Annotated in this window: 112 protein-coding genes, 1 pseudogene and 1 riboswitch; of the genes and pseudogenes, 53 read left to right on the top strand and 60 right to left on the bottom strand. The window is 76.2% G+C overall.

The features are described from left to right. The first annotated feature begins 130 nt into the window (after positions 1-130). The gene (locus ACI78R_RS08795) at positions 131-538 is read left to right on the top strand and encodes a phage holin family protein (protein ID WP_457040404.1); all 408 of its coding nucleotides are present in this window, start codon (positions 131-133) and stop codon (positions 536-538) included. Further along, the gene (locus tag ACI78R_RS08790; RefSeq protein ID WP_457040403.1) at positions 535-717 is read left to right on the top strand and encodes a hypothetical protein; all 183 of its coding nucleotides are present in this window, start codon (positions 535-537) and stop codon (positions 715-717) included. The genes ACI78R_RS08795 and ACI78R_RS08790 overlap by 4 nt, the downstream gene beginning before the upstream one ends. 21 nt (positions 718-738) lie before the next feature. Here the strand turns inward: ACI78R_RS08790 and mnhG are convergent, their stop codons facing one another. The 8 genes from mnhG to ACI78R_RS08750 form a co-directional block, all read right to left on the bottom strand. Continuing rightward, the gene (gene mnhG, locus ACI78R_RS08785) at positions 739-1116 is read right to left on the bottom strand and encodes a monovalent cation/H(+) antiporter subunit G (protein WP_457040402.1); all 378 of its coding nucleotides are present in this window, start codon (positions 1114-1116) and stop codon (positions 739-741) included. Continuing rightward, on the bottom strand, positions 1113-1373 hold the full coding sequence (locus tag ACI78R_RS08780; RefSeq protein ID WP_457040401.1) for a monovalent cation/H+ antiporter complex subunit F: 261 nt from the start codon (positions 1371-1373) through the stop codon (positions 1113-1115). Before ACI78R_RS08780 ends, mnhG begins: the two co-directional genes overlap by 4 nt. Continuing rightward, positions 1370-1894, bottom strand: a complete 525-nt coding sequence (locus ACI78R_RS08775; protein WP_457040400.1) for a Na+/H+ antiporter subunit E — start codon at positions 1892-1894, stop codon at positions 1370-1372. The genes ACI78R_RS08780 and ACI78R_RS08775 overlap by 4 nt, the downstream gene beginning before the upstream one ends. Further along, a complete protein-coding gene (locus tag ACI78R_RS08770; protein WP_457040399.1) occupies positions 1891-3450 on the bottom strand; it encodes a Na+/H+ antiporter subunit D in 1560 nt (519 codons plus the stop codon). Before ACI78R_RS08770 ends, ACI78R_RS08775 begins: the two co-directional genes overlap by 4 nt. Beyond that, complete coding sequence (locus tag ACI78R_RS08765) at positions 3447-3830, bottom strand: NADH-quinone oxidoreductase subunit K (protein ID WP_457040398.1); 384 nt, start codon at positions 3828-3830, stop codon at positions 3447-3449. Before ACI78R_RS08765 ends, ACI78R_RS08770 begins: the two co-directional genes overlap by 4 nt. Next, on the bottom strand, positions 3827-4351 hold the full coding sequence (locus tag ACI78R_RS08760) for an MnhB domain-containing protein (RefSeq protein ID WP_457040397.1): 525 nt from the start codon (positions 4349-4351) through the stop codon (positions 3827-3829). The genes ACI78R_RS08765 and ACI78R_RS08760 overlap by 4 nt, the downstream gene beginning before the upstream one ends. After that, positions 4348-6687 (bottom strand): hydrogen gas-evolving membrane-bound hydrogenase subunit E, encoded by a 2340-nt coding sequence (mbhE, locus tag ACI78R_RS08755; protein WP_457040396.1) that lies wholly within the window; start codon positions 6685-6687, stop codon positions 4348-4350. The genes ACI78R_RS08760 and mbhE overlap by 4 nt, the downstream gene beginning before the upstream one ends. Positions 6688-6826: 139 nt before the next feature. Further along, a complete protein-coding gene (locus tag ACI78R_RS08750) occupies positions 6827-7930 on the bottom strand; it encodes an L-dopachrome tautomerase-related protein (RefSeq protein WP_457040395.1) in 1104 nt (367 codons plus the stop codon). Between the two features lie 267 nt (positions 7931-8197). Between ACI78R_RS08750 and ACI78R_RS08745 the strand changes: the two genes are divergently transcribed. From ACI78R_RS08745 to ACI78R_RS08715, 7 genes are all read left to right on the top strand, one after another. After that, positions 8198-9169 (top strand): bacteriorhodopsin, encoded by a 972-nt coding sequence (locus tag ACI78R_RS08745; RefSeq protein ID WP_457040394.1) that lies wholly within the window; start codon positions 8198-8200, stop codon positions 9167-9169. A 3-nt stretch (positions 9170-9172) separates the two neighbouring features. After that, positions 9173-10192 (top strand): Brp/Blh family beta-carotene 15,15'-dioxygenase, encoded by a 1020-nt coding sequence (locus ACI78R_RS08740; RefSeq protein WP_457040393.1) that lies wholly within the window; start codon positions 9173-9175, stop codon positions 10190-10192. Next, a complete protein-coding gene (locus ACI78R_RS08735) occupies positions 10189-10596 on the top strand; it encodes a four-helix bundle copper-binding protein (RefSeq protein ID WP_457040392.1) in 408 nt (135 codons plus the stop codon). The genes ACI78R_RS08740 and ACI78R_RS08735 overlap by 4 nt, the downstream gene beginning before the upstream one ends. 15 nt (positions 10597-10611) lie before the next feature. Continuing rightward, a complete protein-coding gene (pdxY, locus tag ACI78R_RS08730) occupies positions 10612-11481 on the top strand; it encodes a pyridoxal kinase PdxY (protein WP_457040391.1) in 870 nt (289 codons plus the stop codon). A gap of 45 nt (positions 11482-11526) precedes the next feature. Next, complete coding sequence (locus ACI78R_RS08725) at positions 11527-13020, top strand: amino acid permease (RefSeq protein ID WP_457040390.1); 1494 nt, start codon at positions 11527-11529, stop codon at positions 13018-13020. Positions 13021-13082: 62 nt separating this feature from the next. Beyond that, positions 13083-13475 carry a hypothetical protein gene (locus ACI78R_RS08720; protein ID WP_457040389.1) on the top strand — a complete coding sequence of 131 codons (393 nt, stop codon included), beginning with the start codon at positions 13083-13085 and terminating at the stop codon, positions 13473-13475. Further along, the gene (locus ACI78R_RS08715; protein ID WP_457040388.1) at positions 13472-14752 is read left to right on the top strand and encodes an ANTAR domain-containing protein; all 1281 of its coding nucleotides are present in this window, start codon (positions 13472-13474) and stop codon (positions 14750-14752) included. Before ACI78R_RS08720 ends, ACI78R_RS08715 begins: the two co-directional genes overlap by 4 nt. 10 nt (positions 14753-14762) lie before the next feature. Here the strand turns inward: ACI78R_RS08715 and ACI78R_RS08710 are convergent, their stop codons facing one another. Together ACI78R_RS08710 and ACI78R_RS08705 are read right to left on the bottom strand one after the other, a co-directional pair. Beyond that, positions 14763-16763, bottom strand: coding sequence for a CheR family methyltransferase (locus ACI78R_RS08710; protein WP_457040387.1), 2001 nt, complete (start codon positions 16761-16763; stop codon positions 14763-14765). A 3-nt stretch (positions 16764-16766) separates the two neighbouring features. Next, positions 16767-17822: a chemotaxis protein CheB gene (locus ACI78R_RS08705; RefSeq protein WP_457040386.1), complete on the bottom strand. Its 1056-nt coding sequence runs from the start codon at positions 17820-17822 to the stop codon at positions 16767-16769. Between the two features lie 216 nt (positions 17823-18038). Here ACI78R_RS08705 and ACI78R_RS08700 point away from each other — a divergent pair, with 216 nt between their 5' ends. The 4 genes from ACI78R_RS08700 to ACI78R_RS08685 are packed head-to-tail and all read left to right on the top strand — an operon-like array spanning position 18039 to position 21506. Next, the gene (locus tag ACI78R_RS08700) at positions 18039-19295 is read left to right on the top strand and encodes an NRAMP family divalent metal transporter (RefSeq protein WP_457040385.1); all 1257 of its coding nucleotides are present in this window, start codon (positions 18039-18041) and stop codon (positions 19293-19295) included. A gap of 11 nt (positions 19296-19306) precedes the next feature. Then, on the top strand, positions 19307-20074 hold the full coding sequence (locus ACI78R_RS08695) for a LamB/YcsF family protein (RefSeq protein WP_457040384.1): 768 nt from the start codon (positions 19307-19309) through the stop codon (positions 20072-20074). Then, positions 20074-20682, top strand: a complete 609-nt coding sequence (locus ACI78R_RS08690; RefSeq protein ID WP_073420730.1) for a 5-oxoprolinase subunit B family protein — start codon at positions 20074-20076, stop codon at positions 20680-20682. The genes ACI78R_RS08695 and ACI78R_RS08690 overlap by 1 nt, the downstream gene beginning before the upstream one ends. Further along, positions 20676-21506: a 5-oxoprolinase subunit C family protein gene (locus tag ACI78R_RS08685; RefSeq protein ID WP_457040383.1), complete on the top strand. Its 831-nt coding sequence runs from the start codon at positions 20676-20678 to the stop codon at positions 21504-21506. The genes ACI78R_RS08690 and ACI78R_RS08685 overlap by 7 nt, the downstream gene beginning before the upstream one ends. Here ACI78R_RS08685 and ACI78R_RS08680 read toward each other — a convergent pair. From ACI78R_RS08680 to ACI78R_RS08670, 3 genes are read right to left on the bottom strand one after another with little or no spacing between them, the layout of a single operon-like run. Continuing rightward, positions 21503-22579 (bottom strand): maleylacetate reductase, encoded by a 1077-nt coding sequence (locus ACI78R_RS08680; protein ID WP_139252922.1) that lies wholly within the window; start codon positions 22577-22579, stop codon positions 21503-21505. The genes ACI78R_RS08685 and ACI78R_RS08680 overlap by 4 nt on opposite strands. Beyond that, on the bottom strand, positions 22576-23547 hold the full coding sequence (locus ACI78R_RS08675; RefSeq protein WP_457040382.1) for an intradiol ring-cleavage dioxygenase: 972 nt from the start codon (positions 23545-23547) through the stop codon (positions 22576-22578). Before ACI78R_RS08675 ends, ACI78R_RS08680 begins: the two co-directional genes overlap by 4 nt. Beyond that, positions 23544-25298 carry an FAD-dependent oxidoreductase gene (locus ACI78R_RS08670; protein WP_457040381.1) on the bottom strand — a complete coding sequence of 585 codons (1755 nt, stop codon included), beginning with the start codon at positions 25296-25298 and terminating at the stop codon, positions 23544-23546. Before ACI78R_RS08670 ends, ACI78R_RS08675 begins: the two co-directional genes overlap by 4 nt. A 253-nt stretch (positions 25299-25551) precedes the next feature. Between ACI78R_RS08670 and ACI78R_RS08665 the strand changes: the two genes are divergently transcribed. From ACI78R_RS08665 to ACI78R_RS08645, 5 genes are read left to right on the top strand one after another with little or no spacing between them, the layout of a single operon-like run. After that, complete coding sequence (locus ACI78R_RS08665; protein WP_457040380.1) at positions 25552-26850, top strand: ABC transporter substrate-binding protein; 1299 nt, start codon at positions 25552-25554, stop codon at positions 26848-26850. Then, positions 26847-27605, top strand: a complete 759-nt coding sequence (locus tag ACI78R_RS08660; RefSeq protein WP_073420151.1) for an ABC transporter ATP-binding protein — start codon at positions 26847-26849, stop codon at positions 27603-27605. Before ACI78R_RS08665 ends, ACI78R_RS08660 begins: the two co-directional genes overlap by 4 nt. Continuing rightward, on the top strand, positions 27602-28312 hold the full coding sequence (locus ACI78R_RS08655; RefSeq protein WP_457040379.1) for an ABC transporter ATP-binding protein: 711 nt from the start codon (positions 27602-27604) through the stop codon (positions 28310-28312). Before ACI78R_RS08660 ends, ACI78R_RS08655 begins: the two co-directional genes overlap by 4 nt. Then, a complete protein-coding gene (locus ACI78R_RS08650) occupies positions 28309-29178 on the top strand; it encodes a branched-chain amino acid ABC transporter permease (RefSeq protein ID WP_457040378.1) in 870 nt (289 codons plus the stop codon). Before ACI78R_RS08655 ends, ACI78R_RS08650 begins: the two co-directional genes overlap by 4 nt. Beyond that, positions 29175-30200 (top strand): branched-chain amino acid ABC transporter permease, encoded by a 1026-nt coding sequence (locus tag ACI78R_RS08645; protein WP_457040377.1) that lies wholly within the window; start codon positions 29175-29177, stop codon positions 30198-30200. The genes ACI78R_RS08650 and ACI78R_RS08645 overlap by 4 nt, the downstream gene beginning before the upstream one ends. 78 nt (positions 30201-30278) lie before the next feature. Here the strand turns inward: ACI78R_RS08645 and ACI78R_RS08640 are convergent, their stop codons facing one another. Then, positions 30279-31100: an IclR family transcriptional regulator domain-containing protein gene (locus tag ACI78R_RS08640; protein WP_083628551.1), complete on the bottom strand. Its 822-nt coding sequence runs from the start codon at positions 31098-31100 to the stop codon at positions 30279-30281. Positions 31101-31184: 84 nt separating this feature from the next. Then, positions 31185-32645, bottom strand: coding sequence for a benzaldehyde dehydrogenase (locus ACI78R_RS08635; protein WP_073420154.1), 1461 nt, complete (start codon positions 32643-32645; stop codon positions 31185-31187). Positions 32646-32795: 150 nt separating this feature from the next. Here ACI78R_RS08635 and ACI78R_RS08630 point away from each other — a divergent pair, with 150 nt between their 5' ends. The 3 genes from ACI78R_RS08630 (at position 32796) to ACI78R_RS08620 (ending at position 34823) form a co-directional block, all read left to right on the top strand. After that, entirely contained in the window at positions 32796-34349 is a 1554-nt protein-coding gene (locus ACI78R_RS08630) for a DUF222 domain-containing protein (RefSeq protein WP_457040376.1), read from the top strand. A gap of 28 nt (positions 34350-34377) precedes the next feature. Continuing rightward, on the top strand, positions 34378-34515 hold the full coding sequence (locus ACI78R_RS08625) for a hypothetical protein (RefSeq protein WP_457040375.1): 138 nt from the start codon (positions 34378-34380) through the stop codon (positions 34513-34515). A 116-nt stretch (positions 34516-34631) separates the two neighbouring features. Further along, on the top strand, positions 34632-34823 hold the full coding sequence (locus ACI78R_RS08620; protein WP_073420156.1) for a hypothetical protein: 192 nt from the start codon (positions 34632-34634) through the stop codon (positions 34821-34823). 7 nt (positions 34824-34830) lie between these two features. Here the strand turns inward: ACI78R_RS08620 and pcaC are convergent, their stop codons facing one another. Genes pcaC through pcaH form a run of 5 tightly spaced genes read right to left on the bottom strand, consistent with a single transcriptional unit; the run spans position 34831 to position 38818 of the window. After that, positions 34831-35277 (bottom strand): 4-carboxymuconolactone decarboxylase, encoded by a 447-nt coding sequence (pcaC, locus tag ACI78R_RS08615; RefSeq protein WP_457040374.1) that lies wholly within the window; start codon positions 35275-35277, stop codon positions 34831-34833. Beyond that, on the bottom strand, positions 35274-36053 hold the full coding sequence (pcaD, locus tag ACI78R_RS08610) for a 3-oxoadipate enol-lactonase (protein ID WP_457040373.1): 780 nt from the start codon (positions 36051-36053) through the stop codon (positions 35274-35276). The genes pcaC and pcaD overlap by 4 nt, the downstream gene beginning before the upstream one ends. Then, positions 36050-37381, bottom strand: a complete 1332-nt coding sequence (locus ACI78R_RS08605) for a lyase family protein (protein WP_457040372.1) — start codon at positions 37379-37381, stop codon at positions 36050-36052. Before ACI78R_RS08605 ends, pcaD begins: the two co-directional genes overlap by 4 nt. Before the next feature lie 34 nt (positions 37382-37415). Next, a complete protein-coding gene (gene pcaG, locus ACI78R_RS08600) occupies positions 37416-38075 on the bottom strand; it encodes a protocatechuate 3,4-dioxygenase subunit alpha (protein WP_245794504.1) in 660 nt (219 codons plus the stop codon). After that, complete coding sequence (gene pcaH, locus ACI78R_RS08595; protein ID WP_175562845.1) at positions 38072-38818, bottom strand: protocatechuate 3,4-dioxygenase subunit beta; 747 nt, start codon at positions 38816-38818, stop codon at positions 38072-38074. Before pcaH ends, pcaG begins: the two co-directional genes overlap by 4 nt. Positions 38819-38885: 67 nt before the next feature. On the opposite strand from pcaH, the gene ACI78R_RS08590 reads away from it, so the two are divergent. Both ACI78R_RS08590 and ACI78R_RS08585 read left to right on the top strand, forming a co-directional pair. After that, entirely contained in the window at positions 38886-39662 is a 777-nt protein-coding gene (locus tag ACI78R_RS08590) for an IclR family transcriptional regulator (RefSeq protein WP_073420160.1), read from the top strand. A gap of 50 nt (positions 39663-39712) precedes the next feature. Then, the gene (locus tag ACI78R_RS08585) at positions 39713-40879 is read left to right on the top strand and encodes a 4-hydroxybenzoate 3-monooxygenase (RefSeq protein WP_457040371.1); all 1167 of its coding nucleotides are present in this window, start codon (positions 39713-39715) and stop codon (positions 40877-40879) included. On the opposite strand, the gene ACI78R_RS08580 is transcribed toward ACI78R_RS08585, so the two are convergent. The 4 genes from ACI78R_RS08580 to ACI78R_RS08565 all read right to left on the bottom strand — a co-directional run bounded on the left by ACI78R_RS08580 (position 40876) and on the right by ACI78R_RS08565 (position 44692). Next, positions 40876-41706, bottom strand: coding sequence for a hypothetical protein (locus ACI78R_RS08580; protein WP_457040370.1), 831 nt, complete (start codon positions 41704-41706; stop codon positions 40876-40878). The genes ACI78R_RS08585 and ACI78R_RS08580 overlap by 4 nt on opposite strands. A 10-nt stretch (positions 41707-41716) precedes the next feature. Further along, positions 41717-43201, bottom strand: coding sequence for a mannitol dehydrogenase family protein (locus ACI78R_RS08575; RefSeq protein ID WP_073420163.1), 1485 nt, complete (start codon positions 43199-43201; stop codon positions 41717-41719). A 32-nt stretch (positions 43202-43233) separates the two neighbouring features. Continuing rightward, positions 43234-44175: a ribonuclease Z gene (locus ACI78R_RS08570; protein ID WP_457040369.1), complete on the bottom strand. Its 942-nt coding sequence runs from the start codon at positions 44173-44175 to the stop codon at positions 43234-43236. 70 nt (positions 44176-44245) lie between these two features. After that, the gene (locus ACI78R_RS08565; protein ID WP_457040368.1) at positions 44246-44692 is read right to left on the bottom strand and encodes a TFIIB-type zinc ribbon-containing protein; all 447 of its coding nucleotides are present in this window, start codon (positions 44690-44692) and stop codon (positions 44246-44248) included. A gap of 63 nt (positions 44693-44755) precedes the next feature. On the opposite strand from ACI78R_RS08565, the gene ACI78R_RS08560 reads away from it, so the two are divergent. After that, a complete protein-coding gene (locus ACI78R_RS08560; RefSeq protein WP_073420165.1) occupies positions 44756-45826 on the top strand; it encodes a DUF3616 domain-containing protein in 1071 nt (356 codons plus the stop codon). Between the two features lie 7 nt (positions 45827-45833). Here ACI78R_RS08560 and ACI78R_RS08555 read toward each other — a convergent pair whose 3' ends face one another. Continuing rightward, the gene (locus ACI78R_RS08555; protein ID WP_457040367.1) at positions 45834-47009 is read right to left on the bottom strand and encodes an MFS transporter; all 1176 of its coding nucleotides are present in this window, start codon (positions 47007-47009) and stop codon (positions 45834-45836) included. Positions 47010-47141: 132 nt separating this feature from the next. Between ACI78R_RS08555 and ACI78R_RS08550 the strand changes: the two genes are divergently transcribed. From ACI78R_RS08550 to ACI78R_RS08515, 8 genes are all read left to right on the top strand, one after another. Beyond that, complete coding sequence (locus ACI78R_RS08550) at positions 47142-48815, top strand: carboxylesterase/lipase family protein (protein WP_457040366.1); 1674 nt, start codon at positions 47142-47144, stop codon at positions 48813-48815. 173 nt (positions 48816-48988) lie between these two features. Beyond that, positions 48989-50164 carry an acyl-CoA dehydrogenase family protein gene (locus tag ACI78R_RS08545; protein ID WP_073420167.1) on the top strand — a complete coding sequence of 392 codons (1176 nt, stop codon included), beginning with the start codon at positions 48989-48991 and terminating at the stop codon, positions 50162-50164. Between the two features lie 7 nt (positions 50165-50171). Further along, a complete protein-coding gene (locus ACI78R_RS08540; RefSeq protein WP_457040365.1) occupies positions 50172-51323 on the top strand; it encodes an acyl-CoA dehydrogenase family protein in 1152 nt (383 codons plus the stop codon). A 94-nt stretch (positions 51324-51417) separates the two neighbouring features. Next, entirely contained in the window at positions 51418-52650 is a 1233-nt protein-coding gene (locus tag ACI78R_RS08535; RefSeq protein ID WP_457040364.1) for a serine hydrolase domain-containing protein, read from the top strand. Positions 52651-52805: 155 nt separating this feature from the next. Next, on the top strand, positions 52806-54371 hold the full coding sequence (locus ACI78R_RS08530; RefSeq protein ID WP_457040363.1) for a Re/Si-specific NAD(P)(+) transhydrogenase subunit alpha: 1566 nt from the start codon (positions 52806-52808) through the stop codon (positions 54369-54371). A 4-nt stretch (positions 54372-54375) separates the two neighbouring features. Next, positions 54376-55782: a Re/Si-specific NAD(P)(+) transhydrogenase subunit beta gene (pntB, locus tag ACI78R_RS08525; protein ID WP_457040362.1), complete on the top strand. Its 1407-nt coding sequence runs from the start codon at positions 54376-54378 to the stop codon at positions 55780-55782. A gap of 10 nt (positions 55783-55792) precedes the next feature. Then, a complete protein-coding gene (locus ACI78R_RS08520; RefSeq protein WP_073420171.1) occupies positions 55793-56188 on the top strand; it encodes a hypothetical protein in 396 nt (131 codons plus the stop codon). 38 nt (positions 56189-56226) lie between these two features. After that, positions 56227-56661 (top strand): hypothetical protein, encoded by a 435-nt coding sequence (locus ACI78R_RS08515; RefSeq protein ID WP_073420172.1) that lies wholly within the window; start codon positions 56227-56229, stop codon positions 56659-56661. Here ACI78R_RS08515 and ACI78R_RS08510 read toward each other — a convergent pair. Beyond that, positions 56606-57490, bottom strand: a complete 885-nt coding sequence (locus tag ACI78R_RS08510; RefSeq protein ID WP_457040361.1) for a pentapeptide repeat-containing protein — start codon at positions 57488-57490, stop codon at positions 56606-56608. The genes ACI78R_RS08515 and ACI78R_RS08510 overlap by 56 nt on opposite strands. A 50-nt stretch (positions 57491-57540) precedes the next feature. Between ACI78R_RS08510 and ACI78R_RS08505 the strand changes: the two genes are divergently transcribed. Then, positions 57541-57933 (top strand): VOC family protein, encoded by a 393-nt coding sequence (locus ACI78R_RS08505; RefSeq protein WP_457040360.1) that lies wholly within the window; start codon positions 57541-57543, stop codon positions 57931-57933. A gap of 103 nt (positions 57934-58036) precedes the next feature. Here the strand turns inward: ACI78R_RS08505 and ACI78R_RS08500 are convergent, their stop codons facing one another. Continuing rightward, positions 58037-58336, bottom strand: coding sequence for a hypothetical protein (locus ACI78R_RS08500; protein ID WP_457040359.1), 300 nt, complete (start codon positions 58334-58336; stop codon positions 58037-58039). Positions 58337-58512: 176 nt separating this feature from the next. Here ACI78R_RS08500 and ACI78R_RS08495 point away from each other — a divergent pair, with 176 nt between their 5' ends. After that, a complete protein-coding gene (locus ACI78R_RS08495; RefSeq protein WP_457040358.1) occupies positions 58513-58917 on the top strand; it encodes a VOC family protein in 405 nt (134 codons plus the stop codon). Continuing rightward, a complete protein-coding gene (locus ACI78R_RS08490; RefSeq protein WP_457040357.1) occupies positions 58914-59195 on the top strand; it encodes a winged helix-turn-helix transcriptional regulator in 282 nt (93 codons plus the stop codon). Before ACI78R_RS08495 ends, ACI78R_RS08490 begins: the two co-directional genes overlap by 4 nt. Positions 59196-59268: 73 nt before the next feature. On the opposite strand, the gene ACI78R_RS08485 is transcribed toward ACI78R_RS08490, so the two are convergent. Together ACI78R_RS08485 and ACI78R_RS08480 are read right to left on the bottom strand one after the other, a co-directional pair. Continuing rightward, positions 59269-59616: an ArsR/SmtB family transcription factor gene (locus ACI78R_RS08485; protein ID WP_457040356.1), complete on the bottom strand. Its 348-nt coding sequence runs from the start codon at positions 59614-59616 to the stop codon at positions 59269-59271. After that, the gene (locus ACI78R_RS08480) at positions 59613-59957 is read right to left on the bottom strand and encodes a putative quinol monooxygenase (protein WP_457040355.1); all 345 of its coding nucleotides are present in this window, start codon (positions 59955-59957) and stop codon (positions 59613-59615) included. The genes ACI78R_RS08485 and ACI78R_RS08480 overlap by 4 nt, the downstream gene beginning before the upstream one ends. 297 nt (positions 59958-60254) lie before the next feature. Between ACI78R_RS08480 and ACI78R_RS08475 the strand changes: the two genes are divergently transcribed. From ACI78R_RS08475 to ACI78R_RS08460, 4 genes are read left to right on the top strand one after another with little or no spacing between them, the layout of a single operon-like run. After that, on the top strand, positions 60255-61256 hold the full coding sequence (locus ACI78R_RS08475) for a hypothetical protein (RefSeq protein ID WP_457040354.1): 1002 nt from the start codon (positions 60255-60257) through the stop codon (positions 61254-61256). 2 nt (positions 61257-61258) lie between these two features. Then, a complete protein-coding gene (locus tag ACI78R_RS08470) occupies positions 61259-62803 on the top strand; it encodes a hypothetical protein (protein ID WP_457040353.1) in 1545 nt (514 codons plus the stop codon). Beyond that, positions 62800-63591, top strand: coding sequence for an ABC transporter ATP-binding protein (locus ACI78R_RS08465; RefSeq protein WP_457040352.1), 792 nt, complete (start codon positions 62800-62802; stop codon positions 63589-63591). Before ACI78R_RS08470 ends, ACI78R_RS08465 begins: the two co-directional genes overlap by 4 nt. A 26-nt stretch (positions 63592-63617) precedes the next feature. Then, complete coding sequence (locus tag ACI78R_RS08460) at positions 63618-64916, top strand: ABC transporter permease (RefSeq protein ID WP_457040351.1); 1299 nt, start codon at positions 63618-63620, stop codon at positions 64914-64916. Between the two features lie 52 nt (positions 64917-64968). Here ACI78R_RS08460 and argG read toward each other — a convergent pair whose 3' ends face one another. Continuing rightward, the gene (gene argG, locus ACI78R_RS08455) at positions 64969-66423 is read right to left on the bottom strand and encodes an argininosuccinate synthase (RefSeq protein ID WP_454555721.1); all 1455 of its coding nucleotides are present in this window, start codon (positions 66421-66423) and stop codon (positions 64969-64971) included. Positions 66424-66503: 80 nt separating this feature from the next. On the opposite strand from argG, the gene ACI78R_RS08450 reads away from it, so the two are divergent. Continuing rightward, the gene (locus tag ACI78R_RS08450) at positions 66504-67793 is read left to right on the top strand and encodes a M18 family aminopeptidase (protein WP_457040350.1); all 1290 of its coding nucleotides are present in this window, start codon (positions 66504-66506) and stop codon (positions 67791-67793) included. Here ACI78R_RS08450 and ACI78R_RS08445 read toward each other — a convergent pair. From ACI78R_RS08445 to ACI78R_RS08420, 6 genes are all read right to left on the bottom strand, one after another. Further along, positions 67775-68164 (bottom strand): hypothetical protein, encoded by a 390-nt coding sequence (locus tag ACI78R_RS08445; protein ID WP_073420179.1) that lies wholly within the window; start codon positions 68162-68164, stop codon positions 67775-67777. The two genes, ACI78R_RS08450 and ACI78R_RS08445, sit on opposite strands and share 19 nt — an antisense overlap. Positions 68165-68242: 78 nt before the next feature. Beyond that, complete coding sequence (locus ACI78R_RS08440; RefSeq protein WP_457040349.1) at positions 68243-68680, bottom strand: hypothetical protein; 438 nt, start codon at positions 68678-68680, stop codon at positions 68243-68245. Positions 68681-68742: 62 nt separating this feature from the next. Next, positions 68743-69582: an SDR family NAD(P)-dependent oxidoreductase gene (locus tag ACI78R_RS08435; protein WP_457040348.1), complete on the bottom strand. Its 840-nt coding sequence runs from the start codon at positions 69580-69582 to the stop codon at positions 68743-68745. Between the two features lie 24 nt (positions 69583-69606). Beyond that, entirely contained in the window at positions 69607-70260 is a 654-nt protein-coding gene (locus ACI78R_RS08430; RefSeq protein WP_457040347.1) for a class I SAM-dependent methyltransferase, read from the bottom strand. Between the two features lie 7 nt (positions 70261-70267). After that, positions 70268-71209 (bottom strand): aggregation-promoting factor C-terminal-like domain-containing protein, encoded by a 942-nt coding sequence (locus tag ACI78R_RS08425; RefSeq protein ID WP_457040346.1) that lies wholly within the window; start codon positions 71207-71209, stop codon positions 70268-70270. Positions 71210-71419: 210 nt separating this feature from the next. Continuing rightward, a riboswitch (cyclic di-AMP (ydaO/yuaA leader) is annotated at positions 71420-71583 on the bottom strand. Positions 71584-71734: 151 nt separating this feature from the next. Then, a complete protein-coding gene (locus ACI78R_RS08420) occupies positions 71735-72637 on the bottom strand; it encodes a DivIVA domain-containing protein (protein WP_457040345.1) in 903 nt (300 codons plus the stop codon). 255 nt (positions 72638-72892) lie between these two features. On the opposite strand from ACI78R_RS08420, the gene ACI78R_RS08415 reads away from it, so the two are divergent. Together ACI78R_RS08415 and ACI78R_RS08410 are read left to right on the top strand one after the other, a co-directional pair. Next, a complete protein-coding gene (locus ACI78R_RS08415) occupies positions 72893-74038 on the top strand; it encodes an LLM class flavin-dependent oxidoreductase (RefSeq protein WP_457040344.1) in 1146 nt (381 codons plus the stop codon). After that, the gene (locus ACI78R_RS08410; protein WP_457040343.1) at positions 74035-74658 is read left to right on the top strand and encodes an FMN reductase; all 624 of its coding nucleotides are present in this window, start codon (positions 74035-74037) and stop codon (positions 74656-74658) included. The genes ACI78R_RS08415 and ACI78R_RS08410 overlap by 4 nt, the downstream gene beginning before the upstream one ends. A gap of 45 nt (positions 74659-74703) precedes the next feature. Here the strand turns inward: ACI78R_RS08410 and ACI78R_RS08405 are convergent, their stop codons facing one another. The 4 genes from ACI78R_RS08405 to ACI78R_RS08390 all read right to left on the bottom strand — a co-directional run bounded on the left by ACI78R_RS08405 (position 74704) and on the right by ACI78R_RS08390 (position 80760). Beyond that, positions 74704-76278 (bottom strand): glutamate synthase-related protein, encoded by a 1575-nt coding sequence (locus ACI78R_RS08405; protein ID WP_457040342.1) that lies wholly within the window; start codon positions 76276-76278, stop codon positions 74704-74706. A 74-nt stretch (positions 76279-76352) separates the two neighbouring features. After that, the gene (locus tag ACI78R_RS08400; RefSeq protein WP_073420186.1) at positions 76353-77825 is read right to left on the bottom strand and encodes a GntP family permease; all 1473 of its coding nucleotides are present in this window, start codon (positions 77823-77825) and stop codon (positions 76353-76355) included. 17 nt (positions 77826-77842) lie between these two features. Next, positions 77843-79387 carry a gluconokinase gene (locus ACI78R_RS08395; protein WP_457040341.1) on the bottom strand — a complete coding sequence of 515 codons (1545 nt, stop codon included), beginning with the start codon at positions 79385-79387 and terminating at the stop codon, positions 77843-77845. Between the two features lie 41 nt (positions 79388-79428). Beyond that, entirely contained in the window at positions 79429-80760 is a 1332-nt protein-coding gene (locus tag ACI78R_RS08390) for an MFS transporter (RefSeq protein WP_457040340.1), read from the bottom strand. A gap of 107 nt (positions 80761-80867) precedes the next feature. Between ACI78R_RS08390 and ACI78R_RS08385 the strand changes: the two genes are divergently transcribed. The 3 genes from ACI78R_RS08385 to ACI78R_RS08375 all read left to right on the top strand — a co-directional run bounded on the left by ACI78R_RS08385 (position 80868) and on the right by ACI78R_RS08375 (position 83166). Continuing rightward, a complete protein-coding gene (locus ACI78R_RS08385) occupies positions 80868-81635 on the top strand; it encodes an SDR family NAD(P)-dependent oxidoreductase (protein ID WP_457040339.1) in 768 nt (255 codons plus the stop codon). 93 nt (positions 81636-81728) lie between these two features. After that, complete coding sequence (locus ACI78R_RS08380) at positions 81729-82532, top strand: class I SAM-dependent methyltransferase (protein ID WP_457040338.1); 804 nt, start codon at positions 81729-81731, stop codon at positions 82530-82532. 10 nt (positions 82533-82542) lie between these two features. After that, complete coding sequence (locus ACI78R_RS08375) at positions 82543-83166, top strand: TetR/AcrR family transcriptional regulator (protein WP_139252926.1); 624 nt, start codon at positions 82543-82545, stop codon at positions 83164-83166. Positions 83167-83187: 21 nt separating this feature from the next. On the opposite strand, the gene ACI78R_RS08370 is transcribed toward ACI78R_RS08375, so the two are convergent. Beyond that, entirely contained in the window at positions 83188-83943 is a 756-nt protein-coding gene (locus ACI78R_RS08370; RefSeq protein ID WP_073420192.1) for a class I SAM-dependent methyltransferase, read from the bottom strand. Between the two features lie 107 nt (positions 83944-84050). Here ACI78R_RS08370 and ACI78R_RS08365 point away from each other — a divergent pair, with 107 nt between their 5' ends. Next, on the top strand, positions 84051-85307 hold the full coding sequence (locus ACI78R_RS08365) for an acyltransferase family protein (RefSeq protein WP_457040337.1): 1257 nt from the start codon (positions 84051-84053) through the stop codon (positions 85305-85307). Here ACI78R_RS08365 and ACI78R_RS08360 read toward each other — a convergent pair. From ACI78R_RS08360 to ACI78R_RS08350, 3 genes are all read right to left on the bottom strand, one after another. Then, positions 85196-89497 carry an alpha-(1->3)-arabinofuranosyltransferase domain-containing protein gene (locus ACI78R_RS08360; protein ID WP_457040336.1) on the bottom strand — a complete coding sequence of 1434 codons (4302 nt, stop codon included), beginning with the start codon at positions 89495-89497 and terminating at the stop codon, positions 85196-85198. The two genes, ACI78R_RS08365 and ACI78R_RS08360, sit on opposite strands and share 112 nt — an antisense overlap. Positions 89498-89534: 37 nt before the next feature. Then, positions 89535-90512, bottom strand: coding sequence for a DUF3068 domain-containing protein (locus ACI78R_RS08355; protein WP_457040335.1), 978 nt, complete (start codon positions 90510-90512; stop codon positions 89535-89537). Positions 90513-90691: 179 nt separating this feature from the next. Then, positions 90692-91423, bottom strand: coding sequence for a class I SAM-dependent methyltransferase (locus ACI78R_RS08350; RefSeq protein WP_073420195.1), 732 nt, complete (start codon positions 91421-91423; stop codon positions 90692-90694). Positions 91424-91458: 35 nt separating this feature from the next. Here ACI78R_RS08350 and ACI78R_RS08345 point away from each other — a divergent pair. Continuing rightward, positions 91459-92526, top strand: a pseudogene (locus tag ACI78R_RS08345) (glycosyltransferase family 4 protein); the annotation flags it as partial. A gap of 99 nt (positions 92527-92625) precedes the next feature. Here the strand turns inward: ACI78R_RS08345 and ACI78R_RS08340 are convergent. Together ACI78R_RS08340 and ACI78R_RS08335 are read right to left on the bottom strand one after the other, a co-directional pair. Continuing rightward, on the bottom strand, positions 92626-92769 hold the full coding sequence (locus tag ACI78R_RS08340) for a DUF2613 family protein (protein ID WP_457040502.1): 144 nt from the start codon (positions 92767-92769) through the stop codon (positions 92626-92628). 14 nt (positions 92770-92783) lie between these two features. Further along, entirely contained in the window at positions 92784-94517 is a 1734-nt protein-coding gene (locus ACI78R_RS08335; protein WP_457040334.1) for a hypothetical protein, read from the bottom strand. 68 nt (positions 94518-94585) lie between these two features. On the opposite strand from ACI78R_RS08335, the gene ACI78R_RS08330 reads away from it, so the two are divergent. After that, complete coding sequence (locus ACI78R_RS08330) at positions 94586-95926, top strand: lipopolysaccharide biosynthesis protein (protein WP_457040333.1); 1341 nt, start codon at positions 94586-94588, stop codon at positions 95924-95926. On the opposite strand, the gene ACI78R_RS08325 is transcribed toward ACI78R_RS08330, so the two are convergent. Then, complete coding sequence (locus ACI78R_RS08325) at positions 95874-97280, bottom strand: MFS transporter (protein WP_457040332.1); 1407 nt, start codon at positions 97278-97280, stop codon at positions 95874-95876. The two genes, ACI78R_RS08330 and ACI78R_RS08325, sit on opposite strands and share 53 nt — an antisense overlap. 186 nt (positions 97281-97466) lie before the next feature. Here ACI78R_RS08325 and ACI78R_RS08320 point away from each other — a divergent pair, with 186 nt between their 5' ends. The 3 genes from ACI78R_RS08320 to ACI78R_RS08310 all read left to right on the top strand — a co-directional run bounded on the left by ACI78R_RS08320 (position 97467) and on the right by ACI78R_RS08310 (position 101470). Then, entirely contained in the window at positions 97467-97871 is a 405-nt protein-coding gene (locus ACI78R_RS08320) for a cupin domain-containing protein (RefSeq protein ID WP_073420751.1), read from the top strand. Between the two features lie 65 nt (positions 97872-97936). Next, positions 97937-100753, top strand: a complete 2817-nt coding sequence (locus ACI78R_RS08315; RefSeq protein ID WP_457040331.1) for an FAD-binding and (Fe-S)-binding domain-containing protein — start codon at positions 97937-97939, stop codon at positions 100751-100753. A gap of 51 nt (positions 100754-100804) precedes the next feature. Then, the gene (locus ACI78R_RS08310) at positions 100805-101470 is read left to right on the top strand and encodes an NADPH-dependent F420 reductase (RefSeq protein ID WP_073420199.1); all 666 of its coding nucleotides are present in this window, start codon (positions 100805-100807) and stop codon (positions 101468-101470) included. 18 nt (positions 101471-101488) lie between these two features. Here the strand turns inward: ACI78R_RS08310 and ACI78R_RS08305 are convergent, their stop codons facing one another. The 12 genes from ACI78R_RS08305 to ACI78R_RS08250 all read right to left on the bottom strand — a co-directional run bounded on the left by ACI78R_RS08305 (position 101489) and on the right by ACI78R_RS08250 (position 109072). Further along, entirely contained in the window at positions 101489-102109 is a 621-nt protein-coding gene (locus ACI78R_RS08305; protein ID WP_073420200.1) for a GDSL-type esterase/lipase family protein, read from the bottom strand. A gap of 89 nt (positions 102110-102198) precedes the next feature. Beyond that, positions 102199-102960 (bottom strand): 3-oxoacyl-ACP reductase FabG, encoded by a 762-nt coding sequence (gene fabG, locus ACI78R_RS08300; protein WP_457040330.1) that lies wholly within the window; start codon positions 102958-102960, stop codon positions 102199-102201. A 144-nt stretch (positions 102961-103104) separates the two neighbouring features. Continuing rightward, complete coding sequence (locus ACI78R_RS08295) at positions 103105-103524, bottom strand: DUF350 domain-containing protein (RefSeq protein WP_073420202.1); 420 nt, start codon at positions 103522-103524, stop codon at positions 103105-103107. Positions 103525-103602: 78 nt separating this feature from the next. Further along, complete coding sequence (locus ACI78R_RS08290) at positions 103603-104022, bottom strand: ATP-binding protein (RefSeq protein WP_073420203.1); 420 nt, start codon at positions 104020-104022, stop codon at positions 103603-103605. A 41-nt stretch (positions 104023-104063) separates the two neighbouring features. After that, a complete protein-coding gene (locus ACI78R_RS08285) occupies positions 104064-104327 on the bottom strand; it encodes a hypothetical protein (protein WP_073420204.1) in 264 nt (87 codons plus the stop codon). A 10-nt stretch (positions 104328-104337) separates the two neighbouring features. Continuing rightward, entirely contained in the window at positions 104338-105792 is a 1455-nt protein-coding gene (locus tag ACI78R_RS08280) for an AI-2E family transporter (protein WP_457040329.1), read from the bottom strand. A gap of 90 nt (positions 105793-105882) precedes the next feature. After that, complete coding sequence (locus ACI78R_RS08275; RefSeq protein ID WP_073420205.1) at positions 105883-106293, bottom strand: ankyrin repeat domain-containing protein; 411 nt, start codon at positions 106291-106293, stop codon at positions 105883-105885. Then, positions 106290-107057, bottom strand: a complete 768-nt coding sequence (locus ACI78R_RS08270) for a dienelactone hydrolase family protein (protein WP_457040328.1) — start codon at positions 107055-107057, stop codon at positions 106290-106292. The genes ACI78R_RS08275 and ACI78R_RS08270 overlap by 4 nt, the downstream gene beginning before the upstream one ends. 20 nt (positions 107058-107077) lie before the next feature. Next, entirely contained in the window at positions 107078-107611 is a 534-nt protein-coding gene (locus ACI78R_RS08265; protein ID WP_073420207.1) for a hypothetical protein, read from the bottom strand. 88 nt (positions 107612-107699) lie between these two features. Then, the gene (locus tag ACI78R_RS08260; protein WP_457040327.1) at positions 107700-108224 is read right to left on the bottom strand and encodes a hypothetical protein; all 525 of its coding nucleotides are present in this window, start codon (positions 108222-108224) and stop codon (positions 107700-107702) included. Positions 108225-108286: 62 nt separating this feature from the next. Then, on the bottom strand, positions 108287-108751 hold the full coding sequence (locus tag ACI78R_RS08255; RefSeq protein ID WP_457040326.1) for a PPOX class F420-dependent oxidoreductase: 465 nt from the start codon (positions 108749-108751) through the stop codon (positions 108287-108289). A 51-nt stretch (positions 108752-108802) separates the two neighbouring features. Continuing rightward, complete coding sequence (locus ACI78R_RS08250; RefSeq protein WP_457040325.1) at positions 108803-109072, bottom strand: hypothetical protein; 270 nt, start codon at positions 109070-109072, stop codon at positions 108803-108805. A 242-nt stretch (positions 109073-109314) separates the two neighbouring features. Here ACI78R_RS08250 and ACI78R_RS08245 point away from each other — a divergent pair, with 242 nt between their 5' ends. Further along, on the top strand, positions 109315-110553 hold the full coding sequence (locus ACI78R_RS08245; RefSeq protein ID WP_457040324.1) for an AI-2E family transporter: 1239 nt from the start codon (positions 109315-109317) through the stop codon (positions 110551-110553). A 68-nt stretch (positions 110554-110621) separates the two neighbouring features. Further along, positions 110622-111572 carry a proteasome assembly chaperone family protein gene (locus tag ACI78R_RS08240; RefSeq protein WP_457040323.1) on the top strand — a complete coding sequence of 317 codons (951 nt, stop codon included), beginning with the start codon at positions 110622-110624 and terminating at the stop codon, positions 111570-111572. A 25-nt stretch (positions 111573-111597) separates the two neighbouring features. Here the strand turns inward: ACI78R_RS08240 and ACI78R_RS08235 are convergent, their stop codons facing one another. After that, complete coding sequence (locus ACI78R_RS08235; protein ID WP_457040322.1) at positions 111598-112908, bottom strand: MFS transporter; 1311 nt, start codon at positions 112906-112908, stop codon at positions 111598-111600. Positions 112909-113111: the final 203 nt, after the last annotated feature.

Below are 113111 nucleotides of genomic sequence, written 5' to 3'. Positions count from 1 at the left end.
GTTCCGCGTCCAGCGCGACCGTAGGCCGATCGGCGACCGATGGCGAGCCGGGGCGGTGCCGCTTCCCGGCCTCCGGCACGACCGTCCCGGGATGCCGGTTCCGGTCCACGACACGGGGTAGGCGTCGACCATGACCGAGAGCCCCCCGCCGGCGAGCGCCTCGACGGCCGACCTGCTGCAGTCGCTGACCGACGACGTCACGACGCTGGTCCGCGACGAGCTCGCCCAGGCCCGCGCCGAGATCACCGCCAGGGCGCGGCGCGCGGGACGGGCCGGCGCGCTGCTGGGCGGGGCCGCGGGCCTCGGCGTCCTGGCCGTGGGCACCTCCAGCGCGCTGCTCGTGCGGCTGCTCGAGCGCCGGCTGTCCCCGCCCACCGCGGCCGCGGTGGCCACCTTGCTCTACGGCGGGGGCGCCGCCGCGCTGGCGGCCACGGCGCGCGAGGAGCTGCGGCAGGTCGGGTCGCTGCTGCCGGAGCGGACGGCGGCCAGCGTCCGCGCCGACGTCCGCGCGGCCACGTCCCGCGGGGGCACCCCGTGAGGACCGACCGCGAACACGTCGTCCAGGCGCTGAGCTCCGCCGGGCGCGCCGAGGAGGCCCGGCGCGCGGCGGAGGAGCTCGACGTCGAGGTCGACACCGTCCGGGACGCCGACCTCCTCCGGGAGCTCGGGCTCGACCCCGACGGCCGCGGGCAGGGCGGCGGCATCGCGCTGCGCTGACCAGGGGACGACGAGGGCCGGTCACTCCGGCGAGGAGGCGCCCCCTCCGGCCGGTCCGCCAGTCGGAGGCCCGGCCCGGTCCACTCGCGCCCCCAGGTCGTCGCGGACCAGCGGCTCCCCGACCCCGGCCCGGTGGGCGGCGCGCCCGATGAGGTGGGCGAGCACCGGCGCGGTCGCCAGCTGGAACAGCACGGCCAGGACCAGCTTCCAGGCGTCCGCGCCGGGGGCCAGGACCGCCGCCCCGGCCGCCAGCAGCGCCAGGCCGGGCCCCTGCAGGACGCTCGCCGCCTGCAGTCGCGCACCGACGTCGGGCAACCGCAGGAGCCCCAGGGCGGCGAGCACGGCGAGCAGGGCACCGGTCAGCAGGAGCACCGACGCGACGACCTCACCCGGGCTCACCGCCGCTCCTCGACGTCGAAGCGCAGCACCGACATCGTGCTCAGGAAGGCCAGCAGGGCGACCACCACGAGCAGCACCACGTCGGGGGTCCGTCCGCGCCACAGGGCCTCGACGAGGATGCCGCCCAGCACGACGACGGTGAGCACGTCGACGGCGACCAGCCGGTCGTACAGGGTGGGGCCCCGGAACAGCCGCACCAGGGTCAGCACCCCGGCGACCAGCAGCAGCGCGCCGGTGGCGAGCAGGACCGCGGTCACGGGTGCCCCTCCCGGTCCGGTGCGGTGCGTCCGGCCGCCGCGAGGACCTCGGCCACGGCGCGGGCGGCGTCCGCGCGGGCCGCGTCGACGCCGGCGTCGTCGTCCACGTCCAGCACGAACACGTAGAGGGTGCCGCTCGGGCGGTCGACGTCCACCACGAGCGTCGCCGGGACCAGCGACAGGCGGTCGGCGACCGTGGACAGGAGCAGGTCCGACGGCGGCGCCCCCTGCTCGGGGAGCCGCACCGCCACGACGGCCGAACGGGTGGCCGGCCCGCGCCGCAGGACCGCCCGGGCGACCGCGACCGTGGACGTCGCCTGGTCGACCACGAAGCGGCCCAGCGCCCGCAGGCAGGCCACCGGCCGCGGGCGGGACCGCGGCCGGACGTCCGGCAGCCGGCAGAGCGCCAGGCACAGCGGCGCGACGAGCAGTCCGGACACCAGCACGACGGGGGCGGTGCTGCCCCACAGGAGCACCCAGACCAGCACCAGCCAGCCGACGTGCAGGAGCCTGCCGTTCACGACGTCCCCCCGTCCCCGAGCACGTCGGCCCGGTACCCCTCGTGGTCGACGAGGTCGGCCGCGGCCCGGCCGGCGTAGGCCGACAGCGGGCCGGCTGCGGCGGCGAGGGTCAGCCCCGCCGCGACGGCGACCGCCGCGCCCGCGACCATCAGCCCGTTCGCCCGGCGGGTGACCGTCGCCGTCCCGGCGTCCCCGTCCGGCTCCTGCCCGGGGGGCCCGGCGGGTGGCTCCGCGGGGGGCTCGCCCCAGAAGGAGCGCACCCACACCCGGCTCATGGCGGCCAGCGTGAGGAGGCTGGTGACCAGCGCGACACCGGCCACCGCCAGCACCGGCCCCGCCCCGGTCCCCACGGCGGCCTGCAGCAGGGCGAGCTTGCCGATGAACCCGGCCAGGGGCGGCACTCCCCCGATGCTCAGCGCGGGCACCAGGAACAGGACGGCGACCAGCGGAGCGGTGCGGGCCAGTCCTCCCAGTTCGGCCAGGGCGGTACCGGATCGCCGGCGTTCCGCCAGGCCCGCGGTCAGGAACAGCGCCGACTGCACCGTGACGTGGTGGACGAAGTACAGGATCGTCCCGGTGAGACCGGCGACCGAGGACATCGCCAGGCCGAAGAGCATGAAGCCGATGTGGGAGACGAGGGTGAACGACAGCACCCGGTTGAGCTCGTCCTGCACGAGAGCGCCGAGGACCCCCACCAGCATCGTCGCCGCGGCCAGGACCAGCAGCAGCACCCAGGGCTCGTCGCGGGGGAACAGCAGCGTCTGGGTGCGGACGACGGCGTAGACGGCCACCTTGGTCAGCAGCGCCGCGAAGACCGCGGTCACCGGGGCCGGTGCGGCGGGATAGCTGTCGGGCAGCCACCAGTGCAGCGGCACCATGGCGGCCTTGATCCCCAGGACGACGAGCAGCATGAGACCGAGGAACTGCTGCAGCCCGTCGTCCAGCCGGGGCACCGCGCCGGCCAGCTGGGCCAGGTTCACGGTGCCGGTCAGGGCGTAGACCAGCCCGATCGTGGTGAGCAGCAGCAGCGTCGCGGTGAGGCTCGTGGTCACGTACACCATGCCGGCCCGCACCCGCTCCGCCGTCGGCCCGAGGGTGGTCAGCACGTAGCTGGCCATGAGCATGACCTCGAAGCCGACGAAGAGGGTGAACAGGTCGCCGGTGAGCAGGACCAGGGAGATCCCGGCGAGCAGGACCAGGTAGGCGGGGTGGAACACCGACGGCACGTTCTCGATGCGCTGTTCCGCGCTGCCCTGCCCGAGCGCGTACAGCATCACGGCGATGCAGACCACCACCGCGACCAGCAGTGCCAGTGCCGAGAAGCGGTCCGCGACCAGGGCGATGCCCAGCGGCGGCGCGTGCCCGCCCGCGAGGAGGACCTGCCGGCCCGAGGTGTCGACGACGGAGACCAGGACCGCGGCGTCGACGAGGACCGCGACGAGGACTCCGAGGCCGAGCACCCGCTGGGCCGCCGGGCGGGGGCTGAGCACCAGCGACAGCGCCGCCCCGAGGAGGGGCGAGACCACCGGCACGGACAGCAGCAGGGTGGCGCTCACCGGTCGTCCTCGACCCCGGACCGCCCGGTGTCGACCGCGAGGGCGTCCTCCACCGCATCGGGGACGTCGTCGTCCCCGCGCAGGGTCACGCTGCGGTCGGCGAGGGCCAGCAACAGGGCCGTGACCCCCAGCGTGATGACGACGGCGGTGATCGCCAGCGCCTGCGGCAGGGGGTCGGCGGCCTCCTGCGGTGCCGTCTCCCCCACGACCGGCGCCGGTCCCGCCGGGCCACCGGCGACGAGCAGCACCAGGTTGGCGCCGTGCCCGATCAGCACGAAGCCGAGGACGACGCGCAGCAGGCTGCGCTGCAGCAGCAGGTAGCTGCCCCCGGCGAACAGGACGCCGACGACCACGGCCAGTGTCACGTTGCCCGAGCTCATGCCGCCTCCTCCGCGTCCTCGTCGGAGGGCTCGTCGGCACCGAGGGTCCGCAGGACGTCGAGGGTGAGACCCACGACGACGAGCGCGGTCCCGAGCTCGAAGACGAGCGAGGACGGGACCTCCACGGTGCCGAGGAACCCCGCGTCGAGGCTCCACACCGTCCCCGCCAGCAGCTCGTCGGCCACGACGACCCCCACCGCGGCGTATCCCGAGACCAGGAGGAGCCCGAGACCGAGCAGCAGGCCCGCCGGTGCCGGCGTCGCCGCCGCCAGCCCCTCCGGTCCCCCGGCCAGCCGGCGCAGGACGAGACCCAGACCGGCGACCAGACCGGCGATGAAGCCGCCTCCCGGGTGGTGCAGACCGACCACCAGGAGGTGGACGCCCAGCAGCAGGACGGTCGGGTGGGCGAGCCGGGCGAGGACCTCCAGCAACAGCGAGCGCTCGCCGGGGTCCTGCCGGTCGGCCGCCGGCAGCAGCCGGTCCCGCGGCGCGGCCGACGGGCCGCCGTGGTCGCCGTTCACGACGCCTCCTCCCGCTCGGCTTCCCGCTCGGCCGCCGCCGGCGGGGTGTGGCCGCCCCGGGGGGTGCCGCGCAGCCGGCCGGTCACGAGGACCAGGCTGGCCACCCCGGTCGCCGCGAGGGCGACGACGGTGACCTCCCCCAGGGTGTCCAGCGCACGGAACTCGCTGATGACCAGGTTGACGACGTTCGGCCCACCCTCGCCGGGAGCCTCGGCGAAGTAGCCCTCCGTGGAGCGGGACGGGACATGCCGGGCGCTGATCGTGAGGGTCGCGAGGGTGGCGAAGGCGCCCACCAGCAGGGCGACGGCGGCACGCAGCCCCGACAGCGGCCGCGGTGGCCGGCGGACCTCCGCCGGCATCCGCCGGATGACCAGCACGAACACCAGGAGCGTCAGCGTCTCGACGAGCAGCTGGGTCAGGGCGAGGTCCGGGGCGCCGTGCACGAGGAAGAGCAGGGCGACGCAGAACCCGAGTGCGGAGAGGACGAGGACGGCGGTGATCCGGTGGCGGATCCGCACCACACCGGCCGCGCACACGACGACGGCCGCGCCGACCACGGCCTGCGCCGGCACGTCCCACGCGCGCAGGCGGTCGGGGAGGCCCACGGAGAACAGGAGGACCCCGCCGGGACCGACGCAGACGGCGAGCAGGACGACGACGAGGTAGCCGGGCAGCGACCCCACCTGGGTGCGCCGGGTGAACGCCCCGGCCCCGGTGAGCAGCGCCCCCGCGAGCCGGTCCTGAGCCCGTTCGGCGTCCGGCACCGCGGGCAGTGCGCGCCGTGCCGCGGCCAACCGGTCCCGGAGGACGTGCACGACCACCCCGCCCGCCAGCGTCAGCACCGACAGCCAGAACGACGGAGTCGCGCCGTGCCAGAGCGCCAGGTGGTACCCGGCCCCGGCGGCGTGGCCGTCGGCGTACCCGGCGGCGAGGGTGTCGACCGCCGACGGCAGGAGACCGGCGACGACGCCGGCGGCCGCCAGGACCGCCGCCGGCGCGACGAACGAGAACGGGGGGCGGTGCTCCGGCCGGTCGTCGACGCCGGGCCGGTCGGCGAAGGCCCCCCAGAGGAAGCGCAGCGTGTACGCGACGGTCAGCACGGACCCGGCGACGACGCCGGCCAGCACCCAGCCGTGACCGGCACCGGGCTCGAGGAAGGCCTCGAGGGCCGCCTCCTTGCCCAGGTACCCGAGGGCCGGGGGGAGGCCGGCCATGGACAGGCAGGCGAGCCCGGCCACTCCGGCGAGGGCCGGCGCCCGGCGGCCGACCCCGCTGAGCTCGCGCAGGTCCCGGGTCCCCGCCTCGTGGTCGATCACCCCGACCACGCAGAAGAGCGTCGCCTTGAACGCGGCGTGGGCCAGCAGCATGGTGGCCCCGGCGAGGGCCGCGGTACGCGTGCCCGCGCCCAGCAGCACGACGAGGAACCCGAGTTGCGCGATGGTGCCGTACGCCAGCAGGCGCTTGAGGTCGGTCTGGGCCAGGGCACGCCAGCCGCCGAGCAGCATGGTCGCCACCCCGACGGCGAGGACGACCGGCCGCCACGGCAGCACCTCGGCGAGACCCGGGGCGAGCCGGGCCACCAGGTAGACACCGGCCTTCACCATGGCGGCGGCGTGCAGGTAGGCACTGACGGGGGTCGGGGCCACCATGGCGGCGGGCAGCCAGGGGTGGAACGGCACCTGGGCCGACTTGGCGAACGCCCCGACCAGCACCAGGACGAGAGCGGTCGCGGCCTGCGCACCCGTCGGCGGGGCGGCGACGACGGCGGAGAGCCGGTAGGTGCCTGCGGCGTCGGCGAGCAGCAGCAGCCCGAGCAGGAGCGCGAAGCCGGCGCCGGTGGTCACGAGCAGGGCCCGGGTCGCCGCCGACCGGGAATAGCGGTCGCGGCCGCCGTCCCCGATGAGGAGGAAGGAGCAGACGGTCGTCAGCTCCCAGGCCACGTAGAGCGCGAGCACGTTGTCGGCCAGGACCAGCGCCAGCATCGCGCCGGCGAAGAACACCAGCACGCCCGCCGTCCGCGCCATCCCGTCCCGGCGGTCGGCGAAGTAGCGGACGCCGTAGAGCAGCACCAGGGTCCCGACCCCCGTGACGACCAGGCCGAGCAGCAGGGACAGCCCGTCGAGCCGCAGCGGCACCTCGAGACCCAGCGCGGGCGCCCAGCTCAGCGCCTCCTCCCGGGGCCGTCCGGCGAGGACGTCGGACGCGGCGGCGACCAGCCACGCGAACGACGCCGCCGGGGCCACCGCCCCCACGACGAGCGCGCGGGACCCGAACCGGCGGGCCGTCCCCGCCGCGACCGCTGCGAGGACCACGTGCGCGGCCAGGAGGACGACCACGGACGTCAGCGGACCGCTGTCAGGCCGGGCAGGCCGTGGGAACGCATCGTGGCTCCTCCCGCGTGGTCACCCGCTGGTGCCCGTCCGCCCGGGCGCCCACACGCGGCGTGCGGGCATCCGGCCGGCGGCCCGACCGTGGTCAGCGCAGCCGGACGGGGCCGGCGTCGACCGGCGTCCGGAACAGCACGTAGGGACGGCGGCGCTGGTCCTCACCGCCGCGGTACCTCGCCTGCCGGTACAGCTGGTTGGCCGTGACGTACAGGTGCCCGTCGGCGGCCACGGACATGGTGTCCGGCCACAGCAGCCGCGGGTCGTGCACCACGGTCTCCCAGCTGCCGTCGGGCAGCCGGCGGTGGATCGCGTCGTGCTCGCCGTCGGTGACGTAGAGCCGGCCGGCGTCGTCGGTCTCCATCCCGTCGCCGGCGCCGCCCTTGTCCCCCTCGTCGAGCACGGTGGCGGCCACCGCGTCGTCGTCGAGGGAGCGGTCGAGCAGCGCGTCGACGGCGACGCTGTACCACCGCCGGGAGGCCAGCGGGCACCAGTACAGCCGGCTGCCGTCGGCGGCGATCGCGATGCCGTCGGCGCCCATCGTCACCGGCGCGGTCGAGCCGTCCTCCGAGCGCTCGCAGAAGGTCTGCCCCTCGACGACCATCCGCAGGTCCGGCGGCGTCAGCGCCTTGGTGCCCGGGTGCTCGTGCAGCCGCCGCCAGGACTCCCCCGACGCCAGGTCCACCACGATGACGGCGTTGGGCCCCTGGTCGGCGGAGTCGGTGATGAACGCGGCCCCGGCCTCCCCGCGCCGCAGGTCGAAGCGGACGTCGTTGAGGTAGGTGGTCTCCAGCGCGACGTCGGCCGGGAAGGTGATCGTCTGCACGACCGTGTCGGTGGCGAGGTCGACGCAGACCAGCTTCGGCCCGCCGGGCGACGTGGGCCGGAACACCGGGCTGCCGGTGTCGAGCACCCACAGCCGATCGGCCGGGTCGACGACGACGCTCTGCACGCTGACGAAGCGCTCGGCGTCGTCGTCGGACCGGCTGTCGTTGAGATCCTGCGACGGGTAGGCCACCACCTCGCCGTCGCGCAGCTCCCCCACGGTGAACGCGACGTCGTCGCCCCACTCCGGGTAGCAGACGAACACGCGCCCCGTGTGGGAGACGGTGACGCCGGTGGGCATGGCGTCGTCGAAGAGGTGGACGACCTCCAGCTCGCCGAGGGCCTCGGAGACGGCCGGCTGCCCGCTCACCGGGCCACCCCGGCGACGAGGTGTCCGATGCCATCGGGCCGTGTCGGGTGGGAGAGCGCCACGGGTGCCTCCAGGGCCGTCCGGCGGTGTGCACGCCTCGTCTCGGCCGCGCACCGTCCGGCCTCGCGCCCCTACCCGGGAGGCGGAACCGGACACGCCGGGTGGCGGAACGGAGAAGTCCGGATCGCATGCGGTGGGGTCGCGCGCGACGGGTAGGCCCGACCGGGGTCGAGCCGTGACCCGCCGCCCTGCCCGGAGGTCCCCCTCGTGTTCGACACGCCCACGCCCGAGCTGCAGACGATGCCGCTCGGTCTGTACGACCTGGTGACCTACGCGATCGTCGCGGCCGGGTTCGCGCTGTTCGCCTACTTCCTCTACTCGTGGAACAGCACGGGCGAGGTCGGCGTCCGCTACCGCCCGGCCGTGCTCGCCGGCCTCTGCATCGCCGGCGTCGCGGCGCTGTCCTACCTCGTGCTCTACACCAAGTGGGACACCGGCTTCGACCTCGTGGGCGGCGTCTACGAGCCCAACGCCGAGGCCCGCTCGACCCTCTATCCCCGCTACGTCGACTGGTCGGTCACCGTCCCGCTGCTGACCGCCGAACTGCTCGCCGTCTGCTCGATCGCCGGCACCCGCGCACGCGGCCTGCGGCTGCGCACCATGACCGCGGCGTTCCTCATGATCCTCACCGGGTTCCTCGGCTCCCAGGTGCTCGCCCAGGGCCGCGACGTCACCGCGCTGGTCGTGTGGGGCCTGATCAGCACCGCGTTCTACGCCTACCTCTACGTCGCCCTCATCGGCGCGGTCCGCGCGTCGATGTCCTCGATGGGAGTCGAGGCCGGACGGAGCCTGCGCAACGCCGCTCTCGTGCTGCTGGGCACCTTCGGCGTCTACCCGCTGGTGTACGCCGTGCCGGTGTTCGTCGACGTCACCCCGGCCTGGCTGGCCGGCATGCAGGTGACCTACTCCGCCGCCGACGTGCTGGCCAAGGTCGGCTTCGGCGTGCTGGTCCACAAGGTGGCCAAGCTGCGGACCGCCGAGGACGTCGCCGCCGGGGTCGACACCCACCCCGAGTCGGTGTGGGTGAGCAACGTCCGGCACAGCGAGGCCGTGCTGCCCGACCCGCGGAGCGAGCACCGCACCACCCGCTTCGCGGGCAACACCGTCGACGACGCCCCGGTGTCCGCCGCCGCCGACGCCCGGCACGGGGCGACCCGGACGGCGACCGGCCGGAGCTGACCCGTGCTGCCCGTCCCGGACCGGCGGACGGCGGGGACGCCCCTCGCCGGCCCCGCGCGGACGGCCACCGTCGGGTCCCTGACCGCGGTGGCCGCCGTGGTCGCCGTCGAGGTCACCGTGGGCTGGGGCGACCTGGCCTGGGTGCCGCTGGTCGCGGGCCTGCTGCTCGGCCTCCCGCACGGAGCGGTCGACCACCTCCTGCCCGGCCGCCTGTTGCGGTGGCCCCCCGCCCGGTCGGCCGCCTTCGCGCTCGCCTACGCGGGCGTCGCCGCCGTCGCCTGGCTGCTGTTCCGGGCGTTCCCGGGGCCCGCGCTGCTCGTCTTCGTCGTCCTGTCGGCCTGGCACTTCGGCACCGGCGAGACCGCCTTCGCCGACCTGCGCGCCGGCCGGCCGGTGCAGCGGCAGGTCACGGCGTCCGTGGTGCTCGGGGCGCTGGTCCTGCTCGTGCCGCTGGTGCGCGGTCAGGCGGACGCGGCCCCGGTGGCGTCCGCGGTCGTCCCCGGCTGGGACGGGCTGCTGCCGCCCGCCGTGACGACGGCCGTGCTGGTGACCGTGCTCCCGGCCGCCGCCGCGCTGGCGACCGAGCGCCTGCTCTCGGGACGCTGGCTGGAGGCCGCCGAGGTGGGCGTGCTGCTCGTGCTCGTGCTGGTCGTGCCGCCGTTCGCCGCGTTCGGGGTCTGGTTCGGGGCCTGGCACGCGCCGCGGCACGGGGCGCGGGTGCTGGCCGGGGACCCCGCGAACGCCGCCCACCTCGCCGCCGGGCGCCTGGGCGCCCCGCTGCGCCGCTTCGCCGCGGCAGCCGCGGCGCCCACGGCCGCGGTCCTCGCCGTCCTCGCGCTGCTGTGGTCGGCCACGGACGGCTGGACAGGCCTGCTCGTGACCCTGCTGCCGCTGCTGGCGGCCCTCACGCTCCCGCACGCGCTCGTCGTCGCCTGGCTGGACCGGGCCTCGGGCGCGGGCGAGCAGATCCCCGGGACGGCGCCCGCCGCCCGGGCCCGACCGACCGGACGGAGCACCCCGTGACCCTGACCGAGCGCATGCTCGCCAGCTACCCCGCCGACCTGGGCGGCATCGACCGCGAGCGGCTGGTCGCCTGCATCGACGCCTGCCTGGAGTGCGCGCAGGCCTGCACGGCGTGCGCGGACGCGTGTCTGAGCGAGGACGTGGTCGCCGAGCTGCGGACGTGCATCCGCACCGACCTCGACTGCGCCGACGTCTGCGAGGCCACCGGCCGGGTGCTGTCGCGGCACACCGGCTACGACGCGAACCTGACCCGCGCCGTCCTCGAGGCGTGCGCCGCGGCCTGCCGCGCGTGCGGCGACGAGTGCGCGGCGCACGCGGAGATGCACGAGCACTGCCGCGTCTGCGCCGAGGCCTGCCGGCGGTGCGAGCAGGCCTGCCGCGACCTGCTGGCCACCCTCGGCTGACGGCGCCCGGGGCGCATGGCACCGTGGCGCCTCGTGGTGAACGTCCTCTCGATCCAGTCGCACGTGGCCTACGGGCACGTGGGCAACTCCTCGGCCGTCTTCCCGCTGCAGCGCCTCGGGGTCGAGGTCTGGCCGGTGCACACCGTCCAGTTCTCCAACCACACCGGCTACGGGGCGTGGACGGGGCGGGTGTTCGACGGGCAGGCGGTCGAGGAGGTCGTCGACGGCATCGCCGACCGCGGGGTGCTCGGCACCGCCGACGCCGTCCTGTCGGGCTACCTGGGCTCGGCCGACATCGGCCACGCCGTCGTCGGCACCGTCGGGCGGGTGCGGGCGGCCAACCCCGACGCCGTCTACTGCTGCGACCCGGTCATCGGCGACGTCGGCCGCGGCGTGTTCGTGCGGCCCGGCATCGAGGAGCTCATGCGCGAGGTCGCCGTGCCCGCCGCCGACCTGGTGACCCCCAACCACTACGAGCTCGACCTGCTGGCGCAGATGACGACGCGCTCGCTGGGCTCGGTGAAGGACGCGGTGGCCGCGGTGCAGGGGCTCGGCCCGCGGGTGGTGCTCACCACCTCGCTGGTCGCCGAGGACACGCCGGAGGACTCCGTCGACCTGCTGGCCTCCGAGGGCGGCCGGCACTTCCGGGTGCGCACGCCGCGGCTGTCGGTGTCGGTCAACGGCGCCGGCGACGCGATCGCCGCGCTGTTCCTCGCGCACTGGCTCGACACCCGCTCCGCCGGCGAGGCGCTGGGCCGGGCGGCGGCCAGCGTGTGGGGGCTGCTGCGGCGCACCGAGGAGGCCGGCTCCCGGGAGATCCTGCTCGTCGCCGCGCAGGAGGAGTTCGTGTCGCCCTCGCGGAGCTTCCCGGTCGAGGAGGTCTAGTCCCGTCACCGAGCGGGGACGCACGACCCGACCTAGCGTCCCCGCGTGGACCTGTTCCGGACGAAGTCGGTGGAGGCCGTCCGCGCGGACGCGGGCGACGGGGACGGGGAGGCCGGTGGCGCGCCCGGCGCGGGGCACCTGCGCAAGCGGCTGTCGGCCCGGCACCTCGTCGGGTTCGGCATCGGGATCGTCATCGGCACGGGCATCTTCACGCTCACCGGCGTGACCGCGAAGAACACCGCGGGCCCGGCGGTCGTCGTCTCCTTCGCCCTCGCCGGGCTGGTCGCCCTGCTGGCGGCGGTCTGCTACGCCGAGCTCGCCTCGGCCGTGCCGACGGCGGGCAGCGCCTACTCCTACACCTACGCCACCGTGGGCGAGGTCGTCGCCTGGATCATCGGCTGGGACCTGTTCCTCGAGTTCGCCCTCGGTGCGGCGGTGGTCGCCCGCGGTTGGTCGGGCTACGTGGGCAACCTGTTCGACCTCCCGCCGTCGCTGTTCGGCGAGACCGCGACGGTCAACGTCGGCGCGGCGGCGATCGTCGTCGTGCTGACGCTGGTGGCGGTGCTCGGCATCCAGGAGTCCGCGCGGGTCACGGGGCTGCTGGTCGTGGTGAAGGTCGCCGTCTGCGTGTTCGTCATCGGGGTCGGCGCCTGGTTCGTGCGCGGCGACAACCTCAGCCCGTTCGTGCCGCCGTCGGAGCCCGCCGAGGGCGGCAGCGGCCTCACCCGCCCGCTCATCGAGGCGATCGCCGGGCTCGAGCCGGCGGCGTTCGGCGTCGGGGGCGTGGTCACCGCCGCCGCCGTCGTCTTCTTCGCCTACACCGGCTTCGAGGCGGTCGCCAACCTCTCGGAGGAGACCCGCCGCCCGGCGCGCGACGTCCCGCTGGGCCTGCTCGGCACCCTGGGCCTCGCGACGGCGCTCTACGTCGGCGTCGCGTTCGTCGTGGTCGGGATGGTGCGGTACACCGACATCGACGAGGGCGCCCCGATCGCCGACGCCTTCGACCAGGTCGGGCTCGGCTGGGCGTCGTCGCTGGTGTCGATCGCGGCGGTGGCCGGGCTGACCTCGGTCATCCTGGTCGACCTCATCACCATCGGCCGGATCGGCTTCGCCATGGGCCGCGACGGGCTGCTGCCGCCGGCGGTGGCCCGGGTCAGCCCGCGCACCGGCGTCCCGGCGCGGGTGACGCTGCTGTTCGCCGTCCTCGTGCTGGTGCTCGCCGCCCTCGTGCCGCTCGGGACGCTGGCCGACCTCGTGAGCATCGGGACGCTGTTCGCGTTCCTGCTGGTGGCGATCGCCGTGCCGGTGCTGCGCCGCACCCGCCCGGAGCTGCCGCGGCCGTTCCGCGTGCCGTTCTCCCCGGTGGTACCCGCCCTCGCGGCGGTGGCCTGCCTGTACCTGATGCTCAACCTCAGCATCGAGACGTGGCTGCGCTTCCTCGCCTGGCTGGCGCTCGGGATGGTCGTCTACGCCGCCTACGGGTACCGGCACTCCCGCGTGCGGCAGGCGGCGCGCAGTGGCTCCGTCGACCGGGGGTGACGCCGGGCCGCACCGGATCGGGTCGTCTCGCATCGCGGCCTCCGGCGTAGCAGAGTCGGGGTGTGACAGCTGACGACCCGGGGAGCCGGGCGGCGGAACGCGCGGAGTCGGCGGGCCGGCGCACGCGGGAGCTGTCGGAGCGGCTCACCCGCCTGGCGTCGGGGTGGCCGTCGTCGGAGGACGACGTCCGCGCGGCCCGGCAGGCCGCGGAGCAGTCCGCCACCCACGCCGAGGAGGCCCACCAGCGGGCGGCCGCCCGGCACGAGCAGGCGGCGCAGGCCCACGAGGCCGCCGCCCGGCTGCACGACGACGCGGCGGACATGGGCGTCGGCGACCCGGACCGGCACCGGCGGCAGGCCGCCGGGCACCGGGAGGGCGCCGCGGCCGACCGCGACTCCGCCTCGGCCGACCGGGAGGCCGCCGACGACGACGCGGCCGAGGAGGGTGCCCGGTGAGCGCCGGCCACGAGCGACGCCCCCCGCCCGCCGACCTCGTCGGCGAGCTCGCCGAGCTCGAGGTCGCCCGCGAGGAGCTCCAGGTCGCCGAGGAGGAGCTGCAGGCCCAGCAGCAGGAGATCGCCCGGCTGGTCTCGCGTGTCGACCGGGAACGCCGCTGGCAGGAGCACGTCGCGGCGCTGCTGCCGGTGGGGCTCTTCGTCACCGACGGCACCGGCCAGGTGCTCGAGGCGAACCCGGCGATGGCCGCGCTCCTCGGCGTGGCCCTCCCCCGGCTCGGCGGCAAGCCGCTGTCGGTGTACCTCGACCCCGAGGACGTGCGCGGCCTGCGCTGGGCGCTGCGGGCCCTGGGGACCGGGAGGTCCGCCGACTACCGCTCCCCGGTGACGGTCCGCGGCCGCGGCGCCGCCGCGACCGGGCAGCTGTTCGGCACACCCGACGTCGTCCACCCCGACGCGGGGCGCGCCCGCATCCGCTGGGTGCTCGTGACCGACGAGCACGGACTCCCGCCGGCGGAGCCGGAGCCCCGGGCGAGCGGCGACGACGGCCCGACGCGGGACGCCGCGCCGGTCTCCGTGGCCGAGGCGCTCACGCAGCTGACCCGCCTCGCCGGCACGGACGCCGACCGCCGGCAGCTGCTGCTGCGCATGTCCGGCCTCGCGCAGCGGGCCGTGCCGGCCGCCGACTGGGTGAGCGTCACGGTCGGCCGGCCCGCGGCGCCGCGGGCGATCGGCAGCGACTCGGCCGCCGCCCAGGACGTCGACGGCCGGCAGATGCGCGCCGAGGAGGGGCCGTGCTGGGACGCCGCGGCGCTGCAGGAGGTCGTGGTGACCGGTGACCTGCGCGCGGATCCGCGCTGGCCGGCGCTGGGGCGGATCGCCGGGGCCGGGCCGGTGCGCAGCGTGCTGGCCGTCCCGCTCGCCGTCTCCGGCGAGCCCACTGGCGTGCTCAACGTCTACGCGGCGGCTGCCGACGCGTTCACCGAGACCGACCGGCGCATCGCCGAGCTGGTGGCGACGGCGATCGCGGCCGTCCTGGACGAGGCCGCCGAGCGGGAGTCACTGCGCCGGCTCACGCTCAACCTGGAGCAGGCGCTGGCCTCCCGCGCCGTCATCGACCAGGCCAAGGGCGTGCTCATCGCCCGCCTGGGCGTGGACGCCGACGAGGCCTTCGCCCGGCTGGTGACCCTCAGCAACCGGCTCAACGTCAAGGTCCGCGACCTCGCCCACCTGGTGGTCGAGGGCCACGCCGACGAGGTCATCGCCGCCGGGACCTGAGCACGCGCCGTCAGTCGGCCGGGTCCATGAGGACCACCGCGCCGCTGCGCCCGCCGCTCCCCGGCGTGAACGCGCTCACCGTGACCCGGATCTGCACCGCGCGGCCCCGGCGGTTCACCGCCTGCAGCACGACCGTCTCGTGGGCGGGGCCGTCCCCGGCCACCTGCCGGCGCAGCAGCGCGTGCAGCTGCGACACGGGCAGGCCGACGTCGAGGTTGAGCAGGTACTGGTCCACGACCTCGTCCTGCCGCAGGCCCCACAGGTCCTCGGCCGCGGCGTTCCAGGCGAGCACCCGCAGGTCCTGGTCGACGACGACCACCCCGGCCCGGAAGCTCGACAGCACGCCGGACATGAACTCGTAGAGGGTGGCGACCTCCTCGGTGCTGGCCCGCAGCTCCTCGTTGGTCGTGTGGAGCTCGTCGTTCATCGACTGGAGCTCCTCGTTCATCGTCTCGAGCTCCTCGTTGGTCGACTGGAGCTCCTCGTTGGTGGTCTCCAGCTCCTCGACCGTCGACTGGAGCTCCTCGTTGGTGGTCTCCAGCTCCTCGTTGGTCGACTGCAGCTCCTCGTAGGCGGTCTCCAGCTGCCGGTTGGCGTACTCCAGCTCGCGCTGCAGGCGCCGGTAGTGGGTGACGTCCTCGAAGACGACGGTGCAGCCGAGCGGGCTGCCGTCCTCCCGGGTCAGCGGCACCACCTGGACGTCGAAGACGAGGGCCTCGGCGCCGGGCTGGTGACGCTCCACGCCGCGCAGCCACACGGGACGCCGCGTACCCACGGCCTCGGCGATCGCCGCGCGCAGCTCCACCGGCCGGTAGGAGACCTCGAGGTCCTGGAAGGGCCGGCCGACGTCGCGGTCCTCCACCCGGAACAGCCGCTCGGCGTGGGAGTTCACCATGGCCAGCCGGCCGTCGGCGTCGAGGACGAGCTGCGCGCCGGGCGAGGAGACCATGGCCGCCCGACGCAGCCGGGCGAGGTCGCCGATCCCGGCCTGGACGTCGACCTCCGGGGCGGCCGGCAGCACGCGCCGCTCCAGCGCCGTCCTCGCGTCCCGCTTGCGGAAGAACCGGCGGGTCAGGTCGACCGGCAGGAACAGCTGGGCGTGGGAGAGCAGCATCTCCGCCTTGCCCAGGAACAGCAGCCCGTGGGGCGCGAGGGCGAAGTGCAGCCGGCCGAGGATGCGGTTCTGCGTCTCGGCGTTGAAGTACATGAGCGTGTTGCGGCACAACAGCAGGTCGACGTGCGAGATCGGCGCGTCCTGCACCAGGTCGTTGCGCCCGAAGATCACCGAGCGCCGCAGGTCCTTGCGGAACGCGAAGCGGCTGCCCTCCTGGGTGAAGTAGCGCTCCACCTGCTCGGGCGTGAGGCCCGTCATCTCCCGCTCGGTGAACAGCGCCTGGCGGGCCTGCGTCAGCGCCTCCTCGTCGACGTCGGTGGCGTAGATCTTCACGCGCTCGCGGAACTCGTCCACGCCCAGCGTCTCGGCCAGCAGGATGGCCAGGCTGTAGGCCTCCTGGCCGGACGCCGAGCCCGCGCTCCACACCCGGATGACCGGGCCGGCGGTGGCGAGCAGGTCCGGCAGCAGCCGGTCGCGCAGGTGGTCCCAGGCCGGCCGGTCGCGGAAGAAGCTCGTGACGTTGATCAGGATGGTGTTGAACAGCGGCGGGAACTCGTCGGGGTGGACCTCCAGGAAGTCCTGGTACTCCGCGACCGACTCGATGCCCACCTCGCTCATGCGGCGCTGCACGCGACGGACCAGGCTGGGCCGCTTGTAACCGGTGAAGTCGAACCCCCGCCGCTCGCGCAGGTAGACCAGCAGCGCCTCGAAGTCCGGGTCGAGCCCGGCCGCGGCGTCGGTGAACAGGTCGGGGGCCTCCTCGTCGCCGGCGACGTCCTCGGTGCCGTACTCGGCGTCGTCGAGCAGCTCGTCGGCCCCCGGGTCATCGGCCCGCAGGTCATCGGCCCGCAGGTCGTCGGCCGGCCCGTCCGCGGCCCGCGGCCCGTCCTGTGCCATCGGTCAGGCCCCCTGCCGGTCCGCGGGGTCGCCGAGGACGTCGTCGGCGTCGTCGGGGACGTCCCCGCCGTCGAGCGTCCCGCGCTCGAGCATCCCGCGCAGCAGGCCGGCGGCCCGCAGCGCCTCGTCGTGCCGGCGGCGGAAGGCGGTCGCGCTGTGCCGGTGCCCGTTGGCCACCGCCCGCTCGCCCATCCGCAGGCTGAGCGCCGCGCGCTCCTCGAGGCCGCGCAGCGCCATCCACAGCGCCCCCTCGAGCGCCTGGGCCTGCTCGGCGGCCAGCGCCTCCGGCGACCAGGCGTGTCCCACCCGGCAGCGGTAGCGCTCCATGCCGCCCTCGGTGATCGAGAACAGCGACCCGTGGCAGCTCGGGCAGCCGAACCCCGAGGGCGTACCCGGGCGCTCGTCGGCGTCCATCGCGCCGGGGTCCAACTGGGCCATCTCCGTCTCCGTCGTCATGAGGTCGGTGGGCGGCAGCACGTCCGCGGCGTCGACCGCCTCGCGTGTGAGCCGGTCGAGCAGGGCGGGCATCCCGGCGAGCGGGACCACGTGGTCGGCGCCGCCGACCTCCGCGGCGTGCAGGGGCATGCTCGCGTACAGGGCCTCCTCCGGGTCCTGCGCGAGCCCGACGCCGCCGCGCGCCCGGACGGCGATGGTGCCGGCGGTCCCGTCGTCCAGGGCGCCGGAGAGGACGAGGCTCACCACGCGCGGCCCCCGGGCGCGGGCTGCCGAGCGGAACAGCACGTCGACCGCCGGGCGGTGCCCGTTCTCCCGCGGGCCGCGGGAGAGGGACAGGTGCCCGTCGACGACGAGCAGGTGCCGGTCGGGGACGGCGACGGTCACCGTCCCCGGCGTCAGTGGCATCCCGTCCTCGGCCGAACGCACCGGCAGGGCCGAGACCCGGCCGAGGACGGCGGCCAGCGCGCTGCGGCCGGACGACGGGATGTGCAGCGTCACCAGCACGGCCGCCGGCAGGTCCTCGGGCAGGCCGGCGAGCAGTTCGCGCAGCGCCTCGACGCCCCCGGCGGAGGCCCCGATCACCACCAGGTCGCGCGTCGTCATCGCGGCTCCGTCCTCGTCCGCCGGGTGGGAGGGTCCCTGCGGCGATGGGCGTCAGCCTAGGCGTCCGGGCCGGAGCCGATCCGCCCGACGGCGCGGCACGTCCGGACGCTTTGCGGGGCCCGGGGCGCCTGGCTAGCGTCCCCGGCGGCGGGCAGCAGCGCCCCCGCACCGGACGACGCCCTCCGCACGCACGCCGACCGACACCCCGGAGCGCCGATGTCGCACCCGCCTGCCGACCGTCCCGTCGCCCCTGACGAGACCGCCGCCCCGACCGGCGGCCGCATGTCGGCGAGCACCCGCTCGACCGTCCTGGGCGCGATGTTCCTCATGGCCACCTCGGCCATCGGCCCCGGGTTCATCACCCAGACGACGACGTTCACCGTCCAGCTCGGCGCCGCGTTCGCCTTCGCGATCGCCGTCTCGATCGTCATCGACATCGCCCTGCAGCTGAACGTCTGGCGGGTCGTCGGCGTCTCCGGACGTCGGGCGCAGGAGCTCGGCAACCTCGTCCTGCCCGGCCTGGGCTGGCTCATGGCCGGCCTGCTCGTCGTCGGCGGCCTGGTGTTCAACGTGGGCAACGTGGCGGGCTCGGGCCTGGGCACCGACGCGATGTTCGGCCTCGACCCCCGGATCGGGGGCGCGCTGTCGGCGCTGGTGGCGATCGGGGTCTTCCTCAGCAGGCGCGCCGGCGTCGCCGTCGACCGGATCGTCGTGGTGCTCGGCCTGGCGATGATCCTGCTGACCACCTACATCGCGGTCACCTCCGGCCCGCCGGTGGGGACGGCGCTGCGCAACGTCGTGCTGCCCGGGACCGTCGACGTCCTCGCGATCACCACGCTGGTCGGCGGCACGATCGGCGGCTACATCGTCTACGCGGGCGCCCACCGGCTGCTCGACTCCGGCGTCACCGGCCCCGCCCACGTCCGCGACATCACCCGCGGGTCGGTCACCGGCATCGTCGTCACCGGGATCATGCGGGTCGTCCTGTTCCTGGCGATCCTCGGTGTCGTGGCCGGCGGGGCGGCGCTGGACCCGGAGAACCAGGCCGCGTCGGCCTTCGAGGTCGCCGCCGGGGAGGTGGGTCTGCGGGTGTTCGGCGTGGTGCTGTGGGCGGCGTCGATCACCAGCGTCATCGGCGCCTCGTACACGTCGGTGTCGTTCGTGACCTCGCGGACCCGGACCTCCGACCGCACCCGCACGCTGCTGGTCGTCGGCTTCATCGCCGTCACCACGCTGGCGTTCCTGCTGGCGGGGACCGCGCCCACGACGCTGCTCGTGTTCGCCGGCGCCTTCAACGGGCTGCTGCTCCCCATCGGGATCGCCGTGCTGCTCTGGGTGGCCACCCGGCGCACCGACCTGCTCGGCGGCTACCGGTACCCCCGCTGGCTGCTGGTGGTCGGGTGGGTGGCGTGGCTGGGCACCCTCTACCTCGCGGTGAACTCGGTCCGCCCGGTCATCGACCTCTTCGCCTGAGGGGACACCCCGTGACCTCCGCACGCACGGACCTCAACTCCGACCTCGGCGAGGGCTTCGGCCAGTGGACGCTCGGCGACGACGACGCGCTGCTCGGCGTGGTCACCAGCGCCAACGTCGCCTGCGGCTTCCACGCCGGGGACCCGGTGATCCTGCGGAGGGTGTGCGACCGGGCCGCGGCCGCCGGCGTCGCGATCGGCGCGCAGGTGGGCTACCGCGACCTCGCCGGCTTCGGCCGGCGGTTCGTCGACGTCGAGCCCGACGCGCTGACCCAGGACGTGCTCTACCAGGTGGGCGCGCTGGAGGCGTTCGCCCGCGTCGCCGGCACGCGGGTGCGCTACGTCAAGCCGCACGGCGCGCTCTACAACGCGATCGTCACCCACGAGGAGCAGGCGGCGGCCGTCGTCCGCGCCGTCGTGGACTACGACCGCACGCTGCCGGTCCTCGGCCTGCCCGGCTCGGCGTTCCTGCGGCTGGCGGCCGACGCCGGCCTGCGCACGGTGGCGGAGGCCTTCGCCGACCGCGCGTACACGCCGGAGGGGACGCTGGTGTCCCGCCGGCTGCCCGGCGCCGTCCTCACCGACGCCGACGAGATCACCCGCCGCTGCGTGGCGATGGCGACCGGCGGGGAGGTCCGCGACGTCGACGGCGGCCTGCTGCGGCTCGCGCCGGACTCGATCTGCGTGCACGGCGACACCCCGGGCGCGGTGGACATCGCCCGCCGGGTGCGGTCGGCCCTCACCGACGCGGGGGTCGACCTCGCGCCCTTCGCCGCGTGATGCGGGTGCTGCCCAGCGGCTCGGCCGCGCTGCTCGTCGAGGTCGCCGACCTCGACGCGGTGCTCGCCCTGCACGCGGCGCTGGAGGCCGACCGGCCGCCGGGCGTCGTCGACCTGGTGCCGGCGGCGCGCACGGTGCTGCTGGTCGTGGACCCCGAGGTGACCTCCCTCGACGCCGTCGAGGCGGCGCTCCGGCGGGTGACGCCGCGGCCCGGCGGCCGCGCCGACGCGGGCCTGGTCGAGCTGCCGGTCGTCTACGACGGGGCGGACCTCGCCGACGTCGCCGCGCACCTGGGCGTGGCGCCGGAGGAGGTCGTGGCCCGGCACGCCGACACGGAGTGGACGGTGGCGTTCTCCGGGTTCGCGCCCGGCTTCGGCTACCTCACCCCGGCCGGCGGTGGCTGGGACGTGCCGCGCCGGCCGTCGCCCCGCACGCGGGTGCCGGCCGGGGCGGTGGCGGTGGCCGGCGGGTTCACCGGCGTCTACCCGCGGGAGTCGCCGGGCGGCTGGCAGCTGGTCGGGCGCACCGACGTCGCCGTGTTCGACCTGGCCCGCGACCCGGCCGCGCTGCTGCGGCCGGGCGTGCGCGTGCGGTTCGTGCCGTGCTGACCGTGCTCGCGCCCGGCCCGCTCACCACCGTGCAGGACCGCGGCCGGCCCGGGCTGGCGGGGATCGGCGTCGGCCTGTCCGGGGCGGCCGACCGGGCCGCGGCGGAGCTGGCCAACCGGCTGGTGGGCAACGCCCCCGGCGCGGCGGTGCTCGAGGCGACGCTCGGCGGGCTGGCCGTGCGCGCGGACGCCGACCTGCTCGTCGTCACCACCGGCGCGCGCTGCCCCGGCAGCCCGGTGCACACCGCCCCGGGCCCGCTGCGGGCCGGCGCCACGCTCGCGCTCGGCACCCCGCCCGCCGGGTTGCGCACCTACCTCGCCGTCCGGGGCGGGTTCGCCGTCGCGCCCGTGCTCGGGTCGCGGTCCACCGACGTGCTGGCCGGCCTCGGGCCCCCGGTGCTGCGCGCGGGCGACGTGCTGCCGGTGGGCGGCGACGCCGGCCCGTTCCCCGCCGTCGACCTCGCGCCGGGAGCCGACCCGCCCGGCGGCGAGGTGACCGTTCGGCTGCTGCCCGGCCCGCGCGCGGACTGGCTGACCGCCGCCGCGCGGGAGGCGCTCGCGGGCCCCTGGACGGTCACCGCCGAGAGCAACCGGGTGGGCCTGCGGTTGGCCGGCCCGCACCTGGAGCGCGCGGTCGACGCCGAGCTGCCCAGCGAGGGCCTGGTCCGCGGGGCGGTGCAGGTGCCGCCGGCCGGGCAGCCGGTGCTCTTCCTCGCCGACGCCCCGGTCACCGGTGGCTACCCGGTGGCCGGCTACGTCGACGACGCCGACGTCGACCGCTGCGCGCAGCTCCGCCCCGGGCAGACGCTGCGCCTGCGCCGCTAGACGGGCAGCGGCTCCGGGGGCTCGCCGGCCCAGGCGGCGCGCAGCAGCGCGGCGACGCCGTCGCGGGTGACCGGGCGAGGGTTGGCGTACGGGTTGGCCACGGCGAGGTCGGCGATCCGGTCGACGTCCGCCTCCGCCATGCCGAGCTCCCGCAGCGAGCGCGGGGCGCCGAGCCGGCCGGCCAGCTCCCACAGCGCCCGCGCGGGGTCCGGCGCCCCGCCGAGCGCCCGCGACAGGGCGGCCACCGCGCCGGGCGCCGCGGGCTGGTTGAACGCCAGCGCGTGCGGCAGGACGACGGTGTGCGTGGGCGCGTGCGGCAGGTCCAGTGTGCCGCCGAGGGTGTGGCAGAGCTTGTGGTGCAGCGACATGGTGGTGGCGGCGAGCACCGCGCCGCACAGCCACGCCCCGTACTGGGCCTCCGAGCGGGCGTCGAGGTCGGCGCCGTCGGCCACGACGCGGGGCAGCGCGGCGACCAGCGCCCGGGCGCCCTCCTCGGCCATGAGCGACACGATCGGCGTCGCGTCGGGGGCGTACAGGCCCTCGACGGCGTGCGCCACGGCGTTGAGCCCGGAGGTCGCCGACATGCCGGGCGGCAGGCCGAGGGTGAGCTCGGGGTCGTAGACGACGCTCACCGGGAGCACCCGGACGTCGCGGCCGGTGCGCTTCTCCCCCGCCTCGGTGAGCCCCCACACCGGGGTCATCTCCGAGCCGGCGTAGGTGGTGGGGACGGCGACCACCGGCAGCCCGTGCTCCAGCGCGATCGCCTTGCCCAGTCCCACGGCCGAGCCGCCGCCGACCGCCACACAGCCGTCGGCACCGAGCTCTCGGGCGAGCTCGCGGGCGCGGGTGGCCACCTCCACGGGCACGTGCATGCGCGCCTCGGCGAGCACCCCGGCCGCCCGGTCGCCGAGCGCGGCGGCGACCGCGCGGCCGGTGTCCTCCTGCTCCGGGGAGCACAGCACCAGCACCCGGGTGAGCCCGAGGGCGGCCACCTCGTCGGGCAGCCGCGCCACGACGCCGGGGCCGAACACGACCCGCATCGGCAGCGCCTGGTAGGTGAACGGCGCGATCACGCCGGCGCCCCGCGCACCACGGTCGGCTGCGCGTCGGCCGGCTGGGCGGACGGGGGCGCCTGGCCCTCCCGCAGCAGCGTCAGGTCGAAGGTCAGCGTGCGGAACGGGTTGGCCAGCCCGACCTCGGCGGCGCGGGCCGGGTCGTCGACCTCCGGGACCTCGCGCACCAGCGACTCCTTGACGCCGAACACGGCGTCGGAGTCCAGGTACGGGGAGTCGGCGACGAACACGTGCGTGGTCACCGGCCGGTAGCCCGGGGCGGCGACGATGAAGTGCAGGTGCGCCGGGCGGTTCGGGTGCCGGCCGGTGGCGGCCAGCAGCTGCCCGACCGGGCCGTCGTCGGGGATCGGGTAGTAGCGCGGCACGACCGAGCGGAACCAGAACCGGCCGTCGTCGTCGGCGGTGAACAGCCCGCGCAGGTTCCCCGGCGGCTGGACGTCGGGCTGCTGGACGTCGTAGAAGCCGTCCTCGTTGGTCTGCCAGACGTCGACGGTCGCGCCGGCCAGCGGCTCGCCGTCGGGGCCGGTGACCTGCCCGGACACCAGGCACGGGGTGCCCTTGCCGTCGAGGGCGATGTCGTCGCCGAGCTGCCGGGGCGGTGACTCCACCATGTGGAACGGGCCGAGCACGGTCGACTCGGTGGAGGTGCCGCCGGAGCGGTGGTTGATCGTCTCCACCAGCATCGAGACCCCGAGGACGTCGGACAGCAGGATGAACTCCTGCCGGACGTCGTCGCTCGTGTGGCCGGTGCGGGTGAGGAAGTCGATCGCGAACGCCCACTCCTCCTCGGTGAGCTCGACGTCCTTGACGAACGCGTGCAGGTGGCGGACCAGCGAGGTCATCACCTGCCGCAGCCGCGGGTCGGGGGTGCCCGCGAAGCTGGCCGCGACGACGTCGGCCGAGCGCTCCTCGCTGAACAGCTCCCCGGTTCCCTCGCCGGTTCCCTCGCCCGTCACCTCGGCGGTCACAGGGCCCGGTCCAGGACGGTGCGCAGCGCGTCCTCGAGGGCGGTCGCGGCGTCGGCGACCGCGCCCGCCGAGCGGTAGGCCACGTAGTTGTCGGGGCGGACGAGCAGCGCGCCGCCGTCGTCGGTGCCGCGCACCCGCGCCCAGTCGCCGTAGAGGTCGTCGTACTCGCGGCCCGGGCCGATGACGACGGCGGCCACCTCGACGCCGAGCCGCTCCCCCACCTCCTGCGCCGCGCGCACCCAGGCCTCGCCGCCGATGCCGGTGAAGACGGTGAAGCGCCCGTGCCCGCCGAGGTCGAGCGTGGACACCTGCCGGCGCCGGTCGGCGGTGACCCAGGCGTGCGGCAGCTTGGCGCCCGGCCGCGAGGTGGGGTGCGAGTACAGCTCGGGGTCGCGCACCGGCTCCTCGGGCGGCGTGCCGTCGGGCACGACGGCGGTGGACTCGTAGCGCTGGTCCATCTCCACGCCGTGGCAGTTGAACTCGTAGTCCTTGAACGCGATGGCCTCCCGCAGCGCGGCCCGCTGCTTCTCCGCCTCCGGCGTCGCCTCCTTGCGGGCGGCCATGTGCGCGACCATCAGCTCCGGGTCGGCGGTGTTCGTGAGCCCGAGCGCGTCGAAGATCCGTGCGGTGTCGGCGATGCTCTGGTTCGCCCGGTCCACCACCTGCCGGCCCACCGGCGCGCGCTCGGCCGAGTAGCTCTCCAGCAGCCCCGGCCCGGCCTGCCCCCGGACCACCAGGGCGAGCTTCCACGCCAGGTTGTAGGCGTCCTGGATGGAGGTGTTGGAGCCCAGCCCGTTCGACGGCGGGTGCCGGTGGACGGCGTCGCCGGCGCAGAAGACACGGCCGGCCGAGTACCGCTCCGCGGCGAGGTGGTTGACCGTCCAGGCCGAGCTGGAGGTGATCGTCACCGGCACCGAGTCGTCGCCGATCAGCCGGTGCACGATGCCGAGCGCGTACTCCTCGGAGAGGTCGGGCGCGGGGCCGTCGATGTCGTAGCCCCAGACGATGAGCCACTTGTGCCAGGGCCGGACCATGCGGACCAGGCCCGCGCCGATCCCGCCGACGTCGGCCCCCGGCTGCAGCACCCAGTACAGGACCGACGGCCGGTCGGCGACCAGGTGGGACAGGTCGGCCTCGAAGACGATGTTGATGCTGCCCGCGACGCCCATCTGCCCGCGCAGCGGGAGCCCCACGTGCTCGGCCACCAGGCTGCGGCCGCCGTCGGCGCCGACGACGTAGCGCGCGCGGATGTCGTACTCGTCGCCGCGCAGCCGGTCGCGCACGTGCACGGTGACGCCCTCGTCGTCCTGCTCGAGGGACAGGTACTCGGTGTCGAAGCGGACGTGCGCGCCGCGGGACTGCCCGTGGTGCAGCAGCACCGGCTCCATGAGGTCCTGCGGCATGTCGCACATGCGGGAGGGGCTGGCCGCGGAGTAGTCGGCCAGCCGGTCGGGCCGGGTGCCCCAGCTGTGCAACCGGCCGAGCTCCTCGCCGGCGATCGAGGTGCAGTATACGAGGTTGCCCATGAGGTGCTGCGGGGTGGCCTCGGCCATCACCTCCTCCTCGACGCCGAGGTCGCGCAGCGCCTCCATCGTGCGCTGGTTGGTGATGTGCGCCCGCGGGGTGTCGGCGAGCCGGCCGTACTTGGTGATGACCGTGGTCCGGACGCCGTAGGTGGCCAGAGCCAGCGCGGCGGCCGACCCGGCGGGGCCGGTGCCGATGACGAGGACGTCGGTCTCGACGGTGGGCATGCGCGCGGGCTCCTCTTCGGCGGGGAACGGTCCGGCGGACTTCGCCAGACGAACGACGCTTCGGTGCGTGCATAGTCAACGGCGTGGTGCCGGTCACGTCAATCCCCGCACGCCGGCCGCGGCACGGCCCGGTCACGACCGGATCGTGACCGTTGACACACCGACCGCGCACGCAGTTCACTCCCCTCGCCGACGAGCCGTCGCCAGGCGTACTGGCGTTCGTCAGGCGAACGACTCTCGACGAGGAGCAGCCGTGCAGCGCAGTCCGTCGTCCCCGGGACCCCGGTGGCTCGCCCTGTCCGGGGCCGCGCTCCTGACCCTGACCGCCTGCGGCGGCGAGCTCGGCGGCGGTGAGGGCGGTGGCAGTGGCGGCGACGCCACGCTCACCATCGGCTACGTGACGCCGCAGACCGGCGCCCTGGCCGCCTTCGGTGAGGCCGACGCCTTCGTCGTCGACCAGATGGAGCAGTACTTCGCCGACTCGCCGGTGGAGGTCGGCGGCACCGAGTACCAGGTCGAGATCGTCGTCAAGGACACCCAGTCCGACAGCGTCCGAGCCGGGGAGGTGGCCGCCGAGCTCATCAACGACGACGGCGCCGACGTCGTGCTCGCCGCCTCGACGCCGGACACCGTCAACCCGGTCGCCGACCAGTGCGAGGCCAACGGCGTCCCCTGCATCACCACGGTCGCGCCGTGGCAGCCGTTCTTCTTCGGCCGCGGCGGCACCGAGGACGAGGCCTTCGACTGGACCTACCACTTCTTCTGGGGCCTGGAGGACGTCGAGGCCGTCTACCAGGACATGTGGGGCCAGGTGCAGACCAACCGGCAGGTCGGCGCCCTGTGGCCCAACGACCCCGACGGCAACGCGTGGAGCGCGGACTTCCCGCAGGCGCTCCAGCCCAACGGCTACGCGATCACCGACCCGGGCCTCTACGAGAACGGCACCCAGGACTTCTCCGCGCAGATCTCGGCCTACCGCGGGGCGGACGCGCAGATCATGGCCGGCGTCCCGATCCCGCCGGACTTCGCCACCTTCTGGCAGCAGGCCCAGCAGCAGGGCTACCGGCCGGTGATCGCCACGGTGGCCAAGGCGATCCTGTTCCCGTCGGCCGTCGAGGCGATCGGCCCCACCGCCGACGGCCTGGCCACCGAGGTCTGGTGGAGCCCGCAGCACCCGTTCACCAGCTCGCTGACCGGGCAGGGCGCGCAGGAGCTGGCCGACGCCTACGAGACCGACACCGGGCGGCAGTGGACCCAGCCGGTCGGCTTCGTCCACGCGCTGTTCGAGGTCACCGTCGCCGCGCTGGAGGAGGCCGGCAGCACCGAGGCGCAGGCGGTCGCCGACGCGCTGTCCTCGCTGGAGGTGTCCACCGTCGTGGGCGACCTCGACTGGACCGCGGGCCCCGTGCCCAACGTCGCCAAGACGCCGCTGGTCGGCGGGCAGTGGCGGGCGACGGAGGGTGGCGAGCACCCCTTCGAGCTGGTCGTGGTCAGCAACAGCGAGGCGCCGGAGATCCCCACCGCCGGGACCGTGGAGCCCCTCCCCCGATGACCGCACCGTTGCTGGAGGTCACCGGGGTCGGCAAGCGCTTCGGCCGGCTGACCGTCCTCGACGACGTGTCCCTGTCGGTCGCGCCCGGCGAGGCGTTCGGCATCGTCGGGCCCAACGGCGCCGGGAAGTCCACCCTGCTCAACGTCGTCAACGGGGTGCTGTCGCCCGACGCCGGCACCGTCCGGCTCGACGGCGCCGACGTCACCCGGTCCGGCGCGGCGGCGCGGTGCCGCGCCGGGATCGGCCGCAGCTACCAGGTGCCGCGCCCCTTCGGCGGCATGACGGTGTTCGAGAACGCGCTGGTCGCCGCCTCGTTCGGCACCGGCGCCCGCGGCCGGGCGGCGGCCGAGGGAGCGTGGCGGGCGCTGGAGACCGCGGGCCTCACCGGCGTCGCCGACACCCCGGCCGGAGCCCTGCGCCTGCTGGACCGCAAGCGGCTGGAGCTGGCGCGGGCGCTGGCCACCGGCCCGCGGCTGGTGCTGCTCGACGAGATCGCCGGAGGGCTCACCGAGGCCGAGGTGCCGGCGCTGGTGGAGACCGTCCGCGACCTCGGCCGGCAGGGCGTGGCGGTGGTGTGGATCGAACACGTCGTGCACGCGCTGGTCGCCGTCGTCACCCGGCTCATGTGCCTGACCTACGGGCGGGTGCTGGCCGTGGGCGAGCCCCGTGCGGTGCTCGCCGACCCCCAGGTGGTCGAGGTCTACCTCGGCTCGACGATCGGCACCGACGACCCGGTGGTGGAGGGGACCCCGTGAGCGCTCCGCTGCTGGAGGTCGACGACGTCGAGGTGGCCTACGGCGACGCGGTCGCGCTGCCCGGGCTGTCGGTGGCGGTCGCCGAGGGCGAGACGCTCGCGCTGGTCGGGGCCAACGGCGCCGGGAAGTCGACGCTGCTGCGCACGGTGTGCGGCCTGTTGCGCCCGCGCCGCGGGGCGGTCCGGCTCGACGGCGACGACGTCACCGCCCTGCCCGCGCACGCGCGGGTGGCCCGCGGCATCGCGATGAGCCCGGAGGGCCGGCGGCTGTTCCCCTCGCTGTCGGTCGAGGAGAACCTGCTCGTCGGCGGCTACGCCCGGCGCCGCGGGCCGTGGGACCTCGCCGCCGTCTACGAGCTCTTCCCGCTGGTCGCCGAGCGCCGGTCGCGGCCCGCGGCCAACCTCTCCGGCGGCGAGCAGCAGGCGGTGGCGATCGGGCGGGCGCTCATGGCCAACCCGCGGCTGCTGCTGCTCGACGAGGTGTCGCTGGGGCTGGCGCCGGTGGTGGTGGCGCAGCTGTACGCGGCGCTGCCGCGGATCACCGGCCAGGGCACGACGGTCCTCGTCGTCGAGCAGGACGTGCACCAGGCGATGGCCGTGGCCGACCGGGTGCAGTGCCTGCTCGAGGGCCGGACCGTGCTGGAGGGCTCGGCCGACCGGATCGACCGCACCGCGCTGGCCGCGGCCTACTTCGGGGTGGCGCGATGAGCTGGGTCAACGCCGTCGTCCAGGGCGTGCTGCTCGGGGGGCTGTACGCGCTGGTCGCCGCGGGGCTGTCGCTCGTCTTCGGCGTCATGCGCATCGTCAACCTCGCGCACGGCGTGCTCGCCGTCGTCGCCGCCTACGGGGCACTCGTCCTCGGCCGCGCGCTCGGGCTGCACCCGTTCCTCGCGCTGCTGCTCGTGGTGCCCGCGATGGCGGCGATCGGCTACCTGCTGCAGCGCGGGCTGCTCGACCGGGCACTGCGCGGCGGGGAGCTCGCGCCGCTGCTGGTCACCTTCGGCCTGGCCATCGTGCTGCAGAACGTGCTGCTGGAGGCGTTCTCCGCCGACAACCAGCGGCTGACGGTCGGCGCGCTCGGCACGTCGGGCGTGCGGATCGCCGACGGGCTGTCGATCGGCTGGTTCCCGCTGCTCGCGGCGCTCACCGGCGTGGCCGTGATCGCCGGGCTCGGCCGGTTCCTCGCCCGCACCCGCACCGGCCGGGCCATGCGCGCGGCCAGTGACGACCCGGAGGCCGCGCGGCTCATGGGCGTCGACGACCGGCGCATCTACGCGGTCGCGACGGCGCTCGCGCTGGCCACCGTCGCCGTCGCCGGGGTGTTCCTCGGCGCGCGCTCCACCTTCGACCCGGCCGCGGGCGCCACCACGCTGATCTTCGCGTTCGAGGCGGTCGTCATCGGCGGGCTCGGCTCGCTGTGGGGCACGCTCGCCGGCGGCATCGTGCTCGGCGTCGCCCAGGGGCTCGGCGCGGCGGTCGACCCGGCCTACGGGGTGCTCGCCGGGCACCTGGTCTTCCTCGCCGTGCTGGCGGTCAAGCCGCGCGGCCTGTTCCCCTCGGCGGTGACCGCGTGACCCAGCTCGACGCCCCCCGCACGGCCGCCGGCACCGGCCTTGTCCCGCGGGTCCGCCGCGGCGGGCGGGCCGCCTGGGCCGGCGGCGCGGGACTGGTCGCCGTCGTCGCGGTCCTCGCCTACCTGCCCTACCTGGTCTCCCGCGGCACCCAGGTCGACCTCGTCGGCCTGTTCGCCCTCGTCGTGCTCGGCACGATGTGGAACCTGCTGGCCGGCTACGGCGGAATGGTCTCCATCGGCCAGCAGGCCTACATCGGCATCGGCGGCTACGGGCTGGTGTACCTCGCCGAGAACGTGGGCGTCGACCCGTTCCTGTCGGTGCCGGTGGCCGCGCTGGTGTGCGCGCTGGTGGCCTGGCCGACGTCGTACCTGGCGTTCCGGTTGTCCGGCGGCTACTTCGCCATCGGCACCTGGGTGATCGCCGAGGTGGTGCGGCTGCTGGTCACCCAGGTCGACGCCGTCGGCGCCGGGTCGGGGGCCTCGCTCACCGCGTTCTCCGGCATCGAGCCGCTGTACCGCATCGCGTTCGTCTACTGGATGTCGCTCGGCATCGCCGTCGTCGTGGTGGTCGGGGTGTACCTGCTCATGCGCTCGCGGCTGGGCCTCGCGCTGACCGCCATCCGCGACGACCCGACGGCGGCGTCGTCGGCCGGGGTGCGGGTGACCCGCGCGAAGCGGCTGGTCTACGTCGTCGCGGCGGCCGGCTGCGGGCTGGCCGGGGCGATGATCGTGGCCAACACTCTCCGCGTGCAGCCGGGGTCGATCTTCAGCGTCGACTACGCCGCGATCATGGTCTTCGTCGTCGTCATCGGCGGGATCGGCACGATCGAGGGGCCTGTGCTCGGCGCGCTGGTCTTCTACCTGCTGCAGGACTCGCTGGCCGACCTCGGCAACTGGTACCTGGTCGTGGTCGGCGGGGTGGCCATCGCGGTGACGCTGCTCGCGCCGCGGGGCCTGTGGGGGCTCACCCGCGGGCGGGTGGAGCTGTTCCCGACCGGCTACCGGGTGGCCGTCCGCCGCTGACCGGCGGTCCGGCGGCTCGCCGCGGGCCCGCGGTCTGGCGGCTCGCCGCGGGCCCGCGGTCCGGCGGGGACGTGGGACTCAGCCCCGCAGCCGCAGGTCCTCGTCTATGTCGCGGGCGGCGCGCAGCAGCGCGGGCAGGATCCGCTCACGGAGCTCCTCCGGCGGCACCCGGGTGGTGTGGCTGGAGACGGTGACGGCGGCGAGCACCGCACCGGAGGCGTCGTGCACCGGCGCGGCGACGCACTGGATGCCGGCCTCGAGCTCCTGCTCCAGCAGGCACCAGCCCTGCTCGCGGACGCCGGTGACCACCGCGCGCAGCGCATCGACGCTGGAGACGGTGTGCGGGGTGATCGGCCGCAGGTCGGCCCGGCCGAGCGCGTCCTCGAGGGCGTCGTCGTCGAGCGCGGCGAGCAGCACGCGGCCCATGGAGGAGGCGAAGGCGGGGATGCGCGAGCCGACGTCGACCTGCATGGCCATGATCCGCCGATAGGGCACGCGGACGGTGTAGACGACGTCGTCACCGGAGAGCACGCCCGCCGACGCGGTCTCCTGCACCTCCTCGGTCAGCCGGGCCAGCCGCTCGCGGACGACGTCCCACACGCTGGTGGTGGCGAGGTAGGCCTGGCCGAGCTCCAGCAGCCGCGGGCGCAGCCACCACACCTGCCCGTCGGTGCCCACGTAGTCCAGCGACTGCAGCGTGTGCAGCAGCCGGCGGGCGGTGGCCGGCGCCAGGCCGACGGCACGGGCCACCTCGGCGAGGGTGCGGCGGGGGTGGGCGGCGTCGAACGCGCGGACGACGGCGAGGCCGCGGTCGAGCGCGCGCACGTACTCGACCGGGGCGCCGTCGCGGACCAGCTGCGGACCGGCGTCCTCGTCGTGCGGCAGTGCCGTGCTGGTCATCCCGACTCCTCACCCCGGGCGCGGCGAACCGCGCTTCGCCTGGCGAACGCTACGGCAGGCCGCGCCCGGGGTCGAGGGCCGCGCTCAGAACGGGTAGGCGGGCAGGTCGCCGCGGACGGTCACCCACTGCGTCTCGGTGAAGGCCTCGATGTTGGCCTGCGGGCCGCCGTGCCGGGAGCCGGTGCCCGAGGCGCCGACGCCGCCGAACGGGGCGACCGCCTCGTCGTTGACCGTCTGGTCGTTGATGTGCACCAGGCCTGACGGGATGCGCTCGGCGAGCTCGAGGCCGGCGTAGACGTCGCGGGTGAGGATGCCCAGGCTCAGGCCGTACTCGGTGCCGGCGGCCAGGCGCGCGACCTCGTCGAGGCTGCTGAACGGCGTCACCGGGGCGACCGGGCCGAAGATCTCCTCCTGGTAGGCCGGGTGGTCGACCGCGACGCCGCCGAGGACCGTGGGCCGGTAGAAGAGGCCCTCGTAGGTGCCGCCGGTGCGCACGGTGGCGCCCCGGTCGACGCTGGCGGTGACCAGCCCGTGCACCCGGTCGCGCTGCCCGGCGTCGATGAGCGGGCCCATGGCCACCTGCTCGCGGAACGGGTCGCCGACCGGCAGCTTCTCGACCTTCTCGGTGAGGACGGCGGTGTACTCCTCGGCGATCGACTCGTGCACCAGGTGCCGGCTGGTCGCCATGCAGATCTGGCCCTGGTGGGCGAAGGTGCCCCAGGCGCCGACGCTGGCGGCCGCGGTCACGTCGACGTCGGGCAGCACGATCAGCGCGGAGTTGCCGCCGAGCTCGAGGTGCGCCCGCTTGAGGTGCTGGCCGGCGAGCGCGCCGACGATCCGGCCCGCCTTCGTGGAGCCGGTGAAGGCGATGACCCGCACCTGCGGCGCGGTCACCAGCGCCTCGCCGACGTCGGCCCCGCCGGGCAGCACCTGGAAGACGCCGGCCGGGAGCCCCGCCTCCTCGAAGACGCGGGCGAAGACGGCGCCGCCGGAGATGGCGGTGCGCGGGTCGGGCTTGAGGACGACGGCGTTGCCGAGCGCCAGCGCGGGGGCGATCGCGCGGATCGCCAGGATCGTCGGCACGTTGAACGGCGCGATGACGCCGACGACGCCGGCCGGCACGCGGCGGGCGAAGCTCAGCCGCGGGGAGCCGGTGCGCAGCAGCTCGCCGTAGGGGTGGCTCGGCAGCGCGGAGGCCTCGTAGCACTCCTGGGCGCTGGTGTGGACCTGGAAGTCGCCGAAGGGCTGGATCGCCCCGGACTCCCGGGCCAGCCAGCCCTTGATCTCGTCGGCGTGCTCCTCGAGCACCTGCCCGGCGCGGCGCAGCACCCGGGCGCGGTCCTCGAACGGGGTCGCGGCCCACGCGCGCTGCGCCTCGGCGGCCCGCTCGGCCGCCGCGAGGACGTCCTCCGGCGTCGCCTTGCCGACCGGCGCTATGACGTCGCCGGTGGCCGGCTCGACCGCGTCGTAGGTGCCGCCGGACCCGTCGGTCCAGGTGCCCGTCCAGATCCTGCCCTGCCACGCGCCGTCGTCCAGGAGTGCCACGTCGTCCCTCTCGTCGTCGTACCGGTGCCCGCCGAGTCTCGCCGGTCCGCCTTCCGCGCGCGCAAGGCGGCCCTCCCGCACCTGAGATCGCCCTTCCTCCTGTGCCGCTGACCTGCGAGAACTGTCGTACCCCGGTCGTAGGTTCGGTCCATGTCGGCGGGCGGGCAGTACGTGTCGCCGATCGAGCTCGCGCTCACCGCGGTGCTCGCCGAGCAGCCCCTGACGTTCCGCCGGCTGCCGGTGGCGTTGCTCTCGCGTGAGCACAAGGCACGTGAGCTGCAGCGCCTGGCCGCGCTGAAGGCCCAGGCCGCCGCCTACGAGGCGGAACTCGTCCTCGGCCTGGCCGACGACTCCCCCGACGAGGACGACCCGCCGCCCGGCACGCCGGGTGCCCGGTCGGGGTCGTGGGCGCCGGACCCGGAGTTGCCGGGGGTGTCGGAGTTCTTCACCGCAGAGCTGGCGGTCGTGCTCAACGTCGGCCGGCCCACCGCCTCGACGCTGGCGAAGCGGGCGTGGACCTACCGGGAGTCGCTGCCGGCGACGTGGGCGGCGCTGGCCGCCGGGGAGCTGGACGAGCGCCGGGCGATGGTGCTGGTCGACGTGCTGCAGTGGACCGCCCCGGCGCTGGCCCGGCGGATCGAGGCCCGCCTGCTGCCCCGTGCTGCGGAGTGGACGACGCGGACGCTGCGGAAGCGGGCGGTCGAGGCGCTGCTGGAACTCGACCCCGACGCCGCCGAGCGGAAGAAGGACGACGCGCAGCGGACCGCCGACGTGCGGATCGTGCTCTCGGCGCAGGACGGGATGGCGGTGATGATCGCCGAGCTGCCCGCCGAGGTCGCCGCGATGTGCATGGAGGTGGTGGAGCGGCTCGCGCGGCTGGCCGTGGACGCCGGTGACCGGCGGCCGATCGGGGTGATCCGTACCGAGGTGTTCACCGCCCTGTTCCTGGGCGCCGGTGACCCGAGCCGGCCGCCGGTGACCGCGCACCTGCAGATCATCGCCACCCTGTCCGCGCTGGCCGGCCGGTCGGCCGAGCCCGGTGAGGTCAACGGCATCCCGATCACCGCCGCGGTGCTGCGCGAACTACTGCGCCAACTCGACGCCCTCGGTGTCGGCGTTCCCGACGGCGGGTCGGTCACCCCCGCGCTCACCGACGACGACGGCACCCTGCACGCCACCACTCCCCTCGACCAGGCCCGCACGCTCGCCCGCCGCGGCTGCCCCGACCACCCGGCCACCGACCTGGCCACCGACGAGGACACCGACGAGGACACCGACACCGAGGACGACGGCGACTGCGACTGCCCGGTCCTCGACCGGCCCGAGCCCACCGACCGCTACACGCCCAGCCGGCCCCAGCAGCGGTTCGTCCGCACCCGCGACCGCACCTGCCGCTTCCCCACCTGCGGCCAACGCGCCGGCTGGGCCGACGCCGACCACGTCATCCCCCACGCCCACGGCGGCGCCACCGACTGCGCCAACCTCTGCTGCCTGTGCCGCAGCCACCACCGCCTCAAGACCTTCGCCCGCGGCTGGCGATTCCAGATGGCGCCCGACGGGGTGCTCACCGTGACCACCCCGTCGGGCATCACCCGCACCACCCGCCCACCGGGCATGCGCCCACCACCGGAGCGAGACCCACCACCCGGCGCGATCGGGACACCCCCACCGGCCGACCCGGCCGACGACCCGCCACCGTTCTGACACCCGTCCCCGGCGGCGCCCCGCGGAGGTGCGCCGCCGGGTCGACCACCCGTCCCACCGGATCGCACGGGACGATGCCCGCGTGCCGACGTACTGGGTGCTGGTGACCGACACCGACGAGGCGCACGACGCCGGGGGCGACGCTGAGCTGCTCGAGAACTGGTAGCCCCTCGTGCACGGTCGCCGCCGCGAGGTGACGGCGCGCAACCCGCATGGGACACCTGCCGGCCGGTCCTTCGCAGGGGCAGGGGGCGGGACACCGGCGACCTAGCGTCGGGCGGCATGAGACCCGGCGAGAGCTACCGCGACGGTGTCCAGCGGCGGGCGGTGCTGGCGGTGCTCGTCGGCGTCGGCGCCGCGTTCCTGCTGCACTGGCTCGACGACGACATGACCGCCACCGTGCTGGTCGGCGTCGTCACGGCGCTGTGCGTGGCGCTCGTGCCCAGCCCGCGGGAGACCGTCCCGCGGGCCTGACCCGGCGTCAGCCCTCGCGCATCTCCGCGAGCACGCCCGCCGCCACCTTGAACGCGTGGTTGGCGGCCGGCACCCCGGCGTAGACCGCCGCGTGCTGCACCACCTCGGCGATCTCGTCCTCGCTCAGCCCGTTGTGCACCGCCGCCCGGACGTGCAGCGCGAACTCGTCCCAGTGCCGCAGCGCGATGCAGATCGACAGCGTGGCGATGCTGCGCTCGCGGCGCTCCAGGCCCGGCCGCTGCCAGACGTCGCCCCACGCCACCCGGGTGATGAAGTCCTGGAAGCCGGCGGTGAAGGGCGTCGTGTTCGCCACCGCGCGGTCCACCCACGCGTCGCCGAGCACCTCCCGCCGGGTGCGCATCCCCGCCGCGCGGCGGGCCTCGTCCGTGGAGAGGTCGTCGGTGGAGAGGTCGCCCGTCGAGCGGCCGTCCGGGTCCAGCGGCGCGTCGCTCACGCGTGGCCCCCTGCGGCGTCCAGGTGCGCCAGCAGCGCCCCGGTGACCTCCAGCGGCTGCTCCAGGTTGGGCAGGTGCGCCCCCGGGCTGACCGACAGCAGCGTCGCGCCGGCGATCCCCTCGACGATCGCCTGCTGGTGCGGCGGCGGCAGCGCCGGGTCCTCCGCGCCGGACACCACCAGCGTCGGCGCGGTGATCCGGGCGAGGTCCTCACGGGCGTCGAAGTGGCCGACCGCCTCGCAACAGTTCGCGTACCCCTCGTCGTCGGCGCCGGCGATCATCGCCTCCAGCCGCGCGACCAGGTCGGGGTGCTCCGCGGCGTACGCGGGGGTCAGCCAGCGACCCACGATCGCCGGCGCGAGCGGCGCCGTCCCGCCGGAGCGCGCCTGCACCGCGCGGTCCAGGAAGCCCTGCGGGTCCGGCCTGGCCGACGTCGCCACCAGCACCAGCCGGTCCACCCGCGCGGGCTCCCGCGCGGCCAGCCGCATCGCCGTCATCCCACCCAGGGACAGCCCGACCACGTGCGCCCGGCGCGCGCCGACCCGGTCGAGCAGCGCGACGAGGTCGTCGACCAGGTCGTCCACCGTGTACGGGCCCGCGGGCGCCGGCGACTCCCCGTGCCCGCGGGTGTCGTAGCTGACCACGCGGTAGCGCTCGGCCAGCGCCGGCACCTGCGGGTCCCACATCCCACGGGTGGCGCCCAGCGAGTTGGACAGGACGACGACCGGCGCGTCGGCCGGCCCGTCCTCCGTGTAGGACACCTCGACGGCGGTCATCCGCGCTCCCCCTCGATCAGTCGGTCGTGCTCGGCCAGCGCCGCGTCCACCTGCGCGCCGGCCTCCCCCACGTCCGGCGCGGCGGCGGCCAGCACCGCGGCGACGTCGACGTCGGAGCGCCCGGCCACCACCTCGGCCAGCGTCCGGCCGGTCTCCCGCGCCGTGCGCGCGGCGTCGGCGGCGGCGTCGTGGGCGGCCCCGCGGCCGAGCGAGGGCGTCAGCGCCTCGGCCAGCGCGCCGGCCAGCGACCCCTCCGCCGCGGCGGCCACCGTGGCGGCCATCCGGGCGGGGTCGGGCCGCAGCCCGCGCAGGCTCTCGGCCAGCCACGCCGCCGCCGAGCCGACCGTGACCAGCAGGTCGGTCACCGTGGGCCACTCGCTGTGCCAGGCGCCCGCGGCCCGCTCGTGCTCCTGCTCCATCGCGCCGAGCAGCGTGGCCACCAGGCCGGGCGCCCGCCGCGCGCACGCCCGCGCCGAGACCGCCGCCACCGGGTTCTGCTTGTGCGGCATCGCCGACGAGCCGCCGCGCCCCTCGCCCACCTCGGCGGCCTCGGCCACCTCCGACTGCGCGAGCAGCACGACGTCGAGCGCCACCGTGGACACCACCCCGGCCGCGGCGCCGAGCGCCCCGGCGAGGTCGGCCACCGGCAGCCGCACGGTGAACCACGGGACAGCGGTGGCCACCAGCCCCAGCTCGGCGGCCAGCGCCTCCCGGACCACGACGCCCGCGCCCGACGACGCCGCCAGCGTGCCCACCGCCCCGCCGTACTGCACCGGCAGCCCGGCCACCACCTCCGCCAGCCGCAGCCGCGCGCCGTCGAGGCCGGCCAGCCAGGCGGCCGCCTTGAGCCCGAACGTGGTGGGTAACGCCTGCTGCATCAGCGTGCGGCCCATGACGACGTCGTCGCGGTGCGCCCGCGCCAGCCCGGCGCACAGCTCCGCCGCGGCGGCGAGGTCGGCGTCGAGCGCGGCCACCGCCGAGCGGGCGAGCAGCAGCAGCGCGGTGTCGAGCACGTCCTGGCTGGTGGCCCCGACGTGCACGGCGACGGCGTCGCGCTCCCCCACCGCGTCCTGCAGCGCGCGCACCAGCGGCGGCACCGGGTTGCCGGCGTCGGCGGCGCGGGCGACCACGCGGGCGAGGTCGAGCCGCGAGGGGTCGGCGCAGGCCGCCGTCACGGCGTCGGCGGCGGTCCCGGGCACCAGGCCCGCCGACGCCGCGGCCCGCGCCAGCGCCGCCTCGACCGCCAGCAGGGCGCGGAACCAGGCGTCGTCGGAGACGGCCGACGCCGCACCGCCGCGCGCGAACGTGCCGGCGAACAGACCTGTCACGGCTCTCTTCCTACCGGCGGCGGCCCGGGCGCGCTCAGACGGCGAAGAAGACCGTCTCGCGCTCGCCCTGCAGGCGGACGTCGAGGCGGTAGCCGTCGTCGGTGGGCGTGGCCAGCAGGGTGTCCCGCTGCTCCTCGGTCAGCCCGCGCAGGACGACGTCCTCGGCGTTGGCGTCGGCCTCGTCGGCGAAGTAGACCCGGGTGACGACGCGGTCGAGCAGGCCGCGGGCGAAGACCGAGACGTCGACGTGCGGCGCCTGCAGCCCGCCCTCGCCGTCGGGCACCCGCCCGGGCTTGAGCGTGAAGACGGCGAACTCACCCGTGATCGTCGAGGCGCGCGCGTACCCGCGGAACCCCGGGTACGTGGACGCACCGCGCGGGTCCTCCGGCGACGGGAAGCGGCCGTCGGGGTCGGCCTGCCACGTCTCGACCATCGCGTCGGGCACCACGTCGCCGTTGCCGTCGAGCACCCGGCCGCGGATCCAGACGCCGCCCTCGGTGCCCTCGGCCGCGGCCCACACGCCGTCGGGCCAGGTCAGGCCGATCGCCAGGTAGGGGCCGACGGTGGCGCTGGGGGTGGTCCCCAGCCGCAGCGGCCCGGTGAGGAAGCCGCTGCCCCGCTGGCCGGAGCGGGGCTGGAAGGGCTCCGAGGGGTTCGGCGGGACGTCGAGGGGGTCCGGCACGCTCGCGGTCACGCCACGTCTCCGTCGTCGTCGGTCTCGAAGGGGGTCTGGTCCGCGCCGCGCAGCACGACGTCCCACTCGAACGCGAGCGCCCAGTTGTCCTGGGTGCGCTCGAGGGAGAACCGGCTGATCGCCCGGTGCCGGGCCGCCGCCGGGATGGCGTTGAAGATGGGGTCCTGGCCGAACAGCGGGTCGTCCGGGAAGTACATCTGGGTGACCAGGCGCTGGGTGAACGCCCGGCCGAACAGGCTGAAGTGGATGTGCGCCGGCCGCCAGGCGTTGTGGTGGTTGCCCCACGGGTAGGCGCCGGGCTTGATCGTCAGGAACTCGTAGCGGCCCAGGCTGTCGGTGACCACGCGGCCGAGCCCGTCGAAGTGCGGGTCCAGCGGGGCCGGCCAGTTGTCGACGACGTGCCGGTAGCGGCCCGCCGCGTTGGCCTGCCACACCTCCACCAGCGCGCCCGGGACCGGCCGGCCGCCGCTGTCGAGCACCCGCCCGTGCACGAGGACCCGCTGGCCGACGGCCTCGCCGCCGTTGCGCCACGTCAGGTCGGCGTCGGTGGGCAGCACGCGGTCCTCGCCGAGCACCGGGCCGGTGACCTCGGTGAGCCGGTGCGGCAGGTCCACCGGCGTCCGGAGCGGCGCGCGCAACCCGGTGCTCCGGTACTCGGGGAAGCCCACGGGGGTCCGCGTGGCGTCGGGCTCGGGCAGGTAGCGCGGCAGCAGCAGCCCGCCCTCGGACGTGGTCCCGGTCATACCGGGCAACGTACGGCCGGCCGCGTACCCTCCCAAGCCGGGCTTTCCACTGGGAGGAAGGACGGCGATGGCCGGTGGCAGCGCCGCCCCGGGGCGGTCGGTGACCTCGCGGGCGCTGGCGATCCTCGACGCGTTCGACGCCTCGGCCCCCCGGCTGTCGCTGAGCGAGATCGCCGAGCGGTCGGGCACCCCGCTGACGACGGCGCACCGGCTGCTCGCCGAGCTCACCGGGTGGGGCGCGCTCGCCCGGCGTGCCGACGGACGCTACGAGATCGGCCGCAAGCTCTGGGACCTCGGCCTGCTCGCGCCGGTGCAGCTCGAGCTCCGCCAGGTCGCCTCGCCGTTCCTGCTCGACGTGCACACCGCCACCCGCGACACCGTGCACCTCGCCGTCCGCGACGGGCTGTGCGCCCTCTACGTCGAGCGGATCTCCGGCCGGGAGTCGGCGCCGGTGGTCAGCCAGGTGGGCAGCCGGCTGCCGCTGCACGCCACCGGCGTCGGCAAGGTGCTGCTCGCCTCCGCGCCCGACGAGGTCGTCGCCGAGGTGCTGGCGGCGCCGTCCCGGGCCACCCGGCACACCGTCGTCGACCCCGGCCGGCTGCGCCGGGAGCTCACCGAGGTGCGCCGGCGCGGGTGGGCGCGCACCGCGGAGGAGATGTCGCTGGGCACGCTGTCGGTCGCGGTGCCGGTGCGCGTGGAGCGCGGGAGCAGCACCGTCGTCGCGGCGGCGCTGGGCATCGTCGTCCCCAGCCACCGGCGCGACCTCCCCCGGCTGGTGCCCGTCCTCGAGGTCGCCGCGCGCGGCATCGGCCGGGCGCTGGCCACCACACCCGTCTTCCGCTGAGCGGGAGGACGAGGTGTCCACAGGCGCGTAGCCCGGGTCACACTCGGGCCATGCGCACCCAGGTGGGGATCATCGGCGCCGGCCCGGCCGGCCTGCTGCTGTCGCGGCTGCTCGCCCTGCAGGGCATCGACTCCGTCGTGCTGGAGAACCGCTCCCGCGAGTACGTCGAGGCGCGGATCCGCGCCGGCATCCTCGAGCAGAACACCGTCGACGTGCTCACCGAGGCGGGCATGGGCGACCGGCTGCACCGCGAGGGCCTCGAGCACCGCGGCATCCACCTGCAGTACCCCGGGGTGCGCCACACCCTCGACTTCCCCGAGCTGTGCGGCCGCCGCGTGTGGGTCTACGGCCAGACCGAGGTGGTCAAGGACCTCGTCGCCACCCAGCTCGCCGGCGGCCCGCCGCTGCACTTCGAGGTCTCCGACCTCGCGATCGAGGACGTCGACACCGACAGCCCGCGCATCCGGTTCACCGACGCCGACGGCACCCCGCAGGTGCTCGAGTGCGACGTCGTGGCCGGCACCGACGGGTTCCACGGCCCCTCGCGCGCCGTCGTCGCCGAGGGCACGCGGCAGCAGCTGTGGGAGCGCACCTACCCCTACGCGTGGCTGGGCATCCTCGCCGAGGCCGCCCCCACCACCGACGAGCTCATCTACGCCTGGCACCCCGACGGCTTCGCTCTCTACTCGATGCGCTCGCCGTCGGTGTCGCGGCTGTACCTGCAGGTCGACCCGTCGGAGAAGATCGAGGACTGGTCCGACGACCGGATCTGGGAGGGCCTGGCCACCCGCTTCGCGCTCGACGGGTGGGAGATCAGCACCGGGCCGGTGCTGGAGAAGTCGATCCTGCCGATGCGCTCCTTCGTCAGCGCGCCGATGCGCCGCGGCCGGCTGTTCCTCGCCGGGGACGCCGCGCACATCGTGCCGCCCACCGGCGCCAAGGGCCTCAACCTCGCCGTCGCCGACGTCGTCCTGCTCTCCCGCGCGCTGGTGCGCCTGCTGCAGGAGAAGGAGACCGACCTCGCCGACGCCTACTCCGACACCGCGCTGCGGCGGGTCTGGCGGGCCACCCACTTCTCCTGGTGGATGACGTCGATGCTGCACACCACGGGCGACCCGTTCGACGCCGAGCTGCAGCTCTCGCAGCTGCGCCGGGTGTGCTCGTCGGAGGCCGCGGCGCGCGAGCTGGCCGAGAACTACACCGGCCTGCCGTACTAGAGGAGGTCGCGCACCCGGTCGGCGGTGCCGGGCGCCAGCGGCAGGTGCGGCAGCACGCCGGTCACCTCGGCGGGCTCCAGGCCCTGCTCGAGAAGGACCCCGGTCAGGCGGGGGGCCTCGCCCGGCGGCACCGGTGAGGGCAGCCCGGACTCCCGGACGGCGGCCAGCGCGAGGAACAGCGCGGCGGAGAGGTCCTCCTCCGGCTCCGGGGCCGCAGCGCGGACGGCGGCGCGGGCGGTGGCCTCGGCGGCGCGCACCAGCGACAGCGGCAGCCCCTCGGCCTCCACCTCCAGCAGCGGCGTGCGGCCCAGGGCGGCGAGCACCAGGTGCTCCGCCTCGGTGCGCAGCGGCTGCTCCCACTCCCCGGCGCGGACGACGTCGGCCGGATCGGCGTCGGCGGGGTCCTCACCGAGGTCGTCGAGCAGGTCGGCCCACTGCGCGGGCCGGGTGCGGCGGGCCCGGTCGGCGGCGGCCACGCACGTGTCGAGCACGAACGGCTCGATCACCTCGCGGTCGAAGCGGTCGGCGAACACGGTGCCGTCGGCGTCGACGGCGTTGAGCGCGTCCTGGAAGCTGCCGGGCCGGGCGTCGCCGAGCTCGATGCGGCCGTCCTCCTCCCCGGACAGCGGCTGGCCGGTGGCGGCGCGGTCGCCGATCGTGGAGCCGGTGGCCACCAGCCGCCCGCGCAGCCGGGTGTGGTGCGGGCGGTCCGACAGCCCCACGGTCCAGGCGCAGGCCTCGGCGATGAGCGCGGCGCGGCGCTCGCGCAGCACCTCACGGCCGAGGAGGGCGAACCAGTCGGGGGCGAACCCCGTGCCGTCGAACACCCTCCCGTTTCTACCCGGCCCGGCGCCGCCGCCGCCCGCGGACGAGGTCCTCGACGGTCGCGCGGGCGCCCCGCTCGCGCAGCGCGACCCGGGTCGCGACGAAGGGCTCCGCCACCCGCGGGTCGTCGGCGAGGTCGCCGAAGACGTCGCGCTCGCGGAGGAACTCCAGCGGGTCGGCGTCCCGCGCCCGGCGGGCCAGCGCCTCGCCCCGCGGGTCGGACAGCTCGAGGGGCCGGCCGGCGTCGTCGGCGCCCTCCGCGGTGCGCGCCCACCCGGCCAGCACCGCCACCGACCGGCGGACGTCGCGGCCGGCCTCCAGGTCCGCGCGGATCACCGGGAGCAGGAACTGCGGGATGCGGTCGGAGGCGTTCTCGCAGATCCGCGCCAGGGTGTCGGCGACGGCGGGGTTGGCGAAGCGGCCCACCAGGTCGGCCTTGTAGCGGCGCAGGTCGATGCCCGGCACCCGCGGCAGCGTCGGGGTGGCCTCCTCGTCGAGGTAGCCGGCCAGGAACTCGCGGAACAGCGGGTCCTGGCTGGCCTGGTGCACGTACCCGTGGCCGGCCAGCCGCCCGAGGTGGGCCAGCACCTGGTGGCCGGCGTTGAGCAGGCGCAGCTTCATCAGCTCGTACGGGGCGACGTCGGCGACCACCTGCACGCCGACGTCCTCCAGCGGTGGCCGCCCGCCCGCGAACTCCTCCAGCACCCACTGCGTCCACGGCTCGCACACCACCGGCCAGGCGTCCTCGACCCCGATCGCGGCGGCCACCTGCTCGCGGTCGGCGTCGGTGGTGACCGGGGTGATCCGGTCGACCATCGAGTTCGGGAAGGCCACCTCCCCGGCCACCCACTCCCCCAGCGCCGGGTCGCGCAGCCCGGCGAAGGCGGCGAACGCCTCCCGGGCCAGGTGACCGTTGCCGGGGATGTTGTCGCAGGAGACGACGGCGAACGGCGGCAGCCCGCGCTCGCGCCGGCGCACCAGCGCCTCGGTGACCAGGCCGAACGTCGTCCGCGGCGGGGATCCGGGCCGCAGGTCGGCGACGACGGCGGGCGCCCCGGTGTCGAAGCGGCCGGTCTCGTGCGAGGTGTTGTAGCCGCCCTCGGTGACCGTCAGCGAGACGATCCGGGTGCCGGGCGCCGCCATCCGCTCCACCACGGCGTCCGGGTCGTCGGGGGCGAGCAGGTACTCGGCGATGGAGCCGACCACCCGCGCGTCGAGGTAGCCGTCGGGGTGCTTGACCACCAGCGTGTAGAGCCGGTCCTGCGCCGCCATCACCTCGGCCATCCGCCGGTCCGAGGGCAGCACGCCGACGCCGCAGATGCCCCAGTCCACCTGCCCGGACTCGAGCAGCCGGTCGACGTACACCGCCTGGTGCGAGCGGTGGAAGCCGCCGACGCCGAGGTGCACGATCCCGACGCCGACCTCCGACCGGTCGTAGCGCGGCGTCCACACCGAGGGGCTCAGGTGGGGCAGCGTCGTGGCGTCGAGCCGGGGCATCGGCGGTCCTCCTCGGGTGCGGTGCGCGGGGGCTACCCGTCGGCGGCGCTCTCACCCACCGGGGCCCGGGCGGGCACCGCCACCCGCTGGAGGTCCTCGGCGACGACGAGGTCGCCGTCGAACTCGGCCCGCGCCTCCTCCTCGAACGCGCGCGGGTCGGGGTAGCGCTGGGAGAAGTGGCTGAGCACCAGCCGCCGGACGCCCGCGTCGGCCGCCACCCGCGCCGCCTGCCGGGCGGTGAGGTGGCCGTACTGCCGGGCGAGCGCCTCGTCCTCGGCCAGGAAGGTCGACTCGATCACGAGCAGGTCGGCGCCCTCGGCCAGCGCCGCGACGTTGAGGCACATCCGGGTGTCCATGACGAAGGCGAACACCTGCCCGCGCCGCGGCTCGCTGACGTCCTCGAGGCGCACCGTCCTCCCGCCGACCTGCAGCGCGCCCTCGCGCTGCAACCGGCCGACGTCGGGGCCGGCCACCCCGGCCGCGGCGAGCCGGTCGGGCACCATGCGCCGGCCGTCGGGCTCGACGAGCCGGTAGCCGACCGAGGGCACCGGGTGCTCCAGCCGGCGCGCCTCGATCGTCCCGGCGAGGTCCTCCGCCAGGACGCCGTCGTCGTGCACCGGTTCCTCGCGGATCTCGGCGCGGTCGGCGAACACCGACGCGTGGCGGAGCCTGTCGAACCACTGCTGACCGGACGCGGGGTAGTGCGCGGTGACCGGGTGGGCGACGCCGTCGAGCGACATCCGCTGGACGACGCCGGGCAGGCCGAGGCAGTGGTCGCCGTGGAAGTGGCTGACGAGGATCCGGTGGACGGCGCTGCTCGGGACGCCGGCCAGCAGCAGCTGCCGCTGGGTGCCCTCGCCGGGGTCGAAGAGGAAGCCGCGGCCGTCCCAGCGCAGCAGGTAGCCGTTGTGGTTGCGGGTGCGGGTGGGCGCCTGGCTCGCGGTGCCGAGCACGACCAGTTCCCGCGCCGCCACGGACGGCACGGTAGCCGTCCCTCGGCGGGTCGTGCTCTGCACACCACGGTGGGCAGAGCACGACCGCGCGTCAGCCGAACAGGTCGGACAGGAACGACTCCTTGCGCTTCTTCCCGTGCGAGCCGTGCGACGACGAGTGCCCCTGCGAGCCGCGGACGGCCCCGAGCACCTCGTTGACGACGGCGCCGAGCCCGGCCCCGCCCGCCGCGGCCGGGTACTGCGCGCCGTGCTGCTGCCCGTACTGCTGCTGATGGGCGGGCTGCCCGTACGGCTGCTGCCCGTGCTGCTGGCTGTGCTGCTGCCCGTGCGAGGGCGCCCCGTACTGCTGCTGGGCCGCGGGCTGGGCGTGCTGGCCGCCGGCCGCGGCGCCGTGCCAGGTGTTCTCCGCGTCGATGAGGCGCTCGAGCTCCCCGCGGTCGAGGAAGATGCCGCGGCACTCGGTGCACTGGTCGACGTGCACGCCGTTGCGCTCGTAGGTGCGCATCGCGCCCTGGCACTTGGGACAGACGAGATCCATGCCGCACGGTACGACGACGGCGAGGCCCCCGGACAGCGGCGGACCGTGCCACAGTGCCCGCCCGTGACGACGACCCGCACGGTGACCCTCCGGTTCGGCTCGGCCTCGCGCGAGAGCCGCACGCACACCAACCTCTCCGCCGTCCGCAGCGACGGGCCGGTCCTCTGGGTGGCCGGCGACGAGACCGCCACCATCGAGCGGCTGGTCGCCGACGACCCCGCCGACCCGGCCGCCTACGGCGACCAGACGACCTTCTCCCTCGCCGACCTCGTGCCCCTGCCCGGCGGCACCGGTCCCGACGTCGAGGAGGAGGCCGACATCGAGGGCATCGCCCGCCACGACGGCGCGGTGTGGGCGGTCGGCTCGCACAGCCTGCGCCGCCGCCGGATCCGCGACGAGCACGACGGCGCCAAGGCGCTGCGCCGGCTGGCCACCATCACCGGGCAGCCGCGACGGCAGATCATCGCCCGCATCCCGGTGGTCGACGTCGACGGGCTGCCCACCCTGGTGAAGGACGACGGCACCCGCAGCGCCGCCGTCTTCGGCGCCCGCGGCAAGGACCTGCGCGACCTGCTGGCCGACGACGAGCACCTCGGCCCGTTCCTCGGCATCCCGAGCAAGGACAACGGCCTCGACGTCGAGGGCATCGCGGTGGCGGGCGAGCGGGTCTACCTCGGCCTGCGCGGGCCGGTGCTGCGCGGCTGGGCCGTGGTGCTGGAGCTGCGGCCCGAGGTCGACGAGCGCGACCCCGCCCGGCTGCGGCTCCGGAAGTTCCCCGACGGCCGCCGCTACCGCAAGCACGTCCTGCGGCTGGCCGGGCTCGGCGTCCGCGACCTGTGCCCGCAGGGCGACGACCTGCTGGTGCTCGCCGGCCCGACCATGGACCTCGACGGCCCGGTGTACGTCTACCGCTGGCACGGCGCGGTGGTGTGCGAGGAGCCGGCCGTCGTCCGCGGCGACCAGCTCACCCGCGAGCTGGCGCTCCCCTTCGGCGACGGCGACGACCACCCCGAGGGCATCGGCCTGCTGGGCGACCCGGCCGGCGGCCGGCTGCTCGTCGTCTACGACAGCCCGGCCCCCGAGCGGCTCACCGACGACGGCGGCGTGGTGGCCGACGTCGTGCAGCTGCCCTGACCCCGGCTCAGCCGATCCGCACCGGGCGGGCGGCGGCCACGCCGGCCGCCGCCAGCCCGGCGCCGACGGCGAGCAGCAGCACCAGCGGCACGGTCCAGCCGCCGGTGGCCTCCGACAGCGCCCCGACGACGACGGGACCGAGCCCGCCGACGGCGTAGCCCACGAGCTGGCTCATCCCCGACAGCCGGGCGGCCACGCCCGCGTCCGCCGAGCGCAGCACCACGAGGGTCACCGCCAGCGCGATGCCCGCGCCCTGTGCGAGCCCGCCGACCGCCGCCCACGCGGGCCACGCGCCGGGCGCGGCGAGCAGCCCGGCCACCGGCACCACCCACAGCGCGGCGACCCCCAGCGCGAGCCCCGACTGCCCGCGCGCGCGGGCCAGCACGGCCGGCACCAGCAGGCTGCCCGCGATGCCGAGCACCTGGTAGACCGACGCGGCCAGCGACCCGGTGGCCGCGTCGGTGCCGGCGCGGTCGGCGAGCAGCGTGGGCAGCCAGGCGGTGAGCGAGAAGTACAGCGTCGAGTGCAGCGCCTGCACCGCGGTCACCGCCCAGGCCACCGGCGAGCGCCACACCGGCGCCGAGCCGCCGAGCGCCGCACCGCCGGGCGCCGTGCGGGCCGGGGCCGTGGCGTCGGCGCCCCGGGCGGCCCGCGCCCACACCACCGCGGCGACCAGGGCCAGCACGCCCTCGGCGGCGAGCGCGCCGCGCCAGCCCAGGACGGCGGCCAGCGGGGCGGTGAACGCAGCTCCCGCGGCGGCCCCGGCCACCAGCGCCGCGGTGTAGAGGCCGGTGACCGTGCCCGCGCGCCGGCCGAACCCGGCCTTCACCACCGCCGGCAGCAGCACGTTGCCGACCGTCATCGCCGCGCCGACAGCGAGGGTGCCGGCGAGCAGCACCGGCGGCCCGTCGAGCACCCGGAGCGCCTGGGCGGCCGCGAGCAGCAGCAGCGACCCGAGCACCGCCCGGCCCGCGCCCAGCCGCCGTCCCGCCGCGGCCGACACCGGCGCGAGCACGGCGAAGCACAGCACGGGCAGCGTGGTGAGCAGCCCGGCGGCCGCGGCGGACAGGCCGGTGTCCGCGCGGACGTCGTCGAGCACCGGCCCGACGGCGGCGATCGCGGCGCGCAGGTTGACCGCGGTAAGGAGGACCGCGGCCAGCAGCAGGCGGTTCCCCCCGGGCACCGGTACATCCTGCTCCCGGCGGTACCGGCACCCGGGGGGCGGCCGCCGGTCGTGGAACACCTGCGTCTAGTGTCCCACCCGTCCGTGGCCCAGCTCACACCGACGTGGCGGGCCGGAACGCTGGAGGTCACCTTGCCCCTCTCCCTCCCCCGGCGGGCGCGCAGGTCGCTGCTCGCCGCCGCCACCGGCGCCGCGCTCACCGCGGGCGTCCTCGCCACCGCCTCCCCCGCCGCAGCGGGTCCCGGCACGGCGGGTCCCGGCGGCCCGCCCGACCGCGCGCCGCTGGTGGTCGAGACCGCCGAGGGCGCCGTCGCCGGCTCCCGCCCCGGCGACTACCGCCTCTTCCAGGGCATCCCGTTCGCCGCCCCGCCGGTCGGCGACCTCCGGTTCCGCCCGCCGCAGCCGGTGCAGCCGTGGGAGGAGACGCTCGACGCCACGCAGCCGGGCAGCGCCTGCCCGCAGGTGGCGAGCCTGACCAACCCGACGTCCTCCACCGAGGAGGACTGCCTCTACCTGAACGTCACCACGCCCGCCGGGCTGGACGCCCGCCGCGACCGGCTGCCGGTCATGGTGTGGATCCACGGCGGCTCCTGGCGCACCGGCAGCGGCGACCGCTACGACGCGAGCAAACTCGCGCTCGAGGGCGACGCCGTCGTCGTGACCGTCAACTACCGGCTCGGCCCGTTCGGCTTCCTCGCCCAGGACGACCTGTCCGCGGCGATCGGCGACGCGGGCTCCGGCAGCGCCGGCCTGCTCGACCAGCAGGCCGCGCTGCGGTGGGTGGAGCGCAACGTCGCGGCCTTCGGCGGCGACCCGCGCAACGTGACGATCTTCGGCGAGTCGGCCGGGGCGTCGTCGGTCTGCGCGCAGCTGGCCTCCCCCACGGCCGCCGGGCTGTTCGACAAGGCCATCGCGCAGAGCTACAGCTGCACCACCCGCTACGCCTCCCTGGACGAGGCGGAGACCGTCGGCGAGGGCGTGGCCACCGCCGTCGGGTGCACCGGGGAGGGCGCCGCGGTCGTCGCGTGCCTGCAGCGGGCGCCGGTGCCCGACCTGCTGCGCGCGTGGCCGGCCGGTGGCGGCTCGTTCGTCGTCGGCGGGTCGTCGCTGCCGGTGCAGCCGGCCGACGCGATCACCTCGGGCACCTGGAACCGCGTGCCGGTGATCCACGGCAACCTGCAGGACGAGAACACGCTGTTCACCCCGCTCGGCGTCCCGCCGGCGCAGCTGCCCGTGCTGCTCGACCCCGCGAACTACGACACCGTGCTGGCCCAGCGGTACGGCGCCCGGGCGGGCGAGGTCGCGGCGCGCTACCCGCTGGCGGAGTACGGCTCGCCGCTGCGGGTGCTCGCCGCGATCGCCAGCGACACCGGCAGCGCGCTGTCGACCTGCGAGCACGTCGACGCCTACGAGGCGCTGGACCAGCGGCCCCGCCGCGACCGGGTCTACGCCTACCAGTTCCGCGACCAGACGGCCGACCCGCTGCTGGACTTCTCGCGGCCGCCGTTCTCCTTCCCGGCGGGGCTCTACGACGAGGGCGCCCAGCACGCCGGCGAGCTGCCCTTCCTGTTCCCCGGGCTGTTCGGGGACGGCCTGACCGCCGAGCAGGAGGAGCTGTCGACGGCGATGGTGCGGTACTGGACGAACTTCGCGGCCACCGGCAACCCCAACGGCCGCGGCGTGCCGGCCTGGCACCGGTACTCCGACCCGTCCGACGTCCAGGGCCTCGACCTCGCCTCCGCCGGGGGCATCGGGCCGGTCGACGTCGCCGCGGACGCGAACTGCGCGTTCTGGGACACGTTCTGACGCGCTGAGCAGCACCCCGGGCCCCGGGCGGCAGCCGCCGTCCGGGGCCCGGGTACGTCCACCCTCCCCCGGCCCGACGCGCCCGGTCACTCCGGATCTACTCCCGAGTAACAGGTGTGGGATCGTCGGGGGACACGTCGAGACGGCGCCGTCGCCGTCAGGAGAGAGGTCCCATGCGGTTGCAGCTTTCCCCGGAGATGGAGGCCTTCCGGGATGAGATGCGCACCTTCTTCACCACGCAGGTGCCGAAGGAGATCCGCGACCAGGTCGCGGCGCGGCGGCACGTGAGCCGCGAGCAGTACATCGAGGCCCAGCGGGCCCTCAACGCCGCCGGCCTGGCCGTGCCGCACTGGCCGGTGGAGTGGGGCGGCCGCGACTGGACGCCGCTGCAGCGCCACATCTGGCGCGAGGAGATGCAGCTGGCCAGCGTCCCCGAGCCGCTGGCCTTCAACACCAGCATGATCGGGCCGGTCATCGCCGCCTTCGGCAACCAGGAGCAGAAGGAGCGGTTCCTGGCCAAGACCGCGAACCTCGACATCTGGTGGTGCCAGGGCTTCTCCGAGCCCGACGCCGGCTCCGACCTCGCGTCGCTGCGCACCACCGCAGTCCGCGACGGCGACGACTGGGTGGTCAACGGCCAGAAGACCTGGACCACCCTCGGCCAGCACGCCGACTGGATCTTCTGCCTGGTGCGCACCGACCCGACGGCGGAGAAGAAGCAGCGCGGCATCTCGATGCTGGTCTTCCCGATGGACACCCCCGGCGTCACGCTGCGGCCCATCCAGCTCATCGACGGCGGCCACGAGGTCAACGAGGTCTTCTTCGAGGACGTCCGCGTCCCCGCCGAGAACCTCGTCGGCGAGGAGAACCGCGGCTGGGACTACGCCAAGTTCCTGCTCGGCAACGAGCGCGTCGGCATCGCCCGCGTCGGCGCCACCAAGAAGCTGATCGCGCAGGCCAAGGAGTTCGCCCGCGAGATCACCGCCGGCGGCCGCCCGCTGTCGGAGGACCCCCGCACCCTCGCGCGGATCGCCGAGCTGGAGAACGAGCTGCTGGCGCTGGAGCTCACCGCGCTCCGCGTCGTCGCAAACTCCGCCGACGGCAAGCCGCACCCGGCGTCGTCGGTGCTCAAGCTGCGCGGCTCGGAGCTGCAGCAGGCGGCCACCGAGCTGATCGTCGACATCGCCGGCCCGCTCTCGCTGGCCTCCTTCGCCGACGGCGGCTCCGCGGTCCCCGACTGGGCCCGGGTGGCGACGCCCGAGTACCTGAACTACCGCAAGGTCTCCATCTACGGAGGCAGCAACGAGGTCCAGCGGACCATCATCGCCGGCACGATCCTGGGGCTGTGAGGTAGACGTGGACTTCACCTACGACAGCGAGCAGAACGACCTGCGGGAGGCCGTGCGCGGCCTGCTGCAGCGCGCCTACCCCGACACCGAGCGGCGCCGCTCGGTCGTCGGGAGCGACCCCGGCTTCGACGAGAAGACGTGGGCGCAACTGGCCGAGATGGGCGTGCTGGGCCTGCCCTTCGCCGAGGAGGACGGCGGCATGGGCGCCGGCCCGATCGAGGTCGGCATCGTGGCCGAGGAGATGGGCCGGGTGCTGGCGCCCGAGCCCTTCGTCGAGGCCGTGGTCCTCGCCGGCGGCCTGGTGGCCGCCGTCGGCACCGCCGCGCAGCGGACGGCGGTCCTCGGACCGCTGTCGGAGGGCGGCAGCGTGCTCGCCTTCGCGCACGCCGAGCCGGCCACCCGCTGGAGCCCCTCGGCGTCGGCGGTCACCGCCACGCAGGACGGCGACGGCTGGCGGCTGACCGGCGTCAAGGAGCCGGTCGCCAACGGCGCCCGCGCCGACGTGCTGGTCGTGTCGGCGGCGGTCGACGGCGGCACCGCGCTGTTCCTCGTCCAGGGCGACGCCGCGGGCCTGACCCGCACCGGCTACCGCACCCACGACGGCGGCCGCGCGGCCAACGTGACGCTCGACGGCACCCCGGCCGAGCTGCTCGGCGAGGGCACCGCGGACCGCAGCGCCGACGTCGAGCGGGTGCAGGCCCTGGCCCGCATCGCCCACGCCAACGAGTCGGTCGGCGCGATGGAGTCCGCGCTGCGCATCACCGCGGAGTACCTGAAGACCCGCAAGCAGTTCGGCGTCACCCTCAACCGGTTCCAGGCGCTCACCTTCCGCGCCGCGGACATGTACGTGTCCGTGGAGCTGGCCCGCAGCACCGCGCTGTGGGCGAGCATGGTGGCCGACGCGGGCGGCGACGTCGTCGCGGCCGGCGACCGGGCGCGGCTGCAGACCAGCCGGGCGGGCCGGCACGTGGGCAAGGAGACCATCCAGCTGCACGGCGGCATCGGCGTCACCGCGGAGTACAGCGTCGGCCACTACACCAGCCGGCTCACCGCGATCGACCACGTGCTCGGCGACGGCGACTGGGCGGCCGACCGCCTCGCCGCCTCCGTCGACAGCTACCCGACGGTCGACCCGCTGGGCGCGCCCTACACGGGCTGAACCGGCACCCCGCACGACCAGCGGCGGCCGGCGTCCCCTCACGGGGGCGCCGGCCGCTGCCGTTCCCGGCCCCGGGCACCTAGGGTGCGCAGCCGTGCTCGCCTGGCTGGTCCTCGTCGCCGTCGTCGCGGTCGCCCTGGGCTGGGGCGCCGCGCGGCTGGTCCGCCGCCGCCGCGGCCGGGTCGCCGCGGGCCTGGTCGCCGTCCTCGTCGGGACGCTCGCGCTCGGCGGTGGCTCGCAGCTGTGGGCGCGCGCCTCGCTCGACTCGTCCGGGATCGCGCGGGCGCTGGTGTGGATGGACGCCGACGTCGACGACCGGCTGCGCTTCCCCGCCCTGCCGGTGCCGGCCGGCGACGACGTCCTGCCGCTGCGCGAGGGCTCCCTCCCGGGCGGCGTCCTGGACCGCGTGACGGTGCCCGGCTCCGGCGAGGAGGACCTCGACGCGCTGCTGCAGCGCACGGAGACGACGGCGTTCGTGGTGCTGCGCGGCGACGAGGTGCTGCTGGAGACCTACGGCGAGGGGCAGTCCCGCGAGTCGCTGCAGACGTCGTTCTCGGTGGCCAAGTCGGTGCTCTCGACGCTGGTGGGCCTGGCGGTCGAGCGCGGGCACATCGGCAGCCTGGACGACCCGGTCACCGCCTACGTGCCCGAGCTCCTCGACCGCGACCCGCGCTTCGCCGAGGTCACCCTGCGGCACCTGGTGACCATGTCCTCGGGCCTGTCCTACGAGGAGCAGGGCCTGCCCTGGAGCGACGACGCGCTCACCTACTACGCCCCCGACCTGCGCGCGCTCGCGCTGACCGCCGAGGTCGAGGAGCCGCCCGGGCGCACCTGGCTCTACAACAACTACAACCCGCTCCTGGTCGGGATGGTGCTCGAGCGGGCCGTCGGCGAGCCGGTGGAGCGGTTCGCCGCCGAGGCGCTGTGGGGGCCGATGGGCGCCGAGGCCGACGCGAGCTGGAGCGCCGACAGCGCCGCCTCGGGCTTCCCGAAGATGGAGAGCGGGTTCAACGCCCGCGCGCTGGACTACGCCCGCTTCGGCCTGCTGTTCGCCCGCGAGGGCCGCGCCGGCGACCGGCAGGTGGTGCCCGCGGACTGGGTGGCCGAGGCGACCGCGCGGGACACCAGCGGCGACCCGGCCGAGCACTACCAGTACTGGTGGTGGGTGGACACCGAGCGCGAGGGCCGGTTCTCCGCGCGCGGCAACAAGGGCCAGTTCGTCTACGTCGACCCGGCCACCGACGTCGTCGTCGTCCGCACGGGCCGGGAGGCCGTCCTCGAGGACTGGACGGCCGTGCTGCGCGACGTCGCCGACCGCGTGGGCTGACCCGGACCCGGTGCGATCCGCGTCACGAAACGGGGCCGGCTGGGGCCGGATGCCGGATCGGCCTGCCACCATGCCTCACCGGGGTCGGGCCGCCCGCCTCCCCGCTGCACCACCCAGTCACGCCGGCAACGGGGCCGGCCCGAACTGACGTTGGAGTGCGCGTGCTCATCGGTGTGCCGGCAGAGACCCGACGGAACGAGACGCGGGTGGCCGCGACGCCCGTGAGCGTCGGGCAACTGCTCGCCCTCGGCCACGAGGTCCTGGTCCAGTCCGGCGCCGGAGGGCGCGCCGACTTCCCCGACGAGGCCTACGTCGCGGCCGGCGCCCGCATCGGGTCGGCGGCCGAGGCGTGGGGCGCCGACGTCGTCCTGCACGTCAACGCCCCCACTCCCGACGAGGTCGCGCGGCTGCGGTCCGACGCGGTGCTCGTCTCGCTGCTCGCCCCCGCGCTGTCCCCCGACCTGCTCGACGCGCTCGTCGCCCGCGGGGTCACCGCGCTGGCCATGGACGCCGTCCCGCGCATCTCCCGCGCCCAGTCGCTGGACGTGCTGTCGTCGATGGCCAACATCGCCGGCTACCGCGCCGTCGTGGAGGCCGCGCACGCGTTCGGCCGGTTCTTCACCGGCCAGGTCACCGCCGCGGGCAAGGTGCCGCCGGCCAAGGTGTTCGTCGCCGGCGCCGGCGTCGCGGGGCTCGCCGCGATCGGCGCCGCGAGCAGCCTGGGCGCGATCGTGCGGGCCACCGACGTCCGCCCCGAGGTGGCCGAGCAGGTGCGCTCGCTCGGCGGGGAGTACGTGGGCGTGCCGGCCGACGAGGAGGAGCAGGCCGCCGGTCGGGCATCGGGATCGGGCACCGGCTACGCGTCGGTCACCTCGGAGAGCTTCAACGCGCGCGCCGCCGTCATGTACGCCGAGCAGGCCCGCGACGTCGACGTCGTCGTCACCACCGCGCTGATCCCCGGCCGCCCCGCGCCCCGGCTGCTCACCGAGGACATGGTGGCGAGCATGAAGCCCGGGTCGGTGGTCGTGGACATGGCCGCCGCGCAGGGCGGCAACGTGGCGGGCTCGGTGCCCGACGAGGTGGTGGTGACGCCGAACGGCGTGACGATCATCGGCTACACCGACCTGCCCGCCCGGCTGCCCGCGCAGGCCTCGCAGCTGTTCGCCACGAACCTGGGAAACCTGGTCAAGCTGCTCACTCCGGGCAAGGACGGGCGGCTGGTCCTCGACCTCGACGACGTCGTCGTGCGCGGCATGACCGTGGCCCGGGCGGGCGAGAAGCTGTGGCCCCCGCCGCCGGTGCAGGTCTCCGCGGCGCCCGCCGCGGCCGCGTCACCAGCGGCGCCGCTGCCACCACCGGCCGCCAAGGCCCCCGCGCCACCCGGTCGGCGGGCCGCGCTGGTCGGGCTCGGCGCCGCGCTGCTGTTCCTGCTGGCCGCCTTCTCCCCCGACCAGCTCATCGGCAACCTGACGGTGTTCGCGCTGTCGGTGGTCGTCGGGTTCTACGTCATCGGGCACGTGCACCACGCGCTGCACACCCCGCTGATGAGCGTCACCAACGCCATCTCCGGGATCATCGTGGTCGGCGCGATCCTGCAGCTCGGGCACGTCAGCACGGTGGTCACCGTGCTCGCCTTCCTCGCCGTGCTGCTGGCGAGCATCAACGTCTTCGGTGGCTTCGCGGTGACCCGCCGCATGCTCGGCATGTTCCGGAGGGCCTGACGCGATGTCCGCCACCACCGCGGCCTCGGCCGCCTACATCGTCGCGGGCCTGCTGTTCGTGCTGAGCCTGGCCGGCCTGTCGAGGCACGAGACGGCGAAGGCCGGGAACGCCTACGGCATCGCCGGCATGGCCATCGCGCTGGTCGCCACCATCGGGCTGGCCTGGCGCAACGGTGACGCGCTCGCCGTCGGGCTGATCGTCGTCGCCATGGCCCTGGGTGCGGCGATCGGCATCTGGCGGGCGCGCATCGTCGAGATGACCGGCATGCCCGAGCTCATCGCGCTGCTGCACAGCTTCGTCGGCCTGGCCGCGGTGCTCGTCGGCTGGAACGGCTACCTGTCGGTGGAGGGCGCGCCCGCCGGGGAGGCCGAGGAGCTGGGGCTGCCGGTCGGCATCCACTCCGCCGAGGTGGCGATCGGCGTCTTCATCGGCGCGGTCACCTTCACCGGCTCGATCGTCGCGTTCCTCAAGCTGTCGGGGCGGATCAGGAGCAACCCGCTGGTCCTGCCGGGCAAGAACGCGCTGAACGTCGGCGCGCTCGCGGTGTTCGTCGGCCTGACCGTCGTCTTCGTCGTCTCCCCCGGCCTCGGCGTGCTGTCGGCGCTCACCGTGCTGGCGCTGGGCCTGGGCTGGCACCTGGTCGCCTCGATCGGCGGCGGCGACATGCCGGTCGTCGTCTCGATGCTCAACAGCTACTCGGGCTGGGCGGCCGCGGCGTCGGGCTTCCTGCTCGACAACGACCTGCTGATCATCACCGGCGCGCTGGTCGGCTCCTCGGGTGCCTACCTCAGCTACATCATGTGCCAGGCGATGAACCGCTCGTTCCTGTCGGTGATCGCCGGCGGCTTCGGCAACGAGGGCAGCACCACCGCGGCCGCCGTCGAGGGCGAGCACACCGAGGTCACCGCCGAGGAGGTCGCGCAGCTGCTCCGCGACGCCGACTCCGTCGTCATCACCCCCGGCTACGGCATGGCGGTGGCGCACGCGCAGAACGCCGTCGCCGACCTCACCCGCACCCTCACCGACAAGGGCGTGGAGGTCCGCTTCGGCATCCACCCCGTCGCGGGGCGGCTGCCCGGGCACATGAACGTGCTGCTCGCCGAGGCGAAGGTGCCCTACGACGTCGTCCTGGAGATGGACGAGATCAACGACGACCTCGCCAAGACGTCGGTGGTGCTGGTCATCGGCGCCAACGACACGGTCAACCCAGCCGCGGCCGAGGACCCGGGCAGCCCGATCGCCGGCATGCCGGTGCTGCACGTCTGGGAGGCCGAGCACGTGGTGGTGTTCAAGCGGTCGATGAGCACCGGCTACGCCGGCGTGCAGAACCCCCTGTTCTTCCGCGAGAACACCCGGATGCTGTTCGGCGACGCGCGCGAGCGGGTCGAGGACATCCTGAGGGCTCTCTGAGAGGAGCGGCGTGCACCCCACGACGCAGGCACTGGTCTCACCGGCGTGGCTCATCGGGGGGCTGCGCAACGTCCCCGGCTACCTGGCGACGGCGCAGGGCGGGCTGACCTTCGTCAGCGACACCCCGGTGTTCGACGTCCCGCTGGCGCAGGTGACCGACGTGTCCTGGCCGTGGTGGTGGTTCGGCGGCGGCGTGAAGCTGACGGCGGCCGGTCAGCGGTGGAAGGTCACCTTCGTCCGGCCCAACGGCATGCCTCCGCCGAACCCCTCCATGCTGGAGACCGGCGTCGGGGTGTTCGGGCTGCTCACCGGCACCTGGCACGACCTCTACGCCATGCGGGGCCTCGCCGACGTCCGCAGCGGCCGGGCCGCCGGGAAGCGGTGGCGCGAGGTGCTGCCCGGCTGAGTTGCGGTGCGCACGGCGGGGGGACGACGGTTGGCGGTGTGGACCCCTTCCGTCTCGGCATGCCGAAGATCCCCGGCTTCACGGAGCTGCTGACGCTCCTGCAGACGCAGACCGAGGCGCTGGCCCAGCTGCCGCGCACCCTGACCGAGCTCAACGGCGCGGTCCGCGAGCTGATCGCCGCGACCTCCACGGCGACGTCGGCGATCTCCTCGGCGCAGCGCACCGCCGAGCGGCTGGAGACGCTGGTCGGCGAGCTCGAGGAGCCGGTGCGCGCACTGAAGCCGGGGCTGGAGCGGGTCGGCCGGGTGCTCGACGACCCCGCCGTCGACGCGGTGCCGGACATCATCCGCACGATCGACGAGGACCTCATGCCGATGATCGCGACGATCCGTCAGGCGCAGAACCGGGTCATCGGGGTCACCGGCCTGCTGCGCCGCCGCGGCCGCCCCGACGACGAGGACGCGGCGGGCTGACCGCCGCTGCCCAGTGCGGCGGGCGCTCCAGCCCGGCCGGCAGCCGGGTGGCGGCGTCGCCGCGGGCGGCGGCCACCTGCGGGCGGGTGAGGAACAGGGCGCCGGTGAGGTCGGCACCGCGCAGGTCGGCGCCCCGCAGGTCCGCCCCGAGGAGGTCGGCGCCCCGCAGGTCCGCGCCGCGCAGGTCGGCGGCGATCAGGTAGGCGCCGCGCAGGCCGGCCCGCCGCAGGTCCGCACCGCGCAGCGCCGCCCCGACGAGGTCGGCGCCGCGGCGGTCGCGCCCTCCGGGGCGGGCGGCGGCGCTCACCCGGCCGAGCAGCTCGCCGGCCTCGGCGCGGACGGCGGCCGGGTCGACGGCGGCGAGCTCCGCCGGCGTGCCGGCCGCGAGGAGCTCGGTGCGCTCCGCCAGGGCGGAGACGTCGTCCCGCAGTGGCGCCTCGAGCGGCAGCACGGCCGCCTCGGTGAGGTACCAGAGCAGCTCGTGCAGCTGGCGCAGGACGGGGAAGGCGGCGGCCACGCCGGGGTCCTCGGCCGGGCGCTCCACCGCGGCGGCCTGCACGAGCCGCTGGCCGGCGCCGAAGCAGTCGAACACCGTGCAGCCGGGGAAGCCGCGCTGCCGGAGGTCGGCGTGGATGCCGCAGCGGGCCGCCCCGACGTCCAGGCCGGTCAGGTGGACGCACGGCTGTCCGGCCGGCTTGTCGAGCGCGAAGTCCGCCGAGGCGGCGAAGGCGGGCAGCACGCAGCACAGGCCCGCGCAGGCGGAGCAGTCGGCGCGCAGGTCCCGCCGCCGGTCGGCGGGAGGCGCCGCCGGCGGGGCGGGAGGGGTCACCGGCCGAGGGTATGCGCGGGCAGAGGACGGGCGGGCAGAGGATGGGCGGCATGGACGTGCTGAGCAGCCGCGTGCTCCTCCGCCCCACCGACGCCGCCCGCTCGCAGGCCTTCTACCGGGACGTCCTCGGGCTGGCCGTGTACCGCGAGTTCGGTCCGCCGGAGCACCGCGGGGTCGTCTTCTTCCTCGGCAACGGCCTGCTCGAGGTGTCGGGGCACGCCGCCGAGCCGCCGCGCGGCCTGGCGCTGTGGGTCCAGGTGCGCGACCTCACCGCGGAGGCCGACCGGCTCTCGCGGGCCGGCGTCCCCGTCGTCTCCCCGCCCGAGCGCATGCCGTGGGGGCTGCTCGAGGCGACGGTCGCCGACCCCGACGGCGTCGCGCTGGTGCTCGTCGAGGTGCCGGCCGACCACCCGCTGCGAGTCGACGTCCGCCCGCCCGGGTGACGCCGGCCGCCCAGGGGGCGGACTCGACGGCACACGTCGCTGAAAGGCGGCTTCGAGGACACCGGGCGAAGGCGGTCAGCGACCGTCGCCGCCGAGCGCTCACTCAGGCGTCATCGAATCCGGACCCTGGTGCGGACGACGGTGGCGGCGGCCGCCGTGGCTCTCGGACGCCCGTCTCGTCGCCACCGCCCAGGACCTCGACCCAGACGGACACCACCCGGGAGGCCATGCGGCTGCCTGGGGTCGGCGACTGCTCAGTCACGCGCACGCGCGAGGGATCCCACTCCCACACCTCGATCATGTGGGCGTTGTCGATGGTCAACTCGAGGCCCCGCTCGGAGCAGACGCGCGCGGCGTCGTCGGGCGTGAGTCCGTCGAGGTGTGGCGCCTTCCTCTCGTTCATGCGGTGAGCATCCCCTGTCGAACACGGCATGCCGGTGTCCCTGAACGGGCCGCTCAGGGACACCGACCGCTCCGCCATCAGGGGGCTTTCCGGATGGCAAGGTCGGCGAACCGCTCTGCGGTGGAGCGCGGCAGCGGGACTTGACGCCGCACTTGCATTTTGCAAGTGTCCACCGCATGAGCCTCTTCATCACCTGCCCGGTCGAGGACGTCGAGCGCGCGACCGCCTTCTACACCGCCCTCGGCTGGACCCTCGACGCCGAGATGTCCGACCACAACGTGTCGTGCTTCGCGATCGCGCCCGAGCAGTACGTCATGCTCGGCAACCGCGAGATGTACGCGAGCGTCGGCGGCACCGAGGACCTGGTCGGCGGACCCGACACGCCCTCGAAGGTCACCGTCTCGTTCGACCTGGGCAGCCGCGAGGCGGTCGACGAGCTCACCGAGCGCGCCCGCGCCGCGGGCGGCCGGATCGGGGACACCGACGACCACCCCTTCATGTACCAGCGCCAGTTCGACGACCTCGACGGCTACCACTACTCGCCGTTCTGGATGAAGCCGGCCGACGATCCGACCGCGTGAGCGACCTCGCCGCGGCCCTCGACGTCGTCGGAGCCCGGTGGGCCCTCCTGATCGTGGAGAGACTGCTCGACGGGCCGCAGCGCTACGGCGATCTGCAGCGCGACCTCGGGGTCCCCACGAACATGCTCGCCACCCGGCTGCGCGAGCTCGAAGCGGCCGGCGTCCTGACCCGCCTGCCGCTGCGGCACAACACCCGGGCCTACGCGCTGACTGATCGCGGCCTCGCCCTGCGCGAGGCGATCGTCGCGCTCGCACGCTGGGGCGCCGAGCGGACCTAGGTACGGCGTGGAGCCGCCTCGACGCGGCCCATGGCACACGGTGGCGCCACGACCGCACGGAGGACCGATGGCGCTACTGCGTGCGAGGAGCGCTCCGGTCGGGCTCCGCGACGTCGATGTTGCTCAACACGGAGGCGAGCAGCCTCGGGAAGCGCTGTTCCAGTTCCTCGGCGCGCAACGCGGCGTACTGCTGGCTGCCCCGCTGGCTGCGCCGCAGGATGCCGCTCTCCCGCAGGACCCGGAAGTGGTGCGAGGCGTTGGACTTGCTCAGCCCGAGATCGGCGTGGACGAGCGAGCACTGACACTCGCCGAGCTCGTGCATCGTCTTGACCATGTGGAGGCGCGCGGGGTCGGCGAACCCGTGCAGGACCTGGGCCATGCTGATCTGGTCCAGGTCCGGGTGCAGCTGGTCCCGGGTCACCGCGGCAGCGCCGTGAAGACCTGCTTGCTCAGCAGGACGTCGACCTTCTGCACGTGAGCCGGCCTGGCGAGGATGTCGTTCATGCGCTCGACGTCACGGAAGACGTCGCCGCCCCCGCCGGCCACGTGCGCCCGACGCCCCGCGAGGTCCGGGAAGACCTCGAAGATCGCGAAGGTGGTCTCCGAGTGCTGCCCCGCGCACCAGGGGCCGGTGGCCGGCTCGTCCTGGACGCACCTGAGGATGTCGGCCAGCATCTCGCGCACCTCGTCCGTCTTGCCGGGGCGCGCCTCGATGAGGATGTAGAAGGCCTTCGTCCCGTCCTCCCCGTCGTGACCGGTCATGCGGACACCGCTGTGGCGCTCCTCGGTGGTCGCACGGTCAACCGACTGATCGCCCGCACCGACGGGTCGGGTCTGCGTCATCGGATGCTCCCCTGACAGCGGGTTCAACGGTCGTTGACCCGTACACCCGGCTGGGCTGTCGAGCACTCCTACAGAACGGGCGCGGGCGGGCCTCCCGGACGTGCCGGGACCGCCGCGCTCCTCCCGGACGACACCCGTACGGATCCGTCCCGAGGATGATGTACGCAGCGGTTCCGGCCCCCTACGGTGCGCACAGATCGTCCGTCGGGAGGCCTCGTGAACGTCCGTCCTGCTCTCGCCCGGGTGTCGGCCGTGGCCGCCCTCGCGCTGCTCCTGTCCGGCTGCTCCGGCTCGGACGGCGACTCCGGTGCGGCAGCCGACGCCGCCGAGCAGACCTCCCCGCTGTCGGAGTACCTGGACGCCCTCTACGGCGGCGACCTCTCCCCGGAGGAGCAGGAGCGCCGGTTCGCCGAGGAGCAGGAGCGCACGGAGGAGCTCATCGCCGGCTGCATGCAGGAGCAGGGCTTCGAGTACACGCCGAACACGCAGTCGGCCGGCTTCGTCTCCTACGAGGACGTCGAGTGGGAGCCGGACGACCGGGACTGGGTGAGCCAGTACGGCTACGGCGCGGTCACGTCCCCCTACACCGAGCAGCCGGCGCCCGAGGAGGAGTTCGTCGACCCCAACGCCGACTACGTGGCGAGCCTGTCGGAGTCGGAGCAGACGGCCTTCTACGAGGCGCTGTCGGGCCCGATGCCCGACGAGGAGGACCTCGCCGAGGACGGCTCCTACGAGTACGACTGGACCACCGCCGGCTGCCAGGGCGCCGCCCAGCACGAGGTCGCCGGCGAGGACCTCTCCCAGTCCGAGGAGTTCGCGTCCCTGTTCGCGGCCATCGACGAGCTGTACACCAGCATGCCGACGTGGCCGGGCATGGCCGAGCTGGACGCCGAGTGGGCCGCGTGCATGGATGCCGCCGGCCACGGAGGTCACGCCACCCAGGTCGACGCGCAGAACTCCGTCTACGACGACCTGAACGCGGTCTACGAGGACGTCGCCGTCTCCGAGGACGGCACCTCGACCGGTGAGCCCGACCAGGCCGCCCTCGACGCGCTGGCCGAGCGCGAGGTGGAGCTCGCCCTGGCCGACCTGGGCTGCCGCGAGGAGACCGACTACCGCGACCGCTCGACCGAGATCACCCACGAGGTCGAGGAGCAGTTCATCGACGACCACCGGGCGGAGCTGGACGCGCTGGTCGCCGCGGCCGAGCGGGACTGACGGTGACCGGACCGGACGTGGAGGACCTCGACCCGCCGGCCACGACCGGGGCGAGGGCCTCCCGGTGGTCGGCCTGGCTCTCGCTGCTGCACCGCAACCGCCCGCTGTGGGGCACCACCGCGGTGGCGGTCGTCGCGCTGGTCGCGGGACTCCTCACCGGCCGGTTCCTCGTCGCGCCGGACGCCACGTCGGACGAGGCGCCGGCGCCCGGCCTGGTCACCGTGCCCGTGGCCTTCGGGGCGCTGAGCAACGACGTCACCATCCGGGGCGAGGTCGGGTACGCCGACTCCGTCGAGGTCACCATCGACACCTCCGCCGTCCCCGGCCCCGCCGTCGTCACCGGCCAGGTGCCGGAGGTCGGCTCCGAGCTGGACGCGGTGGAGGTGGCGCTGGAGATCGCCGGCCGCCCGGTCGTCGTCCTGCCGGGAGAGCTGCCGGCGTACCGGACGCTGCGCGTCGGGGTCTCCGGACCCGACGTCGTCCAGTTCAAGGAGGCCGTGCGCGCCGTCGGCCTGGACGCCGGCGACCCCGGCAACGACGTGTTCGACCAGACCGCGGCCGCCGCGGTGACCGCGCTCTACGCGCAGGCCGGCTACCCGCCACCGGCTCCCGAGGAGGGCTCCGAGGACGGCGTGCTGGCGGCGCAGGACGCCGTCCGGGGCGCGGAGCAGGCGGTCGCGGCCGCGCAGGCCGAGCTCAGCAGCGCCCGGAGCGGGCCGTCGGCGGTCGACGTCCGGGAGGCGGACAACGCGGTCGCCAGCGCGCGGCGCGCCCTCGACGCCGCCCTCGCCGCGACGCCCGACGACGCGGTCACGATCGGCGACCTGCGGGACACCCTGGCCCTCGCCCAGCTGCGGCGCCAGGCGCTCGACGCACCGCCCGACACCACGGCGCAGCGGGCCTCGCTGTCCGCCGCCGAGGACCAGCTCGCCCTGGCGCGCGAGGAGCTCGGACGGGCGCGGGAGGCCGCCCTGCCGGCCCTGCCCGCCGGCGAGGTCCTCTACCTCACCCAGCTCCCGCGCCGGGTGGACGCGGTGGAGGCGCGGCGCGGTGCGGTGCTCCAGGGCACGGCGATGACCGTGTCGGGAGCCACCCTCAGCCTCTCGGGCACCGTGGCCGTCGCCGACGCCCGGCTTCTCAGCGCGGGCATGACGGCCGCCTTCGACCTGCCCGACGGCACCGAGCACCCCGCCACGGTCACCGAGGTCACCCCGGGCGAGGGCGAGGAGGCCCGGTGGACCGTGCAGCTGGAGCCCGCCCCGCTCACGCCGGAGCAGGTCGCCGAACTGCAGGGCGCCAACGTGCGGGTCGGGATCCCGGTGGGGGCGACGGACGGCGACGTGCTCTCCGTGCCGCTGGCCGCGCTGAGCGCCGGGCCCGGCGGGGAGGCACGGGTCGAGGTGGTCGAGGGCGACCCGCGCGACGGCGCCCGCGCCGAGACCCGCACGGTCGTGGTGGAGACCGGGCTGGCCGCCGACGGCGCCGTCGAGGTCCGCCCCGTCGAGGGCGACCTCGAGGAGGACGACCTCGTGGTGGTCGGCCGGTGACGACCGGGCCCGCGGCGCCGGCCGCCGACCCGGCGACGGAGCCGCTGCCGGCCACCGTCGCTGCCACGGTGCCGGCCAAGCTGCCGGCCAGCCTGCCGGCCACCGAACCCGCCGCGCCGCCGGCCATCGAGCTGCGGGACGTCACCCGGTCGTTCCCCGGCCCTCCCGAGGTGCAGGCGCTCAAGGGGGTCAGCCTGTCCGTCGCCGACGGCGACTACGTCTCCGTCACCGGCCCCAGCGGGTCGGGGAAGTCCACGATGCTCAACGTCCTCGGGCTCCTCGACCGCCCGACGGTCGGTGAGTACCGGCTCGGCGGGGTGCTCACCGGGACGCTCGACGAGGACGAGCGGGCCGCCCTGCGCGCCCGGCACCTCGGCTTCGTCTTCCAGGCGTTCCACCTGATGTCCCGCCGCAGCGTGCTGGAGAACGTGCTCCTGCCCATGCTCTACAACGGCACCCCGCGCGCCGAGCGGGAGCCGCGGGCCCGGGAGGCCCTCGAGCGGGTGGGCCTCGGCCACCGCGTCGACTTCCTGCCCGGGACCCTCTCCGGAGGAGAGCGGCAGCGGGTCGCCGTGGCCCGCGCGGTCGCCTCGCGTCCCCGCGTGCTCCTGGCCGACGAGCCGACCGGCAACCTCGACCAGGCCACGTCCGGGGAGATCATGGCCCTGTTCGACGAGCTGCAGGCCGACGGGCTGACCCTGGTGGTCATCACCCACGACGCGGACGTGGCGCGGCGGGCCTCCCGGCGGATCCGGCTCGCCGACGGCCGCGTGAGCGAGGCGGGGTGACGGGCCGGGCCACCCCGCCGTCCCGCGTGCGGCGCCTGCCCCGGCCCCTCCTGCCGGCCCGCCTGCGACGGCGGCCCGTCCCCACTCCCGGGAGCCCGGTCGCGCCGGCCGACCGCTTCCGCTTCACCGACCTGCTCGGCGAGGCCACCGCGGACATCGGCTCCCGGCCCGGGCGCCTGGTGATGACGGTCCTCGGCACCGTGCTCGGCATCACCGCGCTCGTCGCCACCATCGGCCTCGCCCAGACCGCCGCCGCGCAGATCGCCCGCCAGTTCGACGCCGCCTCGGTCACCCAGCTCGTCGTCACCCCGCGGACGGCGAGCACCGGGGGCGGGACGACCGTCGCGACGACGGCGCTGCCCTGGGACGCCGTCCCCCGGCTGGAGCGGCTCGCCGGGATCGAGTCGGCGACACTGCTGGCCGAGGTGCCGCTGGCCGAGGCGGTCGTCACGACGGTGCCGGTCAACGACCCGTCGCAGCCGCCGAGCGCCCCTCCCCCGGTGTACGCGGCCTCCGACGAGCTGCTCGACACCCTCGGTGGGCAGCTGGCCACCGGCCGCTTCTTCGACGCCGGGCACGACCGCCGGGCCGACCGGGTGGCCGTCCTGGGCGCCCGCGTGGCCGAGCGGCTGGGCGTCGTCCGGGTCGACACGCAGCCCTCGGTGTTCATCGACGGCATTGCCTACGCCGTGGTGGGCGTGGTCGCCTCGCTCGACGCCCGCGCGGAGCTGCTCGGCGCGGTCATCCTCCCCACCGGGACGGCCCGTGCCGACTTCGGACTGGCCGCCCCCGGCGACGCGCAGGCCCGCATCGCCGTGGGGGCCGGCCCCCAGTTGCGCGGCCAGGCCGCGCTCGCGCTGGCGCCGGACGACCCGGAGAGCCTGGAGGTGGACGCCCCGGACGGCCGGTCCGAGCTCGGGCGGGACGTGCAGGCCGACGTGAACGAGGTGTTCCTCGTCCTGTCGGTGATCGTGCTGCTCGCCGGCGGGGTGGGCATCGCGAACGTGACGACGCTGTCGGTGATGGAGCGGGTCGGCGAGATCGGCCTGCGCCGGGCGATCGGGGCGACGGGGCGTCAGATCGCCGGGCAGTTCGTCGCCGAGTCGGTCGTCGTCGGCCTGCTCGGCGGCCTGATCGGCGCGGCCCTGGGCGTGTTCGCCGTCGTCGGCGTCTCCGTGGTGCGGGGCTGGACCCCCGTCGTCGACCCGTGGGTCGCTCTGGGCGGCGCGCTGCTCGGCGCGGTCGTCGGCCTGGTCGCCGGCGGTCTGCCGGCCCGTCGCGCGGCCCGCATCGAGCCCGTCGACGCCCTCCGCGGGGGCACCTGACGGCCACTCCGCCGGGGTCCGCCTCCCGCGCGCGGGGAGGCGGACCCGGGCGTCAGTCGGTGCCGGACTCCATGGCGGCGCGGTCGAGGGCCTCGTCGTCGACCCCGGCGACGGCGCGGCCGGCGATCGCCTCGGCGCCGCCCTCGGTCATGCCGTCGATCAGGCCGGTGGCCGCGGCCTGCGCCGCGCCGATGACCGCCGTCTCGCTCCCGCCGCCGCCGACCATGCCGAGCCGGGCGTACTGCTCGAGCTTGGCGCGGGAGTCGGCGATGTCGAGGTTGCGCATGGTCAGCTGGCCGATCCGGTCGGTCGGGCCGAACGCCGGGTCCTCGGTGCGCTCCATCGACAGCTTGTCGGGGTGGTAGCTGAACGCGGGGCCGGTGGTGTCGACGATCGACCAGTCCTCGCCCCGCCGCAGCCGCAGCGTGACCTCACCGGTGACGGCCATGCCGACCCAGCGCTGCAGCGACTCCCGCAGCATGAGCGCCTGGGGGTCCAGCCACCGGCCCTCGTACATCAGCCGGCCCAGCCGCCGGCCCTCGGTGTGGTAGGTCGCGAGGGTGTCCTCGTTGTGGATCGCGTTGACCAGCCGCTCGTAGGCGGCGTGCAGCAGCGCCATGCCCGGCGCCTCGTAGATGCCGCGGCTCTTGGCCTCGATCACCCGGTTCTCGATCTGGTCGGACATGCCCAGCCCGTGCCGGCCGCCGATCGCGTTGACCTCGAGCACCAGGTCGACGGCGGAGGCGTACTCCTTGCCGTTGACCGACACCGGCCGCCCGTTGGCGAAGCCGATGGTGACGTCCTCGGGCTCGATCTCGACGGCCGGGTCCCAGAACCGGACGCCCATGATCGGCTGGACGATCTCGATGCCGGCGTCGAGGTGCTCGAGGCGCTTGGCCTCGTGGGTGGCGCCCCAGATGTTGGCGTCGGTGGAGTAGGCCTTCTCCGCGCTGTCCCGGTAGGGCAGGCCGTGCGCGGTCAGCCACTCCGACATCTCCTGCCGGCCGCCGAGCTCCTCGACGAACGCGGCGTCCAGCCACGGCTTGTAGATGCGCAGCGACGGGTTGGCCAGCAGGCCGTAGCGGTAGAAGCGCTCGATGTCGTTGCCCTTGAACGTCGAGCCGTCGCCCCAGATGCCGACGCCGTCCTCGAGCATCGCGCGGACCAGCAACGTGCCGGTGACCGCGCGGCCCAGCGGCGTCGTGTTGAAGTAGCTGCGCCCGCCGGAGCGGATGTGGAAGGCGCCGCAGGTCAGGGCCGCCAGGCCCTCCTCGACCAGCGCCTCCCGGCAGTCGACGAGCCGGGCGATCTCCGCGCCGTAGGCGGAGGCGCGGCCGGGCACCGACGCGATGTCGGGCTCGTCGTACTGGCCGATGTCGGCGGTGTACGTGCAGGGGACGGCGCCCTTGTCGCGCATCCAGGCGACCGCCACGGAGGTGTCGAGACCACCGGAGAAGGCGATCCCGACGCGTTCACCGACGGGCAGGGACGTGAGCACCTTGGACACGAGAGAGATTATGCACGCTCACGCATGACCATTCACGACCGGGGTCGAGCCCGTCCGGTCCGTGGGGCAGGATCGCGGAGGTGCCCGACCTCTCCCCCGGCCTCTCCCCCGGTGACGACCTGCGCGCCCTCGTCGACGCCTCGCCGTCCCCCTTCCACGCCGTCGCCGAGCTCACCCGCCGGCTGACCGCGGCCGGCGCCACCGTGCTGGCCGAGGACGACGCCTGGACCCTCGCCCCCGGCGGCCTGTACGCCGTGGTGCGCGGCGGCAGCGTCGTCGCCTTCCGGCTGGGCGCCGCCCCGCTCGCCGAGGCGGGCATGCGGCTGGTCGGCGCGCACACCGACTCCCCCACCTTCCGAGTGCGCCCGCGCTCCGACGTGCGGCAGGCCGGCTACCGACTCGTGGGCGTCGAGCCGTACGGCGGCGGGCTGTGGCACACCTGGCTCGACCGCGAGCTCACCGTCGCCGGCCGGGTCGTGCTGCGGGGCGGGCGCACCGAGCTGGTCCGGCTCGACGGCGCCCCGCTGCGGCTGCCCTCGCTGGCCATCCACCTCGACCGCTCGGTGCGCGAGGGCCTGACCCTCGACCCGCAGCGGCACCTCGTCCCGGTGTGGTCGCGCGACCTCGGCACCGAACCCGGCCTGACCGAGGCGCTCGCGGAGGCCGCCGGCGTCGCGCCCGCCGACGTGCTCGCCTCCGACCTCGTGCTGGCCGACACCCAGCCGGCGGGCACCACCGGCGCCGACGGCACGTGGATCGCCGCGCCTCGGCTGGACAACCTGGCCAGCTGCCACGCCGGCGTCACCGGGCTGCTCGCCGCCGCACCCGGCGCACGCACGCAGGTGTTCGTGGCGAACGACCACGAGGAGGTGGGCAGCGGCTCGATGTCCGGCGCGCGCGGCAGCTTCCTCGAGGACGTCGTCCGGCGGGTCGTGGCGGTCACCGACGGCGGCGACCCGCAGGCGCTGCCCCGGGCGCTGGCCCGCTCGCGGCTGGTCTCGGCCGACATGGCGCACGCCGTCCACCCGACCCGGTACGACCGGCACGAGCCCGCCCACGCCCCGCAGCTCGGCGGCGGCCCGGTGGTGAAGGTCAACGCCAACCAGGCCTACGCCACCGACGCGGCCGGCGGCGCGTGGTTCGCCGAGCGGTGCGCCGAGGCCGGCGTGCCGTTCCAGACCTTCGTCTCCCGCGCCGACCTGCCCTGCGGCTCGACGATCGGCCCGCTGACGGCGACCCGGCTGGGGCTGGCCACCGTCGACGTCGGCGCGCCGATGCTGGCCATGCACTCCTGCCGCGAGCTGGCCTCGGCGCTCGACGTCCCGCTCGTGGTGGGGGCGCTCACCGCCTGCTACGAGGACGGGGTCTGAGGGTCGGTCGGTGACCGGCGGACGACGTCGGCGAAGGACTCCTCCAGCCGCGCCCAGGTGGAGCTCCACTCCACGAGCGGGTCGAGGATCCGCTCGAAGACGGCGAGCTGCTCGTCGAAGGCCTGCAGCTGCCCGACCAGGCCCTCGATCAGCTGCCGCTGCGCCTTCACCGACGCGGCGATCGAGCGGACCTGCGCCGCCGACATCGCCCCCGGCGGCGAGGGCAGCCGCGGCAGCGCGAGCCCCGACGGCACCGCGCCCGCGGCGAGCCGGGTGGCCCGGTCGGTGAAGCCGCGCAGCTGCGCGACGAAGTCCTCGACCGTGCGTGCCACCCGGCCGCCGTCGCGCGGCGTCTCCTCCGGCTCGGTCACGTCGTCCTCCCCCGGCTCGGCCCGCCGCGGCCGGCGGGGTCCGGGGCCAGTCTCGCGGAGGAGGGCGGACGGCGCGGGTCAGCCGGTGCGGGTCATCGTGGTGGCGTAGCCGCCGCCCGGCCACTGCCAGGCGCCGTCGTTGACCCGCCCGTCGGCGCTGAACCGGCCCTCGAAGCGGGCCGGGGAGTCGGGATCGCCGAACCAGATGGTCAGCAGGTCGGCCTCGACGCGGTAGGTGTACTCGAGCAGCTCGCCACCGGTGCCGAAGAAGTGCGACCGCAGCTGCCCGCTGGCCTCGTCGTAGCCGATGTACTCGACGCCGCGGTCGCGCCCGTCAGGACGGCGCAGGTCGACGTCCTGGACCAGCCAGGCCCCGCCCTCCATCCACGCGTACCGGACCTCGCCGGACAGGTCACCCGGACCGGAGACCGCCCAGGTGCCGACCAGCGGGTCGAGCGTGCGCAGCGCCGCCGCGCGGGCGTCGCCGCCGGTGCCGGGGGTGCCGTCGGTGCCCATGGGGTCCTCCTCGGGGTGCGCCTGTGCGAGGGCAGACCGGCGGGCGGGCGCCCGCTCATCGGTCAGCCGCGGCGCAGGCCCGCCAGCCGCGCGGCGCCGGCCAGCACCCGCCCGTAGGAGCCGGGTGCGAGCCGCACGAGGACGTCGGGGACGACGGCGCTGGCGCCGATGAGCAGCCGCGGGCGGCGGCGCTCCACGGCCTCGACGATGCGCCGCGCGGCGCGGTCGGCCGGGTAGCGCAGCAGCCGGGAGAACTCGGCGGTGCCCCGCGCGGCCTCCACGGGGTCGACGCCGCTGCCCAGCCGCGCGGTCTCGGCGATCCGGGTGGCGATGCCGCCGGGGTGCACGCTGGTGACGCCCACGCCGTCGTCGGCGAGCTCGTGCCGCAGCGCCTCGGCGAAGCCGCGGACGGCGAACTTGCTCGTCGCGTAGGCCACCTGCCCGGCCGGCGCCATCAACCCGAACAGGCTGGACACGCACACGACGTGCGCGCCGGGGTGCGCCCGCAGCGTGGGCAGCAGGGCGTGGGTGAGCCGGACGGCGGCGCCCAGGTTGACGTCGAGGACCCAGTCGAACTCCTCGAGGGTCACCTGGTCGAAGCGGCCGGCCAGCGCGACGCCGGCGTTGTTCACGAGCAGCGTCGTCGCCGGGTGGTTCCGGACGAGAGCCTCGGCGGCCGCGCGCACCTGCCCGGCGTCGGCCAGGTCGGCGACGACGGTGTCCACGGCCCGCTCCGGGGAGGCCGCCCGCACCGACGCGGCGACCCGCTCGAGCCGGCCGCCGTCGCGGTCGAGGAGGACGAGGTCGGTGCCGCGGGCGGCCAGTTGCGGCGCCAGCGCCGCGCCGATGCCGCTGGCGGCTCCGGTGACGACGGCGGTGCCGGTGAAGTCGTAGGGGCGCACGCCGCGGACGCTAGCCGCCGGGGGTCAGGGCAGCCGCCAGACCGTGGTGCGGCGCAGCCCCGGCCCCTCGGTCTCGGGGACCTCGAGGGCGAGCACCGGCTCCAGCCGCTCGTGCGGGAGGTAGGGGCGGCCGGGGTCGCCGACCAGCACCTCGCAGCCGCGGGCGCGGGCCCGGTCGAGGAAGGGCAGCACCCGCTCGGTCATCTCGCGGTCGTAGCAGACGTCGCCGGCCAGGACGACGTCGACGGCAGGCGGCTCGCGGTCGAGCACGTCGCCGGTGACGCTGATGCCGGCCACCCCGTTGAGGCCGGCGTTGACGCCGACCGCCGTCCGGGAGAACGGGTCGACGTCGCTGGCGAGCACGTGCCGGGCCCCGGCGAGCACCGCGGCGATCGCGACCAGGCCGCTGCCCGACCCGAGGTCGAGCACGCGGCGGCTGCCCACCGGCACCGCGCCGTCGAGGACCGCGCGGGCCAGCGCCTGCCCGCCCGGCCAGGCGGCCGCCCAGAACGGCGGCGCCTCACCGGCGCCGCCCGCGGCGACCTCCATGGCCTCCCAGAGGGCGACGACGTCGTCGGCGACGTGCAGCCGCACCTCCGGGACCAGCGACGGACGCCGGACCTGGGTGTGCGCGCGGACGAAGCCCGCGGGCACGACCCGGGGACCGGCCTCCGTCACGCGGCGATCAGTACCAGCCGGTGGACTGGGAGTGCGCCCACGCGGCGCACGGGGAGCCGTAGCGCTCCTCGATGTAGATGAGGCCCGCGTCGATCTGCCGGTAGCCGTCGGAGGTCTTGGCGATGCCGGTGCTGGCCCAGGTGGAGTCGAGGAACTGCGGGATCCCGTAGGCGGTGCTGCTCGGGTTCTGCGCGTTGGGGTTCCAGCCGCTCTCCTTGCCCCACAGGCTCTCGAGGCAGGAGAACTGCTCGCCACTGCCGACCTTGCTCATCGCGTACTCCTTGAAGGAGCCGCGGGCGGCCGGGGCGGCGGAGGCAGCCGGCGCCGGGGCGGCGGCGGAGGTCGACTGCTGCTGGGCGGCGGCCGCGGCGGCCTGCTCCGCGGCGGCGGCCGCTGCAGCCTGCTCGGCGGCGGCGCGGGCGGCGGCCTCCTCGGCGGCGCGGCGGGCGGCCTCCTGCTCGGCGGCGATCCGCGCGGCCTCCTCGGCGGCGCGGCGGTCGAGCTCGGCCTGGTCGGCGGCGGCCTGGGCCTGCGCGGCGGTGGTCTCGTCGGCCGAGCGCTGGCTGCGGGAGGCGGCGAGGTCCTCCAGCGGCGCGAGGTCGGTCTCCTCGACGGCCGGCGCGGACGCGGCCGGCTGCTGCGGGATGCCGAGCTGCTCGGCCACGCTCACCGAGGCGCTCACGGTGTCGGTGCCGGCGGAGGCGGCGGGGCTGCTGGTGGACAGCACGCCGACGACGAGCGCGCCGGCGGCCGCGGCGCCGAGCAGCAGCGCGGGGCGGCGGGGGCCGAGCAGCGGGGAGCCGCGGCGGACCCTCGCGGGCCGGACGGCCTCGAGGACGGCGGTGTCGGTGCTCTCGACGGCGGTGCTGTCGACGGCGGTGCTCTCGACGGCGGTGGCCTCGACGGTCGCGCGCGCGTCGGCGGCGGAGGTGCGGGTACGGGAACGCATGAGGGGGTGGGTGCTCCGAGGGAGAGTGCGCGGTCGCTCGAGGTTCGGGCGGTGCCGCGCGGTCTGGCGGATGTCGCGGTCCACGGGTCCCGGCGGGGGCCGGGAGCGGGCAGGTGGGAGCCGGCGTCAGGCGGACGCGGGGGCGCGCAGCGCGCGCACGGCTGCACCTGCGGGCCGGGGAGGCCCGGAGGCGGGCATGCGGAGACTCTCCGTTCCTTCCGTGGCCGCCTACCGGGTTAGCTGACGGGTTCGGGCGGGAAGAAGCCCTACGCACCAGGCGAGCGGTCGCTCGCCGGGGTGCGATTCACCCCAGGACTGCGGTGGGTCCCCGGCTCGCGACCGCGGGTGCGGACGCGACTCGGCGGCGTCCGGTCAGGCTCCCCGGGTGGGGACGAGACGACCGACCGGACGCGGTCACGGTAGGCGTCGTTACCGGTCCGTGACAACACGGGACCGGAGATGTCCGTGCGACGGCCGGGACCGGCGGGGCGCCCCGGGACCCCGCCGGGCGGGCGTCCGCGCCGGTCAGGAGGCCGCCGCGACCTCGGGCCGGCTACCGCCCTGCAGCACCGTGAGCTGCGACGCATCACCGTCCGCGGGGGCGGCCGCGCCGTCCCCGGGGCCACCTCCTGCACCGCCTCCTGCGCCGCCTCCCGTGCCCGCCTCGCGGCGGTCGGCGAGGACGGCGACGTCGCCGGGCAGCGCCCCCGCGACCACGGCGAGCGCCTCGTCGAGCTGGCCGGTCAGCCGGCGCAGCCACCCGCGCGCCTGCTCGCAGCGCTCGAGCAGCGGGCCGAGCTCGGACTCCAGCGCGCGGCGCCGCTCGGCCGCCTCGGCGTCGGCACGCGCCCGCCCCTCGGCGGCCTCCCGGTCGAGCCGGTCGCGCTCCTCGGCGGCCGCGCGGCGCAGGCCCTCGGCCTCCCGGCGGGCCGCCTCCAGGACCGCCGCGGCCTCCGACCGGGTCTGGTCGCGCAGCGCCGTCACGGCCTCGCGCATCTCCGCGACGCCGGACAGGCGCGCCGCCGCCTCGGTCCGGGCGTCGTCGAGGACCTGCCGGGCCTCCTCCTCGGCGGCGGAGAGCAGCGCCGCGGCCTCCTGCTCCGCGCGCTCGCGCAGGGCCTGCGCCTCCTCCGGGCCGGGTGCGGCGTCCCGCTCGCGGACGAGCGAGGTGAGCCGGGCGCGCGCCGCCTGCAGGTCGGCCGAGACGGCGGCGTAGCGGGTGAGCAGGTGGTCGTTCTCGCGGCGCAGGACGAGCACCTCGGTCTCGGCCCAGTCCACGTAGGCGTCGACCTGGCCGCGGTCGTAGCCGCGGACGGCGCCGGTGAACACCGGAGCCGTGCCGAGGAGGCCGTCGAGGCCGCTCCCCGGCCGGGGCCCCGCCCCGCCCTCCGCCCGCTGCTGGGCGGTGCCCTCGTCCTGCTGCGCCATCCCGGTTCCCCCTCGGTGCGCGTCCGACCCGGCCCGCTCCGGCGCGCCGGAGACGGTGATCACAGGCTCCCACCGCCGCTGCCGCGCGGGAGGGCGCCGCGGGCCCCTCCGGAGTGGGCACATCCGGCCGTGCCGGACCGATCACCCGGAGCGACGGGGAGGTCACGGCGCGGTCACGCGGGCCTGGGAATGCCTGAGGGCTCCCGGCGTTGCACGCGGTACCGTAGTTGCGCTCTCAACTAGATGGAGGACGAGATGCAGTTCGGGATCTTCACGGTCAGCGACATCACGACCGACCCCACGACCGGCCGCACGCCCAGCGAGGCGCAGCGGATCCAGGACGTCGTCACCATCGCGAAGAAGGCCGAGGAGGTCGGGCTCGACGTCTTCGCCCTGGGCGAGCACCACAACCCGCCGTTCTTCTCGTCCTCCCCCACCACCACGCTGGCCTACATCGCCGCGCAGACCAGCCGGCTGCAGCTGTCGACGTCGACGACGCTGATCACCACCAACGACCCGGTGAAGATCGCCGAGGACTACGCGATGCTGCAGCACCTCGCCGGCGGCCGCGTCGACCTGATGATGGGCCGCGGCAACACCGGCCCGGTCTACCCGTGGTTCGGCCAGGACATCCGCAACGGCATCCCGCTCGCCGTCGAGAACTACGCGCTGCTGCGCCGGCTGTGGGACGAGGACGTCGTCGACTGGACCGGCCGGTTCCGCACCCCGCTGCAGGGCTTCACGTCCACGCCGCGGCCGCTCGACGGCGTCGCGCCGTTCGTCTGGCACGGCTCGATCCGCAGCCCGCAGATCGCCGAGCAGGCCGCCTACTACGGCGACGGCTTCTTCTCCAACCACATCTTCTGGCCGAAGGAGCACACGCAGCGGATGGTCGAGTTCTACCGCTCGCGCTTCGAGCACCACGGCCACGGCCGCGCCGACCAGGCGATCGTCGGCCTGGGTGGCCAGGTGTTCATGCGGAAGAACTCGCAGGACGCCGTCGCCGAGTTCCGGCCCTACTTCGACGAGGCTCCGGTCTACGGCCACGGCCCGTCGCTGGAGGACTTCTCCCGCGAGACGCCGCTGACCGTCGGCTCCCCGCAGCAGGTGATCGAGCGGACCCTCGGCTTCCGCGACTACGTCGGCGACTACCAGCGCCAGCTGTTCCTCATCGACCACGCGGGCCTGCCGCTCAAGACCGTGCTCGAGCAGCTCGACCTGCTCGGCGAGGAGGTCGTGCCGGTGCTGCGCCGCGAGTTCGCCGCCCTCAAGCCCGCGCACGTGCCCGACGCCCCCACCCACGCCTCGCGCGTCGCCGCGCGCGGCGGCGCGGTCGACCCGACCGTGCACGCCGCCGGCGACGACGTCACGGGGCGCACCGCCGAGGAGGTGTCCGCGTGACCACCCGCACGCTGGCCGTGGTGAGCGCCGGGCTGTCGACGCCGTCGTCGACCCGGCTGCTCGCCGACCGGCTGACCGCCGCGACCGTCGCCGCCCTGCGCGAGCGGGGCGAGGACGCCACGGTCGAGGTCGTCGAGCTGCGCGAGCACGCCCGCGACCTCGCCGACGCCTTCGTCACCGGCTTCCCCGACGCGGCGCTGCGGGCGGCCATCGAGACCGTCACCGGGGCCGACGGCGTCGTCGCCGTCACCCCGGTGTTCACCGCCTCCTACAGCGGCCTGTTCAAGTCCTTCGCCGACGTGCTCGACAAGGACGCGCTCACCGGCAAGCCGGTGCTCATGGCGGCCACCGCGGGCACCGCGCGGCACTCGCTGGTGCTCGAGCACGCCATGCGGCCGCTGTTCGCCTACCTGCGGGCGGTGACCGTGCCGACGGCGGTGTTCGCGGCGAGCGAGGACTGGGCCGGCGGCGACGGCACCAGCGCCGAACTCAGCGGCCGGGTCACCCGCGCCGCCGGCGAGCTGGCCGACCTGGTCACCGGCCGCCCCGCGTCGGCCCGCCCGGCGGACCCCTTCGCCGACGTCCCGTCCTTCGAGCAGCTCCTCCGGGGCGAGGCATAGGAAGCGACACGCACGTCCTGCGGCCCAGGACGTGGGGAGAGCTTCCTATGCCCGGGCCGTCCCCGACGGAGGCGCCGAGCCGCCCTGGGGCGCCTCGGCCGTCATGAGCGCGACGATCCCCGCGCGGTCGGCGGCCGAGGGCAGCCCCCACCCCGGCTCGTAGCCGTAGACCTCGCCGAGCGGGGTCGACGCCGTCCGCCCGGTGAGCACCTCCACCGACCCGGTGTCGATCAGGCCCGGGTGCTCGACGCCGCACGCCTCGGCGACCTTGAGCAGGTCGCGGCGCAGGGTGGCCACGTAGTTGGCCAGCCGCACCGACTTCCGCTGCGGGTCCAGCCCGTGCGCCAGCCACGCGTTCTGGGTGGCGACGCCGGTGGGGCAGGTGTCGGTGTGGCACTTCTGTGCCTGGATGCAGCCGATCGCCAGCATCGCCTCCCGCGCGATGTTGACCGTGTCGCAGCCCAGCGCGAACGCCACCACCGCGTTGTCGGGCAGGCCGAGCTTCCCTGCGCCGACGAACGTCACCCGCTCGGCGATCCCCCGGCGGGCGAACGCCGAGTACACGCGGGCGAAGCCGAGCTGGAAGGGCAGCGACACCGAGTCGGTGAAGATCAGCGGCGCGGCACCCGTGCCCCCCTCGCCGCCGTCGATCGTCACGAAGTCCACCCCGCGGTCGCCCGCGGCCATGAGCGACGTCAGCTCGTCCCAGAACGCCATGTCGCCGACGGCGGACTTGATGCCCACCGGCAGGCCCGTCGCGTCGGCCAGCAGCTCCACCCAGTCGAGCAGGCTGTCGGCATCGGTGAACTCCGCGTGCCGCGACGGGCTGACGCAGTCGACGCCCTCGCGCACCCCGCGGGCCGCGGCGATCTCCGCGCTCACCTTCGCCGCCGGCAGCACCCCGCCCAGGCCCGGCTTCGCGCCCTGACTGAGCTTGACCTCCAGCGCCCGCACCGGCGCCGACGCCACCAGGTCCTGCAGCCGGCGCAGGTCGAAGCGGCCCCGGTCGTCGCGGCAGCCGAAGTAGGCGGTGCCGATCTGGAAGACCAGCTCGCCGCCGTGCCGGTGGTGCACCGACAGGCCGCCCTCGCCGGTGTTGTGCAGGCACCCGGCCAGCGCCGCGCCCCGGTTGAGCGCCTCGACGGCGGCCCCCGACAGCGAGCCGAAGCTCATCGCCGACACGTTCACCACCGACGCCGGCCGGAACGCCCGCGCCCGCCCGCGCGGCCCGCCCAGCACCTTCGCCGAGGGCAGCGCGACGTCCGCCGCCGACGCCGGGTGCGACGGCGGGACGGCGCGGCCGAACGTGCGGTGGTTGATCACCGGGTACCCGGCGGTGTACTCGAGGTCGTTGTCGGTGCCGAAGCCGAAGTAGTTGTTCTCGCCCTTCGCCGAGGCGTACACCCACCGGCGCTGGTCGCGGGTGAACGGCCGCTCCTCGTTGTTGCCGGCGACCAGGTACTGCCGCAGCTCCGGGCCGATCGACTCCAGCAGGTAGCGGGCGTGGCCGAGCACCGGGAAGTTGCGCAGCAGCGTGTGCTCCCGCTGCACCAGGTCCCGGGCGGCCACCGCCGCCACCGCCCCGAGCCCGGCCACCGCCGCCCGCGCCGCACCCCTCATGACGACCCCTCCCCGCTCCGTTGCGGTCCGGCCGTCATCGTGGCGCGGAACGGCGCCGTCCGCGCCCCGGACCGCTACAGGAAGAGGCTGAGCACGAGCGCCAGCGCGAAGCCGATCGTCCCGAGCAGCGTCTCCATGACCGTCCAGGTCTTGAGCGTCGTCTTCTCGTCCATCTGGAAGAACCGGCTGACCAGCCAGAAGCCCGAGTCGTTGACGTGCGAGAGAACGGTGGCCCCGGCGGCGATGGCGATGACGATCAGGGCGAGGTCGATCGAGGTCAGCCCGTCCGACGCCTCGATCACCGGCGCCATGAGGCCGGCGGTGGTGGTCAGGGCGACCGTCGCCGAGCCCTGCGCGATCCGCAGCAGGACCGAGACGACGAACGCCGCGACGATGACCGGCAGGCCGATGTCGCCGAGGACGTCGGCCAGCGCGGTGCCGATGCCGCTCGCGCGCAGGACGCCGCCGAACATGCCGCCGGCACCAGTGATCAGGATGATCGCGCAGACCGGGCCGAGGGCGCTGTTGACGATCGACTCGACCTGCGCGCCGCTCTGCCCGCGCCGCAGGCCGAGCACCACGCTCGCCACGAGCACGGTGATGAGGAGGGCGACCGGGGTGGCGCCCACCAGCTGGCCGGCCTGGACGACGACGGAGGACTCGTCCACCACGCCGGCGCTGGCCAGCGTGGACAGCCCCGTGTTGAGGAAGATCAGCACCAGCGGCAGCAGCAGGATGCCCACCACCGTGCCGAAGCGGGGCGGCGCCGGGCGGGTCGCGGTGCCGGTCCGGGCGCCGGCGGAGGAGCCGCCCGACGCGATGGCCGGCGAGGTGCCCTCCACCGAGGGGTCCGGCTCGTCGTCGGCCGTGCGCGGGGAGCCGTCGGCCAGGATGTCGGGGACGGCGACGTCGTACCGGCGCCCGGCCCACAGCCCGAACAGGTAGCCGCCGAGGTACCAGGTGGGCAGGCCGATGAGCAGGCCGAAGACCAGCGTCAGCCCGATGTCGGCCCCGATCAGCTCGGCGGCCGCGACCGGCCCCGGGTGCGGCGGCACGAAGGCGTGCATGACCGCGAAGGCGCCGGCGACCGGCAGGCCGTAGGTGAGCAGCGAGCCGCCGAGCCGGGCGGCCACGGTGAACACGATCGGCAGGAAGACCACGAGGCCCGCGTCGAAGAAGATCGGGAAGCCGAACAGCAGCGCGGCGACGCCCAGGGCCAGCGGCGCGCGCTTCTCGCCGAAGCGGCGGATGAGGCTGTCGGCGAGCACCTGCGCCCCGCCGCTGTGCTCCAGCAGCCGGCCGAGCATGGCGCCGAGGCCGACCAGCAGCGCGACGTTGGCGAGCGTGCTGCCGAAGCCCGTGGTCAGGGTGGTCACGACGTCCGCGACCGGGATCCGCGTGGCCAGCGCCGTCAGGAGGCTGACGAGGACGAGCGCCAGGAAGGCGTGCAGCTTGAGCTTCATGATGAGGAACAGCAGGACCCCCACCGCGGCGGCGGCGATGAGGAGCAGCGGTCCGGCACCCAGCGCGGGCTCGACCTCGGGCATGGCGGTTCCTCCAGGGCTCAGGCGGGGGTCTGGGACGGGGTGTCGTCGAGGGCGTCGAGGGTGGTGAGGACGTCGGCCAGCGCCCGCGCCGACTGCTCGACCAGCGGCCGGGTGCGCCGGTACAGGTCGGCGGCGGCCGGGTCGGGCTCGACCGGGTCGGAGACGCCGACCAGCGCGGTGGCGGCGTCGAGGTCGGGCAGCGCGCCGAGCGCGTGCAGGCCGAGCAGGCAGGCACCGAGCCCCGTGCCCTCCGGCGAGTCGGCCACCCGCACCGGCAGGTCCAGCGCGGCGGCGAGCGTCGACACCCACAGCGGGGAGGCCACCGCGCCGCCGGTCGCCCGCACCTCGGTGACCGGCAGCCCGGTGGCCGAGAACGCGTCGCGCACCAGCGCCAGCTGCTGGCACACCCCCTCGACGGCGGCGCGCACCAGGTGGCCGCGGCGGTGCTCGCGGCGCAGGCCCACGTAGGCGCCGCGCAGGCCCGAGCGCCACCACGGCGCCCGCTCACCGAGCAGGTAGGGCAGGCACAGCAGCCCGGCGCTGCCGGCCGGGACGCCCGCCGCCTCCTCCAACAGCCGGGCGTCGAGCTCGTCGGCCTCCTCGCCGCCCAGCGCGTCGCCGTCGGCCAGCGCCTGCGCCGCCCAGCGCACCACCGAGCCGCCGTTGTTGACCGCCCCGCCGACCACCCAGTGGTCCTCGGTGAGCGCGTAGCAGAACAGCCGGTGCGCGGGGTCGACCGTGGGCGCGGGGACGACGACCCGCATCGCGCCGCTCGTGCCCAGCGACACCGCGGCCACCTCCGGCCGCACCGCGCCGATGCCCAGGTTGGCCAGCACGCCGTCGGAGGCGCCGATCACCAGCGGGGTGTCGCGCGGCAGGCCTGTGGCCGCGGCCACCTCCGGGCGCAGGCCCGGCAGCACCGCCGTCGTCGGCAGCACCTCGCCGAGCTGGGCGGCGCGCACGCCGGCGACGTCGAGCGCCTCGGTGTCCCACGCGCCGGCGCGGATGCCGTACAGACCGGTCGCCGACGCGCAGGCGCGGTCGAGCACCTGCGGGCCGCCGCGCAGCGCGGACACCACGAGCTCCTTGACCCCGCCCCAGCGCGGCACCGACGCCAGCCGGTCGGGGTCCTCGGCGCGCAGGGCGGCGAGCTTGAGCAGCGGCGACATCGGGTGCACCGGCGTGCCGGTGCGGGTGTGCAGCCCGCCGGCCCGGCCGTCGGCGCGCAGGGCCTCGGCGAAGCCGGCGGCGCGGTCGTCGGCCCAGGTGACCACCGGGCCGAGCGGCCGGCCGTCGTCGTCCATGGGGACCAGGCCGTGCATCGCCGCGGACAGGCAGACGCCGACCACCCGGTCGCCGCGCTCGCGGGCGGCGGCGCTCACGGCGGCCAGCGCCTCGACGGCGGCGTCGGCGAGGCGCTGCGCGTCGAGCTCCGCGCGGCCGGGCGCCGGCACCGACAGGCGGTAGCCGACGCTCACCAGGTCGCGCACGCGCCCGTCGGCGCCCGCGGTCACCGCCTTGGTCGCCGTCGTCCCGCTGTCCAGCCCGACCACGACGTCCATGGCCGCGATCCTGCCGGTCGCGCCCGGCGGGGCGCGACCGCTCAGCGGTAGGCGCTGCCCCCGCGCAGCCGGGCCGACACCGCGACGTACAGCGGCGCGAGCACGACGCCGTCGCGGGCGAGGCGGGCGCGCAGCGCCCGGCGGTGCTTGACGACGCCGACCAGGCCGACCGCCCAGAACAGGTACTGCACCGCGAAGGCGGCGCGGAAGGCGTCGAGGTCGTAGGCGGTGGAGGCGCCGGGCGTGAGCGCGTCGAGCACCGCGCCGACGGCGAGGATGGTGAGCAGCGAGGCCACGAACCCGCCCACGTTGACCACCCCGCTGGCGCTGCCCTGCCGCTCGGCCGGGTTCCAGGTGCGGGCGAAGTCGAACCCGATCATCGAGCCGGGGCCGTTGGTGCCGAGGACCACGACGAGCATGACCAGCAGCCACAGCGGCGCGCGCCCGGGCCACAGCAGCACGACGGTCCAGGTGCCCGCGGTGAGCACCAGGATCGAGAAGACGAGCACCGACCGGCGCAGCGGCCAGCGCCCGCACAGCCGGCCCAGCAGCGGCCCGACGCCCATGCCGACGACGACGAGCAGGGTCAGCAGCGACGCCGCCGTCGCCGGGGACAGCCCCTGCCCGACGACGAGGAAGGGATAGCCCCACAGCAGCGCGAAGACGGTGCCGGAGAACTGGGTGACCAGGTGCGTGTAGAGGCCGATCCGGGTGCCGGGCTCCCGCCAGGTGAGCGCCAGGCTGCGGCGGACGTCGGCGAGGCCCGCGGCGGGCGCCAGCTGCGTGCCGGGCGGGGTGTCGCGCAGCGTGGCGAGCACCAGGACGACGACGAGCACGCCGGCCGCCGCGGCGCCGAGGAAGGTGCTGCGCCAGCCGGCCGAGTGCAGCAGGGCGACCAGCGGGTAGGCGGCCACGATCTGCCCGACCTGGCCGAGGATGCCGGTGAGCTGGGTGACCAGCGGGACGGTGCGCCCGGGGAACCAGAAGCCGACGACGCGCAGCACGCTGATGAACGTCATCGCGTCGCCGGCACCGACCAGCACGCGCGCGGCGATCGCGGTGGGCACGTCGGTGGCCAGCGCGAGCACCAGCTGCCCGGCGGCCATCGTGACCCCGCCCGCGACGATCAGCCGCCGCGAGCCGAAGCGGTCCAGCGCCACGCCCACCGGCACCTGCAGGCCGGCGTAGACGGCGAGCTGCAGCACGAGGAACAGCGAGACCGCCGAGGCGCCGGCGTCGAAGCGCTGCTGGGCCTCCACCCCGGCCACGCCGAGCGAGGCGCGGTGGAAGACGGCGACCACGTAGGCGGCCAGCGCGGTGAGCCAGACGGCGTAGGCGCGCACGGGCGTGCGCTCGTTCGTCGGGGCGGTCACCCAGGGGACGACAGCGGCGGCGGGCGATGTGTTCCCGCACCGGCGGTGAGTCCCCTCACCCGCGGTGGGAGGCTCCGCCCGGCGCGCACCCGAGGGAAGGCAGGTCCATGGACGTCACCGCAGGATCCGCGGTCGTCACCGGCGGGGCGTCGGGCCTCGGCCTGGCCACCGCCCGCCGGCTCGCCGGACTCGGGGTGCCCACCGTGCTCGTCGACCTGCCGACGTCGGCCGGCGCCGACGTCGCGGCCTCCCTGGGCGGGGAGACGCGGTTCGTCGCCGCCGACGTCACCGACCCCGACGCGGTCGCCGCCGCCGTCGCGGTGGCCGACGGGCTCGCCCCGCTGCGCACGCTCGTGCACTGCGCCGGCCGCGGCGGCGCGATGCGGGTGGTCGACCGCGACGGCCGGCCGGGCTCGCTGGAGCTCTACGAGTCGGTCGTGCGGGTCAACCTCATCGGCACCTTCAACGTGCTGAGCCAGGCCGCGGCGCGGATGGCCGCCCACGAGCCGGTCGACGGCGAGGAGCGCGGCGTCTGCGTGCTCACCGCGTCGGTGGCGGCCTACGAGGGACAGGTCGGCCAGCTCCCCTACGCCTCGGCGAAGGCCGGCATCGTCGGGCTCACCCTCGTCGCCGCCCGCGACCTCGCCCAGCGGCTCGTCCGGGTCGTCACCATCGCCCCGGGCACCTTCGACACCCCGATCCTCGCCCGGCTCCCGCAGGAGGTGCGCGACTCCCTCGGCCAGGCCACCCCGCACCCGCGCCGGCTCGGCATCGCCGACGAGTTCGCCCGGCTGGCCCTCGCGATCGTCGACAACCCGATGCTCAACGGGGAGACCATCCGGCTCGACGGCGCCCTGCGCATGCCACCGCGCTGACCCCGCGCCGATCCCCGCGCCGACCCGCGCCGACCCCGGGGGCCCGCGGCGCCGGCCGGGGGCGGGTTCCCGGCGCACCTAGACTCCTGCGCCGTGCCCGCCTCCGCCATCGCCGCCCGCGTGCTGCAGCACACCCGGCAGCGGGGCGCCGTCCCGGTCGCCGCCGCCTGCCTGTCCTGGGGGACGCGCTGGGCGCTGGGCCGCGCCCGTGCCGGCCGGCCGTGGACGGCGACCGTCCGGCACGAGGGCACCGAGCACCGGCTGCTGCGCCACCCCTACCACTGGACGTGGCTCAACGAGCGCGCCGTCGAGGTGCCGCTCGCCGAGGCGGTGCTCGACGCCGCGCCGGCCGCGCACGGGCCGGCACCGCGCGTCCTCGAGGTCGGCAACGTGCTGTCGCACTACCGACCGGTCACCCACGACGTCGTCGACAAGTACGAGCGGGCGCCGGGGGTCCGCAACGCCGACGTCGTCGACCTCGACGGGGACGGGCGCTACGACCTGGTGCTGGCCATCAGCACGCTGGAGCACGTCGGCTTCGACGAGGAGCCGCGCGACCCCGGCAAGGCGGCGCGGGCGGTGCGGCGGCTGCACGAGCTGCTCGCCCCGGGCGGGCACCTGTGGGCGACCGTGCCGGTCGGCTACAACCCCGACCTCGACGAGGCGCTGCGCACCGGCGCGCTGCCCTTCTCCCGGCTCACCGCGCTGCGGGCCACCGGGCCGGGCGCCCGGTGGGAGCAGGTGCCGGTCGAGGAGGTGTGGGGCACGCCGTACGACTGGCTGCTGTACACCGCGCGTGCCGTCGTCGTCGCGGAGTCGTTCGCCGGGCCGCCCGCGGGAGCCGGGAACGGGACAGCGGCCGCGTCGGAGGCCGGTGCGGGGCCCCGCGACGCCTAGCATCACGGGCGTGGAAGCCCTCGTGACCCCGGAGGACCTCACCGAGGACGACGCCCAGCGGCGCGTCCGGATCCTGCTGGCGCTGGCCACCTGCATGGCGGCCAAGGGCTACCGGGCCACCACGATCTCCGACATCGCCCGCGAGGGCCGGGTGTCCAAGACGATCGTGTACGCGCACTTCCGCGACAAGGAGCACTGCCTCCTCGAGCTCTACACGCGGGCCACCGACAAGATGCTGGCCACGGTGCACGCGGCGCAGGAGCGGGCCGCCGGGCTCCCCTGGCCCGACCGGCTGCGCACCGCGGTCCGCGCCTACCTCGAGGTGCTGGCGGCCAACCCGGAGGTCGCCTGGGCGGCGCTGGTCGAGGTGCAGGCCGCCGGCCGGCCGGCGCTGGCCCTGCGCCGCCAGGTCATCGACCGCTACGTCGAGCTCATCTGCGCGGTGGCCACCGAGCTCGCCGAGCGGCACCCCGAGGAGGTGCGCCCGGTCGGCCGGGCGCTGGTGCTCGCCGCCGTGGGCGGGCTCAACGAGCTGATGCTCGCCCGCGTCGAGCGGGGCGAGGTCACCTCGCTGGCCGAGGACACCGACGTCGCGACCGAGGTCCTCGTCCAGCTGGTCGCCCGCCGCGCCTGACCCCGGGTGCCGGGGCTCGGGTCAGGCGGCGTCCTTGACGACGACGTAGCGCGCCGCCGCCCAGTGCGTGGCCGGCTCGACGACGGCCTGCACGTCCACCACGCGGCCGCCCGCGGCCGCGGCGACCGCCCGCACCCGCTCCTCCGGCACGCCGGTCATGAGCATCGGCGCCGGATAGCCGAGCAGCCGGGTCTGCGCCCAGCGCACCAGCCGGGTCGGGGCCACCCGCCAGACGACCCCGCGGGCCGTCCACAGCGGCGTCGTCGGGCAGTGCAGCACCGCGACGCCCCCGGGCCGCAGCACGCGGAGGAACCCGGCCAGCGCCCGCTCGGCGCCGCCGGGCGGGAGGTGCTGGAGGACGCGCTCGGTGAGCACCAGGTCCACCGACGCGTCGGGCACCGGGTGCAGGTCGGCGTCCTCGGCGAGCAGGAAGCGGCACCGGCCGCCGCTGCGGTCGAGCTCCCGGGCGCGGGCGAGCATCGGCCCGGAGACGTCGAGGCCGACGACCTCGCGGGCGTGCGGGGCGAGGGCCTGGCTGAGCCGGCCGGCGCCGCAGCCGAAGTCGAGGACGCGGTCCCACTCCGTGGGCAGGCCCAGGCGCTCCAGCCAGGCGCGGGTGCGGTCGACGTCGTCACGCCCGAGGGCGAGGAACTCCTCGACGTCCCAGCGGCCGCCCCGCTTGTCGGGGTCGACCCAGACCGCCCAGAGCGGGTCCTCGGCGCCCAGCCGGGTCCAGTCCGCGCGCACCTGCTCGCCCAGCCGTCCGCGTCCCCGCACGGCACCTCCTCGTCCGGGGGCGGACCCTACCGACCGGTAGCCCCGCCCTCCTACGCTGGCCGGGACGGGCTCCCCGCAGGAGGGACACCGCGACGACGGGAGGACCGGTGACGGCTTCCGCCGCCCTGGAGGGGGGCCCGGCCGCTCGCACCGAGCGGGCGTTCCCGGCGCTCGACGGCCTGCGCGCCCTCGCCGCGACGGCGGTGGTGCTCACCCACGCCGCGTTCGCCACCGGCGACCACACGTCCTCCGCCCTCGGCCGCGTCCTCGCCCACCTCGACGTCGGGGTCCCGGTGTTCTTCGTGCTGGCCGGCTTCCTGCTGTCCCGCCCGTTCCTGCTGGCGGCGGCCGAGGGGCGGCCGGCGCCGCGCGCGGTCCCCTACCTGTGGCGGCGGGCGCTGCGGATCCTGCCCGCGTACTGGATCACCGTCGCCGCGGCGCTGCTGCTCCTGCCCGGCAACGACGGCGCCGGGCCCGCGACCTGGGTCCGCCACCTGCTGCTCGTGCAGGTCTACGACGACGGCGGCTTCGCGGCGGGCCTCACGCACACCTGGAGCCTGTGCACCGAGGTCGCGTTCTACCTGGTCCTGCCGCTCGCGGCGGGCGGGCTGGTGCGCCTGGGCCGGCGCGACCCCGGCCGCCCCTGGCCGGTGCTGGCGGCGCTCGGCGGCGTCGCGCTCCTCGGCCTGGCCTGGCTGGTCGCCGTCTGGACCGCGCAGCGCACCTTCGTCCCGACCGACCTGTGGCTGCCGGCCTTCTCGGGCTGGTTCGCCGGCGGCGTCGCGCTGGCGGCGCTGACCGTCGCCGACCCGGGCTGGCGGCCGGTGCGGATCGCCCGCGAGCTCGCCGGCGGCCTCGGCACCTGCTGGGCCGGCGCGGCGGTGCTGTTCTGGATCGCCTGCACGCCGGTGGCCGGGCCGCTCGGCCTGGCCGCGCCGTCGGCCGGCCAGGCCGTCACCCGCTCCCTGCTCTACGGCGGCGTCGCCGTCCTGCTGGTGGCGCCGCTGGTCCTCGGCGAGCAGAGCGGCCGGGTGCGGGCGGCGCTGTCCAGCCGCACCGCGCGGCTGCTCGGCGAGGTCTCCTACGGCCTGTTCCTCGTGCACGTGGTGCTGCTGACCGGCGGCTACGACCTCACGGGCACGCCGGTGTTCACCGGCCCGCTCGTGCTGGTCGCGCCGGCCACCTGGCTCGCCGGGGTGGGCGTCGCCTGGCTGCTGTACGTCCTGGTGGAGCGGCCGCTGCGGCGGTTCCGTCACGTGGCCGACGGCGTGGCGCTCCCGCGCCGGCGGCGCAGCGGCAGCACGGAGGGCAGCGGCAGGACCGAGGCGACGGCGACCGACAGCGCGGCCACGCCGAGCGCCTGACGCGCGTCGGCGGCGCCGTCGACCGCCAGCAGGACGCCCGCGGCCGCCACCAGCGACGCGGCGAGCACCGCGAGCACCGCGAACCGGCGGCGTCCGGCGGCCACCCCCAGCACGGCGGCGACGGCGAGCACCGCGAGGCCCACCGCCCCGCCGGCCAGTGCCGTGCCGGCCAGGGCGGCGAGCACCACGACCGCGGTCAGGAACCGCCGGCCGCGGGCGGGCCGGGCGGACGGGCGCGCGGGCGGGCCGGGCGCGGTCGCCGGCCGCCAGGCCGCCAGCGCGACGAGCAGCGCCACCGCCGCGGCACCGCCGGCCAGCGCCGCGCGGTAGGTGCCGCCGGGCCCGTAGTCCAGCCGGACGGTGCCCGCGGCCCCGGCGGGCAGCACCCACCCCTGCTGCCAGCCGTCGACGGCCACCCCCTGCAGCGCGGCGCCGTCCAGCGTGGCGGTCCACCCCGGGTTGGCGTTCTCCGGCACCACGAGCAGGGCCGGTTCGTCGCGGGCGGCGACCCGGACCTCACGGTGCTCGGTCCCCCAGCGGACGACGTCGGCGGCGGCGCGGTCGACGTCGGTGCCGGGCGTGGCGGCCAGCGCGCCGCCGGTGCGCAGCAGCGTGGCGGACCGGACGGCCAGCTCGGGGGTGCCGGCGGCGGTGAACCGGTGCTCCCCCGCCGCGAGCCGCAGGGTCTCCCCCGCCGGGTCGCAGAGCTCGAGGGGCAGCGGGGTGAGGTCGCGCAGCGCGCCGAGGGTGGTGCGCACCGACGTCTCGAACCGCTGCCCGTCGAGCGCGACCACGGGCCCCTCGCCGCAGGGCACCTCGACCACCCGGCCGGGGTCGGGCACCGCGAGCGCGGTGACCTCGAGCTCGCCCACGACGACGCCGAGGTCGGAGGTCGTGCGCGTGTAGGGGTCGAAGGACTCGGTGCGCCCGGCCAGCTCGAAGGTGATCGTCAGGCGGTCGGTGGTCACCGGCGTGAAGGAGACCGCGCCGTCGTCGTCGAGGCGCAGGGTGCGGGTGATCCCGCCGCCGGAGAGGGTGACCGCGCCGGGCCGGGCACCGGTCACCGACCCGGCGGTCTCCACGCGCAGCCGGTCGACGGTCTGCGGCGTCAGCCAGCTGACCACCAGGGTGGGCGAGCCGTCGTCGGCGGCGGCGTGCCAGGCGGTCTCCGGGTCCCCGTCGGCGACGGCGGCGGCGCCCGCCCGCGGGTCGGGGACGGCGGTGCTGCTCGCGGCCACCCGGCTGAACGTCCCCGACGAGGAGGCCAGCAGCTCGTCGAGCGCGGGGCCGGCGCGGGGCACCGCGGTGAGCGCCAGGTCGTAGGAGGCGGCGCCGCCCCCCGTGTCCGCCACGGTCAGCACCCGGTCGAGGCCGGCGGGCTCCTCGGCGGCGTCGACGAGCGGGGCACCGCAGCGCAGGTCGGCGTCGGTGGAGGTGGCGCACCCCGCGACGGGGGCGCCGGCCGCGGCGAGCACCCAGGCGTCGGCCGGGACGCCGGGGTCGGGCAGCACCACCGAGCGCGTGACGGTCAGGCCGGGCACCGCCACCTCGGCCAGCCCGAGCGTCTCGCCCGCCGGCACCGAGAGGCGGATCGACCGCGTGGCGCCCGGCGGGAGGGGCACCTGCTGCGGCGCCGCCGACGCGGCCGGCCGGACCCGCAGCGAGCCGGTGTCCGTACCGACCAGCAGCACCGACGGCGGGTCGGCGGCCACGTCCGGCGGCAGGGTCACGCTCACGGCGAGGGCGCCGACCGGCTCGTCGGTGCGCAGGGTCCACTCGACCGGCGCCGGCGTCCCGACGTCGTCGGGCGGGTACCAGGCGGTCGTGGGGTCGCCGTCGACGGCAGCCCAGGGCGAGCGAGCGGGGTCCGCGCCGCCGTAGCTGTCGGCGTCCGACGCCGACGCCGCGGCCCCCGGGACGGCGCCGGTGTAGCGGACGACGCTCTCCGCGGCCGCCTGGTCGTCGAGCAGGTGGTCGCGGGCGGGCGCGTCGAGGCGCAGCGGGTCCTCCGGCGCCAGCCCCTGCGAGGCGGCGTCGGTCAGGCGGCCCATGCTGCGCTCGCGCCGCACCAGCGCGTCGGAGACCGCCACTGCCCCGGTGCCCTCGACGCCGGCACCGGCGAGCACGGTGGGCCGCCCGGTGACCAGCCCCTGGTCCTCCAGCGCCAGGACGCCGTCCGGCCCGCCGGACACGGTGACGGCGTCGGCGAGCGGCGCCGTCCAGGCCCGGGGTGCCGGGTCGGCGACGCCGAACACCTCGACCGCAGGCAGCGGCTGGGCGAGCCCGGCGTCGAAGACGCGCCCCAGCAGCGCGGCGCCGGGGAAGTCGGGGCCGAAGGCGGCGACCCGCCGGATGCCGGGCGAGTCCCGCAGGGCCTGGTGCACGAGCACCGGCCGCGGCGACCCGGAGGCCCCGACGTCGAGGTCGTTGCGGACGACGACGTGCGAGATGCCGGCCCGCGCCAGGTAGCGGGTGAGCGCCTCCGAGCCCTGCCCCGCGGCCAGCCGGGCCTCGACCGCGTCGAGCACCCGGACGTGCGCGTTCGGCGCGAGCGGCACCGCGTTGCGCACCTCCCACGGCGACTCGGCGAGCACCTGCAGCGGCTCGTCGTTCGGCGTCCCCCAGCCGTAGGTGGCGAAGGAGGAGCCGGGGACCAGCAGCGCCCGCCCGGACGGGGTGTCGCGGGCGAGGAAGTCGGCGGCCTGCTGCCAGTAACCGGGCACCGCCTCGAACCCGGCCGGCGGCGCCAGCCGGCCCTGCACCGCCGGGAGGGCCACCCCGGCGACGCCGAGCACGACCACGGCCACGGTCGCCCGGTACCCGACGCGGGCCCCGGCCGGGGCGGCCCGGCGCAGCGGCGCGGCGGCGCGGGCAAGGCGGCCGGGCAGCGGCCGGCCCGGGCGCCGGACCACACCCGGGCCGGCCGCCGCGGCGGCCGCGGCGGCGACGAGGTCGACCAGCGCCAGCACCAGCGGCAGCCGCAGCACCGGGTCGAACTTGTGCACGTTGCGCAGCGGCGCCAGCGGGCCGTCGAGGGCCTCGCGCAGCCAGCCGGCCAGCACGCCGTCGACGGCGGCCAGGTGGCCCATCGTGACCAGCGCCGCGCCGGCGAGGACGCCCAGCACCAGCCAGGTCCGCTCGCGCAGCCGGGGCCGGCAGAGCGCGGCGAGGCCGGCGGCGGCGAGCACCACGGTCGCGGTCACGGGGACGACGTCGTGCAGCAGCGACCAGCCGGCCGGCCACAGCGGGCCCGCGGAGGTGGCCAGCGCCGGCACCCAGTGGTCGGTGCCGCGCAGCACCGACAGCAGGTCGGTGGGAGCGGTGGTCGTCGCCGCCGTCTCGATCAGGTCGAGGAACGGGACGCTGTAGCGGCCGAGCAGCAGCAGCGGCCCGGCCCACCACGCGGTGGCCAGCACCACCGCGAGCGCCCACCAGGCGGCCAGGCGCCGCCGCGCCCGCCCCGGGCGGCGGGTGAGCAGCCACAGCACCGGCAGCGGGAGGACGGCGGCCGCGGCGACGGCGTTGACCCCGCCCGCGCAGAACACCGCCAGCCCCGACAGCGCGGCCGCCCGGCGCGGGGAGCGCAGGGCCGCCGCGCCGACCAGCGGCACCAGCACCCACGGCGCGACCGCCATGGGCAGCACCTCGATCGACGTCGCGCCGAGCGAGGTGACCATCCGCGGGGCGAGCGCGTACGCGAGGCCGCCGAGGACGACCGCGGCGGGCGAGCCGATCCGCAGCCGCCGCGCCAGCACCACGACGCCGAGGAAGGCGGTGCACAGCAGCAGCGCCCACCACAGCCGCTGGACCACCCAGGGCGGCAGGCCGGCGCCGCGGAGCAGGACGCTGAACGGGCCCATCGGCCACAGGTAGCCGTAGGCCTGGTTCTGCACCTGGCCGGCGAAGCCCTCCGGGTCCCACATCGACAGCGCCCGGCCGAGGAAGCCGAGCGGGTCGACCCAGACGTCGAGCTTGGTGTCGGACACGACCCGGCCCGGCGACTGGGACAGCGCCAGCGCGACGAGGCCGAGGCAGACGACGGCCAGGCGCGCGCGGTCGAGCAGCCGGCCCGGGGGCGAGGGGTCCGGCGCGGCCCGGTCTGCACGGGCGGGCCCCGGGCGGGCCGGGGACGCGACCGAGCCCGCCGGACGGGGTCCGGCGGGCTCGGTCGTCAGCGGGGGCGCGGCCACGGCCCCGGAGAGGGGCCGCGCCCCTCCCGGGGAGCGGTCACTTGGCGAACGACACCGGCTCCTGCGCCGGCACCCCGGCGGTGTCCGCCCGGTGGGCGCCGCCGCGCGACCGCAGGGCGACCACGACGCCGGCGACCACCAGGAGCAGGCCGAGCGCGGCGACCGCCAGCGGCAGCGTGCGGCTGATCAGCGTGACCTTGTCCCTGTTGTCCTCGGCGCGCTCGACGCCGGCCGAGACGGTCTCGTCGCTGGCGGCGAACTCGGCCTGCAGGATCGTGGCGCCGGTGGTGCCGTCCGGGGCGCGCAGCACCGTGACCGGGGCCTCCGAGGAGGTGACCAGCACGCCGCTGGTCGGCTCCACCCACAGCGTGCGGGTGTTGCTGTAGACGACGTCGGCCTCGACCGACTCCTCGTCGGGCACGCCGGCCAGCTCGCCGGGGACCTCGGTCTGGCGGATCACCGTCTCGGGGATCTCCTGCACGAAGCGGTAGACCTCGAGGCCCTCGATCTCCTCCTCGCCCTCGAAGCGGGCGGGGAAGGTCTGGGCGGTGGTGACGTTCCAGACGTCGTAGTCGCGCTGCTCGGTGCCGAACGGGAACGTGACGGTCAGCCCGTCGACGTCGGCCGGCTCCTCGTCGATGGCCTCGCTGCCGCAGTCCACCGAGGCGGCCTCGCGGCGGTCGAGGCAGGCGGTGTAGCTGCTCGCGGTGATCAGGGTCCCGTCCTCGGCGGTCACCGTGGTGCCCGAGGACCACACGGCGACGTCGTCGGAGGCGTCCTCGGAGCCCGCGTCGCCCTGGACCGTGAGGCGCACGGTGGCGTCGACGCCGTCGACCTCCTCGAGGGTGGAGAAGTCGAGGTAGGTGACGTCGCTGCCCGACGCCGTGGCCGACGCGGACTGGTCCAGCGGCAGGCGGACCAGGTCGGGCGCGAGGAACAGCCGGATCGCCAGGGCGGCGCCCAGGAGGACGGCACCCACGGCCACCAGGCCGAGACCGAGACCACGACGACGCATGCGGAGGGACCTCCTCGAGGGGTGCGACGACCGGTCCGGCGTCGCGGCGCGGGTCACACTACTGTCGGGTAGGTCACGCGCCAAACCCGGCCGGTTCCCGCCGGTACCGCTCCCCCGTCCAGGGGATACCGGCGCGTACCACCATCGTCACGCGGGCCGATACCGCCCGTTACCGGTGGTCACCGCTCCCGTCGGCGGAGCACCACGACGACGTTCCACGACGCGATCTCGCGCAGCCCCGGGACGCGGGCGACCCAGCCGGCCCACCACGGGTGGTAGCGGGCGAACACCGCGAGCAGGTCGGCGTCGGGGCAGCGCCGCGCCCACCGGACGAGCCCCCCGGCGGACACGGCGAACAGCGACTCCCCGAACCGGTTCTTCGGCTCGCGGCCGGTGCGCCGGCGGAAGCGGCGGCGCGCGTAGCCGCCGCCGAGGTAGTGCCACGGCGCCGTCTCGTGCCCGCCCCAGGGCGACAGCCACGGCGTGAACGAGACCAGCACCGTGCCGCCGGGCCGGGTCACCCGCACCATCTCGTCGGCCATCACCCACGGGCGGGCGACGTGCTCGAGCACGTTGGACGAGTAGCAGACGTCGACCGCGCCGCTGCGCACCGGCAGCGCCTCCCCGCTCGCCCGCAGCGTGCCGGGCTCGGGCTCCCCGCGGGCGGCCATCTCGCCGGCGTCGGGCTCGAGGCCCACGTAGGTGGCCCCCGCCGCGCGGAACTCGCGGGCGAAGTAGCCGGGCCCGCCACCGACGTCGAGCACGGTCGCGCCGTCGAGGTCGGCCCAGCGCGCCAGCTGCCGCACGGAGTCCTCGGCCAGCACCCCGTAGAAGGTGTCGGGGTCGGTCTGCTCGCGCAGGAACGCCCGGAACAGCCGGACGGACCGGCGCAGGGTGGCCGAGCGGTCCATTCTCTGCGCGCCTCCTCTGTCGACCATTCGGGCGGGTGGAATGGCCGGTACCCGTCTGTATCGTGCCGCGGGTGATCTGCGTCTCCCGCCGCCGACGACCGCCGGCCGACGTCGTGTTCGTCAACTGGCGTGACGACAGCCACCCGGAGGGCGGCGGGTCGGAACGGTACGTGCACCGCGTCGCCGAGGGGCTGGCGGCCGCCGGGCTCGACGTCGAGCTGTTCTGCGCCGCGCACGGCCGGGCGCCGCGCGAGGAGGTCGTCCGCGGCGTGCGGGTGGTCCGCCGCGGCGGGCGCCTCGGCGTCTACCCGCGGGCGCTGCTGCACGTCGCGCGCCGCCGTCCGCGGCTGGTGGTCGACGTGCAGAACGGCCTGCCGTTCTGCAGCCCGCTGGTCACCCGGGCGCCGGTCGTGGTGCTCGTCCACCACGTGCACCGCGAGCAGTGGCCGATCGTCTTCGGCCGGCTCGGCGGCGCGGTGGGCTGGTGGCTGGAGTCCCGGCTGGCGCCCTGGGTCTACCGGCGCTCCCGTTACGTGACCGTCTCGGAGGCGACGCGCACCGAGCTCGCCGGCCTGGGCGTCGCGCCCGGGCGGGTCGCGGTGGTGCCCAACGGCGTGGAGCCGGCGCCGCGCGTGGCGGTGCGCCGCTCGGCGACGCCGCGGCTGGTCGTGCTCGGCCGCCTCGTCCCGCACAAGCGGGTCGAGCACGCCCTCGAGGTGCTCGCCCGGCTCTCCGGGCGGTACCCGGACCTCACGCTGTCGGTGGTCGGCGAGGGCTGGTGGGACGAGCGGCTGCGCGCCGAGGCAGAGCGCCTGGGCGTCGCCGGCCGGGTGGAGTTCCACGGCTTCCTCGACGAGCCCGCCAAGCACGCCGAGCTCGCCCGGGCGTGGGTGCACCTGTGCCCGTCGGTCAAGGAGGGCTGGGGCCTGGTGGTCACCGAGGCCGGCACGCACCGGACGCCCACGGTGGGCTACCGCTCGGCGGGCGGGCTCAACGAGTCGGTGCTCGACGGCCGCACGGGCCTGCTGGTCGACGACCTCGACGGGCTCGCCGACGCGGTCGGGCGCCTGCTGGAGGACGAGGGCGGCCGCACCGCGATGGGGACGGCCGCGGCCCGGCACGCGGCCGGGCTGGACTGGGACTCGAGCGTGCGGGGCTGGGGTGCGGTGCTGGCGTCCGCGCGGGCGGACGCCGGCACCGGGTCAGCCGCGGGTGCCGTAGTCGAGGACGTCGATCGGCTGCTGGTCGCTCTGCTCCACCGCGGAGGTGTCCGGGTTCACGACGGCGGTGACGCCCGCGACGGCGGCGGCACCGACGGCCGCACCGGCGCCGAGGGACAGGAGCACGGCCAGGAGGGTCTTCACGCGGTCACTCGTTTCTCCGGAGGGCGACGACGGAGCGCCACCGTAGACGCCCGCACGGTGATCCACAACGCAGAGGCCCCGGCGATCCCCAGCGCGAGGCCGTGAGCGGCGATCACCGCGGCTGCCCGGCCGGCCGCCGGCCGGGGGCCCTCGACCGCGCCCGGCACGCGGTGCAGCACCAGGTCGTCACCGGCGAACGCCACGGGCAGCCCGGCCACCGCGGAGGGCACCTCCGGGCCGGGCGTGCCGCGTTCCACCAGCACCCAGCCGACGCCGAGGCGGGCCAGCTCCGCCGGGTCGCCGGCGGCCGCCAGGACGGCACGGGCGCGGGTGTCCTCGCCGCGCACCGGCTCGCCGTCGACCCGCAGGGTGTCGTCGGCGACCACCGGCCGGGGCAGCCAGCGCGCGGCCGGGTCGAGCTGGGGGCGGCGGTCGTTCCAGTCGAAGGCGCGGTAGACGCCGGCCGGCAGGACCAGCACGTCGCCCGGCGCGTCGTCGTCGGCGAGCACCTCGCGCACGGCCTGCCAGTCGGCGGGCCACGCCACCGGCTGCAGCCGCCCGCCGACGCCCCATGCCAGGTCGGGGACGGCGACCAGCGGCAGGAGCAGCGCGAGGGCGGCGACCGCCCGGGCGCCGGCCGCGGGCAGCAGGTCCCGCAGCGCCGCGTACGCCCGGCGGGCGCCGAGCCCGGCGCCCACGGCCAGCGGCAGGGCGGGCCAGGCCGCCCACTTCTGCCCGTCGCGCAGCAGGCCGGCGCCCGGCACGGTCGCGACGGCCGCCTCGAGCAGCGCCGAGGCGCCGGGGAGCGCGCCGGCGAGGGCCAGCAGCAGCCCGGCCGCGCCGAGGAGGAGCAGCCGCGTCCCGGTGCCGGCCCGCACCGCGCGGGCGGCCCAGCCGGCGACCGCGAGGGCCAGCAGCAGCGCCGTGACCACGGGGACGAGGGCCGAGGCGCGGGACGGCGGCACCGCCGCGGCGTTCCAGAGGCCGCCGGTGCCGAGCACGGCGAGCACCGGGCCACCCCAGTTCTCGCCGCGGGCGGCGAACGCGGCGACGCCGGCCGGGTCCGACGTGCCGGCCGCCGGGCTGAGCACGGCGGCGACCACCCACGGCGCCGACAGGAGCGCGACCGCCGCGAGGGCCCGCCCGGCGCCTCTCCGGCCGGTGCCCGCGAGCACCGCGCCGGCGGCGAGCAGGCTGCCCGTGGGGCTCAGGACCGCCGGCACCAGGGCGAGCACCAGCCGCGGCAGGGCGCCCGGCTCGCCGGCGCGCAGCCGCACCCCCGCCCGCACCACCCAGGGCAGGGCCGCCCAGGCGAGCAGCAGGGTCCACTGGCCGAGCAGCAGCCGCTCGGCCAGGTAGGGGCTCCAGCCGTAGGCGAGACCCGCCACCGCGCCGGCCAGCCCGCGGCGCCCGCCGGGGCCGGGCGGCACCAGGCGGGCGGCCCCCAGCACGGCGGCGTACACGGTGGTGACGAGGAGCGCCTTCTGCACCAGTGCGCCGTGCAGCACCGCGGTGAGCAGCGCGGTCGCGCCGTCGGCGGGGACGGCGCGCGGGAGGGCGCCGGACAGGCCGAGCGCGTCGAGGTCGAGGTCGAGCCGCGGCACCGAGACGAGGTCGCCGAGCAGCACGTGGCCGGGCGCCAGCGCCGGGGCGCTCACGAGCAGCGCGACGGCGAGCGCCAGCCAGCGGGCCGGCCACGGCGACCGGTCGGGCAGCACGCAGTCGTCCACGCCCGCCCTCCGTCCCCGTCCGCCGGCCCGCGCCCGGCCGCAGGTCCCCCGCAGGGTAGGTGGGCGGCGTGAGCCTCCCCCGCCCGCGACACCCGCAGGAGGGAGCCGCGCCGGCCCGGCCCGCGGGAGCGGGCGCGGTCCCGGCGGCGCTCGTGTCCGGCTCGTTGCTGCTGGTCAGCGGCCTGGCCTACGTCGTCACCGTGCTCGCCGCCCGGGCGCTCACCCCGCAGTCCTACGGCGAGCTGGCCGCGCTCCTCGGCGTGCTGCTGGTCGGGTCGGTGCCGGCCACCGGGCTGCAGACGGCGGCCGCGCTGCACCTGGGCCGGCACCCGGCGTCGGCGGCGGCGCGGGCCGTCCCGCGGCTGCACGCCACCGCGCTGGCCGCGAGCGTCGCCGTCGGTCTGGTCGCGCTGGCCGCCGTGCCGCTCGTGGTGTCGGTGCTGCGCCTGCCCGGGGCTGCCGGCGCGGTCTGGCTGGCCGTCGCGCTGGTGCCGCAGACGCTGGTCGGCGGGTACGACGGCATCCTGCAGGGCACCGGCCGGCACGGCCGCCTGGCCGCGGTGTTCGTCTCCTTCGGCGGGCTCAAGTGGGCCGGAGCCGTGACCAGCCTGCTCGCGGGCGGCACGCCGGCGGCGGCGCTGGCGGGCATGGCGGCCGGGTGCGCGGCCGGCGCGCTGGTGTCGTGGCTCGGCTGCGGGCGGCCGGGGGTGTCGCGGGGCCTGCGCGGCCCGGCGCGCTCGGCGGCCCGGGCGGCGGGCGCGCTGCTCGGGCTGGTCCTGCTGGTCAACCTCGACCTGCTGCTGGCGCGCCACCACCTGCCGGCGGCGCAGGCCGGCGAGTACGCCGTCGGGGCGGTGTTCGCCAAGGTGGCCTACTGGCTGCCGCAGGGCGTCGGCGTCGTGCTCCTCCCCCGGCTCGCCGACCCGGCGTCGCGGCGGCAGGCGCTGCCCGCGGCGCTCGGCGTCGTCGCGGCGGTCGGCGGGCTGCTCACGCTGGCCACCGCGGTGCTCGGCGCGGCCGCGCTGCCGCTGGTCGGCGGCGCCGCCTACGGCGCCCACCTCGGCGGCTGGACCTGGGTGTTCACCGCCGCCGGCACGCTGCTCGCGCTGGCCCAGCTGCTGCTCTACAACGGCATCGCGGCGGCCGACCGCACCGCCGCCGCGGCGGTGTGGGCCACCGTGGCGGTGGAGACCGCCGTCGTCGGGGCGCTCGCCGCGGCCGGCGTCCTGTCGGTGCTCGCCGTCGCGGCCGCCGCGGCCGGGACGGCCACCGCGCTGGTGGGCGTCGGCCTGCTCCGGCTGCGGCGGGCGCACGCTCCGGACGTGGCCGTGGACGCGCAGGTCGCCGGGGCCGCCGTCAGCGGCGCGCCGGTCGCAGCGCCAGCACCGCCAGCGCGCCGGCGGCACTGAGCGCCGCACCCGCGAGCGCCGCGGCGTCCCACCCGGCGAGCAGCCCGGCCGCGGTGCCCGCGGGGTCGCCCGCGGTGACCAGCAGGACGACCAGCGTCGCGCCCACCGCCGCGCCGAGGTAGCGCGCCGTGTTGTTCGCGCCGCTGCCCATGCCGGCCCGTTCCGCCGGCACGTGCGCCACCGCCTCCCGCCCGAGCGCCGCGTTCGCCACGCCGTAGCCCACGCCGAGCACCAGCAGCCCGGGCAGCAGACGCACCGCGGTGGAGTCCACGTCGAGCACGGCGAGGGCGGCCAGGCCCGCGGCCGAGAGGGCCAGCCCGGCGGCCAGCAGCAGCCGCCCGTCGACGGCGGGGAGCCAGCGCAGGCCCACCGACGTCGCCGTGGCCACCGCCGACCACACCAGCACGAGCACCGTCGTCGCCAGGAGGCTCTCGCCCAGGCCGCGCTGCAGCACGGTGGCGAGGAAGGACATCAGCCCGACCGTGGCCGCGCCGGTGACCATGGCGCCGACCAGCGCGGCGGTGAACCCCCGGACGCGGAACAGGCCGAGGTCGACCATCGGCCTGCGCACCCGGCTCTCGGCCAGCACGAACCCGGCGGCCAGCAGCGCGCCGCCGCCCAGCAGCACCGCCGTCGGGAGCGCGCCGGCACCGCTGCGCGGCGCGACCAGGCCGACGAGCAGGCAGGTGACGGCGGCGACCAGCAGCACGGGCCCGGCGACGTCGACCCGCGGCCGGCGCGGGCGCGGGGACTCCGGCAGCAGGAGGCGCGCGGCGACGGCGAGCAGCAGCGTGACGGCGGCGGTGGCGACGTGCGTGGCGCGCCAGCCGTCGTCGCCGTCGAGCACCACCGCGGCCAGCCCGCCGACGCCGGTGCCCGCGCCCAGCGCCGCGCCCCACACCGCGGCGGCGCGCGCCCTGGCCGGCCCGAGCGGGAACACCTGCGCGATCAGGCCGAGCGAGCAGGCGAGCACCGCGGCGCCGCCGACGCCCTCGACCAGCCGCCCGGCCACGAAGACACCGGTGCTCCCGGCCGCGGCGGTCAGGCCGGCGCCGGCGGCGAGCAGCACCAGGCCGGCGGTGAAGACCAGCCGCCGCCCGACGTCGTCGGCGACCGACCCGGCCACCAGCAGCGCCGCGGCGAGCCCCACGCTCATCGCCGAGAGCAGCCACGCCTGCCCGCCGGGACCGGTGCCGAGGTCGCGCGCGGTGGACACCGTGGTGGCCAGCGGGGTGACGAAGGCGGCCAGCACGAGGAGCGTGCTGGTGGCGACGACAGCGAGCGTGCGCCGCTGGACCGCCGGCGCGGGGGCCGGCGGCGCTGCGGGAGGAGCCTGCTGGACCGAGCGGGACACGCGCGCCCCCAGGGGATCGACGGGCGTCAGTTGGACATCCGAACCGACGTGGCGTCACCGTAGCAGGGCAGCGGCGCCGATCACAGCCGTCCGGGGGACGTCGGCACGCATGCTCTGCGCGGGTCGGGGGCAGGAGGTCCCGGGAGGCACCGCACGGGTGCCGCGAGGACCAGGAGGTGCGCGTCGATGGCGTCCGTCATCCACTTCACGATCGCGACCGTCGCCGAGGAGAGCCCCGACTTCCGCCGGGTGCTGTGGACGGGGAAGAACACCCAGCTCGTCGTCATGACCATCCCGCCGGGCGGGGAGATCGGCGAGGAGGTCCACGAGGACATCGACCAGATCCTCACCTTCGTCAGCGGCGTCGGTGAGGCGAAGGTCGGCGGGTCCACCAAGAAGGTGGCGCAGGGCGACCTGGTCGTCGTCCCGGCCGGGACGAAGCACAACTTCCTCAACACCGGGCCGAACCCGCTGGTCCTCTACACGGTCTACGGCCCGCCGGAGCACGCCGACGGCGCGGTGCACCACACCAAGGAGGAGGCCGACGAGGCGGAGGAGTCCGGCAAGGACGAGCCGCCCACCGAGGACTGAGCCGGAGAGACGCACTCCTCCCCGGTGCCGTCCACGCCGTGGGCGGCACCGGGGACACTGGGCGCGTGACGACCGTCGACGCGCCCCCCACCGAGGTCTCCGCAGCGCTCCGCCGGGCCGGCATCGGCGACGTCGACGACTCGGGCCTGGCCCGGGCGCTGTACTCCTCCGACGGCTCGCTCTACCGCGTGCTGCCGCAGGCCGTCGTCCGGCCGCGCGACGCCGACGAGGTCGTGGCGGCGCTGTCGGTGTGCCGCGAGCTCGGCGTCCCGCTGACCATGCGCGGGGCCGGCACCTCGATCGCCGGGAACGCCGTGGGCACCGGCGTCGTCGTCGACACCAGCCGGTACCTGTCCCGCGTGCACGCGATCGACGCCGAGGCGCGCACCGCCGTCGTCGACCCGGGCGTCGTGCAGTCGCGGCTGCAGGCCGCCGCCCGCCCGCACGGGCTGCGCTTCGGGCCCGACCCGAGCACCTCCAACCGCTGCACGATCGGCGGGATGATCGGCAACAACGCCTGCGGCTCGCGGGCGCTGGGCTACGGCCGGACGTCGGACAACGTCGTGGGCCTCGACGTCGTCACCGGCACCGGGCAGCGGCTGCGGCTGACCTCCGGCTCACCGGTGACCGGCCTGGACGGGTTGCGCGACCTCGTCGCCGGCGACCTCTCCACCATCCGCACCGAGCTCGGCACCTTCGGCCGCCAGGTGTCGGGCTACTCGCTGGAGCACCTGCTGCCCGAGCACGGCTTCGACGTCGCCCGCGCGCTGGTCGGCAGCGAGGGCACCCTCGCCGTCGTCCTCGGCGCCACGGTGCGCCTGGTCGCCGACGCCCCGTACCGCGGCCTGGTGGTGCTGGGCTACCCGTCGATGGCCGACGCCGCCGACGCCACCCCCGGCCTGCTGCGGCACGGGCCGACCGCCGTCGAGGGCCTCGACGAGCGCATCGTGCAGCGGCTGCGCGACGTGCCGGCCGCCGTCGTCCCGGACCTGCCGAAGGGCGCCGGGTGGCTGATCGTCGAGGTCACCGGCGACACCGTCGACGAGGTGGCGGCCACCGGCGCGCGGGTGGTCGCCGACGCCGGCGCGCTCGACAGCATGGTGGTCACCGACGTCGCGCACGCCGCGGCGATCTGGCGCATCCGCGAGGACGGCGCGGGCCTCGCCGCGCGCACCTCCGACGGCCGGCCCGCGCACGCCGGCTGGGAGGACGCCGCCGTCCCGGTGACCTCGCTGGGGTCCTACCTGCGGGAGTTCGACGCGCTGCTCGAGCAGCACGGGCTGCAGGGCGTCCCCTACGGGCACTTCGGCGACGGCTGCGTGCACGTGCGCATCGACTTCCCGTTCGGGCGCGAGCCCGACCGGGGCCGGGCCGCCTACCGCGCCTTCGTGGAGGAGGCCGCCCGGCTGGTCGCCCGCTACGGCGGGTCGGTGTCGGGCGAGCACGGCGACGGCCGGGCCCGCAGCGAGCTGCTGTCGACCATGTACTCCCCCGCCGCGCTGGACCTCTTCGCGCGGGTCAAGGGCCTGTTCGACCCGAGCGACGTGCTCAACCCCGGCGTGCTGGTGCGCCCCGCGCCGCTCGACGCCGACATCCGGGTCGCGGCCGCGCCGCGCAGGCGGGAGGGCCTCGCGCTGCTCTACCGCCACGACGACGGCGACCTGTCCAACGCGGTGCACCGCTGCACCGGCGTCGGCAAGTGCCGGGCCGACCCGTCCGGCGTCGCGGTGATGTGCCCGTCGTTCCCGGCCACCCGCGAGGAGAAGGACTCCACCCGCGGCCGCGCTCGCGTGCTGCAGGAGATGCTCGCCCCGGGCGGGCCGGTGCGGGACTGGCGCTCGCCGGAGGTGCACGCGGCGCTGGACCTGTGCCTGTCGTGCAAGGGGTGCTCGCGCGACTGCCCGACCGGCGTGGACATGGCCAGCTACAAGGCCGAGGTGCTGCACCAGAGCTACCGCCGCCGGCTGCGGCCGCTGTCGCACTACACGCTGGGCAAGCTGCCGATGTGGTCCGACCTGGCCGCCCGGGCGCCGCGGCTGGTCAACGCCGTGCTGCGGTCCCGCGTCGGCGGGCGGCTCGCGCGGTGGGGCGCCGGCGTCGACCAGCGCCGCGACCTGCCCTCCTTCGCGCCGCGCACGTTCCGCCAGACGTGGACGCCGGGCCGGCAGGACGGCGCGCCGGTGGCGCTGTGGGTGGACTCCTTCACCGACCACTTCGCCCCGCACGTGGCGCACGCGGCCGCGCGGGTGCTCGAGGACGCCGGCTACGCGGTGCAGGTGCCCGGCGACGACACCTGCTGCGGCCTCACCTGGATCACCACCGGCCAGCTCGACACCGCCCGGCGCATCCTCGGCGACACGGTGCGGCGGCTCGCGCCGCTGGCCGACGCCGGCGTCCCGATCGTGGGCGTGGAGCCCTCGTGCACCGCGGCGCTGCGCTCGGACGCCGTCGAGCTGCTCGACGACCCGGCCGCGGCACGGGTCGCCGCGGGCACCCGGACGCTCGCCGAGCTGCTCGGGGCCACCGAGGGCTGGACGCCGCCGTCGCTGGCCGGCGTCGAGGTGGTCGCGCAGCCGCACTGCCACCACCACGCGGTGATGGGGTGGGCGGCCGACGAGCGCCTGCTCCGCTCGGCGGGCGCCACGGTCACCCGGCTCGGCGGCTGCTGCGGCCTGGCCGGGAACTGGGGCGTGGAGAAGGGCCACCACGACGTGTCGGTGGCGATCGCCGAGCAGCAGCTGCTGCCCGCGGTACGGGAGGCGGGACCGGACGCCGTCGTGCTGGCCGACGGGTTCTCCTGCCGCACCCAGCTCGACGCGCTGGCCGACCGCCCGGGCAGCCACCTCGCCGAGCTGCTCGCCGACGCGCTCGACCGCGAGTAGTCCAGACCCTCGAGCGGGAATGACGGGCGGGCGGTCGCGTTGGCCGCAGGCATGACGACTCTCGGCATCATCGGCGCCGGCCACATCGGCACGGCGCTCGCCCAGGCAGCGACCGACGCGGGCTACGACGTGGTCCTGTCCAACTCCCGCGGCCCCGAGACCCTGGCCGACCTGGTCGACCGGATCGAGGCCCGCCCGTCGCGGCGCGGGTCGGTGCGCGCGGCCACCGCGGAGGAGGCAGGCGCGGCCGGCGACCTCGTCGTCGTCACGGTGCCGCTCAAGGCGGTCGGCGACGTCCCGGTCCAGCCGCTGGCCGGCAAGGTCGTCATCGACACCAACAACTACTACCCGGAGCGCGACGGGCAGATCGCCGAGCTCGACGACGAGTCGACCACCACCGCCGAGCTGCTGCAGGCGCACCTACCCACCTCGCGCGTGGTCAAGGCGTTCAACCACATCTACGCCGCCGACATCACCGCCCGCCGCACCCCGCCGGGCACGGCGAACCGCCGCGCGCTGGCGATCGCCGGCGACGACGCGTCGGCGAAGGAGACGGTGTCGTCGTTCATCGACGAGCTGGGCTTCGACGTCGTCGACCTCGGGCCGCTGGCCGAGGGCTGGCGCATCCAGCGCGACACCCCCGGCTACGGCCCCGACCTGGACCGCGGCCGGCTCACCGAGGCGCTCGCGGCCGCGAAGCGCTACCGCGACATGTGAGCGCGGGCGCCGGGCGGCTCAGGCCGCCCGGCGCTCCCGCCGGTCCCGGGCGGCAGCCAGCACCGTCGGCGCGAGGGCCGCGGCGATGCGCGCGTAGCCGGCCGACGACGGGTGGAACCGGTCGGCCGAGAACAGCCCGGGCTCCGCGGTGAACGAGGCCGCGACCTCCGCGGCCACCGGGGCGACGACGGCGCCGTGCGCCTCGGCGACGGCGGCCTGCCGCTGCTGCATCAGCCGGCAGGCGGCCTGCACTGTCGGGCGGAACGCCGGCGGGACGAACGGCACGCTGGACATGTCCGGCGCGGGGACGACGACCACGTCGGTGCCGGCGGCGCGCAGGTCGGCGACGGCGGCCCCGAGGGCGGCGGTGGCCTGGTCGACGGGGAGGAAGCGGGCGAGGTCGTTGGCGCCGACCACGACGACGGCGAGGTCGGCGCGCAGTGGGGCCGCGCGGCGGACCTGCGCGGCGAGGTCGCGGGAGACGGCGCCGGGGACGGCGAGCACGGTGAGCTCGGTGTCGATGCCCTCGCTGCGCAGGACCTGCGCGAGACGCGGGCCGAGGCCGTCCTCGACCCGCGCGGCGCCGGTCCCGTACGCGATCGAGTCACCGAGGACGACGAGGCGGAGCGGAGCGGTCACGGCTGGTGCAACGCCGGCCGGCGGGGCGCTGTGCCCGCCGGCCGGCGTGACGTACGTCCGTGCCTCCTGCGCCAGTGGCGCCCGGGCGCTCAGGCCTTCGGGCCGCCCGCGGCGTAGACGACCTGGCCGGAGACGAAGCCCGCGCCCTCGCTGACGAAGAACGACACCAGGTGGGCGATGTCCTCGGGCTGGCCGACGCGGGCCACCGGGATCTGCGAGGCGGCGCCCTTGACGAAGTCGTCGAAGGGGATGCCCATGCGCTCGGCGGTCGCCTTGGTCATCTCGGTCTGGATGAAGCCCGGGGCGATCGCGTTGGCGGTGACGCCGAACTTGCCCAGCTCGATGGCGAGGGTCTTGGTGAAGCCCTGCAGGCCGGCCTTCGCCGTCGAGTAGTTCGCCTGGCCGCGGTTGCCCAGCGCCGAGACGCTCGACAGGTTGACCACGCGGCCCCACTTCGCGTCGACCATGTACTTCTGGCAGGCGCGGGTCATGAGGAACGAGCCGCGCAGGTGCACGTTCATGACGACGTCCCAGTCGACCTCGGTCATCTTGAACAGCATGTTGTCGCGGGTGACGCCCGCGTTGTTCACCAGCACGACGGGGGCGCCGAGCTCGGCGGCGATCCGGTCGACGGCGGCCTGCACCTGCTCGGCGTCGCTGACGTCGGCACCGACGCCGAGCGCCCTGCCGCCGGCGGCCTCGATCTCGGCCACGGTGTCCTTGGTGGTCGACTCGTCGAGGTCGAGCACCGCGACGGCGAAGCCGTCGGCGGCCAGGCGCTTGGCGGTCGCGGCACCGATGCCGCGCGCGGCGCCGGTGATGATGGCGACGCGGGGGGTGGCCTCGCTCATGGCAGTTCCTCTCGCTGGTGGGGCGGCGTCGTCGCCGGCCTTCCGGGTGGGGGCCGCCTCCCGGGATCCGGGGGCGGCCCGCGCTGCGCCGGACACGTTACGGCGGGCCCGCCGTGGGCCTGCCGCGGGTCCGGCGGGCGGGGCTCAGGGCCAGATGGAGGCGACGATGATCGCGGCGACCGACAGCTGCGCGGCGGCGCTGACCAGCGCCGCGGGGTGGAAGGCCACCTCGGTGACCAGCGCGCCCATCTTCCCGGGCGTCAGCAGGTCGAGGGCCAGGAAGGCGAGGGCCTGCAGCAGCACGCCGAGCACCCCGAAGACCACGGTGTAGAGCAGCGCCTGGCCGAAGCCGGAGGTGGCGTTGGTCCAGATGGTGGTGAAGATGATCGCGCCCTGCGCGAGGAAGCCGGCCGCCAGCACGATGCCGGCGCTGACCGACCGGTCCTGGTAGATGTGCCGGCCCAGGTGGCCGGGGGTGAGCAGGTCGAGGACCAGGTACCCCAGGGCCAGCAGCACCAGGCCGACGGCGGTGTAGGCGACGGCGTATCCGATGCTGGCCAGCACGGGCGGGACCTCCAGGGGCGGGGGCGGACGGCCTGCAGTGTCTATCGCACCGCTCCCCCGGCCCGCACACGGCGTCCCTCAGCCGTGCGCCGTGTCGCCGGGCCGGACGACGTCGACCCGGTCGAAGCCCTCGTCGGTCGACGGCGGGACCAGCCGGGCCAGGGTGGCGTACACCCCGACGGGCGGGACCCGCGCGCGTCCCTCGCGGGCGTCGTTGCGCGCCAGGCAGGTGGCGCGCGGGGTGTCCAGCCACACGGCGCGGACCGGCACCCCGGCCGCGCGGGCCGCGGCCACCAGCGGTGCCCGCTCGGCCGGCGAGGGGTGGGTGTTGTCGACGACGACACTGCGCCCGGCCGCGAGCAGCTCGGCGACGACCCGCTGCTGGCGGGCCTCGCGCCGCCGCGCCCGCGGCCAGTGGTCCTTGCTCACCACCGCGTGCGTGCGGCCCAGGTGCTCGCGCACCCAGGTGGACTTGCCCGCGCCCTGCAGCCCGACCAGGACGACGAGTTCCTGGCCGACGCCCGGACGGGCAGCGGCGCTCAGGCGGTGCGCCGCAACGGCGTCACCGGCTCGTCGTCGTCGAGCCCGGCCCGGGACGCGGGGTGCTCGACCAGGGCCAGCACGCGGCCGGACATGAACCGCGCGGTGCGCACCGCGGTGCCGCCGCGGGTGGTCTCGGTGACCTCCACGACGCCGCGGCCGTTGCTGACCTCCACCCGCCGGCCGGCGCGGGTGGCCTCGATCTCGTAGGTGCGGGTGCTGCCGCCGGCGTCGATCACGACCTCGACACGATCGCCCTTCACGGGGGCCTCCTCAGGGGGTGCTGCCGGGCACCGCGCCCGACTGTGGATCAACGTCCTCCTGGGGTCCGACATTCCCCGCGGCCCGGGTGTCGGCGGGGTGTTCCTGCAGGTCGGGCGGCGTGTCGGCGGCGGCGGAGCCGCGGCGGGCGGGCCAGTGCGGGTGCATCGCGCGCACCGACGCGAGCGCGGCCCGGCGGGCGTGGGCGCGCTGCCGCGCGCGGCTGGTCCGCGGCGCCCTGGGTTCCTCGCGCAGCAGCGCGTCGAGCCAGTGCCCGCGCGGGTCGACGTCGACCAGGAGCGCCTTGACCAGCAGCGTGAGCGGGATGGCGAGCAGGGCGCCGAGCGCGCCGAGCACCCAGCCCCAGAACAGCAGCGCGAGGAAGGTGACCGTCATCGACAGGCCGACGGAGTCACCCACGAATCGGGGCTGGATGAGCGTCTGGACGACGAAGTTGAGCAGCGAGTAGACGACGATGACGACCCAGAACTCGGTCCAGCCGCCGTCGAGGAGCGCGAGCAGCGCGGGCGGGATGACGCCGAGGACGAAGCCGATGTTCGGCACGTAGTTGGTGATGAACGACAGCAGGCCCCACAGCACCGGCAGCGGCACGTCGAGGATGGCCAGCGCGATCGTGTCGCCGACGGCGACGATGGCGCCGAACACGGTGCTCACCAGCAGGTAGGAGCGGGTGCCGCGGGCGAACAGGCCCAGCGCGATCGGCAGGTGCGGCCGGTCCTCGGCCACCAGCGCCAGCCGCCGGCCGAAGCCCCCGGACTCGATGGCGAGGAAGACCATCGCCGACAGCAGCAGCACCAGCGTGGTCGCGGTGTCGGTGACCCGGGTCAGCAGGTCGGTGGCGAGCCCGACGAGCTGGCCGTAGTCGAAGCGGTCGACGAGCTCCTGGATCTGGGTCGAGGACAGCCCGGCCTCGTCGAGCCGCTCCACGGCGTTGTCGAGCAGCACCGCGAACTGCGGCGCGTAGTCGGGCAGCAGGACGGCGAACTGGGCGATCGCCACCACCAGGAGCGAGCCCAGCCCCAGCAGCACGCCCCACACGAGCAGCAGCAGGACGGTGGCCGCGGCCGCCCGGGGCACGCCGTGCCGCAGCAGCCAGCGCTGGACGGGCATGAGCGCGACGACGACGACCAGCGCGAGCATCACCGGCGCGACGAGCCAGGCGATCTCGCGCACCCCGGCGACGGCGATCGTCGCGGCCGCGGCGCCCACGAGCAGCACCAGCCAGCGGGGCAGCGCGCCGGACAGCAGCCCGCCCGGCCCGGCGGGCTCGGCCTCGGCCGGTCCGGCCGCGGCCGGCTCGGGTGCCGTCACGGCGGCGTCGGGATCGACCGCCACGGCGTCGAGGGCAGCGGCGACGAGGGCCTCCTCGTCGGTGGGGGTGAGGCGGGTGCTCCCGCCGCGGGCCCGGTCCGCGCCCGGTCCGGGCAGGTGCTGCTGAGCGGCCATGGGTCCCCCTCCCCCGTCCGGTGCCGCCCGGGGCGACCGTGCCGCGGGCGCGACCAGGGTGTCACGGCGCGCCGGGTGGCGCGGCCGGCGTCAGCGGGTGTCGCGGTCCAGCAGCGCGGCCATCTCCGGCAGCTCGAAGAAGGCGGCGGTCTCGCGGGCGCTCGGCCCCCCGGCGTCGGGGTCGGCGCCGGCGTCCAGCAGCGCCCGCACGCCGGCCTCCGAGCGGCGGAACACGGCCGCGGCCAGCGCCGTCTGCCCGCGGTCGTTGGCCCGGCCGTGGTCGGCGCCGCGGGCCAGCAGGGCGGCCACCGTGTCGGGGTGGTCGTGGTAGGCGGCCAGGACGAGGAGGGTGTCGCCCTTCTCGTTGGTCAGGTCGACCGGCACGCCGGCGTCGACGTAGGCGGCGAGCTCCTCGGTGTGCCCGGCGCGGGCGAGGTCGAAGACCCGGCGGGCCAGCTCGAGGACGCCCTCCTCGATCGGCTCCCCGCCCGGCCCGCTCACCGTGCCGCCCCGGCGGCCACCCGGTCGGCCAGCGCGAGGATCCGCCGCCAGGCGTCCTGGCAGGCCTCGCCCCACTCGGGGGCCGCGCGGTCGAAGAAGGAGTGCGGCGCGCCGTCGTAGACGGCGGTCTCGACGTCGGCCCCGCCCGAGCGCATCGTCTCCGCGAGCGCCAGCTGCTCCTCCACCGGCGTCGCGGCGTCGGCCCCCGCGATGAGCATCAGCGTGGGCCGGGTGGCGCGGACGGCGGCGTCCCCGACCATGGCCGGCCGGCCGTAGAACCCGGCGCAGGCGGCGACGTCGAGGTCCCCGCCGGCCTGCCGCCAGGAGTGGCTGCCGCCGAAGCAGAACCCGACGGTGAGCACGGGGAGGTCGGGGCGGGTGCGGGCGCGCAGCTCGGCGACGGCGGCGGAGAGGTCGGCGTCGATGCCCGCGGGCGTGGTCTGCGGGATGTGCGTCTGCCAGTCGAAGTCGGCGTCGCGGGTGCCGGTCGCGGCGACGCCGGCGGTGCGCCCGAACCAGTCGATCGCGACGGCGGGCAGCCCGGCCTCGGCGAACCGCTCGGTCAGAGCGACGTAGTAGGGGTGCAGGCCGCGGATGTCGGGCAGCACGACGACGCCCGCCCCGGCCGCGGCGACGTCGGCCGGCAGTGCCCAGGCGGCCGACAGCCGGGTGCCGTCGGCCGCGGTCAGCGTGGTCAGCCCGGAGCCGCCGACCTCCCCCGTCCGAGGCGGTGCGGGCGGGCGGCTGGCGGGGTCGTGGCACATGGCGTCGTTGCTACCAGCCCTCAGTCGACGTCGCTGGGGACGGCCGCCTCCGGCCGGCCGCCGAACGTGGCGGCGGCGATCTCGCGGCGGGCGTCGGTGAGCCACTCGTACTGGCGGTGCGCCTGGTCGATGAGCCGGTCGAGCTCGGCGCCGTCGAGGCGGCCGTCGACCTCGGAGACGATCCGCAGGGTCTCGAAGCCGCTGCGCTTGCCGCGCACCGCCGACGCCAGGAACTCGAACTCGACGAGGTCCGACAGCGGCGAGCGCGACAGCAGCCGGCCGTTGAGCTTGGCGCGGGTCACCTTCTCGGCGAGCCACACGCCGACCTGCTTGTACTGCCGCACCGGGATGCCGAGGACCTCGGTGACCCGGCGCAGGGCGGCGCGCTCCTCGTACAGCTCGTCGCGCAGCTGCTCCAGGGGCTGCTGCCAGCGGCTGCCACGGTGCACGCCGATCATGCGGCCCACCAGCTCGATGCCGCCGGTGGCCGCGGCCAGGTGGTCGTTGACGTAGATGCCGAGGAGCTCGGCGTTGCGCTGGGGCTGCTCGGGCACGGCGGACCTCCGGTCGGGGGTGTTCCGGACGGTCCATCCTCGCCGATCACCGCACCGCGACGCGCGGCGGTGTCCCCCGCGCGGGCGGTCAGCCGGCGGCACGGGCCAGCAGCCGGGCGGCGGCGGGGCGCAGCTCCTGCTCCAGGTCCCAGCCGCCGGCCGCCAGCCGCTGGGCGACCGCCTGGCGGGAGATCCCGAGCGCCGACGCCGCCGCGGCCCGGGTGCCGCCCGCGGCGACGAGGTCCACGGCGGCCCAGGCCGCGTCGCTGCGGCGGGCCAGCAGCACGGCGAGCGCGGCGAGCACCGCCTGGGCGTCGGCGGCGGCGCCGGCGTCGGTCCCGCGCACCGCCAGCCGCGCCGGCCGCCGGGAGGCCGCCTCGAGCGCGCGGCGGGCGGCGAGCGCCACCGGGCCGTCGTCGTCACCCGGTGCCGCACCCACCCCGATCCGCCAGCCGCCGCGGCGGACGAGCGCGGCGACGGCCTCGACCGCCGCGGCGGGCCCCGCGGCCGGCGCGGCCCACCCCTCCCCCAGCGGCCGGGCGGCCGGTCCCAGTTCCGGCGGCGGAGCGGGGACGCCGCCGGTCAGCGGGGCGCAGGCCAGGGCCAGGGGCACGCAGGGAGGGTCGCCCTCCCGCGGCGCGGAGGCAAGCTCCTGGGCTTGCCCGGCGCGCCGTCTCAGCCGGCGTCGAGATCCGGCGGGAAGCCGCCGGTGGCCACCGGCCCCCAGGAGTCGATCGTGACGCGCAGCAGTGACTTGCCCTGCCGCGTCATCGCCGCCCGGTACTCGTCCCAGTCGGGGTGCTCGCCGCTGATGGAGCGGAAGTACTCGACGAGCGGCTCGAGCGCGTCGGGCAGGTCGAGGACCTCGGCGGTGCCGTCGAGCTGCACCCAGGGGCCGTCGAAGTCGTCGGAGAGCACGCAGAGGGAGACGGCGGGGTCGCGGCGGGCGTTGCGGGCCTTCGCGCGCTGCGGGTAGGTGGAGACGACGACCCGGCCCTCGGCGTCGACGCCGCAGGTCACCGGGGACATCTGGACGCCGCCCTCGCGGCGGCGGGTGAGCAGCACGGCGTGGTGCCGCGGGCGGAGGAACTCCAGCAGGGCGGGTCGGTCGACACGGTCGGCGGTGGCGGTCCTGGGCACGACCCCGACGCTAGCGCCCCGTGCGCGGGCGCCGGGGCCGTGCCCGGGCCGTCAGGAGCCGGTCCTCGTCACGCCGAACATCAGCACCCGGCGCTCGATGTCGTAGTGGACGGTCTCGGTGTTGGTGAGCAGGTCCTGCAGGTTGTCGGCGTCGTCGGGGTCGAGGGTGAGGACCTCCTCCCACGCGCCCTGGTCGAGGACCAGCTGCAGGGTGTAGGTGCCGGGCTTGCCGGGTTCGCCGGCGATCCAGCTGAACTGGTAGTGCGACAGCTGCCGCACCTTGACGCTGTTGTCGGTGACCGGCTGCGGGACCTCGGGCATGGCGGGACCTCTCGGGACGGACCGGGGCGGGGTCCCCGGCAGGCCCTCCGTACCCGGTCGGCGCCCCGGGATGCCGACCCCGGCCCGACCGGTGGGCACCGGTGATCCGTGGTGCGATGGAGTCCATGAGGTTCCGCCTTCCCGGACGCCGGGACTCCGCAGCGGCCGGCGCGTCCGCCGCGGGCGGCCCCGCGGTCCGCCCGCCCGGCGGGGACGGCGGCCGGCGGTCGTCCGAGCACCCCGTGCCCGAGCTGACCGGCGAGGGCGGGCAGGGCGACCCGCGCACCGGCGACCACCGGGCCACCGTGGCGCCCACGCCCACCTGGCAGCGCGGCGAGCGGGCGCGGGAGGCCACCCGCACGCTGGCGATCGCGTCGGCGCAGCTGCTGCTCATCGCCGCGGCGCTCGTCGTCGTCGGGTGGGTGCTCGGCCGGCTGTGGGTGATCCTGCTGCCGATCATCCTCGGGCTGCTGTTCGCCACCGTGCTGTGGCCGCCCACCCGGTTCCTGCGCCGGCACGGCTGGCCCCCCGCACTGGCCGCGGCCCTCGTCCTGCTGCTGTTCCTCGCGCTGATCGGCGGGATCATCGCGGTCATCGCCCCGCAGGTCGCCGCCCAGGTCACCGACCTCGCCGACCAGTTCGCCAGCGGCCTGCAGCAGGTGCAGCAGTGGCTGCAGGGCCCGCCGTTCAACGTCGACGAGGAGCAGCTCGGCCAGTACGTCGACCAGGCGATCGACTCGGTGCAGGCGAACGCCTCCAACATCGCCGGCTACGCCGCGACCGGGGCCTCCGCCGTCGGCAACGGGCTGATCAACCTGGTGCTGGCCCTGGTGCTCGCCTTCTTCTTCATCAAGGACGGCCCGCGCTGGGTGCCGTGGCTGGCCGCGCAGGCCGGGCCGAAGGCCGCTCCGCACGTGGCCGCGCTGTCGCAGAAGACGTGGTCCACGCTGTCGGAGTTCATCAAGCAGCAGGCGCTGGTCGGCTTCGTCGACGCGTTCTTCATCGGCCTGGGGCTGTGGATCCTCGACGTGCCGCTGGTCATCCCGCTGGCCGTGCTGACCTTCTTCGGCGCGTTCATCCCGATCATCGGCGCCTTCGTCGCGGGCGCGTTCGCGGTGCTGATCGCGCTGGTCGACGAGGGCTTCACCGTGGCGCTCATCGTCTTCGGGATCGTGCTGCTCGTGCAGCAGCTCGAGGGCAACGTGCTGCAGCCGATCATCCAGGGCCGCGGGTTCAACCTGCACGCCGCGGTGGTCATCCTCGCCGTCACCGCCGGCAGCAGCCTGGCCGGGATCATCGGTGCTTTCCTCGGCGTGCCGGTCGCCGCGCTCATCGCCGTCACCTACCGGTACGTGCGCGACGTCTTCGACGGCCGCCACCCGGAGGTGGCCGGCGACGGCACGCACGCCCGGGTCGCGGGCGGCGACGACGGGGCCGTGCTCACCCGGGCGCCCGCGGCGGAGGGTCCCGCCGCGGGGTGAGGCCGGGAATGCGGCGCCGCCCGCCGGCGCTGCTCCCTGCTGACGACGACCAGCAGGAGGTGCCCACCGTGGCGCAGCTACCGGAGGAGCTCGTCGAGCTGCTCCCCGATGCCGAGCCGTTCCTCGCCGCCGAGGCGGAGATGGGCGCGCCGGAGCACCGGCGCGGCCTGGTGCTCCTGCACGCCCTCTCCGGCGACTTCGACGCGGCCTCGTCGGCGGCGCTGGCGGCCGGGCACCTGCTCGAGACGCTGCCGCACCGCACGATCGCCCGGCTCGACGCCGACCTGCTGGTCGACTACCGCGCCCGGCGCCCGCGGATGTCGTTCTCCGGCGACCGCTACGAGTCCTTCGACGCCCCGGAGATCCTGCTCAGCGCGCTGGAGGACGACTCCGGCGAGCCGTTCCTGCTGCTGCACGGGCCCGAGCCGGACTACCGCTGGGAGGCGTTCACCGGCGCCGTCACCTCCCTCGTGGAGGAGCTCGGGGTGACGTCGGTGGTGGCGCTGCAGGCCATCCCGATGCCCGTGCCGCACACCCGGCCGGTCACGGTGACCGCGCACGCCACCCGCCGCTCGCTCATCGAGTCCTACCCCGTCTACTGGGGTGACCTGCGGATCCCGGGCAGCGCCTCGGCCCTGCTGGAGCTGCGGCTCGGGGAGGCCGGCGTCGACGCGCTCGGCGTGGCCGCGCACGTGCCGCACTACCTGGCGCAGGCCACCTTCCCCGCGGCGACGCTCACGCTGCTCGAGCACGTCGGCCGGCTGACCGGCCTGCTGCTGCCCACGGAGACGCTGCGCGAGGCCGCCCAGCAGCACCGCACCGAGGTCGACGAGCAGATCGCCCGCTCCTCGGACAACACCGCCGTCGTCGCCGCCCTCGAGCAGCAGTACGACCAGTTCACCGCCGCCCGGGAGGGCAGCGACCTGCTCGGCAGCGTCGGCGAGGTGCCCAGCGGCGACGAGATCGGCGCGGAGTTCGAGCGCTTCCTCGCCGAGCAGGACCGCCGCCAGGGCGACTGACCGGACCGCCCGCTGGGGGACGCCCTCAGCGGGCGGTGCGCAGCGCCCGCGTGACGCTCAGCGCCACCGCGCCCAGCGCCCCGACGACGGCGAAGACGTAGAAGCCCCACGGGAAGGCGATGCCGGCCGTCACCAGCGTGCCGGTGATCACCGGGCCCACGATGGCGCCGATCCGCCCGGCCCCCGCCGACCAGCCCAGCGCCGTCGCGCGCACCGCCGAGGGGTGGTTGGCGCTGGTGAAGGCGTAGACGAGCACCTGCGCGGAGAAGACGAAGCAGCCGGTCAGGAAGCACATCAGGTACAGCCCCGTGGTGGGCAGCCGCACCGACAGCAGCGCCAGGAACAGCGCGCCCGAGGCGAACCAGATCATCCCGGCGAGGCGGGCACCGATGCGGTCGGCGACCGTCCCGGCGACGAGCAGGCCGACGATCGCGCCGACGTTGAGCACCAGCAGGAACGCCAGCGAGTCGCCGAGGTCGTAGCCGGCGTCCCGCATGATCGTCGGCAGCCAGTTGTTGAGGCCGTAGACCAGCAGCAGGCCCATGAACGAGGTCACGCCGATGGCCAGGGTGTTGCGGGCGTACCCGCCGGTGAACAGCGACCGGACCGTCGCGGCCGCACCCGACCCGGCCTCCGCCGGGGTCGCCGGACCGGTCGCGGCCTCCAGCGTCAGCCCGTTGGCGCGGGCCACCTCCTCGGCCTCCGCGCGCCGGCCCGCGGCGAGCAGGTACGCGGGCGACTCCGGCAGCTTCGCCAGCATCAGCGGGACCAGCACGAGCGCCGGCGCGGCGCCGATGACGAACATCCACCGCCAGCCCAGCGAGGGGATGACCGCGATGGCCAGGGCCGCGGTGGCGACGGCACCGACGTGGTAGCCGGTCATGATCGTCGTGGTGGCGCGGCCGCTGCGCCCGGACCGGCTGAACTCGTTGACCATCGCGATGGCGGTCGGCAGGCAGCCGCCGAGGCCGATGCCGGCGAGGAAGCGCAGCACGCCGAAGACCGTCTCGTTCGGCGCGAGGGCGCACAGCAGCGTGAACAGCGAGAAGGACACGACCGCGCCGATCAGCGCCTTGCGGCGGCCCACCAGGTCGGTGAGCGTGCCGATGGTCAGCGCGCCGATCATCATGCCGACGAGGCCGACGGTGATCACCACGGTCGCGCCGGTGCCGGTGAGGGCGTACTCCTCCGGCTCCTGGAGCGTCGGCACGACGGTGCCGACGACGACGAGGTCGAAGCCGTCGAGCAGGACGGCGATCCAGCAGAGCGGCGCGACCCAGCCGGCGGCGCGGGCCGCCGTCCCGGGTGCGGTCGGGCGCACGGGGGTCGTGCTCATCGGTCCTCCACGGCGAGGGCGCGGTGCGGTCGACCGACGCTAGGTGGACCGCGCGCGTGGCCCCACTCGGCTCCCGGCCAGCGGAAGGTCCCGGAACGGGGGCGGGGGGGGGGGGGGGGGGGGGGGGGGGGGGGGGGGGGGGGGGGGGGGGGGGGGGGGGGGGGGGGGGGGCGCGGGGGGGCGGGGGGGGGGGGGGGGGGGGG

The sequence above is a fragment of the Geodermatophilus sp. SYSU D01106 genome (assembly GCF_054049995.1).
This window is presented reverse-complemented; position numbering and strand designations above follow the sequence as displayed.

Coding starts and splice junctions, on each gene's coding strand:
- ACI78R_RS08795 (WP_457040404.1), top strand. CDS start 131: ATGACCGAGAGCCCCCCGCCGGCGAGCGCCTCGACGGCCGACCTGCTG.
- ACI78R_RS08765 (WP_457040398.1), bottom strand. CDS start 3,830: ATGAGCTCGGGCAACGTGACACTGGCCGTGGTCGTCGGCGTCCTGTTC.
- pdxY (WP_457040391.1), top strand. CDS start 10,612: ATGGCACCGTGGCGCCTCGTGGTGAACGTCCTCTCGATCCAGTCGCAC.
- ACI78R_RS08710 (WP_457040387.1), bottom strand. CDS start 16,763: ATGGCACAGGACGGGCCGCGGGCCGCGGACGGGCCGGCCGACGACCTG.
- ACI78R_RS08705 (WP_457040386.1), bottom strand. CDS start 17,822: ATGACGACGCGCGACCTGGTGGTGATCGGGGCCTCCGCCGGGGGCGTC.
- ACI78R_RS08700 (WP_457040385.1), top strand. CDS start 18,039: ATGTCGCACCCGCCTGCCGACCGTCCCGTCGCCCCTGACGAGACCGCC.
- ACI78R_RS08690 (WP_073420730.1), top strand. CDS start 20,074: ATGCGGGTGCTGCCCAGCGGCTCGGCCGCGCTGCTCGTCGAGGTCGCC.
- ACI78R_RS08670 (WP_457040381.1), bottom strand. CDS start 25,298: ATGCCCACCGTCGAGACCGACGTCCTCGTCATCGGCACCGGCCCCGCC.
- ACI78R_RS08660 (WP_073420151.1), top strand. CDS start 26,847: ATGACCGCACCGTTGCTGGAGGTCACCGGGGTCGGCAAGCGCTTCGGC.
- ACI78R_RS08650 (WP_457040378.1), top strand. CDS start 28,309: ATGAGCTGGGTCAACGCCGTCGTCCAGGGCGTGCTGCTCGGGGGGCTG.
- ACI78R_RS08640 (WP_083628551.1), bottom strand. CDS start 31,100: ATGACCAGCACGGCACTGCCGCACGACGAGGACGCCGGTCCGCAGCTG.
- ACI78R_RS08630 (WP_457040376.1), top strand. CDS start 32,796: ATGTCGGCGGGCGGGCAGTACGTGTCGCCGATCGAGCTCGCGCTCACC.
- ACI78R_RS08620 (WP_073420156.1), top strand. CDS start 34,632: ATGAGACCCGGCGAGAGCTACCGCGACGGTGTCCAGCGGCGGGCGGTG.
- pcaD (WP_457040373.1), bottom strand. CDS start 36,053: ATGACCGCCGTCGAGGTGTCCTACACGGAGGACGGGCCGGCCGACGCG.
- pcaH (WP_175562845.1), bottom strand. CDS start 38,818: ATGACCGGGACCACGTCCGAGGGCGGGCTGCTGCTGCCGCGCTACCTG.
- ACI78R_RS08590 (WP_073420160.1), top strand. CDS start 38,886: ATGGCCGGTGGCAGCGCCGCCCCGGGGCGGTCGGTGACCTCGCGGGCG.
- ACI78R_RS08585 (WP_457040371.1), top strand. CDS start 39,713: ATGCGCACCCAGGTGGGGATCATCGGCGCCGGCCCGGCCGGCCTGCTG.
- ACI78R_RS08575 (WP_073420163.1), bottom strand. CDS start 43,201: ATGCCCCGGCTCGACGCCACGACGCTGCCCCACCTGAGCCCCTCGGTG.
- ACI78R_RS08565 (WP_457040368.1), bottom strand. CDS start 44,692: ATGGATCTCGTCTGTCCCAAGTGCCAGGGCGCGATGCGCACCTACGAG.
- ACI78R_RS08545 (WP_073420167.1), top strand. CDS start 48,989: ATGCGGTTGCAGCTTTCCCCGGAGATGGAGGCCTTCCGGGATGAGATG.
- pntB (WP_457040362.1), top strand. CDS start 54,376: ATGTCCGCCACCACCGCGGCCTCGGCCGCCTACATCGTCGCGGGCCTG.
- ACI78R_RS08505 (WP_457040360.1), top strand. CDS start 57,541: ATGGACGTGCTGAGCAGCCGCGTGCTCCTCCGCCCCACCGACGCCGCC.
- ACI78R_RS08500 (WP_457040359.1), bottom strand. CDS start 58,336: ATGAACGAGAGGAAGGCGCCACACCTCGACGGACTCACGCCCGACGAC.
- ACI78R_RS08495 (WP_457040358.1), top strand. CDS start 58,513: ATGAGCCTCTTCATCACCTGCCCGGTCGAGGACGTCGAGCGCGCGACC.
- ACI78R_RS08480 (WP_457040355.1), bottom strand. CDS start 59,957: ATGACCGGTCACGACGGGGAGGACGGGACGAAGGCCTTCTACATCCTC.
- ACI78R_RS08440 (WP_457040349.1), bottom strand. CDS start 68,680: ATGGGCACCGACGGCACCCCCGGCACCGGCGGCGACGCCCGCGCGGCG.
- ACI78R_RS08425 (WP_457040346.1), bottom strand. CDS start 71,209: ATGCGTTCCCGTACCCGCACCTCCGCCGCCGACGCGCGCGCGACCGTC.
- ACI78R_RS08420 (WP_457040345.1), bottom strand. CDS start 72,637: ATGGCGCAGCAGGACGAGGGCACCGCCCAGCAGCGGGCGGAGGGCGGG.
- ACI78R_RS08415 (WP_457040344.1), top strand. CDS start 72,893: ATGCAGTTCGGGATCTTCACGGTCAGCGACATCACGACCGACCCCACG.
- ACI78R_RS08405 (WP_457040342.1), bottom strand. CDS start 76,278: ATGAGGGGTGCGGCGCGGGCGGCGGTGGCCGGGCTCGGGGCGGTGGCG.
- ACI78R_RS08400 (WP_073420186.1), bottom strand. CDS start 77,825: ATGCCCGAGGTCGAGCCCGCGCTGGGTGCCGGACCGCTGCTCCTCATC.
- ACI78R_RS08395 (WP_457040341.1), bottom strand. CDS start 79,387: ATGGACGTCGTGGTCGGGCTGGACAGCGGGACGACGGCGACCAAGGCG.
- ACI78R_RS08385 (WP_457040339.1), top strand. CDS start 80,868: ATGGACGTCACCGCAGGATCCGCGGTCGTCACCGGCGGGGCGTCGGGC.
- ACI78R_RS08355 (WP_457040335.1), bottom strand. CDS start 90,512: ATGCGTCGTCGTGGTCTCGGTCTCGGCCTGGTGGCCGTGGGTGCCGTC.
- ACI78R_RS08350 (WP_073420195.1), bottom strand. CDS start 91,423: ATGGACCGCTCGGCCACCCTGCGCCGGTCCGTCCGGCTGTTCCGGGCG.
- ACI78R_RS08320 (WP_073420751.1), top strand. CDS start 97,467: ATGGCGTCCGTCATCCACTTCACGATCGCGACCGTCGCCGAGGAGAGC.
- ACI78R_RS08310 (WP_073420199.1), top strand. CDS start 100,805: ATGACGACTCTCGGCATCATCGGCGCCGGCCACATCGGCACGGCGCTC.
- fabG (WP_457040330.1), bottom strand. CDS start 102,960: ATGAGCGAGGCCACCCCCCGCGTCGCCATCATCACCGGCGCCGCGCGC.
- ACI78R_RS08280 (WP_457040329.1), bottom strand. CDS start 105,792: ATGGCCGCTCAGCAGCACCTGCCCGGACCGGGCGCGGACCGGGCCCGC.
- ACI78R_RS08270 (WP_457040328.1), bottom strand. CDS start 107,057: ATGTGCCACGACCCCGCCAGCCGCCCGCCCGCACCGCCTCGGACGGGG.
- ACI78R_RS08250 (WP_457040325.1), bottom strand. CDS start 109,072: ATGCCCGAGGTCCCGCAGCCGGTCACCGACAACAGCGTCAAGGTGCGG.
- ACI78R_RS08235 (WP_457040322.1), bottom strand. CDS start 112,908: ATGAGCACGACCCCCGTGCGCCCGACCGCACCCGGGACGGCGGCCCGC.